Origin of the sequence: Rhizobium sp. BK376 (genome assembly GCF_004341625.1) — a bacterium.
Taxonomy (GTDB): domain Bacteria; phylum Pseudomonadota; class Alphaproteobacteria; order Rhizobiales; family Rhizobiaceae; genus Rhizobium.
The window spans coordinates 731660-841331 of the sequence record NZ_SLZG01000001.1; the positions used below are offsets into that span (position 1 = coordinate 731660).

Annotated in this window: 117 protein-coding genes, 2 tRNA genes and 2 pseudogenes (2 of these 121 cut by a window edge); 58 read left to right on the plus strand and 63 right to left on the minus strand. The window is 60.3% G+C overall.

Annotated elements, in window-relative coordinates; all coding sequences use genetic code 11:
• The 3 genes from tam to EV561_RS03780 form a co-directional block, all read left to right on the plus strand.
• A protein-coding gene (gene tam / locus EV561_RS03770; RefSeq protein ID WP_132517718.1) for a trans-aconitate 2-methyltransferase crosses the window boundary here: on the plus strand, nucleotides 1-508 show its 3' portion. It extends 263 nt beyond the left edge of the window; the window shows 508 of its 771 coding nt (coding positions 264-771); its start codon lies beyond the left edge, outside the window; its stop codon occupies nucleotides 506-508.
• Nucleotides 509-592: 84 nt separating this feature from the next.
• On the plus strand, nucleotides 593-859 hold the full coding sequence (locus EV561_RS03775; RefSeq protein ID WP_132517720.1) for an antitoxin of toxin-antitoxin stability system: 267 nt from the start codon (nucleotides 593-595) through the stop codon (nucleotides 857-859).
• 6 nt (nucleotides 860-865) lie between these two features.
• Nucleotides 866-1153 (plus strand): type II toxin-antitoxin system RelE/ParE family toxin, encoded by a 288-nt coding sequence (locus EV561_RS03780; protein WP_132517722.1) that lies wholly within the window; start codon nucleotides 866-868, stop codon nucleotides 1151-1153.
• 29 nt (nucleotides 1154-1182) lie between these two features.
• Here the strand turns inward: EV561_RS03780 and EV561_RS03785 are convergent, their stop codons facing one another.
• On the minus strand, nucleotides 1183-2532 hold the full coding sequence (locus tag EV561_RS03785; RefSeq protein ID WP_132517724.1) for a metallophosphoesterase: 1350 nt from the start codon (nucleotides 2530-2532) through the stop codon (nucleotides 1183-1185).
• 79 nt (nucleotides 2533-2611) lie between these two features.
• A complete protein-coding gene (locus EV561_RS03790; RefSeq protein ID WP_132517725.1) occupies nucleotides 2612-3007 on the minus strand; it encodes a hypothetical protein in 396 nt (131 codons plus the stop codon).
• A gap of 224 nt (nucleotides 3008-3231) precedes the next feature.
• On the opposite strand from EV561_RS03790, the gene EV561_RS03795 reads away from it, so the two are divergent.
• Together EV561_RS03795 and EV561_RS03800 are read left to right on the plus strand one after the other, a co-directional pair.
• Nucleotides 3232-4782: a helicase HerA-like C-terminal domain-containing protein gene (locus tag EV561_RS03795; RefSeq protein ID WP_132517727.1), complete on the plus strand. Its 1551-nt coding sequence runs from the start codon at nucleotides 3232-3234 to the stop codon at nucleotides 4780-4782.
• Nucleotides 4783-5275: 493 nt separating this feature from the next.
• A pseudogene (locus EV561_RS03800) lies at nucleotides 5276-5432 on the plus strand (TetR family transcriptional regulator); the annotation flags it as partial.
• A gap of 59 nt (nucleotides 5433-5491) precedes the next feature.
• On the opposite strand, the gene EV561_RS03805 reads toward EV561_RS03800, so the two are convergent.
• The 3 genes from EV561_RS03805 to EV561_RS03815 all read right to left on the minus strand — a co-directional run bounded on the left by EV561_RS03805 (nucleotide 5492) and on the right by EV561_RS03815 (nucleotide 7926).
• On the minus strand, nucleotides 5492-6265 hold the full coding sequence (locus EV561_RS03805) for a VOC family protein (protein WP_132517729.1): 774 nt from the start codon (nucleotides 6263-6265) through the stop codon (nucleotides 5492-5494).
• Between the two features lie 134 nt (nucleotides 6266-6399).
• A complete protein-coding gene (locus EV561_RS03810) occupies nucleotides 6400-6873 on the minus strand; it encodes a DUF1579 domain-containing protein (RefSeq protein WP_132517731.1) in 474 nt (157 codons plus the stop codon).
• Nucleotides 6874-6918: 45 nt separating this feature from the next.
• Nucleotides 6919-7926 (minus strand): AraC family transcriptional regulator, encoded by a 1008-nt coding sequence (locus EV561_RS03815; RefSeq protein ID WP_132517733.1) that lies wholly within the window; start codon nucleotides 7924-7926, stop codon nucleotides 6919-6921.
• A 93-nt stretch (nucleotides 7927-8019) separates the two neighbouring features.
• Between EV561_RS03815 and EV561_RS03820 the strand changes: the two genes are divergently transcribed.
• Together EV561_RS03820 and EV561_RS03825 are read left to right on the plus strand one after the other, a co-directional pair.
• Nucleotides 8020-8994 (plus strand): oxidoreductase, encoded by a 975-nt coding sequence (locus tag EV561_RS03820; protein WP_132517735.1) that lies wholly within the window; start codon nucleotides 8020-8022, stop codon nucleotides 8992-8994.
• A gap of 198 nt (nucleotides 8995-9192) precedes the next feature.
• Nucleotides 9193-11025, plus strand: coding sequence for an SGNH/GDSL hydrolase family protein (locus EV561_RS03825; RefSeq protein WP_132517737.1), 1833 nt, complete (start codon nucleotides 9193-9195; stop codon nucleotides 11023-11025).
• Nucleotides 11026-11078: 53 nt separating this feature from the next.
• On the opposite strand, the gene EV561_RS03830 is transcribed toward EV561_RS03825, so the two are convergent.
• Nucleotides 11079-11858, minus strand: a complete 780-nt coding sequence (locus EV561_RS03830; RefSeq protein WP_132517739.1) for a VOC family protein — start codon at nucleotides 11856-11858, stop codon at nucleotides 11079-11081.
• A 146-nt stretch (nucleotides 11859-12004) separates the two neighbouring features.
• Nucleotides 12005-12727: a thioredoxin family protein gene (locus tag EV561_RS03835; RefSeq protein WP_132517741.1), complete on the minus strand. Its 723-nt coding sequence runs from the start codon at nucleotides 12725-12727 to the stop codon at nucleotides 12005-12007.
• Nucleotides 12728-12804: 77 nt separating this feature from the next.
• On the opposite strand from EV561_RS03835, the gene EV561_RS03840 reads away from it, so the two are divergent.
• Nucleotides 12805-13251, plus strand: coding sequence for a MarR family transcriptional regulator (locus EV561_RS03840; protein ID WP_132518093.1), 447 nt, complete (start codon nucleotides 12805-12807; stop codon nucleotides 13249-13251).
• 118 nt (nucleotides 13252-13369) lie between these two features.
• Entirely contained in the window at nucleotides 13370-14209 is an 840-nt protein-coding gene (locus tag EV561_RS03845) for a hypothetical protein (protein ID WP_132517743.1), read from the plus strand.
• Nucleotides 14210-14230: 21 nt separating this feature from the next.
• Here the strand turns inward: EV561_RS03845 and EV561_RS03850 are convergent, their stop codons facing one another.
• The 4 genes from EV561_RS03850 to EV561_RS03865 form a co-directional block, all read right to left on the minus strand.
• On the minus strand, nucleotides 14231-14977 hold the full coding sequence (locus tag EV561_RS03850; protein WP_132517745.1) for an RES family NAD+ phosphorylase: 747 nt from the start codon (nucleotides 14975-14977) through the stop codon (nucleotides 14231-14233).
• Nucleotides 14937-15320, minus strand: coding sequence for an antitoxin Xre/MbcA/ParS toxin-binding domain-containing protein (locus EV561_RS03855; RefSeq protein ID WP_132517747.1), 384 nt, complete (start codon nucleotides 15318-15320; stop codon nucleotides 14937-14939). Before EV561_RS03855 ends, EV561_RS03850 begins: the two co-directional genes overlap by 41 nt.
• Nucleotides 15321-15391: 71 nt before the next feature.
• Nucleotides 15392-15766, minus strand: a complete 375-nt coding sequence (locus EV561_RS03860; protein WP_132517749.1) for a VOC family protein — start codon at nucleotides 15764-15766, stop codon at nucleotides 15392-15394.
• Between the two features lie 166 nt (nucleotides 15767-15932).
• Entirely contained in the window at nucleotides 15933-16355 is a 423-nt protein-coding gene (locus EV561_RS03865; RefSeq protein ID WP_132517751.1) for an organic hydroperoxide resistance protein, read from the minus strand.
• A 148-nt stretch (nucleotides 16356-16503) separates the two neighbouring features.
• Here EV561_RS03865 and EV561_RS03870 point away from each other — a divergent pair, with 148 nt between their 5' ends.
• The gene (locus tag EV561_RS03870) at nucleotides 16504-16944 is read left to right on the plus strand and encodes a MarR family transcriptional regulator (RefSeq protein WP_132517753.1); all 441 of its coding nucleotides are present in this window, start codon (nucleotides 16504-16506) and stop codon (nucleotides 16942-16944) included.
• A gap of 15 nt (nucleotides 16945-16959) precedes the next feature.
• Here the strand turns inward: EV561_RS03870 and EV561_RS03875 are convergent, their stop codons facing one another.
• Together EV561_RS03875 and EV561_RS03880 are read right to left on the minus strand one after the other, a co-directional pair.
• Complete coding sequence (locus EV561_RS03875; protein WP_132517755.1) at nucleotides 16960-17715, minus strand: L,D-transpeptidase family protein; 756 nt, start codon at nucleotides 17713-17715, stop codon at nucleotides 16960-16962.
• Nucleotides 17716-17874: 159 nt separating this feature from the next.
• Nucleotides 17875-18675, minus strand: a complete 801-nt coding sequence (locus EV561_RS03880) for a L,D-transpeptidase (RefSeq protein WP_132517757.1) — start codon at nucleotides 18673-18675, stop codon at nucleotides 17875-17877.
• Nucleotides 18676-18862: 187 nt separating this feature from the next.
• Here EV561_RS03880 and EV561_RS03885 point away from each other — a divergent pair, with 187 nt between their 5' ends.
• Nucleotides 18863-20215, plus strand: a complete 1353-nt coding sequence (locus EV561_RS03885) for a methylmalonyl-CoA mutase family protein (RefSeq protein ID WP_132517759.1) — start codon at nucleotides 18863-18865, stop codon at nucleotides 20213-20215.
• 204 nt (nucleotides 20216-20419) lie between these two features.
• A complete protein-coding gene (scpA, locus tag EV561_RS03890; RefSeq protein WP_132517761.1) occupies nucleotides 20420-22552 on the plus strand; it encodes a methylmalonyl-CoA mutase in 2133 nt (710 codons plus the stop codon).
• Between the two features lie 29 nt (nucleotides 22553-22581).
• Here scpA and EV561_RS03895 read toward each other — a convergent pair whose 3' ends face one another.
• The 4 genes from EV561_RS03895 to EV561_RS03910 all read right to left on the minus strand — a co-directional run bounded on the left by EV561_RS03895 (nucleotide 22582) and on the right by EV561_RS03910 (nucleotide 28975).
• Nucleotides 22582-23616, minus strand: a complete 1035-nt coding sequence (locus EV561_RS03895) for an alpha/beta fold hydrolase (protein ID WP_132518095.1) — start codon at nucleotides 23614-23616, stop codon at nucleotides 22582-22584.
• 99 nt (nucleotides 23617-23715) lie between these two features.
• Nucleotides 23716-25353, minus strand: coding sequence for a cisplatin damage response ATP-dependent DNA ligase (locus tag EV561_RS03900; RefSeq protein ID WP_132517763.1), 1638 nt, complete (start codon nucleotides 25351-25353; stop codon nucleotides 23716-23718).
• A gap of 223 nt (nucleotides 25354-25576) precedes the next feature.
• Nucleotides 25577-26587 (minus strand): ligase-associated DNA damage response exonuclease, encoded by a 1011-nt coding sequence (locus EV561_RS03905; protein ID WP_132518097.1) that lies wholly within the window; start codon nucleotides 26585-26587, stop codon nucleotides 25577-25579.
• Nucleotides 26588-26677: 90 nt separating this feature from the next.
• Nucleotides 26678-28975, minus strand: a complete 2298-nt coding sequence (locus tag EV561_RS03910) for an EAL domain-containing protein (RefSeq protein ID WP_245512578.1) — start codon at nucleotides 28973-28975, stop codon at nucleotides 26678-26680.
• A 441-nt stretch (nucleotides 28976-29416) separates the two neighbouring features.
• Between EV561_RS03910 and EV561_RS03915 the strand changes: the two are divergent.
• Both EV561_RS03915 and EV561_RS03920 read left to right on the plus strand, forming a co-directional pair.
• A pseudogene (locus EV561_RS03915) lies at nucleotides 29417-30175 on the plus strand (TIGR03808 family TAT-translocated repetitive protein); the annotation flags it as partial.
• A gap of 96 nt (nucleotides 30176-30271) precedes the next feature.
• Nucleotides 30272-30937: a glutathione S-transferase family protein gene (locus EV561_RS03920; RefSeq protein ID WP_132517765.1), complete on the plus strand. Its 666-nt coding sequence runs from the start codon at nucleotides 30272-30274 to the stop codon at nucleotides 30935-30937.
• 5 nt (nucleotides 30938-30942) lie between these two features.
• Here the strand turns inward: EV561_RS03920 and EV561_RS03925 are convergent, their stop codons facing one another.
• Nucleotides 30943-31839 (minus strand): LysR substrate-binding domain-containing protein, encoded by an 897-nt coding sequence (locus tag EV561_RS03925; RefSeq protein WP_132517767.1) that lies wholly within the window; start codon nucleotides 31837-31839, stop codon nucleotides 30943-30945.
• Between the two features lie 153 nt (nucleotides 31840-31992).
• Here EV561_RS03925 and EV561_RS03930 point away from each other — a divergent pair, with 153 nt between their 5' ends.
• Both EV561_RS03930 and EV561_RS03935 read left to right on the plus strand, forming a co-directional pair.
• Nucleotides 31993-32205: a hypothetical protein gene (locus EV561_RS03930; RefSeq protein WP_132517769.1), complete on the plus strand. Its 213-nt coding sequence runs from the start codon at nucleotides 31993-31995 to the stop codon at nucleotides 32203-32205.
• A 64-nt stretch (nucleotides 32206-32269) separates the two neighbouring features.
• Nucleotides 32270-32623, plus strand: a complete 354-nt coding sequence (locus EV561_RS03935; RefSeq protein ID WP_132517771.1) for an MmcQ/YjbR family DNA-binding protein — start codon at nucleotides 32270-32272, stop codon at nucleotides 32621-32623.
• 18 nt (nucleotides 32624-32641) lie between these two features.
• Here the strand turns inward: EV561_RS03935 and EV561_RS03940 are convergent, their stop codons facing one another.
• Nucleotides 32642-33262 (minus strand): glutathione S-transferase family protein, encoded by a 621-nt coding sequence (locus EV561_RS03940; RefSeq protein WP_132517773.1) that lies wholly within the window; start codon nucleotides 33260-33262, stop codon nucleotides 32642-32644.
• Between the two features lie 121 nt (nucleotides 33263-33383).
• Nucleotides 33384-33740: a DUF4406 domain-containing protein gene (locus tag EV561_RS03945; RefSeq protein WP_132517775.1), complete on the minus strand. Its 357-nt coding sequence runs from the start codon at nucleotides 33738-33740 to the stop codon at nucleotides 33384-33386.
• 121 nt (nucleotides 33741-33861) lie between these two features.
• On the opposite strand from EV561_RS03945, the gene EV561_RS03950 reads away from it, so the two are divergent.
• Nucleotides 33862-34617 (plus strand): DeoR/GlpR family DNA-binding transcription regulator, encoded by a 756-nt coding sequence (locus EV561_RS03950; protein WP_132517777.1) that lies wholly within the window; start codon nucleotides 33862-33864, stop codon nucleotides 34615-34617.
• Here the strand turns inward: EV561_RS03950 and EV561_RS03955 are convergent.
• Together EV561_RS03955 and EV561_RS03960 are read right to left on the minus strand one after the other, a co-directional pair.
• Nucleotides 34574-35341, minus strand: a complete 768-nt coding sequence (locus EV561_RS03955) for a hypothetical protein (protein WP_132517778.1) — start codon at nucleotides 35339-35341, stop codon at nucleotides 34574-34576. The two genes, EV561_RS03950 and EV561_RS03955, sit on opposite strands and share 44 nt — an antisense overlap.
• A 147-nt stretch (nucleotides 35342-35488) precedes the next feature.
• The gene (locus EV561_RS03960; protein WP_132517780.1) at nucleotides 35489-36496 is read right to left on the minus strand and encodes an asparaginase; all 1008 of its coding nucleotides are present in this window, start codon (nucleotides 36494-36496) and stop codon (nucleotides 35489-35491) included.
• A 159-nt stretch (nucleotides 36497-36655) separates the two neighbouring features.
• On the opposite strand from EV561_RS03960, the gene EV561_RS03965 reads away from it, so the two are divergent.
• Nucleotides 36656-37870, plus strand: coding sequence for an MFS transporter (locus EV561_RS03965; RefSeq protein WP_132517782.1), 1215 nt, complete (start codon nucleotides 36656-36658; stop codon nucleotides 37868-37870).
• On the opposite strand, the gene EV561_RS03970 is transcribed toward EV561_RS03965, so the two are convergent.
• On the minus strand, nucleotides 37867-38490 hold the full coding sequence (locus EV561_RS03970) for a helix-turn-helix transcriptional regulator (RefSeq protein ID WP_132517784.1): 624 nt from the start codon (nucleotides 38488-38490) through the stop codon (nucleotides 37867-37869). The genes EV561_RS03965 and EV561_RS03970 overlap by 4 nt on opposite strands.
• Before the next feature lie 107 nt (nucleotides 38491-38597).
• Here EV561_RS03970 and EV561_RS03975 point away from each other — a divergent pair, with 107 nt between their 5' ends.
• Nucleotides 38598-40022: an MFS transporter gene (locus tag EV561_RS03975; protein WP_132517786.1), complete on the plus strand. Its 1425-nt coding sequence runs from the start codon at nucleotides 38598-38600 to the stop codon at nucleotides 40020-40022.
• On the opposite strand, the gene EV561_RS03980 is transcribed toward EV561_RS03975, so the two are convergent.
• From EV561_RS03980 to EV561_RS03990, 3 genes are all read right to left on the minus strand, one after another.
• The gene (locus tag EV561_RS03980; RefSeq protein WP_132517788.1) at nucleotides 40003-41001 is read right to left on the minus strand and encodes an NAD(P)H-quinone oxidoreductase; all 999 of its coding nucleotides are present in this window, start codon (nucleotides 40999-41001) and stop codon (nucleotides 40003-40005) included. The two genes, EV561_RS03975 and EV561_RS03980, sit on opposite strands and share 20 nt — an antisense overlap.
• A gap of 132 nt (nucleotides 41002-41133) precedes the next feature.
• Nucleotides 41134-42939: a GGDEF domain-containing protein gene (locus EV561_RS03985; RefSeq protein ID WP_245512579.1), complete on the minus strand. Its 1806-nt coding sequence runs from the start codon at nucleotides 42937-42939 to the stop codon at nucleotides 41134-41136.
• A gap of 168 nt (nucleotides 42940-43107) precedes the next feature.
• The gene (locus EV561_RS03990) at nucleotides 43108-43362 is read right to left on the minus strand and encodes a type II toxin-antitoxin system ParD family antitoxin (protein ID WP_132517792.1); all 255 of its coding nucleotides are present in this window, start codon (nucleotides 43360-43362) and stop codon (nucleotides 43108-43110) included.
• A 333-nt stretch (nucleotides 43363-43695) separates the two neighbouring features.
• On the opposite strand from EV561_RS03990, the gene betI reads away from it, so the two are divergent.
• The gene (gene betI / locus EV561_RS03995) at nucleotides 43696-44337 is read left to right on the plus strand and encodes a transcriptional regulator BetI (protein ID WP_132517794.1); all 642 of its coding nucleotides are present in this window, start codon (nucleotides 43696-43698) and stop codon (nucleotides 44335-44337) included.
• Nucleotides 44334-45797 (plus strand): betaine-aldehyde dehydrogenase, encoded by a 1464-nt coding sequence (gene betB, locus EV561_RS04000; protein ID WP_132517796.1) that lies wholly within the window; start codon nucleotides 44334-44336, stop codon nucleotides 45795-45797. Before betI ends, betB begins: the two co-directional genes overlap by 4 nt.
• 19 nt (nucleotides 45798-45816) lie before the next feature.
• On the opposite strand, the gene EV561_RS37545 is transcribed toward betB, so the two are convergent.
• Complete coding sequence (locus EV561_RS37545; RefSeq protein WP_132517798.1) at nucleotides 45817-46137, minus strand: hypothetical protein; 321 nt, start codon at nucleotides 46135-46137, stop codon at nucleotides 45817-45819.
• 143 nt (nucleotides 46138-46280) lie between these two features.
• On the opposite strand from EV561_RS37545, the gene betA reads away from it, so the two are divergent.
• From betA to EV561_RS04025, 4 genes are all read left to right on the plus strand, one after another.
• Nucleotides 46281-47927: a choline dehydrogenase gene (gene betA, locus EV561_RS04010; RefSeq protein WP_132517800.1), complete on the plus strand. Its 1647-nt coding sequence runs from the start codon at nucleotides 46281-46283 to the stop codon at nucleotides 47925-47927.
• Between the two features lie 90 nt (nucleotides 47928-48017).
• A complete protein-coding gene (locus tag EV561_RS04015; RefSeq protein WP_132517802.1) occupies nucleotides 48018-49574 on the plus strand; it encodes a S8 family serine peptidase in 1557 nt (518 codons plus the stop codon).
• A 39-nt stretch (nucleotides 49575-49613) separates the two neighbouring features.
• Nucleotides 49614-49976 (plus strand): hypothetical protein, encoded by a 363-nt coding sequence (locus tag EV561_RS04020; RefSeq protein WP_132517804.1) that lies wholly within the window; start codon nucleotides 49614-49616, stop codon nucleotides 49974-49976.
• Nucleotides 49977-50135: 159 nt separating this feature from the next.
• A complete protein-coding gene (locus EV561_RS04025) occupies nucleotides 50136-51497 on the plus strand; it encodes a chloride channel protein (protein WP_132517806.1) in 1362 nt (453 codons plus the stop codon).
• Nucleotides 51498-51541: 44 nt separating this feature from the next.
• Here the strand turns inward: EV561_RS04025 and EV561_RS04030 are convergent, their stop codons facing one another.
• Nucleotides 51542-51988: an Rrf2 family transcriptional regulator gene (locus EV561_RS04030; RefSeq protein WP_132517808.1), complete on the minus strand. Its 447-nt coding sequence runs from the start codon at nucleotides 51986-51988 to the stop codon at nucleotides 51542-51544.
• A 468-nt stretch (nucleotides 51989-52456) separates the two neighbouring features.
• Here EV561_RS04030 and EV561_RS04035 point away from each other — a divergent pair, with 468 nt between their 5' ends.
• The 3 genes from EV561_RS04035 to cysN all read left to right on the plus strand — a co-directional run bounded on the left by EV561_RS04035 (nucleotide 52457) and on the right by cysN (nucleotide 55764).
• Nucleotides 52457-53197 (plus strand): phosphoadenylyl-sulfate reductase, encoded by a 741-nt coding sequence (locus EV561_RS04035; protein WP_132517810.1) that lies wholly within the window; start codon nucleotides 52457-52459, stop codon nucleotides 53195-53197.
• Between the two features lie 109 nt (nucleotides 53198-53306).
• A complete protein-coding gene (gene cysD, locus EV561_RS04040) occupies nucleotides 53307-54260 on the plus strand; it encodes a sulfate adenylyltransferase subunit CysD (protein WP_132517812.1) in 954 nt (317 codons plus the stop codon).
• A 1-nt stretch (nucleotide 54261) separates the two neighbouring features.
• The gene (cysN, locus tag EV561_RS04045; protein ID WP_132517814.1) at nucleotides 54262-55764 is read left to right on the plus strand and encodes a sulfate adenylyltransferase subunit CysN; all 1503 of its coding nucleotides are present in this window, start codon (nucleotides 54262-54264) and stop codon (nucleotides 55762-55764) included.
• A gap of 80 nt (nucleotides 55765-55844) precedes the next feature.
• On the opposite strand, the gene EV561_RS04050 is transcribed toward cysN, so the two are convergent.
• The 3 genes from EV561_RS04050 to EV561_RS04060 all read right to left on the minus strand — a co-directional run bounded on the left by EV561_RS04050 (nucleotide 55845) and on the right by EV561_RS04060 (nucleotide 58639).
• Entirely contained in the window at nucleotides 55845-56288 is a 444-nt protein-coding gene (locus EV561_RS04050; protein WP_132517816.1) for an SRPBCC family protein, read from the minus strand.
• 247 nt (nucleotides 56289-56535) lie between these two features.
• Nucleotides 56536-57495 carry a bile acid:sodium symporter family protein gene (locus tag EV561_RS04055; RefSeq protein ID WP_132517818.1) on the minus strand — a complete coding sequence of 320 codons (960 nt, stop codon included), beginning with the start codon at nucleotides 57493-57495 and terminating at the stop codon, nucleotides 56536-56538.
• 79 nt (nucleotides 57496-57574) lie between these two features.
• Nucleotides 57575-58639, minus strand: coding sequence for a LacI family DNA-binding transcriptional regulator (locus tag EV561_RS04060; RefSeq protein ID WP_132517820.1), 1065 nt, complete (start codon nucleotides 58637-58639; stop codon nucleotides 57575-57577).
• Between the two features lie 375 nt (nucleotides 58640-59014).
• Here EV561_RS04060 and EV561_RS04065 point away from each other — a divergent pair, with 375 nt between their 5' ends.
• Entirely contained in the window at nucleotides 59015-59383 is a 369-nt protein-coding gene (locus EV561_RS04065; protein WP_245512580.1) for a hypothetical protein, read from the plus strand.
• An 81-nt stretch (nucleotides 59384-59464) separates the two neighbouring features.
• Entirely contained in the window at nucleotides 59465-59602 is a 138-nt protein-coding gene (locus EV561_RS37065; RefSeq protein WP_165927745.1) for a hypothetical protein, read from the plus strand.
• 57 nt (nucleotides 59603-59659) lie between these two features.
• Here the strand turns inward: EV561_RS37065 and EV561_RS04070 are convergent, their stop codons facing one another.
• Nucleotides 59660-60007 carry an oxidoreductase gene (locus tag EV561_RS04070; RefSeq protein ID WP_132517822.1) on the minus strand — a complete coding sequence of 116 codons (348 nt, stop codon included), beginning with the start codon at nucleotides 60005-60007 and terminating at the stop codon, nucleotides 59660-59662.
• A gap of 256 nt (nucleotides 60008-60263) precedes the next feature.
• On the opposite strand from EV561_RS04070, the gene EV561_RS04075 reads away from it, so the two are divergent.
• Nucleotides 60264-61754 carry an esterase-like activity of phytase family protein gene (locus EV561_RS04075; protein ID WP_132517824.1) on the plus strand — a complete coding sequence of 497 codons (1491 nt, stop codon included), beginning with the start codon at nucleotides 60264-60266 and terminating at the stop codon, nucleotides 61752-61754.
• 339 nt (nucleotides 61755-62093) lie between these two features.
• On the opposite strand, the gene EV561_RS37070 is transcribed toward EV561_RS04075, so the two are convergent.
• From EV561_RS37070 to EV561_RS04085, 3 genes are all read right to left on the minus strand, one after another.
• Nucleotides 62094-62255 carry a hypothetical protein gene (locus EV561_RS37070; protein ID WP_165927746.1) on the minus strand — a complete coding sequence of 54 codons (162 nt, stop codon included), beginning with the start codon at nucleotides 62253-62255 and terminating at the stop codon, nucleotides 62094-62096.
• Between the two features lie 130 nt (nucleotides 62256-62385).
• Entirely contained in the window at nucleotides 62386-62847 is a 462-nt protein-coding gene (locus tag EV561_RS04080) for a hypothetical protein (protein WP_132517826.1), read from the minus strand.
• Nucleotides 62822-62898: transfer RNA gene (locus EV561_RS04085), tRNA-Pro, on the minus strand. Before EV561_RS04085 ends, EV561_RS04080 begins: the two co-directional genes overlap by 26 nt.
• A 291-nt stretch (nucleotides 62899-63189) precedes the next feature.
• Between EV561_RS04085 and EV561_RS04090 the strand changes: the two genes are divergently transcribed.
• Nucleotides 63190-63603: a hypothetical protein gene (locus EV561_RS04090; protein WP_132517828.1), complete on the plus strand. Its 414-nt coding sequence runs from the start codon at nucleotides 63190-63192 to the stop codon at nucleotides 63601-63603.
• 179 nt (nucleotides 63604-63782) lie between these two features.
• Entirely contained in the window at nucleotides 63783-64289 is a 507-nt protein-coding gene (locus tag EV561_RS04095) for an HIT family protein (RefSeq protein WP_132518105.1), read from the plus strand.
• 38 nt (nucleotides 64290-64327) lie between these two features.
• On the opposite strand, the gene EV561_RS04100 is transcribed toward EV561_RS04095, so the two are convergent.
• A tRNA-Gln gene (locus tag EV561_RS04100) sits at nucleotides 64328-64402 on the minus strand.
• Nucleotides 64403-64551: 149 nt separating this feature from the next.
• Here EV561_RS04100 and EV561_RS04105 point away from each other — a divergent pair.
• Genes EV561_RS04105 through EV561_RS04115 form a run of 3 tightly spaced genes read left to right on the plus strand, consistent with a single transcriptional unit; the run spans nucleotide 64552 to nucleotide 66346 of the window.
• Nucleotides 64552-64848, plus strand: a complete 297-nt coding sequence (locus tag EV561_RS04105) for a cupin domain-containing protein (protein ID WP_132517830.1) — start codon at nucleotides 64552-64554, stop codon at nucleotides 64846-64848.
• 16 nt (nucleotides 64849-64864) lie between these two features.
• Complete coding sequence (locus tag EV561_RS04110) at nucleotides 64865-65773, plus strand: MBL fold metallo-hydrolase (RefSeq protein ID WP_132517832.1); 909 nt, start codon at nucleotides 64865-64867, stop codon at nucleotides 65771-65773.
• 60 nt (nucleotides 65774-65833) lie between these two features.
• On the plus strand, nucleotides 65834-66346 hold the full coding sequence (locus EV561_RS04115) for a thiol-disulfide oxidoreductase DCC family protein (protein WP_132517834.1): 513 nt from the start codon (nucleotides 65834-65836) through the stop codon (nucleotides 66344-66346).
• Here the strand turns inward: EV561_RS04115 and EV561_RS04120 are convergent.
• The gene (locus tag EV561_RS04120; RefSeq protein WP_132517836.1) at nucleotides 66298-67212 is read right to left on the minus strand and encodes a DUF1499 domain-containing protein; all 915 of its coding nucleotides are present in this window, start codon (nucleotides 67210-67212) and stop codon (nucleotides 66298-66300) included. The genes EV561_RS04115 and EV561_RS04120 overlap by 49 nt on opposite strands.
• 224 nt (nucleotides 67213-67436) lie before the next feature.
• Here EV561_RS04120 and EV561_RS04125 point away from each other — a divergent pair, with 224 nt between their 5' ends.
• Nucleotides 67437-67895, plus strand: coding sequence for a hypothetical protein (locus EV561_RS04125; RefSeq protein ID WP_132517838.1), 459 nt, complete (start codon nucleotides 67437-67439; stop codon nucleotides 67893-67895).
• Nucleotides 67896-67970: 75 nt separating this feature from the next.
• Nucleotides 67971-68249, plus strand: a complete 279-nt coding sequence (locus tag EV561_RS04130) for a hypothetical protein (RefSeq protein ID WP_132517840.1) — start codon at nucleotides 67971-67973, stop codon at nucleotides 68247-68249.
• 24 nt (nucleotides 68250-68273) lie between these two features.
• On the opposite strand, the gene ppdK is transcribed toward EV561_RS04130, so the two are convergent.
• Together ppdK and EV561_RS04140 are read right to left on the minus strand one after the other, a co-directional pair.
• Entirely contained in the window at nucleotides 68274-70940 is a 2667-nt protein-coding gene (ppdK, locus tag EV561_RS04135; RefSeq protein ID WP_132517842.1) for a pyruvate, phosphate dikinase, read from the minus strand.
• Nucleotides 70941-71149: 209 nt separating this feature from the next.
• Nucleotides 71150-72052, minus strand: coding sequence for a LysR family transcriptional regulator (locus EV561_RS04140; RefSeq protein ID WP_132517844.1), 903 nt, complete (start codon nucleotides 72050-72052; stop codon nucleotides 71150-71152).
• A 124-nt stretch (nucleotides 72053-72176) separates the two neighbouring features.
• On the opposite strand from EV561_RS04140, the gene EV561_RS04145 reads away from it, so the two are divergent.
• Nucleotides 72177-73103 (plus strand): alpha/beta hydrolase, encoded by a 927-nt coding sequence (locus tag EV561_RS04145; RefSeq protein ID WP_132517846.1) that lies wholly within the window; start codon nucleotides 72177-72179, stop codon nucleotides 73101-73103.
• Nucleotides 73104-73451: 348 nt separating this feature from the next.
• On the opposite strand, the gene EV561_RS04150 is transcribed toward EV561_RS04145, so the two are convergent.
• The 5 genes from EV561_RS04150 to EV561_RS04170 form a co-directional block, all read right to left on the minus strand.
• Nucleotides 73452-76916: a chromosome segregation SMC family protein gene (locus EV561_RS04150; protein WP_132517848.1), complete on the minus strand. Its 3465-nt coding sequence runs from the start codon at nucleotides 76914-76916 to the stop codon at nucleotides 73452-73454.
• 95 nt (nucleotides 76917-77011) lie between these two features.
• Nucleotides 77012-77776, minus strand: coding sequence for a DsbA family protein (locus EV561_RS04155; protein ID WP_132517850.1), 765 nt, complete (start codon nucleotides 77774-77776; stop codon nucleotides 77012-77014).
• 157 nt (nucleotides 77777-77933) lie between these two features.
• On the minus strand, nucleotides 77934-78239 hold the full coding sequence (locus EV561_RS04160) for a type II toxin-antitoxin system RelE/ParE family toxin (protein WP_132517852.1): 306 nt from the start codon (nucleotides 78237-78239) through the stop codon (nucleotides 77934-77936).
• Complete coding sequence (locus tag EV561_RS04165) at nucleotides 78236-78505, minus strand: type II toxin-antitoxin system ParD family antitoxin (RefSeq protein WP_132517854.1); 270 nt, start codon at nucleotides 78503-78505, stop codon at nucleotides 78236-78238. Before EV561_RS04165 ends, EV561_RS04160 begins: the two co-directional genes overlap by 4 nt.
• A gap of 64 nt (nucleotides 78506-78569) precedes the next feature.
• Nucleotides 78570-79067 (minus strand): DUF721 domain-containing protein, encoded by a 498-nt coding sequence (locus EV561_RS04170; protein ID WP_132517856.1) that lies wholly within the window; start codon nucleotides 79065-79067, stop codon nucleotides 78570-78572.
• Between the two features lie 115 nt (nucleotides 79068-79182).
• Between EV561_RS04170 and mutY the strand changes: the two genes are divergently transcribed.
• Genes mutY through EV561_RS04185 form a run of 3 tightly spaced genes read left to right on the plus strand, consistent with a single transcriptional unit; the run spans nucleotide 79183 to nucleotide 81273 of the window.
• Complete coding sequence (gene mutY / locus EV561_RS04175) at nucleotides 79183-80271, plus strand: A/G-specific adenine glycosylase (protein WP_207910493.1); 1089 nt, start codon at nucleotides 79183-79185, stop codon at nucleotides 80269-80271.
• Between the two features lie 17 nt (nucleotides 80272-80288).
• Complete coding sequence (locus tag EV561_RS04180) at nucleotides 80289-80903, plus strand: HAD family phosphatase (RefSeq protein ID WP_132517860.1); 615 nt, start codon at nucleotides 80289-80291, stop codon at nucleotides 80901-80903.
• Between the two features lie 4 nt (nucleotides 80904-80907).
• A complete protein-coding gene (locus EV561_RS04185) occupies nucleotides 80908-81273 on the plus strand; it encodes a nuclear transport factor 2 family protein (RefSeq protein WP_132517862.1) in 366 nt (121 codons plus the stop codon).
• A gap of 33 nt (nucleotides 81274-81306) precedes the next feature.
• Here EV561_RS04185 and EV561_RS04190 read toward each other — a convergent pair whose 3' ends face one another.
• Nucleotides 81307-81765 carry a DUF6790 family protein gene (locus EV561_RS04190; protein WP_132517864.1) on the minus strand — a complete coding sequence of 153 codons (459 nt, stop codon included), beginning with the start codon at nucleotides 81763-81765 and terminating at the stop codon, nucleotides 81307-81309.
• A 339-nt stretch (nucleotides 81766-82104) separates the two neighbouring features.
• Between EV561_RS04190 and EV561_RS04195 the strand changes: the two genes are divergently transcribed.
• Entirely contained in the window at nucleotides 82105-83028 is a 924-nt protein-coding gene (locus EV561_RS04195) for a hypothetical protein (RefSeq protein ID WP_132517866.1), read from the plus strand.
• Nucleotides 83029-83258: 230 nt separating this feature from the next.
• On the opposite strand, the gene EV561_RS04200 is transcribed toward EV561_RS04195, so the two are convergent.
• Nucleotides 83259-84389, minus strand: a complete 1131-nt coding sequence (locus tag EV561_RS04200; RefSeq protein ID WP_132517868.1) for a site-specific DNA-methyltransferase — start codon at nucleotides 84387-84389, stop codon at nucleotides 83259-83261.
• 124 nt (nucleotides 84390-84513) lie between these two features.
• Nucleotides 84514-84858: an antibiotic biosynthesis monooxygenase gene (locus EV561_RS04205; protein ID WP_132517870.1), complete on the minus strand. Its 345-nt coding sequence runs from the start codon at nucleotides 84856-84858 to the stop codon at nucleotides 84514-84516.
• Nucleotides 84859-84930: 72 nt separating this feature from the next.
• Between EV561_RS04205 and EV561_RS04210 the strand changes: the two genes are divergently transcribed.
• On the plus strand, nucleotides 84931-85617 hold the full coding sequence (locus EV561_RS04210; protein ID WP_132517872.1) for a helix-turn-helix transcriptional regulator: 687 nt from the start codon (nucleotides 84931-84933) through the stop codon (nucleotides 85615-85617).
• A 25-nt stretch (nucleotides 85618-85642) separates the two neighbouring features.
• Here EV561_RS04210 and EV561_RS04215 read toward each other — a convergent pair whose 3' ends face one another.
• Nucleotides 85643-86311: a GntR family transcriptional regulator gene (locus EV561_RS04215; RefSeq protein ID WP_132517874.1), complete on the minus strand. Its 669-nt coding sequence runs from the start codon at nucleotides 86309-86311 to the stop codon at nucleotides 85643-85645.
• 145 nt (nucleotides 86312-86456) lie between these two features.
• On the opposite strand from EV561_RS04215, the gene EV561_RS04220 reads away from it, so the two are divergent.
• Entirely contained in the window at nucleotides 86457-87149 is a 693-nt protein-coding gene (locus tag EV561_RS04220) for an HAD family hydrolase (protein WP_132517876.1), read from the plus strand.
• 153 nt (nucleotides 87150-87302) lie between these two features.
• Here the strand turns inward: EV561_RS04220 and EV561_RS04225 are convergent, their stop codons facing one another.
• The gene (locus EV561_RS04225; RefSeq protein ID WP_132517878.1) at nucleotides 87303-87923 is read right to left on the minus strand and encodes a hypothetical protein; all 621 of its coding nucleotides are present in this window, start codon (nucleotides 87921-87923) and stop codon (nucleotides 87303-87305) included.
• A 318-nt stretch (nucleotides 87924-88241) separates the two neighbouring features.
• On the opposite strand from EV561_RS04225, the gene thrC reads away from it, so the two are divergent.
• From thrC to EV561_RS04245, 4 genes are all read left to right on the plus strand, one after another.
• Nucleotides 88242-89633, plus strand: coding sequence for a threonine synthase (gene thrC / locus EV561_RS04230; protein ID WP_132517880.1), 1392 nt, complete (start codon nucleotides 88242-88244; stop codon nucleotides 89631-89633).
• 26 nt (nucleotides 89634-89659) lie between these two features.
• Nucleotides 89660-90958, plus strand: coding sequence for a pitrilysin family protein (locus EV561_RS04235; protein ID WP_132517882.1), 1299 nt, complete (start codon nucleotides 89660-89662; stop codon nucleotides 90956-90958).
• A gap of 45 nt (nucleotides 90959-91003) precedes the next feature.
• A complete protein-coding gene (locus EV561_RS04240; RefSeq protein ID WP_132517884.1) occupies nucleotides 91004-91618 on the plus strand; it encodes a GNAT family N-acetyltransferase in 615 nt (204 codons plus the stop codon).
• Nucleotides 91619-91683: 65 nt separating this feature from the next.
• Nucleotides 91684-94530: a sensor domain-containing phosphodiesterase gene (locus tag EV561_RS04245; protein ID WP_245512588.1), complete on the plus strand. Its 2847-nt coding sequence runs from the start codon at nucleotides 91684-91686 to the stop codon at nucleotides 94528-94530.
• Between the two features lie 36 nt (nucleotides 94531-94566).
• On the opposite strand, the gene EV561_RS04250 is transcribed toward EV561_RS04245, so the two are convergent.
• From EV561_RS04250 to EV561_RS04260, 3 genes are all read right to left on the minus strand, one after another.
• Entirely contained in the window at nucleotides 94567-95628 is a 1062-nt protein-coding gene (locus tag EV561_RS04250) for a putative zinc-binding metallopeptidase (protein WP_132517888.1), read from the minus strand.
• 89 nt (nucleotides 95629-95717) lie between these two features.
• On the minus strand, nucleotides 95718-95909 hold the full coding sequence (locus EV561_RS04255; protein ID WP_132517890.1) for a CsbD family protein: 192 nt from the start codon (nucleotides 95907-95909) through the stop codon (nucleotides 95718-95720).
• A gap of 87 nt (nucleotides 95910-95996) precedes the next feature.
• Nucleotides 95997-96602: a YqgE/AlgH family protein gene (locus EV561_RS04260; protein ID WP_132517892.1), complete on the minus strand. Its 606-nt coding sequence runs from the start codon at nucleotides 96600-96602 to the stop codon at nucleotides 95997-95999.
• A gap of 259 nt (nucleotides 96603-96861) precedes the next feature.
• On the opposite strand from EV561_RS04260, the gene EV561_RS04265 reads away from it, so the two are divergent.
• The 5 genes from EV561_RS04265 (at nucleotide 96862) to EV561_RS04285 (ending at nucleotide 101000) form a co-directional block, all read left to right on the plus strand.
• On the plus strand, nucleotides 96862-97578 hold the full coding sequence (locus EV561_RS04265) for a protein-disulfide reductase DsbD domain-containing protein (RefSeq protein ID WP_348633724.1): 717 nt from the start codon (nucleotides 96862-96864) through the stop codon (nucleotides 97576-97578).
• 71 nt (nucleotides 97579-97649) lie between these two features.
• Entirely contained in the window at nucleotides 97650-98135 is a 486-nt protein-coding gene (locus EV561_RS04270; RefSeq protein ID WP_132517894.1) for a peroxiredoxin, read from the plus strand.
• 286 nt (nucleotides 98136-98421) lie between these two features.
• Nucleotides 98422-99192, plus strand: coding sequence for an ABC transporter ATP-binding protein (locus EV561_RS04275; protein ID WP_132517895.1), 771 nt, complete (start codon nucleotides 98422-98424; stop codon nucleotides 99190-99192).
• The gene (locus tag EV561_RS04280) at nucleotides 99189-100061 is read left to right on the plus strand and encodes a metal ABC transporter permease (RefSeq protein WP_132517897.1); all 873 of its coding nucleotides are present in this window, start codon (nucleotides 99189-99191) and stop codon (nucleotides 100059-100061) included. Before EV561_RS04275 ends, EV561_RS04280 begins: the two co-directional genes overlap by 4 nt.
• 36 nt (nucleotides 100062-100097) lie before the next feature.
• Nucleotides 100098-101000 carry a zinc ABC transporter substrate-binding protein gene (locus EV561_RS04285; protein ID WP_132517899.1) on the plus strand — a complete coding sequence of 301 codons (903 nt, stop codon included), beginning with the start codon at nucleotides 100098-100100 and terminating at the stop codon, nucleotides 100998-101000.
• Nucleotides 101001-101048: 48 nt separating this feature from the next.
• On the opposite strand, the gene EV561_RS04290 is transcribed toward EV561_RS04285, so the two are convergent.
• Together EV561_RS04290 and EV561_RS04295 are read right to left on the minus strand one after the other, a co-directional pair.
• The gene (locus tag EV561_RS04290) at nucleotides 101049-101357 is read right to left on the minus strand and encodes a Dabb family protein (RefSeq protein WP_132517901.1); all 309 of its coding nucleotides are present in this window, start codon (nucleotides 101355-101357) and stop codon (nucleotides 101049-101051) included.
• A gap of 98 nt (nucleotides 101358-101455) precedes the next feature.
• Entirely contained in the window at nucleotides 101456-101974 is a 519-nt protein-coding gene (locus EV561_RS04295) for a DUF992 domain-containing protein (RefSeq protein ID WP_132517903.1), read from the minus strand.
• A gap of 317 nt (nucleotides 101975-102291) precedes the next feature.
• On the opposite strand from EV561_RS04295, the gene EV561_RS04300 reads away from it, so the two are divergent.
• From EV561_RS04300 to EV561_RS04310, 3 genes are all read left to right on the plus strand, one after another.
• Nucleotides 102292-102501, plus strand: a complete 210-nt coding sequence (locus EV561_RS04300) for a cold-shock protein (RefSeq protein WP_132517905.1) — start codon at nucleotides 102292-102294, stop codon at nucleotides 102499-102501.
• Between the two features lie 209 nt (nucleotides 102502-102710).
• Entirely contained in the window at nucleotides 102711-102947 is a 237-nt protein-coding gene (gene rpsU / locus EV561_RS04305) for a 30S ribosomal protein S21 (RefSeq protein ID WP_132518109.1), read from the plus strand.
• A 60-nt stretch (nucleotides 102948-103007) separates the two neighbouring features.
• Nucleotides 103008-103241, plus strand: a complete 234-nt coding sequence (locus tag EV561_RS04310) for a hypothetical protein (protein ID WP_132517907.1) — start codon at nucleotides 103008-103010, stop codon at nucleotides 103239-103241.
• A gap of 84 nt (nucleotides 103242-103325) precedes the next feature.
• On the opposite strand, the gene rnhA is transcribed toward EV561_RS04310, so the two are convergent.
• The 5 genes from rnhA to EV561_RS04335 all read right to left on the minus strand — a co-directional run bounded on the left by rnhA (nucleotide 103326) and on the right by EV561_RS04335 (nucleotide 107065).
• Nucleotides 103326-103766 (minus strand): ribonuclease HI, encoded by a 441-nt coding sequence (gene rnhA / locus EV561_RS04315; protein ID WP_132517909.1) that lies wholly within the window; start codon nucleotides 103764-103766, stop codon nucleotides 103326-103328.
• Entirely contained in the window at nucleotides 103766-104731 is a 966-nt protein-coding gene (locus EV561_RS04320; RefSeq protein WP_132517911.1) for a homoserine kinase, read from the minus strand. Before EV561_RS04320 ends, rnhA begins: the two co-directional genes overlap by 1 nt.
• A 123-nt stretch (nucleotides 104732-104854) precedes the next feature.
• Entirely contained in the window at nucleotides 104855-105859 is a 1005-nt protein-coding gene (gene ispH / locus EV561_RS04325) for a 4-hydroxy-3-methylbut-2-enyl diphosphate reductase (protein WP_132517913.1), read from the minus strand.
• A 65-nt stretch (nucleotides 105860-105924) separates the two neighbouring features.
• Complete coding sequence (locus EV561_RS04330) at nucleotides 105925-106674, minus strand: SURF1 family protein (protein WP_245512589.1); 750 nt, start codon at nucleotides 106672-106674, stop codon at nucleotides 105925-105927.
• A 7-nt stretch (nucleotides 106675-106681) separates the two neighbouring features.
• Nucleotides 106682-107065, minus strand: coding sequence for a DUF983 domain-containing protein (locus tag EV561_RS04335; protein ID WP_132517917.1), 384 nt, complete (start codon nucleotides 107063-107065; stop codon nucleotides 106682-106684).
• A gap of 114 nt (nucleotides 107066-107179) precedes the next feature.
• Here EV561_RS04335 and EV561_RS04340 point away from each other — a divergent pair, with 114 nt between their 5' ends.
• The gene (locus tag EV561_RS04340) at nucleotides 107180-107824 is read left to right on the plus strand and encodes an AAA family ATPase (protein WP_132517919.1); all 645 of its coding nucleotides are present in this window, start codon (nucleotides 107180-107182) and stop codon (nucleotides 107822-107824) included.
• A gap of 130 nt (nucleotides 107825-107954) precedes the next feature.
• Here the strand turns inward: EV561_RS04340 and EV561_RS04345 are convergent, their stop codons facing one another.
• The 4 genes from EV561_RS04345 to EV561_RS04355 all read right to left on the minus strand — a co-directional run.
• On the minus strand, nucleotides 107955-108833 hold the full coding sequence (locus EV561_RS04345; RefSeq protein WP_132517921.1) for a cytochrome c oxidase subunit 3: 879 nt from the start codon (nucleotides 108831-108833) through the stop codon (nucleotides 107955-107957).
• Between the two features lie 63 nt (nucleotides 108834-108896).
• Nucleotides 108897-109508, minus strand: a complete 612-nt coding sequence (locus EV561_RS04350; protein WP_132517923.1) for a cytochrome c oxidase assembly protein — start codon at nucleotides 109506-109508, stop codon at nucleotides 108897-108899.
• A gap of 14 nt (nucleotides 109509-109522) precedes the next feature.
• The gene (locus EV561_RS38385) at nucleotides 109523-109657 is read right to left on the minus strand and encodes a hypothetical protein (protein ID WP_281024705.1); all 135 of its coding nucleotides are present in this window, start codon (nucleotides 109655-109657) and stop codon (nucleotides 109523-109525) included.
• Nucleotides 109657-109672, minus strand: the 3' end of a protein-coding gene (locus EV561_RS04355) for a heme o synthase (RefSeq protein ID WP_132517925.1). Its footprint extends 941 nt past the window's final position; 16 of the gene's 957 nt are visible here — the last part of the coding sequence; its start codon lies off the right edge, out of view; the stop codon is at nucleotides 109657-109659. The genes EV561_RS38385 and EV561_RS04355 overlap by 1 nt, the downstream gene beginning before the upstream one ends.

Here is a 109672-nt window from a genome sequence, read left to right on the forward strand (position 1 = left end):
GCCGAGCGAACCGGCCGACCTCCTCTTCGCCAATGCCGTCTTCCAGTGGCTGCCGAACCATCTCAATATCTTCGACCGGCTGATGGACGGCCTGAAGTCCGGCGGCGTGCTCGCCATCCAGATGCCGGACAATCTGATGGAACAGAGCCATTTGATGATGGAGGAGACGGCGCATGCCGGCCCCTGGCGCGAGGCCTTCGAAAAGAAAAGCGTCCGTCGCAAGCCCCTGCCCTCGCCTTCGGTCTACTATGACCGCCTGATCGGCAAATCCTCGCGGCTGGATATCTGGCATACCGCCTATAACCACCCGATGGAGAATGCGGCGGCGATCGTCGAATGGGTCAAGGGCACCGGCCTGCGCCCCTATCTCGACCACGCCGGCGAAGAGCACCGCCAGGCCTTCACCGCCGACTACCTGGAACGGATCACCAAAGCCTATCCGCCGCTTACCGACGGCAAGGTGCTACTGCGCTTCCCGCGGCTCTTCATGGTGGCGGTCAAGAAGTAGGGCGGCGAAAGCAGGGGCGAAGGCGCCCGATTGCCGGTGGCCGAGAAATCGATATAGTTATACGTGTTTCTTTCGGAGGCATTCATGCCGAAAACCGGTTCCCTGAAACTCGACATCGATCCCGATCTGCACGCTCAATTCGATGCCGCCGCAAAGACGGCACATCGGGACGTGCAAGATCTCATCCTGGAATTCATGCAGGATTATGTCGCGCAGCAAAAAGAGGAGGAAGGCTACGACGCCTTTCTCCGTGCCAAGGTCGAAAAAGCGCGCATTTCAGCCGCCGCCGGTCGTCTCATTTCGGGCGACGATGTTGAACGCGACGCGGCAGCTTGGCGCTCGCGCTCCTGATGCTTCATGGCTGAGCTTTTCTGGACTGCGGATGCTGCCGAAGATCGCAAACGGATAAGAGCGTATATTGCCACAGAAAATCTCGATGCGGCCAAGGAACTCGACCTCAGATTTTCGGAGATCACGGAAAGACTTCGGCGGTTTCCGTTTTTAGGGCGCTTGGGCCGCGTTCCCGGAACGCGCGAGTTGGTCCCACACAAACATTACAAGATTGTCTATCAGGTGAGCGGCGATATCGTGATAATCCTCACGATCCTTCACACCGCGCAGCAATGGCCTCCGTTGCAGGATTGAGAAGAGATAGGGCGAATTCGTCTCTCCAGCTATCTGAACGAAACCTGTAGACCGGTCCCTGCGAAAGGTCGATCGTCAGGGCCGTTCTGTCCGTGGCCCCTGCTCCAGTGCAAAGGCCAGACAAGGCTCTCCAACCCCGTCGACGAGGCAGCCTCGAAGGAGGACCATGCGCTTTCTCCGTGCATCCGATAGAGGACGCCGCCCGGCCCCATCCCCGGATGGAGCAGTACATCCACATCGAATTCCCGATCGGCAGCAAGATCAGGGCCGAACCAGTAATGCGGGCTGCGCCCCGGCGTCCGCCCCAGTATCAGGGTCAGGGTCTGGCGCTCGCCGCGAAGGCCGAGCCATAGGGGTGCGATGGCAGCGGGTGTGAAAGCCGAAAAGATAGTCTGGGCCGGCGCATGAGGCTGCCCGGAGGTTCTGCCGGTCAGCCGAAATTCGACAAAATCGTCTGTACCTCTTGGACCGGAGAATGAGGCGGAGCTTATGTCTGCGAGGAGTTCGCGCCACTCGCTATCGGCCTTGAGCAAGGGCGGCCATTGCAGGCGCTCGCGCACCGCGCCTTCCGTATCCAGGACCTGATAGCGCAGGCCTTCCTCATCCAGCGCCGCCTGGATGCAATGCAGATATTCGACGCCTTCGGGCATGCGATGCGCGGTTCCGGCGCCGGCCGTGCATATCTGCAGGACGCCCCGCTTCACCTGCACGTCGAATGCGAGGATATGGCTGCAGACATAGGCGAGCACATCGGCCTTGATGAGAATATCCCAGAAACGCTCCGAATATTCGTGCCCGATCTCCCGCTGATAGGTTCCCGAAAATCCGTTCACCGGAAAGACCGGATGGTGGCCGAGGACAATCTTGTGTCGGGCATCGGCATGGCTCTCCAGGGTGGCCTGCAGCCACTCCATCTCGACATGACCCTCGCCGCCCAGCTCGGTCGCCAGCGTATGAACGAAGACCAGCAGAAGGTCGTCCCGGCGCACCCAATAGGCCAGACCCTTCTGTCCCTGCGGTCCGTTTTCCGGGAGCGACAGGATTTCGCGAAAGATCGCTTCGCTCATCCGGTCATAGGTCGTGTGATTGCCGGTCGTGTGCCAGAGCGGCGTTTTGGCGCGATCAAGCCAGCTCATTTCAACATCCAGCCAATGACGCCACTGGGCGCGCAGGTCATCGGCATCTGCCGTCAATCCAATCACCTCGTCGCCGGGAAACAGGATGAATTCCGGTGGCGGATCGAGCCTTTGCACGACTGTATTGACCGAGGCGAATGTCCGCTCGTGAAGAGCGCCGGGCACGCCGGAACAGGAATCACCGTAAAGGACGAATTGATGACCGCCTTTTGCCGGCAGCAGAGACGGAATGGATCTGGACATGTCGATCTCGGGATGGATGCGTCAAAAGTCAAAAAGCCCCGCGTTTGACCGCGGGGCTTTTCGTTGAATAAGCCTTGGCTCAGAGGAACTGGCTGAGGCCCGGCACCGAGTTGACCACTTCGTCGACAACCTGGTCGCCGGCGTGCTGGCGGGCGACCGCGATGGTTTCCTTGGCGAGGTTGGAGATGTCGCCCATGCCGAGGCCGTGGGTCATCAGTTCCTGGCCGAGCGCCATCAGGCCACCGCCGCCGCCGAGAGCGCCCATGATGCCGCCGAGAATGCTGCCGTCGCCGGTTTCAGCGCCGTTGTACTGGGCGACGAGATCGGAAGCACCCGGAATAGATTCGATCATCTTGGTGACCGGACCATCCGGCGCTTCGCGTTGCAGGAAACCGAGCATCATGCCGATGCCTTTTTCCGCGATATCGGGGGAAATGCCGGCTTTCGTTGCGATTTGATCTACGATTTCGTTCATGATGGCCTCCTGCCACTGCTCTTTGACGTTCACGTCAACGTAATTGAACCTATAGGGCCGCTCAAGCCCGGCATTAAGATCAGCCTTCGCTTTCGACAGCGAATGGTTGTTCCTCGCCAAGTCCCTGCTTATAACGACATGAATAGAATGACATGACTAGCATGACATGAAAATAAAACTCATTGCGACGGGTGGGCGCGCAGTGGAACCGGGAGCCTGGATAGATGCAGCAGCAGGATGGACAGATTTTCGTCGGCGCTAGCCGCAAGCCGGACGACAGCATCAACAAGGACGAATATCTGACGCTGAAATACGGCAACCGCCACGGGCTCGTGACCGGTGCGACCGGCACGGGCAAGACGGTGACGCTGCAGGTGCTGGCCGAGGGTTTTTCCAAGGCCGGCGTGCCTGTATTTTGCGCCGACATCAAGGGCGACCTGTCGGGTATCGCCGCCAAGGGCGAAGCCAAGGATTTTCTGGTGAAGCGGGCAGAGGAAATCAGCCTCTCGCCTTATACATTCGAGCAGTTTCCCGTCATCTTCTGGGATATTTACGGCGAAAAGGGCCATCGTGTCCGCACCACCATTGCCGAGATGGGGCCGCTGCTGCTGGCGCGGCTGATGGATGCATCGGAGGCGCAGGAAGGCGTGCTCAACATTGCCTTCAAGATCGCCGACCAGGGCGGCCTTGCATTGCTTGATCTCAAGGATCTGCAGGCGTTACTGAATTATATGAGCGAGAATGCCTCGGAGCTTTCCGGCCAATTCGGCCTGATTTCCCAATCCTCCGTCGGCTCGATCCAGCGGGCACTGCTGGTTTTGGAACAGCAGGGTGCCGAGCACTTCTTCGGCGAACCGGCGCTTGCCATCACCGATATCATGCGCGTCAGCCAGCAGGGCTACGGCCAGATCTCGGTGCTTGCCGCCGACAAACTGATGATGAACCCGCGCCTCTACGCGACCTTCCTCCTCTGGCTGCTGTCGGAACTGTTCGAGGAACTGCCCGAAGTCGGCGACCCCGACAAGCCGAAGCTGGTCTTCTTCTTCGACGAGGCGCATCTGCTCTTCAACGACGCGCCGAAGGTGCTGACCGAGCGCGTGGAACAGGTCGTGCGCCTTATCCGCTCCAAGGGGGTCGGCGTCTATTTCGTCACGCAGAACCCGCTCGACGTCCCGGAGACGGTGCTGGCGCAGCTCGGCAACCGTGTGCAGCATGCGCTTCGCGCCTATTCGCCGCGCGAGCAGAAGGCCGTGAAGACTGCCGCCGACACGTTCCGCCCCAATCCGGATTTCAGCACCGCTGACGTCATCACCACGCTTGGAACCGGCGAGGCACTGGTCTCGATGCTGGAAGCCAAGGGCGCTCCCTCGATCGTCGAGCGCACGCTGATCCGCCCACCCTCGGGCCGCGTCGGGCCGGTAACGGATGCGGAACGGCAGGCCATCATGAGCGCCAGTCCGGTCGCCGGCGTCTATGACAAGGATGTCGACAGGGAATCTGCCTATGAGATTTTGACGGCCCGCGCCCGCAAGGCCGCCGAACAGGATGCGGCCAAACAGGCGGAAGAGCAGCAATCCGGCAATGCCGGCAGCCGCTGGACCCTTCCGGGCTTCGGCAATGACGATCAGGCCGCCTCGAAAAACCAGCCTCGCGGCCGCTCGGGCTACCAGCGTGAGACGATCGTGGAAGCGGCGATGAAGAGCGTCGCGCGGACCGTGGCGACACAGGTGGGACGGGCGCTGGTGCGCGGGATTTTGGGGAGCTTGAAGCGGTAGCCCCCAGCAGGGATCAGCAGCTTCTGTAGAAATAAATAAGACTATCGCTTTTCATTTGATCACAGCTCCGGTTCAGGCGGAGCATTGGACAAGAGGCAACCGTGCAGAAGTCGTTGATCAATTTCCTAGCCATACTCTCCGTACTGGTTCCGTCGGCCGCGACAGCGGGTGGCGTCCCATCGAATGACGCCAACTTCCATTCGAAAATTGACCCGCCAAATGACTCGGTGGTTCTTGCTTTACCTTTAGACCCGTCATCCAAGCCGCCTGGCATCCCACTGACAGATCAAAAAGTGACCGCACATCAGCGTATCTGCACTTATGGAAAGCGATACTCCGTCATTGTCGCAGCGGACCAGATTTGTTTTGCGGCCGTCGAGCTTAAGCGTCTCAACAAGCGTGTGCGGGCGCCAGAGAACTAGCAGACATCCGCGATATTGACATCGCCCACATCCCACTTAATGGGCATTGTCAACATTGCTGATGGTCCACCATACCCTATCATCATCGCGATCTCCGCCGCGCGTTCATCGCTCGATCTGGTGACCGAGGCGCAGGCATGGGATTTCTCGCTGCGGGAGGTGGCGCGGCGGGCGGGCGTTTCGCACAATGCGCCCCATAATCATTTCGCAGAGAAGCGGGATCTGCTGGGGATCCTTGCGAACCGAAACCGCACGAGATCCCTATCAGGCACCCAAGGGAGAGGTAGTCACCGCTCCGGCGCATAGAGCGCAAACATCGCGCCCTGTGGGTCGAGACATTGCAAGCTCCAGCCGCCGCTCGGGACTTCGGTCGGGCCATTGAGGATCATTCCGCCGCCTATGCGGACGCGCTCCTTGGCGGTGTCGATCGAGGCCACGTTGAAATAGAAGATCCAGGAGGAGACGGGCATGTTGTCAGGCCTCGTCATCACGCCGCCGAAGTCCTCACCATCCAGTCCGAAGACCTTGTAATCGCCTGGCTCATCCGTGTCGGCGTTTCCGGTCTCTTCCCAGCCGAAGGCTCTCGAATAGAAATCGAAGGCGGCATCGCCATCGTCGGCGTAGAGTTCGTGCCAGCCGGTGAAGCCCGGTTTTCCCATGGCGGCAGCCGGTTGGGGCAGGCCTGGCATGCCCTTGAAGAGCGCGAAGGCCGCGCCCTGGGGATCGCCGACGATGGCGAAGCGGCCTATGCCGGGAATATCGGCGGCGGCGCGATGCACCACGCCGCCATCGGTGACGATATCGGCGGCAACAGTGTCGACGTCGTCCACGGCGATATAGCCGAGCCAGAGCGGCGGGATGCCCATGCTTCGCGCGCTCTGGGACAGGGCCATCGAGCCGCTGACGGGACGCCCGTCAACGGTGAACATGGTGTAGTGCACGCCCGCCACGCCGGCATCCTGCGCACCCCAGCCGATAATGTCGCGATAAAAGACCTCGGCGGCGTCCATGTCGGTCGTCATCAGCTCGTACCAGACAAACTTGCCATGCGTATGCGCCATTACCACTCTCCCCAGTGAGCGCCCGTCAGGAGAATGGTAGGGGGCAATCCGCCTACAGACAAGCCCGCAAAACCCAATCGTTTCAGGGCTATTGAGCTTTTTCTTATATCCGATGAAAGCCGCTAAGCTGACGATCAGCCCATTCGGCGATAGCGGACCATCATGAACTGGCGCCACGATCCCTCCGGCGTCATCACATGAGACGAAAAGGTCCTGTTGTCATCGTCCTCGAAGGAAAGATGTTCGCGGTAGCGCGCCGTCTGCCCCTCGTTTTCGAAATCGGGGCCTGACGTGTCGAGCAGCAGCGTGCGGCCATCGGCGTCCAGCGCACCCTCATAGACCCACATGTGGTTCATCATGCTGCCGATCCAGCTGCCGACATATTTTCCCTTTGCCGGATCATAGCCAAGCGTCAGCACGCTGGATGCATCCGCGCCGTCAGGCATCTTGCCGTGGCCTTCGGCCAGGAACCAGACGCCATGCAGTGAGCGCACGTTTTCCAGCCATCCGTGCTCGTCCGTGCCGACATCGCTGCCTTCGGCGAGCATTTTCCAATTGCCCACGAGTTTCTGCAGAAACGCATGTTCCTTGGTGAGTTCCGCTTTCATCGCAATTCCTCCTTGGCGATGTTTCCGTGCTGAACCCAGGCAATGTTATGATGCGACCTTTAGGGCCAGGCGGGTCGCGGAACCTGTCATTGCCTGTCTTTCGATATTATCGGCCTCCTCGTCGAGGGCCGCATCATCCGAAGCCATGACAGAGCTCCGATAGCGCTTGGGAGCGATTCCGACCGCCCGCTTGAACGCATTGCTGAAGGCGCTCTCCGAGGTATAGCCAAGGGACAGCGCCAAAGCGGACACCGGCATCTTTCCTTCGCGTAGCGCACGTCTGGCAAGATGCATGCGCCAGCCAAGCAGGTAACCGAGAGGGGCGACGCCCGCGGCCTGCCTGAACCGCAGGGCGAATGTCGTCCGGGACATGCCGGCGGCTTTCGCCAGTTCGCCAAGCGTCCAGGCTCGACCGGGGTCATTGTGCATGAAGCGCAGGGCCGGCGCAATGCGGCCATCGGCGATCGCGCGAAGCCAGCCCGCCTCGATCGCTTCGCCCGCCTCGACATAGGCGCGCAGGGCCTGGACGAACATCAGCTGCGCCAACTGGTTGCTGGCCAGTCCCGACCCGGGGCGCTCGGTGGCCATCTCGCGCATAAGCTGGTCGAGCAGCCAGCGCAGAACCGTTGCCTCGTCGGCCGAGGCGCGGATGTGGATGACGGGAGGCAGCACGTCGCGCAGCAAATCTCCTCCATCAGATTCCAGCGCGATGTGGCCGCCCAGATAGAAGAAATCGTCGCCGTCGCCATGGCGCGCCGTGCCGCCGCGCCGATCGGAAAAGACGGTGACGGCATCGACGGGCTCAACCGAGAGATCGCTCGCCAGCACGAAGGGATGCATGCCGTTCAAGAGGACGACGTCGCCGGCGCCCAGACTGATGGGCTCCATTCCATCGAGAACGAGCCAGCAGCGCCCCTTCGCAACAGCGCTGATCTTGATCCTGTCGGGCTTCGGGAAGCGCAGTGACCAGGCTCCGCCTGAGACAAAGCCGCCGGACAGGATGCAGCGTGCATTCAGGAGGGTGAGCGTATCGGAGAGAGGATCTGTAGCCATTCCGTACGATGACGCAATTAATCGGGACTTACAAGCATTCAGAATCCCGGCACCCCGCGCTACCCTGTTTCCAGACAGATAAGGAGTGACATCATGTCTATACCACAAGCGCCCGTCGGCTCGGGCTTCGGGGCCGCTTCGACGGCCGAGGACGTCATCCACGGTCAGGATCTTTCCGGAAAAGTCGCCATCGTTACCGGCGGTTATTCCGGCATCGGGCTGGAAGCTGCCCGCGTCTTTGCCGCCGCCGGCGCAAGGGTCATCATTCCCGCACGCGATCAGGAAAAGGCGCAAAAGGCGATTGCCCCGTTCCCCGGACTGTCGCTGGAGACGCTGGACCTTATGGACCCCGCATCGATAAACGGGTTTGCGGATCGATTTCTCACCACCGGCCAGCCCCTGCATCTTCTCGTGAACAACGCGGCCGTCATGGCAAACCCGCTCACCCGCGATGCGCGCGGCTATGAATCCCAGTTCTCCACCAATCATCTCGGCCATTTCCAGCTGACCGCACGGCTGTGGCCGGCTTTGTTGAAAGCGCAGGGCGCCCGGGTTGTGGCCGTCTCCTCGCGCGGGCATGTCTTTGCAGGCGTCGACTTCGAAGATCCGAACTTCGAGCATCGGGCCTACGATCCGCGCCTTGCCTATGGCCAATCGAAGACGGCCAATGCGCTTTTCGCGATCGCGCTCGATGCACGAGGCAAGGATCATGGCATCAGCGCCTTCTCCCTGCATCCCGGTGGCATCGTCACGACAGGTCTCATCCGTCACCTGTCGTCTGACCAGATCGGCGCCTCCGGCTATGTCGATGCGCAGGGCAGGCCCATCATCGATCCCGAGCGGAATATGAAGACCATCGAGCAGGGTGCGGCAACAACCGTCTGGTGCGCCACCAGCCGGCAACTCGATGGTCTTGGCGGGGTCTATTGCGAAAACTGCGATATTTCGAACGCCGTGCCGGCGGATTCGACCGAGCTGCTCGGCGTGCGACCCTGGGCAATGGACCCCGCATCTGCCAAACGGCTATGGGGCCTCAGCGAGCGGCTGACGGGTGTCTCCATCGGATAGGCACCTGACATGAAGGCCCGATCCTGAGTCATTCTAGAAAACTGCCATGCATTTGCCTTAATGGGCCTTCGCAAAGGCGTGGCAGTTTTTCAGCAAGCTCCAGGATTTCGGCGGGCGGCATTGTTCATGAAGTGTCTCTATTCACGACGTCATTTCAATCGGGCTCTTCTTTCATCGGCAATAGCTTCGGTGAGCGGGATGGCCGGCTTCCGTTCATTCGCCGTGGCGGCGGAAACCGGCAATCAGGGGAAGGTCGTACGCGGTCTGGGCCAGGGGATGCATGCGACGACGCAGACGTACAATAGCAGCGCCGCCTGGTCGTCGCTGGTCAGGACCGGCCATCGCAGCAAGTCCCGGGCCTTCAGCCGGTCGAAAGTCGTGATCCCAACCTTCATTCTGGAGAACAAGGCTCTTTCGGTGACCAGCCTGACAGCCGAGGGCGACTTATGCACGCTGAAGGTCGCCTCGACATCAGGCCTTGTCGAGGGACAGCAGATCGAGATGTCAGGAGCATCGCCGGCGGAATATAACGGGACTGCCTTTACCATCCATATCGTCGATGCCACCACGATCACCTACGCGACGCACAAAGGCCCCTCCTCCTCTCCTGCAACCGGGAAGATATCGGCACAGACGCGCGAGATCATGGAAGTGGACCTTCCGCACGCCTATCGGTTTCAGGTTGCCCTCGAAGTCCGCTACGTCGATGCGCTGACCGGCCTAACGACGCGTCGTCTTCCCTATCTCTTTTCGGGCGAAAGGACGGCGCTTTACAACGGTCCGGGAAGCAATCCGTCCGGTAGCATCGTTTCGGACTGGCTGGACCATCCCGAAATTCCGGCCGATGCCAAATTCGGCCTCTGGACCGTGACGGAGAACCAGCTCGGGCCAGCATCGCCTGCCGGGACGCTGCCGGTATCCTGGAATACCTGCAGCTTTATCAATCGCCATGAAGGGATTGTCGAAAACAGCCGCGGTCCCGATACCAACATTTCGTTCATCGACGTCGATGCGGCTGTATCACGAACGTCCGTGAACCCGTTCAATTCCGGCCAGGGTGGCGGCACGCAGGGCTTCTGGCCATGCCAGATGCTGATTGAATACGACCCGGGCGACAAGGCCGTCGCCATCTGGGGCGACAGCATCGGCGATGGCGTCGGAGAAGGCTCGATCGGCTCCGGAAGCCATGGCGACGCCATGGGGTCCAATCGCCGCAACAGGGGATATGTCGAGCGGGCAGTGGACGAAACGCTCGGCCTCAATATAGCGGCCAACCTGTCAAAGGGCGGCGACGGGTACAAATACCTGTCGCTGAGAGGAAACATCGGCAAGCGTCTCAATCTCCTGGCGCTTGCCAACCCTACCCACATCTGGTGGCAGATAGTCCATAACGACGTCTACCTCGACGATGCGCAGTTCCGCAGCGATGCCGCCAAGGTCTTTCAGCAAGTCAGGCCCATCCTTCCCGACGTGGTCCATGTGCATTCGCTGTGCACGCCGGATGCGAGTTCCAGCCTGCCTGTTTCCTCGCTCGCTGCGGAAGGGACGACCGTCACGGTGCGGATATCAGACACATCCGTGCTGATCGACGGGCAGGACGTCACGATGTCAGGCGTTTCGCCGAGGGATTATGCCGGCACGTTTCCGATCCGCATCATCGATCCCACCACGTTCACCTATTCGCTTGCCGAGATTCCATCCGCACCGCCTGCAGGGACTCGTATCGTCTGCAACGGTCAATTCACCACGGAGACACAGCAAACGGCCGGTCTTGCATTCGGGGACGCGACGTCGAGCCGCGGGCGGAAGAACGAAATCATCCGCACCAGGACTGCACCCTTCGACATCATGTCCCGGATATTCGATCCAAACCCGACGGCAGAGGGCGGCTATTCCGGCGCGTCAGCCTCCGAGACCAGTCGGTGGAAGGCGGACGGCACGCCGTGGCGCTACACATTCGACGGCACGCACCCCAACAGCCACGGCTACAGCTCCATCGCGGCATCCGTCCCAGACGACTTTATTCAATAGTTCGCGGCGACTGACAGCGACCTGATGATCAGGCTGCCGCCAGGATCAGTCGCTTAGCGCTTCGGGGCGACGAGGCAGAAGAAGGCACCCTGCGGGTCCATGGCCTGGATGATCCAGCTGTCGCCGGGAACCTCTGTCGGGCCGTTCAGGACCTTGCCGCCGCCGGCTTTGACGCGCTCGATCGCTGCGTCAATGCCCGAAACAACGAAGTAGTACCCCCAGGCCGACATCGGCATTTCGGCCGGTTTCGTCATCATGCCGCCGGTCTGCTGACCTTGGTGAGCAAAGATACGATAGACGCCCATCGGGCCCATATCGAAATCGCTGTCCTTCGTCCAGCCGAATACCTTGGAATAGAAGGCCAGGGCTTGCTCGCTGTTGCTGGTATAGAGTTCGTGCCAGCCGATGCGGCCCGGAGTGCCCATGGGTATTTCCGGCGGTGGATTATCCATCGGCGCCGGTGTCATGATGCAGATAACCGCGCCCTGAGGATCAGCGACGACGGCGAAACGGCCGACGCCCGGAATATCTTCGGGCGGACGGCGGATCGCACCGCCATTGGCCGCAAAATCCTTTGCCGATTGATCAACGTCATCAACGGCAACATAGCCGGTCCAGTTCGGCGGGATGCCCTGCCCTTCCAATTCGGCGGGAAAGTCCATCATGCCGGCTGCGCCGGTGCCGTTAGCCTCGAAGATGGTATAGCGCGGCATGCCTTCCACCTGCATGTCGCTCGTCTTCCAGCCGACTACGGACGTGTAGAATTTCTCGGCGGCGGCAGTATCGGGGGTCATCAATTCGCACCAAATGAATTTCCCATGAGCATCGGACATCATGTCCTCCCTTTTGAACGCGTTGGCTTGTGACGAGCTGGTTGGAAACCGGCATCAAGTCGTGTTCGCCGGCGGCTTATCAGGGAAAGCGCACTCCCCTGCGCGCTCAGCTTAGCATTGTCTTCCCGCATTCGCATGACGCCGGCTTAGTGATGACCGGTGGCGTCCTTCGGCACGTCATACTCATCATGGCGGCGGACGAAATTCATCGTCGAATCCTCATTCCGACCCTTGGGCGCAAGATCGAGGATCATCAGCGTACCGATCAGTTCCTCACCGCCGCGGGCGTAGCTGGAATAGGTGTGGAAGACATTCCCCGCCTCGTCCCTGTAGAAAGCGCTGAGCCCAGGAAGCTCGTCATTTCCTTGCGCTACGTCGATGGCCTCGAAATTGTAGAAGATCGATTTACCGGCCAGATCATCCTTGGTGAAGGAGACATGATAGTCGAAATTGAAGTTGTTGGCGAATGAAGAAACCCAGGGGAATTTCCACCCCATGCGCTTCTTGTAGGCCTCGATCTTTTCAAGCGGCGCCCTCGCGACGGCAACCAGCGTAACGTCGTGATGGTTGAGGTGCGGCAAGGAGCCGTCGAGATGGTCGGCAAGGAAAGAGCAGCCGACACAGCCTGCCTGCCATTCCGGCCCGAGCATGAAGTGATAGATCATCAGCTGGCTGCGGCCATCGAAGAGTTCGGAAAGCGACTTCTTTCCCGCGGGCGTATCGAAGACATAGTCCTTGTCAACCTTCACCCAGGGCAAGCCTAAGCGTTCGGCGTTAAGGCGGTCGCGCATATGCGTGGCTTCCTTCTCCTTGGCCAGCAATGCACGGCGGGCTTCCAGCCATTCTTCGCGTGAGACGATCTCATTCATCTTCTGCGCCCTCCTCCGGCGTCTTCGGATCTCCATATTTCCTTGACTAATTGTATTGATATCAATATTAATTGAGCATGTCAAACCCGATCGAGATTCCCTTTTCCACGACGCTCCTGGTACGCGACACCTGCCTCTGCCTGCATGTGCAGCGAGCGGCCCGCGCGCTCGCCCGACGCTTCGATACCGCACTGAAGCCCGTCGGGCTGACAAACGGCCAGTTCTCCCTGATGATGTCGCTGAACAGGCCGGAGCCGCCGCCGATGGGGCCGGTTGCAGCACTGCTCGCCATGGATCAGACGACGCTGACGGCAGCGCTGAAGCCGCTGGAACGTCGCGGCTGGGTATCGATCATACCCAATCCGAAAGACCGACGCGGCCGGCTGCTCAGCCTGACGGCCGAGGGCAAGGCCGTGCTGGCGGCCGCGGTGCCGATCTGGGAAAAGACGCATGCCGAGGTCGAAGCAAAGCTGCCGGATGGCGGCGCGAACATGCTGCGCCTCGATCTTATGGCATTGGCGTGAGGCAGTAGCCTGCGTGGAAAACACGCTATCTGCCACAATTTTTGCGCGCCTCTGGACTTCTAAAATTATTTGGGTTGTTCTTACCATATAACAACCTGAAGTCTGCTATGCAGACGCCATGATCTCTCGCGTCACGCTCCTATTTTGTCTGGCCGGTTGCCTGTTAGGTGCTGCCCTACTGACTAGGTCAGAGGGATCTTCTAATCGCCATTCAGATGCCGATATCGCCCTGCTCGCCTCGGATGCCCATGTCGTGATCGGCGATGTGCCCCTGATCGTACCATTCACAGCTTTGCCCGGTTTCGTGGAGCAACGACCAACTTTTTCATTGAATAAAAGCAGGGATCGTCAAGCGGGTAAAGAACGACTTGAGGCATTCCGACAAGCAGCAAGCGACGTGAACACAGCGCCAGCAATGGACAATTTGGAAATCAGAATCCGGACATATGGTTGGGATGACGCCGATGCGTCAATGCTGCGCGTCTGCTCCCGTCTGACGCGCCAATGGTCACGATCCATCTGCGATGATCCGTGGCATCCACTTCAGCAAACCCTACCGAATGGCAGTAGTACATTCTATCTCGCCGATGATCGAAAGCCGGACCTGTTTAAAGGATATTCTACAGTTGGAAGGGAAGACATGTCCGACCAGCTTCGCCAAATGCGCCTTGTCAAGGGAGCGGCATCGGTCGTGTGTGACAAGCAACCCAACTCTTCGAACAAGAGGTTCTGTACTGCGGCTGCCAATATCGAAGGGCATTTGATCGCGGTATGGTCTGTTTGGGACAGCGTCGGGGAAACGGCCGATCAGCAGGCCGAGCGTGAAGGGGCCGCAATCCGAGCATTTGTTCTCAACGGGCTTGGCGCGACCGAAAACTTTCCGGCCTTGCTGTCTGCTGTTTGCGGGCTGACGCAGCCTAACGCCCCCGAGGGTGTGCGTCCAAACCCTTGCTCGTAGTTGCTGCCACTATCCCGCAGATCAAATGCGCGGATCGCCTGAAAAATCGGCACGCGAAAAACCAATCCTGACACGGGGAAAATCGCAGATCGCCTGAACGCCGACGGATGAGAGGCGGATGCGCCAAGTCTGGCGTTCCACCGGTTCGCGGGCAGCAAAGGCCCGCGCCGTCAGGAGTGCGATATTTTTCCCATGCTCCGGATCGCGAACGGACTGATAGAATATCGCGTCCATGCCGGCCTCACGTGCGGCATCGGCGAGCGCTTGGCAGGCATGATAATCGGTCAGATCGGTCCATGCATTTCGGTCGCGATCGAGCGGCGGCAGGGTCAGGTCGATCGCGGCTTTCGAGGAAATGGATGCGGCAAAGGCGGTATATTCCGCGGCATTGGACGGAAGCGGCGTATCTGGGGAATCTGCGAAGAAAAGCAGCCGGTAGAAGGCCATTTCGGCGAGCGCCGTCTCGACCTTTTCGGAGGCATAGAAGACGCCGAGTGTGCGCCCTGCCCTGCGAAAACGCGATCCATGCGGATAGATCGCCCCATAGCGGAAGGGTGTCGCAAGGAGATAATCGAGACCTTCGCATTCCGGCGGCAGCGTCGGCTTGCTTTCGTCCAGCAGGTCTTCGAGCAGTTCCTGCTCCGCCAGCGTATCGACGAGTTTCAGCGTCGAGACCTGGTGCTGCGCCTCGACCAGCCGCCAATAATGGCCGGAGATCGCATGGGCCTCAGACGAGAGCGCGGCGGGCGTCCAGATAGGCAAGGACATCGGTCAATCCGGCGATGGTGGTGATCTTGTCGGCGGGTGCTGCTCCGAAGGCGCGGTTTGCGTTGCGTAGCCATTGCCGCGCCACGGTCTCGTCGCCCCCGACGATCGCATCGAGCGACCGGAAGAGCCGGACGAACAGGACCGCAAGTTCGAAAGACTTGCTGCCGCGCTCAAGGAGATAATCCTGCCGCTTCATCCGCGATATGCTCGCTTCCGACACGCCAAGCACGGCAGCCAACGAACGGGCGCTCAGCCCCAATCGTTCCGCCGCATTGGTGACAGCCTTGGTGATGACAGCCGCTTCCGGCGCCTGCCGGGCGGGGTCAGACACTGTAATTGCCATAGCCACATCCTTTCCATGGAAAGAATATAGCAAATATTTTTCACAAGAAAAGATAAGAAGCAGGATAATCGCTACTGCGTCGCTATAGATCGCCTATACTGCAGTTCGACCTTCAATCCTTCCGGACCGTAGACGAAGATCTGGCCGATATCAGTATCGGGAATCTCACGGAATTCGTAGGGAAAGCCGGTAGACTTGACACGCTCGATCGTCTTTTCGAAGTCGTAAGGGCCGAAGGCGCAATGATTGACCATGCCCTGGGGATAGCTGTCGTCCCGATCCACCACATCCAGATGAATTGAGGGCTGGCCTTCAAGGTAAAGCCAATGGCCGGGATTTTGAAATGGCGGCCTGTAGCCTCGCTTGGCCTGAACGACAGTTTCGAGAAAACCGATCATCCTCGTCGCATCACGGGTATGGATATTAACGTGATCCAGTTGCGGCATGGTCCCCTCCAGCTGCGGAAACGCTAAATATTAGCACCTGCAAAATAAAAGGGATAGCCGTACTCCTTTTAGCCGGCACTACTTCAGATGCGGCTATCACAATAGCCGATGCCCTCCTTCTTTTTCGGAAGGAGGGCATCGCATCCAGGAGATGTCGTGCAGAGCGTTAGGCGACGGTGACCGGAACTTCGGTCGAGGTGCGCATGGCGTGGCTGTAGGGGCAGACGATGTGAGCGGCAGCGGCGAGCTTTTCAGCCTGAGCCTTGTCCATGCCCGGAATGTTGACCGTCAGCGCCACTTCGATGCCGAAGCCGGTGCCATCTTCGCGCGGGCCGATGCCGACAGTTGCGGAAACCTTGGTATCTTCAGGAACCTTTACGCCTTCCTTGCCGGCTACGAATTTCAACGCGCCGAGGAAGCAGGCCGAATAACCGGCGGCGAAAAGCTGCTCGGGATTGGTGCCGGTTGCGCCATCGCCGCCGAGTTCCTTCGGAACGGTCAGCGTCACATCGAGAACACCGTTTTCAGATACGGCATGGCCTGCGCGGCCACCGGTTGCGGAAGCTTTGGTTGTGTAGAGGATAGGCATGTCAGGCTCCTTTTCGGTTGGGATGATTTTATTTATCGCAATAAATAATGTTGCGCAACATAATTTTGTCGTTTGCTTTTAAAAAATGAAACTGGAACAATCGCCACCGGGAACGACAGACAAAAATGACAGAAAAACAAGGGAACAGATGATATCGGAGGATGACAAGCGCCTGGAGCGGCAGCTCTGCTTTGCCGTCTATGCGACCGCGCACGCTTTTACGCGCGCCTATAAACCGCTTCTCGACAAGATAGGGCTGACCTATCCGCAATATCTGGTCATGCTGGTTTTATGGGAAAAAGGCTGCCTGCCGGTGAAGACGATCGGCGAACAGCTCGATCTCGATTCCGGCACCCTCTCGCCGCTCTTGAAGCGGCTGGAACAGAGCGGACTGATTACACGTCTGCGTGATCCGAAGGACGAGCGGCAGGTCATCGTCTCGCTAACCAAGACGGGTGTCGCGACGCGGACCGAGGTCGACAGCATCATGATGGCGATGGGCAATGCCGTCGGCTGCAGCATGGAAGACATGGCAAGCTTGCGCGACCGGCTGCATCTGCTGCGCGCGAACCTCGCATCCGTCGAATAGGAACGCGTAAGCTTCTTACTGCAGAACGACGATAGGCGCCTTTTCGGGCACACGGTCGTAGAGGTCGATGACGTCCTGATTGAGCAGGCGCACGCAGCCGGACGATACGGCCTTGCCGATCGAGCGCCAATCAGGATTGCCGTGCAGGCGATAGAGCGTGTCCTGATTGTTCTGGAAGATATAGAGCGCACGGGCACCCAGCGGGTTGGTGAGCCCAGGCTCCATGCCGCCATTCTTGATCGAATATTTTACCAGTTCCGGCTGGCGAGCAACCATCTCATCCGGCGGGTTCCAGCGCGGCCATTTTTTACGCCACTGGATCACGCCCTCGCCCTGCCAGGCAAAACCCTCGCGCCCGACGCCAATGCCGTAGCGCATGGCAGTCTGGCCACCCGGATCGATCACATAGAGATGACGGGACGGCGTATCGACGACGACGGTTCCCGCCGCATGGCCGGTCGAATTGGCGACGCGCTGGCGATAGAACTGGGGATCGATCTGCTGATAGGGCACGGGCGGAATGAGGAAGCCGTTGTCTTCCTCAGCCGCATAGATAACCGCCGGATCCGGCTGATCGCCGAGACCGGAACCGCCGAACAAACTGCCGCCAAAGCCGGAATTATCGTAGGGCCCAAAGCCGGGACGGTAGACAATGGACTGTGCCGCCGGATCGCTATTGGATGTCGATGCGCAGCCTGCAAGCGTTGAGACAGCGCCAAAACCGGCAAGGGCCAGGAAATTTCGTCGGGAGAGGGAGGACGGCAAGCTCATGATCGCATCGTTCCAGAGTGAGCACACAGGCATAAATTCGAACAGCAAGCCGAATCAGCTTCCCATTGAAGAACGCCGGGACTTAATCGGAACTTAATGACCAATGTCATCCGCGACTATTACGCATATGCAACATCACGAAAATTTGTGATGTCAACCCTATTCGACCAGGATTTCGCTTCGAACCGGTACACGATTGTAGAGATCGATCACATCCTGGTTGAGCATGCGCACGCAGCCGGACGACGTCGCCTTGCCGATCGACTGCCAGTCCGGGGTGCCGTGGACGCGGTAAAGCGTATCCTTGCCATTCTTGTAGATATACAGGGCGCGCGCGCCGAGCGGATTGGTAGGCCCGGGGTTCATCCCGCCTCTTTCGGCGGAAATCGGTTTGATCTCCGGCTCGCGGGCGACCATGTCGTCAGTCGGCGTCCAGCGCGGCCATTTCTGCTTCCACTGCACGACGCCCCTGCCCGACCATGCGTAGCCCTCGCGACCGAGGCCGACGCCATAGCGCATCGCCTTGCCGCCGGGCTCGACGAGGTAGAGGAAATAATCCCTGGTATCGACGACGATCGTGCCGGGCTTTTCGTTCGTCTGATAACTGACTTCCTGCCGCAGGAATTTCGGATCGATACGCGTATAGGGGATGGCCGGCAGCGAAAAATCGTCTTCGTTCATCTGCGCATACATCGCCTGATGCACAGGATTGGAGACCGGCAGACCATAAGTCTGATGGAACTGCGTGCGATAGAGATCGCGCACCTGCGGCACAGGCTGCACCGGCAGGCGACGGACCTTCTGCGGATCGATGCCCTCAGGACTATAGAAGACCGGCGCAGTCTCCATGGCGAAACGATCAGGATCGGTCGCGCCCGTGTCGGGAATGATGCTGCAGCCGGCAAGGATTCCCATGCAGGACAGGCCGGAAGCAAGCAGAAGGCGGCGAAGAAGAGACATGGAATCAGCCATCATCGAGAACGTTGAATACTCTACGGTCTTCCCAATCATGCCAATTCCGGCTGGCGCGAAGCTGGCGTCCAGTATGCCGGAATGCGCAAACTGTAGATATAATCTCCGGCGCGACCAAAGTTTTGTTTTCCCGCCGCCGCACGCGGGCTAAAAGACTTGGATACGGGAGGATAGCATGAAGGCTGAGGAAATCGATGCAAACGCTTTTGGCCCGGTGAGCCGGCAAGACTGGCTTAAAGTGGTCGAGCGGGCGCTGAAGGGCGCGGATTTCGCCCAGACGCTGGTTTCTGCGAGCGACGACGGCATCGCTATCGAGCCGCTTTATCAGCGCCGCCAGAATGCCACGCCCCAGCATCGCCGGCGTCCGCTCTCGCCGTGGGTCGTCTCCCAGCGCATGGACGACCCTGATCTGCAGCGCGCTTTTGTGCAGCTCGACAATGATCTCGCCAATGGCGCAACCGGCGTCAGCCTTGTCTTTCCCGCCTGTGCGGCATCCTATGGGTTGGGCCTTGATGGCGACCTGGAGATCGACGGCCTGACAGCCCGGCTCGCGACGGCACTTTCGGGCCGCTCGCTCGCCCTGCGGCTCGAGGGCGCCTCGCCGATGACAGCACTGTCGCTGGCCGACGCTCTTTCCGCCAACACGGTCGAGATGCATTTCGGCCTCGGCGTTACCGCCATGGAACCGGCTGCAGCGACGGTTGAACTCTTCCGCCGCATCCGGGCAAACGGCACGTCTTCAACCGTTCTCAAAGCCGATGGCCGGTCCGTGCACAATGCCGGCGGCACGGAGGCCCAGGAACTGGCCGTCATGGCTGCCGCGCTGATCTATCATCTGCGGCGGATGGAGACGTCAGGTATCGGTGCGGACGAGGTGCTTTCCGCGGTCGGCCTTTGTCTTGCGGCCGATCAGGATCAGTTCATGACGATAGCCAAGGCACGCGCGGCGCGGCTGATCTTCGCGCGTATCGCGGAGGCCTGTGGCGTCAGCACCGCTCCTTCCGCGTACCTCTTCATGGAAACAAGCTACCGTATGCTCACCCGGCTCGACCCGGAGACCAATCTCCTGCGCAATACCATCGCCGTGTTTGCAGCAGGTGTCGGCGGGGCCGACGAGATATCTGTCCTGCCGCATACGCTTGTCCGCGGCATCCCCGATCCGCTGGCCCGCCGGCTCGCCCGCAATACGCAGACCATCCTGATTGCCGAAAGCCATCTCGACCACGTCAGCGATCCGGCAGCCGGCGCCGGCGGGATAGAGGCGCTGACGGAGGCGCTTGCCGAAAAGGCATGGGAAATTTTCACCGGTATCGAGCGCGATGGCGGCCTTGGTGCCGTCATGGCCAGCGGGCGACTGGCATCGAGGATTGCCGAAACACGGGCAAACCGTCCGGCGAGACAGATCGTGGGCACGAACCTCTTTCCCGCCAAGACCGAGCGGCCGGTTTCAGTGCTGGGGCCGCTTCGGGCTATCGAGGCCGGGATGGGGTTGAGGCCGGTGCGGCTGGATGAAGAGGGGAGCAACTAACATGATGTCGAGTGAACACCCCCCTCTGCCCTACCGGGTATCTCCCCCACAAGGAGGGAGATCGGGCTTGGCTGGCCGCCTGCTCTTCTTGAGAAATCAAATTGATGTCGAACTGCAGCCGCAGATAACGAATCTCCCCCCTTGTGGGGGAGATGTCACGGCAGTGACAGAGGGGGCCTCTTGCTCCCTCCGAGGGAGGTTTGCATGACCCACATCCCCGATTTCTCCACCGTCCCGTGGACCCGCCCGCAAACCGCCGCCGGAACCGTCACCAGCGCGCCGTGGGAGACGCCCGAGGGCATCGCGGTCAACCGCAGCTACGGCGAGGCCGACCTGCAAGACCTGAATTTCCTCGACACCTATCCCGGCATAGCCCCCTTCATCCGCGGGCCCTACCCGACCATGTATGTCCAGCAGCCCTGGACGATCCGGCAATATGCGGGCTTCTCGACGGCGGAGGAGTCCAACGCCTTTTATCGGCGCAACCTCGCGGCCGGGCAGAAGGGCCTGTCGGTCGCCTTCGATCTCGCCACCCATCGTGGCTATGACAGCGACCATCCGCGCGTGTCCGGCGATGTCGGCATGGCGGGAGTGGCAATCGACAGCATTCTCGACATGCGCCAGCTCTTCGACGGCATTCCGCTCGACCAGATGAGCGTGTCCATGACGATGAACGGTGCCGTCCTGCCGATCATGGCGCTCTATATCGTTGCCGCCGAGGAACAGGGCGTTGCCGAGGAGAAGCTGTCGGGGACCATCCAGAACGACATCCTCAAGGAGTTCATGGTCCGCAACACCTATATCTATCCGCCGCAGCCCTCGATGCGGATCATTTCGGACATCTTCAGCTATACCAGCGCGCGGATGCCGAAATTCAATTCCATCTCGATTTCCGGCTACCACATGCAGGAGGCCGGCGCGACGGCTGATCTCGAGCTTGCCTATACGATCGCCGACGGCATCGAATATGCTCGCGCCGGTGTCGCGGCCGGGCTCGATATCGACAGCTTTGCGCCCCGCCTCTCCTTCTTCTGGGCGGTCGGCATGAACTTCTTCATGGAAGTGGCGAAGATGCGTGCCGCGCGCCTGCTCTGGGCCTCGCTGATCGCGAAGAACTTTTCGCCGAAGGACCAGAAATCGCTGGCGCTGCGCACCCATAGCCAGACCTCCGGCTGGTCGCTGACTGCGCAGGATCCCGTCAACAACATCGTGCGCACCATGGTCGAGGCGATGGCCGCGACGCAGGGGCACACGCAATCACTTCACACCAATTCCTTCGACGAAGCGCTGGCGCTACCGACCGATCATTCGGCGCGGATCGCCCGCAACACGCAGATCATGCTGCAGAAAGAGTCGGGCACGACACGGATCATCGATCCCTGGGGCGGCTCGGCCTATGTCGAGCGGCTGACCCATGATCTCGTTGCCCGCGCGCTGAGCCACATCGAAGAGGTCGAGGCCCTGGGCGGCATGGCAAAGGCGATCGAGAAGGGTATTCCGAAGCTCAGGATCGAGGAAGCGGCCGCAAGGACGCAGGCGCGTATCGACAGCGGACATCAGACCGTCGTCGGCGTCAATTTTTCGAGGCCGGATCAGGATATCGAGGTCGACGTGCTGAAGGTCGACAATTCGGAGGTGCGCGCCCGCCAGCTCTCGAAGCTGCAGCAATTGAAGGGCACGCGGGAGACGTCTGCGGTCGAGGCCACGCTCGATGCGCTCACCGATGCGGCCTGCAACGCCACCGGCAATTTGCTCGATTTCGCGATCAAGGCAGCCCGCGCCCGCGCCACGGTCGGGGAGATTTCGCTGGCACTGGAAAAAGCTTTCGGACGGCATGTGGCGGAAATCCGCACCATTTCCGGCGTCTATCACAAGGAGGTCGGCGACAGCGATCCCGCTTTCAACAAAGCGGTGGCAAAGGTCGAAGATTTCCGCAGGCACAAGGGCGAGAAGCCGCGCATCCTCATCGCAAAGATGGGCCAGGATGGGCATGATCGCGGCCAGAAGGTGATCGCGACAGCCTTTGCCGATCTGGGCTTCGACGTCGTCGTCGGGGCGATGTTCCAGACGCCCGAGGAAGTGGCCGATCTCGCGGTCCGCGAAGGCGTCGATATCATCGGCGCCTCCTCGCTTGCGGCGGGACACCTGACGCTAGTGCCGGAACTCAAGGAAGCGCTGTCGCGCCGCGGCGGACGCAACATCCTGATTGCCGTCGGCGGCGTCATCCCGCCGCAGGATTTTGCAGCGCTCGAGGCCTCCGGTGCCGACGCAATCTTTCCGCCCGGAACCGTGATCGCCGAAGCGGCCAGTGCGCTGGTGGACAGGCTGTCGAAATAGGCGTCTTCAGGAAGCCCGACGCTGAAGCGTCAGGCCGCGATGCTCTTGAAGAACTGAATGCTCTGATCGATCTCGCCAGGCAAGGCGGACGTGTGGCCACCCGTCACCATCGCGACATCCATCTTCACGCCGCCGGCATGGGCACGCTTGGCAAGCAAGCCGAGCCGGGTGACAAAGTGCTCTTCCTCGCTCCCATGCGAAACCCGCATCGGGCATTTGAAGCTGTGGGCATAGCAGACCGGCGAGCGCATCTGGAATTCGCGCGGGTTCTTGTCGTCGAAGCGGATATCCTGCGGATAACGCGCAAAGAAGGCGAAGGAATCAGGATTGCCGGACATGGGGGCGGCGGCCCGGAAGCGCCGGGTCGACATGGCCGTAAGCATGGCCAGCGTGCCGCCGACGCTGTGGCCTGCAAGGAACAGGCGGTGCGGATCTACGCCAGGCAGATGTCGCAAACGCTCCGACGCCGCCAGCACGTCGTCGACCTCGTCGTAGAAGCCGGAGAAATTGCCCTTCTGGCCGTTTTCCCCGCGCATCGACGGGATCATCACGACATAGCCAGCCTCGATATAGGGCTTTACCAGAAGCCAATGCCCCTGGCCGATGGCATTGCCACCATGCAGGAAGAGCACGGCGGGCTTCGGCTTTGCGGTGCGCTGGTATTCCGATACCCAGGCGACGAGCTCGAGTTCACCGCCGTAGCCGCTGCGATAGAAAATCTGGTCTGCCCCTGTAGGAGCCACCAAGGGTTCGTACTTGTCGGGCGCCGGCCCCTTGTTCAGCAAGTGGGTACGGAAACGACGACGCTCGCGGGCGTAGTCACCGGACAATTGAATGGGATCGTCGGAAGATGCCGGTGGCGGGGCGGCCTTGGTCGACACGCCTGGGGCTGGAGCCGGCGCCGTCGCGGCGGCTGCAGGCTTTGCGGCCGGATCAACGGTCGTGGCAGTCTGCTGAGCCGCGTCGGTTGCGCTTGCCAGTCTTGGCAGGAGGAAGGATGCAGCAATGCCCGTCAAAACGGTGCGGCGGCTTGGGCGAAAGGCTTTTTCTTCAGACAATGTTATGCTCCGTCCACGTATGCCCCGCCAAGCTGAATTTGCACGGGAAGAATGACGCCGCCAACTCACATTCTGGTGAATGTCGGCGCGTAGAATCAGCAACTTCTAATCATCGACGGCAGGAGCTTTCGCGTCAATCATCGCCACCAAAGTTTCCAGCCGATCGGCTTCGTAGGGTGGCTTGTCGGGCCTTAGCCGGGCAATGCGGGGAAAGCGCATGGCAACGCCGGATTTGTGACGGGTGGAACGATTGATGCCTTCGAAAGCGACTTCCAGGACGAAGCCGAAATCGCGCTCGGCGCGCACCGCGCGCACCGGACCAAAGCGCTCGACGGTGTTGTTGCGCACGAACTTGTCGAGGACTTCCAGCTCGGCATCGGTGAAGCCGAAATAGGCCTTGCCGACGGGGACCAGCTGTTCGCCTTCCGGGGTCAGGGCCCAGACGCCGAAAGTGAAATCAGAATAATAGCTGGAGCGTTTGCCGTGGCCGCGCTGCGCATACATCATGACGGCATCGACATTGTAGGGATTGCGTTTCCACTTGAACCACGGGCCCTTGAGCCGCCCCGACTGATAGACGCTGTCGCGGCGCTTGATCATCACGCCTTCGATGACGGGATCGGGCGGCGAAGAACGCAGCTGGTCCAGCTCCTCCCAGGAAGAGAAATCAACCAGAGACGACAGGTCGAAGCGGTCATGCGGGGCTGCCTCGATGATGTCGGACAGCCGCTCTCGGCGGTCCAAAAATCCCCTGCCCCGCACGTCTTCCTCGCCATCGAAGAGCAAATCATAGGCGCGGATGAAGGCCGGGTATTCGTCGAGCATCTTCGACGTCACGGTCTTGCGGTTCAGGCGCTGCTGCAGATCGGAGAAGGTGCGCGTCGGGCTGTTGGAACGGGTCGTGCCGCCGATCAGCAACTCGCCGTCGACCACGCCCTCAAAGCTGATGGCGTCGACGATGTCAGGAAAGGCGGCGGAGATGTCGTCGCCGGAACGGGAATAGAGCTTGCGCGTCTCCGCCGCCCGGGAGAGCTGGACGCGAATGCCGTCCCATTTCCATTCGGCGGCGAAATCCTTGGGATCAAGATTGTCGAGATCGCCAGGCTCGACCGGATTGGCCAGCATGACGGAATGGAAGATCGCCGGCGTTGCCAGCACCGGCCGGTCGCCCTTGCCCTCCAGCCACTGGAACAGGCTTTCATAGGGCGGCTGCAACCCGTGCCACAGCGTCTCGATCTCGCCGACCTCCCTGTTCGAAAGATCCGCCAGCGCCTGCTTGGCGAGACGGGCCGACACGCCGATGCGCAGGGCGCCGGTCGCGAGCTTGATGAAGGCGAAGCGACCGGAACTGTCCAGCTGGTCGAGAAGATCACGGACGTAGCCACGCACCTCGGTGCGACCGAGTGCATTCATCCGCCGCACCACTTCGCCCAGCCTTGGCTGCGTCGCGGCCGAGCGGTCGATGTCCTTCTCCTCGTCCCAGACCAGGGAGATCGTTTCGGCAAGATCGCCGACATAGTCGTAGGAGTAGCGAAACAGGACCTCGTCCATTCGCTCCAGCACCAGCTCGCGCAACATGGCCGGCTTGACGTTTCTGACCTCGAGCGTGCCGGCAATGGCGGCTAGGCCATAACCGCGGTCGGGATCGGGCGTCTCGCGGAAATAATCGGTCAGCAGCTTGAGCTTGCCATTGCGGCTCGGCGTCAGCACGAGGCGGTCGAGGAGGTCTGCGAAGGGTTTCATGGCTTGCCCTTGACCGTTGTGTGTGCCGCATACCTCCCTCTGTCCTGCCGGACATCTCCCCCACAAGGGGGGAGATCGGATGGAGCGCGCTTTTGCCCAAACAATGAATGGCGCCACGAGATCCGACGTCGCGAGGCATGAAGGTCCAACCACTTGTGATCTCCCACCTTGTGGGGGAGATGCCCGGCAGGGCAGAGGGGGGTATCGGCAAGCTCCGACGCCATCAATCCCCCTCATCCTCGTAGCCGATCAGATGCAACGGCTTGGCCGCAATCCCCTGCAGCTCGCACCACCGGACCAGCGCCTCCTCGCGGCCATGGGTAACCCAGACCTCGCCGGGTTTCAGTTCGGAAATGGTCTCCGTCAATTCCGGCCAGTCGCAATGATCGGAAATCACCAGCGGCAGTTCGACGCCGAGCTGCTTGGCGCGTTGGCGCACCATCATCCAGCCAGACGCAAAGGCCGGCAGCGGTTCGCTGAAACGTCTGGCCCAGCGATCGGAAAATGTCGATGGCGGCCCGACGACGATGGCGCCTTTGAATAGTGATTGATCCCGGCTTTCCACCGTTGCCGGCAGCAATTCCCCGAGATTGATGCCCTGCCCAGCATAGTAGTCGCAGAGCCGCTCCAATGCGCCGTGAATATAAATCGGCTTGTCATAACCCGCGTCGCGCAGCAATCGGATGACCCGCTGCGCCTTTCCGAGCGCATAGGCGCCGACCATGTGCGTACGCTCAGGAAACTGCTTCAGCGAGGCAAGCAGCTTGCGCGTTTCGGATAGCGGGTCGGGATGATGGAAGACCGGGAGGCCGAATGTCGCTTCGGTTATGAAGACTTCGCACGGTACCGGTACATAGGCATCGCAGGTCGGATCCGGCCGGCGCTTGTAATCGCCCGACACGACGATGCGCAATCCGTCCTTCTCGATGGCGATCTGAGCTGAGCCGAGGACATGGCCTGCCGGGTGAAAGCTGACCCTGACGCCATTGATCGTCAGCACCTCTCCGAAACCGACCGGCTGTTCGGCGCCGGCAAAGTCTTCGCCATAGCGAATGCGCATGATGTCCAGCGTCTGGCGGGTAGCAAGCACGCGGCCATGGCCGGAGCGGGCGTGATCCGAATGGCCATGGGTGATCAGCGCCCGATCGACGGGGCGCACCGGATCGACATAGAAGCCGCCGAGCGGACAGAAAAGCCCTTCAGGGGCGGGATAAAGCAGCTGGTCGGGCCTCATGACAGGCAAGATAGCGGAATCTGCCTGATCTGCCAGTGCGTTGATGTGCAAACCAGCCCCGTTGGCGGCCGGATCGGCAGCCGGGCGGACTTAGATGCCGTCGCGCAGCATCCGTTCGATCTCGCCGGGTGCAACGGGCTTGGAAAACCGATAGCCCTGCGCTTCGTCACATCTGTTTTCGCGCAGGAACTCCAGCTGTTCCTCGGTCTCCACGCCTTCGGCAACGACAGCCAGCTTGAGCTTGCGCGCAAGCGAAATGACGGCGGAGGCTATGGCGACCGTCGTCTCATCGCGCGGCAAGGCCTCGACAAAGGCGCGGTCCATCTTCAGACGATGGAAGGGGAAGGTCTTCAGCGCCGCAAGGCTCGAATAGCCGGTCCCGAAATCATCGATCGAGAGGCGAACGCCGAGTGTGCCGAGCGAGCGCATGACCGTCAGGGCGCGCGGCACATCCTGCATCAGCGTGCTCTCGGTCAGCTCCAGCTCCAGCCAGCAGGGATCTAGACCGCTTGTCTCCAGAGCTTCGACGACGTGTTCGGCGAGAGCCGGATCGCTGAACTGCTTGGCGGAAACATTGACGGCGATCGTGACAGGCGGCAGGCCCATGTCCTGCCAAGCCTTATTCTGACGGCACGCCTCGTTCAGCACGTGGAGGCCCAGAGGAATGATGAGGCCCGTCTCCTCGGCAAGCGGGATGAAATGGCCGGGCGGCAGCACGCCGCGGTCAGGATGGCGCCAGCGTACCAAGGCTTCCAAACCGACGATCTTGCCGGTTTCGAGATCGACCTGCGGCTGATACTCGATAAAGAGCTGGTCGGAACCGATGGCGTGGCGAAGCTCGTCCTCCTCGCTGATCGGCATCGTATCGGCGCCGTTCGGCCGATTGTAGTAGTATTGCAGCGTATTCCGGCCAAGTTGCTTGGCCTGATACATGGCGGCATCGGCATTTGCGAGCAATTCTTCCGGCGTCTGGCCATCGAAGGGAAATGCTGCGACGCCGATGCTGCTGGTGACGGTCACATCCGCATCGGCAATCTTGATCGGACGGGCGATGACTTTCTGCAATTCGCGCAGACGACGCATGATGCCGGCATCGTGGCGCGCCTGATGGACGAGCACGACGAGAAATTCGTCGCCACCCAGGCGCACGATGATATCTGACGCGCGCAGACAGTTGACCATGCGCGCCGACAGCTCCTTCAGGACCTCGTCGCCAGCGCCATGGCCGAGGCCATCGTTGATATCCTTGAAATTATCGAGATCGATATAGGCGACCGTCACCTTGCGGCTGTTGCGGCGCGCCTGGAACAGGATTCTCGCCATCTGATCCTTCAGGAAAGCCCGGTTGGGCAATCCGGTCAGGTCGTCGTGATGCGCCATGAAATAGATGCGCTCTTCCGCGCGCTTGCGCTCGATGGCAATGCCGGCGATGTGCGTCGCCATATCGACCAGCTCCATTTCCCGCGTCGTCGGCGTTCGGACTTCGGAAGAGTAGAGAGCAAAGGTTCCGAGCACATTGCCCTGCGGCGTCATGATCGGGGTGGACCAGCAGGAGCGGAGGCCGAATTTCTGCACGACGCCGCGAAAATCCTCCCAGAGCGGATCGGTCTCGATGTCGCTGACGATGACCGGCTTGCCGCGCCAAGCAGCCGTGCCGCAGGAGCCGACCGAAGGACCGATGGCGACCCCATCGATCAGGCGGCTATAGGCGGCGGGCAGGTTTGGCGCAGCCCCGTGGAAGAGATGCAGGCCTTCCGGGTCGAGCAGCAGGATGGACCCGTTGATACCGGTAAGCCCCGTCTCGACGAGCAGGACGAGCGCTTCGAGGATCATTTCCAGCGGCTCGCACTTGGCGATCATTTCCAGCAACTGGGCCTGCCCGCGGCGCAGATTCTCCCGACGCTTCTGCTCGGTGATGTCGCGAGAAATGCCGATCAGCCCGATGACTTCGTTCTGGTCGTTGCGCAGGGGAATCTTGGATGTCAGCCGATAGGCCGGGGGGCTGCCATCGACCGATGGGACGCATTCCTCCATTTCCAGCCGCCGCTCGCCCGACTCCAGGATTTCCTGTTCGATGCGGAAGAATTCCTTGGCGACATCGTGTGGCAGGAGATCGAAATCGGTCTTGCCGGCGAGCGCGCTGGCATTGTCGAAGCCGAGGGTCTTTGCCGTAATCGCATTGGCAAAAACGAAGCGGCCCTGGCGGTCCTTGACGTAGAGAAAATCGGGCAGCTCGTGAACGAGGGCCTTCAGGCGCAGATCCTCGATGCCATAGGCAACGTGATGCGCATTGGCTGCCATCAGGGATTGGGTTGCCGCGAGGAGCCGCCGGGTTTCGATCTGTAGCGGGGCTACTTCCTGCGACTGTCGAGCCCTCATCCCGTTCATGACGCTCGTTCTCCCTAATTCGTCATTCCGTGAAACGCTAACCCCTGAAAACTCGTCGATGATATCGCAGGTTTCCTTCGGTCCCCTTAAGCGGAAGGGTGAACAGAGCGACAAGAAATTCCGCAAAAAGGCACCGGTCGATCATCGCAGGACGTATCAAATCGGGACAGATATCGATGGCACGGTTTGTGCTTTGGTAGGCGCAGTAAACACGGAGTTAACGATGCCTTCCCGCCGCGACTTCCTAGCCTGCCTTGCCGGATCGGACTGTCGCCGCAGCATTAGAGCAGCGCGCCTTTGCCGCGGCCGCTTTCGGCGCTTTCCTCGGCAGATATGCGCGGCGCGATCGATGCCGTCGCCTACAAGACGCTGCCCCCCGCGGTCGGCAACAAGAGCCAGAAACTGCAGGCGATGATCGATGATGCAGCCCGCAAGGGTCATTGCGGCAATGGCGGCATTTTGGTGCATCGCTGGGAAAAGGGAGAGGACGGGACCGTCATCTCCGGCAACCGCATCGCCAGGATCGGCGCGAGGGATGGCGGCACCGGGCAGAACGGCAACGGAATCAACGTCTTCCGCGGCGCCGGCGTCACGGTCACAGACAATCACATTTCCGACTGCGCCTTCACCGCCATTCGTGCCAACTCGGCCTCGAACGTGCAGATCAGCAACAATCAGTGCCTGCGCTCCGGCGAGACGGCAATCTTCTGCGAATTCGAGTTCGTAGGCGCCATCGTCAACGGCAACCTCATCGACGGTGCAGCGAACGGCATTTCAATTGCCAATTTCGACAAGGGCGGCAGGCTTGCAAGCGTTACCGGAAATGTGGTGCGCAATCTGTCGCTGACGGGACCCTACAGGCAGGATAACGGCTTCGGCATCGGGATCGCGGCTGAGGCAGATACCCTGGTCGCCTCGAATGTCGTCGAGAATGCGCCGCTCTGGGGCCTGAAGCTCGGCTGGGGGCCGTATCTGCGTAATGTCGTTGCGACAGGCAACATTGTCCGCCACTCCGGCGTCGGCTGCGCGGTCTCCGTCGCTGATGGCGCCGGCGGTGCCGTCATCTCCGACAATCTCTTCGAGGATGCCGCAAAGGGCGCCGTCGTCGCCTTCCTCTGGGACAAGGCTGCTTCGGGCGATCTGGTTGCCGGAAGCTCCACCTATCCGCACCTGACGATCGAGCGGAACCGGCTCGGCTGACCATCAAAAGCATTCATGGCTGATATCAGGTGATGCCTCTTCCGTTTTGACATCTGTCGGATTAGCGTCCGGCCGGACAACAACAGGGGACCAGTCATGCTCACGATCTACGGCGTCTATCGCTCGCGCGCCTCGCGCAATTACTGGATGGCGGAAGAACTCGGCATCGAATTCAAGTCGGTGCCGGTGCTGCAGGCGACGCGCATGGACAATCCGCTGGCAGCAGATGCGCCGCTCAACACGCTCTCGCCGGACTTTCTGGCCGTCAACCCGATGGGCATGATCCCGAGCATCAAGGATGGCGATCTCGTGCTCAATGAGTCTCTCGCCATCAACCTCTATCTGGCGCGCAAATATGGTGGCCCGCTTTCGGGACAGACGGTCGAGGAAGAGGGCTTGATTGCCACCTGGACCATGTGGGCCGCGACCGAAGTCGAGCCGCATTCGGTCGCCATCGTACGCATCTATGATCGTGAGCAGGAAAACTCCGATCAGGGCAAGGCCGGCATCGTGGTTGCCAGCCGTTCCCTGAAGAAACCGCTCGATGTGCTGGAAAAGCGCCTGACGGGGCAGGACTATATTGCCGCCGATCGCTTCACCGTCGTCGATCTCAACGTTGCGGAAGTGCTCCGCTACGCCCAGACCGAAGACGCGCTTTTCGACAGCCGTCCGCATCTCAAGGCCTGGATCGAACGCTGCCAGTCGCGCGCGGCCTATAAGGCCATGCAGGCGACACGGTCAAAGGAACCGATCAGCGTCTGACGAAATCAGGCGAAGGGCCGCATGCTTTCGGCCATCTCGTCACGAATCCATGCCTTGAAGTCCGTGACCTTCCTGGGCTCGCGTACGCCTTCGGCCGTTACGAAATAATGGCCGAAGCCGGTCTTGACGCGGATGCCGAAGGGATCGACGAGACATTTCTGTTCCAGCGCATAGGCCGCCAGCGTCTGCCATGCGAGCAGAACGCCCTGCCCCGCAATCGCCGCATCGAGGCAGAGCGAAGCGTCGTTGAAGACATGGCGCGCCTCCATCGTCTCGCCGGACAATCCCACCTCCCGCAACCAGACATCCCAGGAAAACATTGCACGTCCGTCTATGACGGCGGGAATGCGCAGCAGGTCAGCCGGCTCCTTCAGGCCGCGGGCGATCTGTGGCGAGACCACGGGAAAGACCTCCTGCAACAGCAACAGTTCCGATTTGACCCCAGGCCAATTGCCCTCGCCGACGCGGATGCCGATATCGACATCTGACGTCGCAGGATTGACGAGCCGCATGGTGGCGTCGATGCGCAGCCGGATTTCGGGATGACGCTCGGCAAAACGATGCAGCCGGTAAACCAGCCAGCGGGCGGCCAGAACCGGCGCGACTGAAATGGTCAGGATCGTGTCGTCACGATGTTGGGCTGCCATGACGGCTTCGGACAGTGCTTGAAACCCCTCGCCCAGCCGCGCCAGGATGCCGACGCCGGCATCGGTCGCAACCATGCCCTTCGGCGTTCGCTCGAAAATCTGCCGCCCGAGCTGCGCCTCGGCCTTGATGACCTGCTGGCTGATGGCGCCGATCGTGACGCCGAGTTCGTCGGCGGCCGATTGCAGCGACCCGAGGCGCCCCACCGCCTCCAGCGCCCGCAGCCCGTTCAAATGGACGATGTTGAGGTTCTTCATATAGGATATCTATACCGACCTCTTGCCATTCTCAATTGAATTCCAGTCATTGCGGGCCGATACTGATTACATCGATCAAATTAAGTCTAATGATCCTGCCGCATTCGGCGCCATCGGCGTTTTTGAGCGGCGGAAGAGCGAGGAGGCATTGCCATGTCCGTGCTCAAGCTTTTCTTGACCCATATCCTGCCGGCCAAGTGGCTGGAGGAAGACACCGTTTCCACGTCGCACGACCCGTTGCTGCATCCTGACATCAGGGTCATGACGCTGGCGGAGCTGGCCGATCTGCCGCTGATGCCGGAGAATCTGGGGCGGACGATACCGCAACCGGTGGCCTGCCTGCCGGAGCGCCTTCGCTGTGCTTAACGCTCGCCATCGCCGGCTGTCCGGACTATTCTGCCGATGTTATCACTGACGACGGCGGTCCCGGATGAGCGAGACGGAAGAGATTTTCAAGCGCTTGCAGGCACTTGCCGCGGAGGCTGATCTGCCCGAGGTCGAACTCGGCACCAGCTATGGCACGCCTTCGCTGAAAGTGGGCGGCAAGTCGTTCGTGTCGGTCAAGAATGCCGAGACGATCGTGCTGTCCATCCCGATCGAGGACAAGGAACGCCTCATCGAGATGGCGCCCGATATCTATTATCAGACCGACCACTATGTCGGCTGGCCGTCGCTGCCGCTCAGGGCCCACGCCATCGACGACGAAGAGCTCAAGCGCCGGCTGATCGACGCCTGGCGCTTTCGAGCCCCGAAGAAGCTGCGTGCGTCCTTCGATGGCAACTGAGCGTGTGACATTAGTCGATCAGGCTCTTTCGATTTCCCTCGCCCGCTGAACGGCAGGACGCTCCAGCATGCGGGCGCGGTGTTCGCCCAGTTTCGGCAGGCGGTCGAGGTCGACTCCGTCGCCCTTTGCCCATCCGAACATGGTGAAGAGATAAGCGTCGGCGACGCTGTAATCCTTGCCCATCACCCAGGGGCCGCGGAGCATCGATGTCTCGATGAGCCCCAGGCTCTCGCCCATGGTCTGCGGCACCTTGGCCTTCATGGTTTCCCTTGCAGCCTCGTCATCCGTCCAGCGATAGCCGCGGCGGCCATGGGCGTGGTTCACATGCACGGTGGCGCAGAGATAGTTGTTGAACGACTGCATCAAGGCAAATTCGAAGAGATCGTCGAGAGGTGCAAGGCGTGCCGATTTCGCGATCTGTGCGACATAGGCAAGAATGGCCGGCGTCTCTGATATCGCGCCCTTTTCGGCGATCAGCACGGGAACTCGGCCCTTCGGATTGAGGCGCAGATATTCCGGCGATTGCTGCTCCGCCTTGCTGAAATCGACCCGCTTGGCTTCGAAGGCAAGGCCGGATTCTTCCAGCGCAATCAAGCTCGCCAGTGAGCAAGCTCCCGGCGAATAATACAAAGTCAACATGCCCGCTCCATCCCGTTTCAAAGGGAGCCTTATAGCGGATTCGCAGCGTAGCGGGAACATTGATCCCGTAATGGGCATCGGGCTGGAACGAGCGGCATGCCGCCCGTTCCGTCGCAGACAATCATGTGCAGCCCGGCACATCCTCCAGCCGATGCCAGACGGGAATGCCGCGCTCACGGGCGATCCGCACATCATTATCGGCGCCCTTGGACTCGCCCGGAAGCCGCAATACGCCTTCGCAGAGCTCGAGCAGCCGATGGGCGGTCGGGTGAAAGACTTCCTCGTAAAGCGCGTCGCCGACGGCCTTGCCGCCCGCGGCATTCCACACCGGCAGGGCCACCCATTCGCCAATCATCGGCACGTGGCCGGCCCTGAACAGCGCATAGGACGGCTCCTCCAGGCGCTTCAGGTTCATCGCCATCTTTTCCGGGTCGTCTCCGGTCCCTGAGCGATAGGGTCCAGCAATCAAAATCAGCATGTTATCTCTCCTTTGCCCCGCCTCATGCAGGAAACTGCCCGAATATGCGGGAAATTTCTTGATCGTCGAGTCAATTCAGGCATAATCACGATAATTCATTCATTTTCGTGCGGGAGCGTGCATGCTGACCAGTCAACGCCAGACCATTATCCTCGACCTGCTCCGCCGCGATGGGCAGGTTGTTGCGAAGAGCGTCGCCGAGGAATTCAACCTTTCCGAAGACACGATCCGTCGGGATTTGCGGGAAATGTCGGCACAGGGCCTGCTGAAGCGGGTGCATGGCGGGGCGCTGCCGCTATCGCCGGACCTGCCGGATTTTTCGACGCGCAGGACAGTCTCGTCGGAAGAAAAGCGGTCGCTGGGCGCTTATGCGGCGGGTATGATCCGCCCTGGGCAGACGATCTTTCTCGATGGCGGGACGACTACGGCCGAGATCGTGCGGCATTTGCCGCGCGACTTCGCCTTTACCATCGTCACCCATAGCCCGACGATATCAGGCGAACTGGAACATCATCCGACCGCCGAAGTGATCCTGATCGGCGGCAGGCTCTACAAGCATTCGATGGTGGCGACGGGCGCATCGGCGATCGTGGCGATCTCGCTCGTCCGACCGGATATCTTCTTTCTCGGCGTGACCGCCGTTCATCCCGCGCATGGTCTTTCGACAGGGGATTTCGAGGAAGCCACGATCAAGCGGCACATCGCCCAATGTTCGGTGGAAACCTATGTCATGGTGACGGAGGAGAAGCTGGACACCGTCTCGCCCTGCCACGTCGTGTCCCTGTCAGCCATATCAGGACTGATCGTTGCAGCAAGCGTGCCTGACGAGCGCCTCAAACCCTACCGGAGCGCCGGCGCGGCGATCCTGAAGACATGAAAATTTGCAGCGAAAGCCAGGCGACCTCTACCTTCTGCTGCGGCAGGAGACTTGCCAGCAGAGCGCAGGCGAAGATCATGAGGCTCGCATAGATCGGGGTCGTGTCGTCGATTCCAAGCTCGGCCAGATAGTTCAATTGCGGCTGCAGGTTAGCGATAGCAGCGCCGAGGGACGGCATCTGCATTTTGCCAGCAAGGAGAAGCGGCAGGTTGGGCTGGTTTGCAAATGCCCAGAGCGTGACATGGGCGGCTGTGAGAGCAGCGGCATAGCGGGGCAGTCTCCAGGACCCCAGCGGCTGACGATCGTCATCCTCGAAGGGAACCAGCAGATAAGCAGCAAACAGAACGAGGAAGAGCAGCGGCAGCGGTAGGACGCCGAAAATGGCATCCAACTGCACATGCCCCTCCCAGATGCTGACGAATATCGTTGGAAAGTCCGTGGACGCTGCAAACCAGACAATGGCTGCAATGCTCCAGAGGAGGCTCAGGCGCAGGAAGAGAATGCGCGCAAGCATGCAGAACAGGACTATGCCGCCGCAGAGCCAAAAGCCGGCGGGTTTAACCGCACCGCCCATGAGGGAGATCAGCGGACCGCAGGAGCCGGCATTCCTTTCGCAGCCGGAGAACTGGATGATCGTCCAGCCGACATAATCGAAATAGATCGCGCAAAAGACGAATGTCCCGATTGCGATCAGCATCCACCAGAGATAACGGCCTGCGAACATGTCATGCCCTCATGGCAGGGAACACGAAATCATTTCGGACCGATTGTATGCAAAGGCCGCAGCGCTGCATGCGGCTTTCGCAGAATTGGTTTAATTCATATTAGAGTACACGTATATTAACAAAACGTGTTTCGCTTCGAGACACAGTCAGGCAGTGAGCGCTGACGTGACGTAGATGTCGCCGACATGGATGCCGTTCCAGTTGTGGAGGGCCTTGTTGGCCATCGCCATCAGGCCGGCATGGACCTCGCCATCCCTTTCGAAGAAGCGCGCCAGCGTCGCAGTGACCATCGCCTCGGATGCACGGCCATTGCCGTCATCGCATTTGAGGGCGAGCGCAATCCCCTGCTCCGGGATCGCCGCACAGAAGACGCCCTCGGCGCCTGTTTTGGCGAAGATGCGGCCGGGCGCAAGGCTCATCAGCTTGGTGCAGGCGCGACCGGTACCGGCCACATAGAAGGGCTCGGCCATGCAGGCATCGAACAGGCGGCGGGCGGCCTTGGCGCGCAACGGCTCTAGGCCCGCGCCGGTCGCCATCCGGGCAAAGCCGTGGGCGAGCTTCTGCAGCGGAACAGCGTAATTCGGGATGGAGCAGCCGTCGGTGCCGCAATTGTCGTGGCCGAGTGCCGCGCCCGTCAGGCTCTGCATCGTGTCGCGGATCTGCTGCTGCAGCGGGTGGTCGTAGCCGACATAGCCCTTGGGATCGATGTCCTGGTGACAGCAGGCGCAGACGAAGCCGGAATGCTTGCCCGAGCAGTTGTTGTGAAGCGCCGTCGGCTTGTCGATGGTGCGCGCCTGGTGGATGATCGTCTTCTGGTCGGACGACCAATGGGCGCCGCATTCCAGCGCGTTCACGTCACGGCCGGCGCGGGAAAGCATGGAGGCGGCGAGCGCCACATGCTCATCCTCGCCGCTATGCGAGGAACAGGCAAGCGCCAGTTCCTTGTTGCCGAAGCCGTAGGCGTCGGCCGCGCCGCTTTCGACCAGCGGCAGCGCCTGCATCGCCTTGCAGGCCGAGCGCGGAAAAACGGCCTGCTCGATATCGCCCTGCGAAAAGACCGTGCGACCATCGCCATCGACCACGACGATGGAGCCGCGATGGCGGCTTTCGACGAGATTGCCACGGGTGACTTCGACGCAGACGGGATTGGTCATGAGACAGGGATTCCTGATTTGTGGGGTCCGCCAGTGATAACGACTGCACGACGGATTGCCAATCGTCATATCAAGTGAAGAATCCGATCGTATCTCTTATTGCGCCATGATTGCATGGGTCTAAAAGGGCGGGATCAGGAATCACGTCTCCCATCTCCCATGTTTTCAGCCCTTCTCCGCATCATTCGCGATCCCTATCTGCGCATCCCGACGCTGACGCTCTTTGTGGCCGGCTTCACCTATGCCTCGACCCTGCCCTATCAGTCGATGATCGGCATCGGCGAATTCGGCCTGAGTGACGGGCTCTATTCGATGCTGATCTTTGCGGCGGCGGCGATCAATGTCGCGGCCAGTGTGCTGCTCGGCATATTGTCGGACAGGCTGGGCGACCGGCGACCCCTGGTGCTGGCTCTGACCATCGCCGGCATCTTCGGCTATGGCCTGATCTATGAGGTCAGGAGCGTGCCGGTCTTCGTCCTCTGCGTGCTCTTCCTGATCCCGGTTAGCAATTCCACCTTCTCGATCCTGTTCGGCAGCATCCGCGCCACGACCAACGAGATCGCGCCACGCGAGGCCGTTTCGATCACCTCGACGGTGCGGGCGGTCTATTCCGGATCCTGGGCGTTGATGCCAGGGCTCGTTGGGCTTTATCTCGCGCATTCGCAAAGCATGATGCCGGCCTATGCGGTTGCAGCGGCGGCAAGCCTTGCCTGTTTCTGCCTCTATTTCTTCTTCGTGCCACGCAGCGTCGGCAAGACGGGCGGAGCGACCTTCGGAGAGGAGGGGTTTCTTGCGTCGCTCATGCGGTTGCTGGACCCATCGCTGATGATCCGGCTTGGCGCCATGGCGCTGATCACGGGCACGCAGCGGCTGAGCACGACGCTCTCTCCGCTGATCACCACGCAGATGGTGCACGGCACCGTGACCGATGTCGGCTTCCTCTCAGGAGCCGTCGCCTTCCTCGAAATGCCTTTCATGCTGTTCTGGGGCGCGATGCTTCGCCGCTTCCACAATGTCCATGTGCTGGTCGCCGGCGCCCTGCTCTACTCCACGCACCTGACGCTCGTCAGCTTCGCGACCGAGACGTGGCAGCTTTATGCACTCGTGGGCATCAATTCCTGCGGGGCTGCGGCCATCCTTTGCGTGCCTATCTCCTATCTGCAGGATCTGATCGCCGACCGGCCGGGGCTCGGCAGCTCGCTCATCGCGGTCAACATGTTCCTTAGCGGTGGCGTCGCTGCGATCCTGTTCGCCATCGGCACGGCAATCGGCGACTATTCCGAGACAGCCCGCGTCGGCGCCGCGAGCGGCCTTATCGCTGTTGTCCTGATGCTGGCGCTGGACGGGAAGCGGTCCAAGGCAGCGACCGCCTAGGCGGGACTGACGATATAGGCGCAGCGGCGCGCGCCATGCAGAATATGTTCGGTCCGCTCCACCTTCGCACGGAGAACGGTGCGGAAGGTCTCAAGCTCGGACCTGCAGAAACCGGCGCAGACTGATGCGGCAGCACAGATCGGGCAATGGTTCTCGACGAGGATCAACGACCCGTCCTCCTCTTCCCAGCTGTCGGCCATGTAGCCTTCCCGCGTGCGGATCGCCGCGAGGGCACGAACCCGGGATTTGAGGTCGCCTTCGCTGCCGATTTCGGCCAGATAACGTTTCTCCGTCTCGATCTCGCGTGCCGAAATGACGGTATCCAGCGCGCCGGATCCCAACTGCTCCACGAGCAAGGTCAGAAGGTTTGCTGTCAGCTCCGCATGGCCGTCGGGAAATTGCCGGTTTCCGGCCTCGGTCAGATGCCAGAGCTGGCGGGGGCGTCCGCGACCTGACGCGGTCCCGGTGACCGCCTCGACCAAACCGTCCTCGGCCATCTTCATCAATTGCTGCCGCGCTGCCTCCGAGGTTATGCCGAATGCCTCGCCGATGGAGGCGGCGAGCTGCGGCCCCTCATTCTTGAGCAGGAGAAGAATTCGGTTGGCTGACGTCTGGTGCATTTATTTTTCCAAGTTTCTTCTTGCTTTAATAATCGGTCCGTGCAATTTTTCCAAGCAATAACTTTGAAAATAATAATTCTTCGCCAGGGAACATCAAGGATCGCCCCATGTCCGGTCTCGACGAGGCAGCGCCCGTTGCCTCCACATCCGTTTTTCGTCTCTTTTCACCGGAGCTTCTGCCCGCCACGCTCATTCTGGCGGGCGGTGTCACCCTCTACGCGGTAGAGAGCTATATTACCGCCACCATCGCGCCATCGATCGTGCGCGACATCGGCGGGCTGGCACTGCTTTCCTGGGTGACCAGCCTCTTTGTCGCGGCTGCCGTTCTCGGCTCGATCTTCGTTGCAGCCCGACCGCGCGGAATAGGCTTGCGAAATGTCTATGTCATCGCCGCGATCGTTTTCGGTGCCGGCAGCCTGATTTGCGCGCTGGCCCCATCTATGCCGATCGTGCTGGTCGGCCGGACCATACAGGGCTTCAGCACGGGTGCGCTGGCCGCGCTCGCCTATGCCTTCATCCGTTTCGTCTATCCGGAGCCGCTATGGCCGAAGGCTTCCGCGCTTTACGCCGCGATCTGGGGCATATCGACGGTCATCGGGCCGACGCTCGGCGGCTTCTTTTCGACGGGAAGCAACTGGCGCTATGCCTTCATCGTGCTGGTTCCGCTCGGCGGCTTGATGGCGATCTTCGCTCCACGCCTTCTGCCCCGAGTGGAGGATGACCGGATGAAGCAGCGAGCGCCGCTTGCGCAGATCGCATTCCTGCTGACGGCCGTCCTGCTTGTCGGCTTTGCGGGCACGGCGGAGAGAATGGACATCAAATCTGCGCTGATTGCCGCATCCGCGATTGCGGTCATTGCCATGTTCACTATCGAGAAGCGAAGCGCAAGCCGACTTCTGCCCGCAGCCGCGATGATGCTCAGGGAACCGATCTCGCGGGTCTATCTCACCATGTTCGCCCTGACCCTGATCCTGGTGAGCGATATCTACATTCCTTATTTCCTGCAGATGTTGCACGGGGTTACGCCGCCGATTTCGGGCTATCTCGTCGCTCTGGTCGCGCTCGGCTGGACCGCCTCGGCTTTCCTTGGCGGGTCCTTGACGGGGCGTCGGGCCAACGCAGCCATCGTGGCGGGCTGCGTGGTGGAGGCGCTGGCGACCGTCTCGATGGCGTTCTTCCTTGCCCGGGAGAACACGGCAAGCGACGTCGTGGTGCTTGCGCCTGTCACCATCGGCCTATTCCTGATGGGTTTCGGCGTCGGCCTCGGATGGGCACATCTTGTGGCAAAGGTGCTCCGGCTGGTGAAACGCGACGAGCAGGACAAGGCATCCGCCGCAATTTCGATGCTCAGTGCACTCGCCAGCGCCTTTGGTGCGTCCTTTTCGGGCGTCATCGTCAATAGCAGCGGCCTCGTCGATCCCGGCGGCATTGCCGGAAACCTTTCGGCCGCCCACTGGCTCTATATTCTGATGGCGCTGCCCGGCGTCATTTCGATCGCCGCATCGCTTTCGCTCATGCGAGCTTCAGCATGATCTTGCCGATGTGATTGCTGGTTTCCAGGAGGCGATGGGCCTCGACGACATCCTCGAACGCGAAGGTCTTGTAGATGACGGGGGCGACCTTGCCGCTATCGAGCAGCGGCCAGACCTGGGAAAGCAGATCGTCGCGGATGGCGCGCTTTTCCTCCGCCGTGCGCGGACGCATGGTCGAGCCAGTGACCGTCAGGCGCTTGACCATGATCGGCTGCAGGCTTGCCTTTTCGACAACGGCACCGCCGAGGAAGGCGATGATCGAGAGGCAGCCATCCTTGGCGAGGGACGCCAGGTTCTTCTCGAAATAGGCGGCGCCGATCATGTCGAGGACGATGTCGACGCCATGGCCGGTCTCTGCCTTGATGACTTCGGCGAAGTCTTCTTCGCGGTAGTTGATGGCCCGCTTGGCGCCGAGCTTTTCGCAGGCTTCGCATTTCTCCTTCGAGCCGGCGGTCGTATAGACCGTGGCCCCGAAAGCGCGGGCGAGCTGGATGGCGGTCGTGCCGATACCGCTGGAACCGCCATGGATGAGGACGCTTTCGCCTTCCGTCAGGCCCGCCATCTGAAAGAGATTGGCCCAGACGGTGAAGAAGGTTTCCGGCACCGCGGCGGCCTTGACGGCATCATAGCCGTTCGGGAAGCGCAGCGCCTGGCCGACAGGAAGAACGCAATATTCGGCATATGCGCCGCCGTTCGTCAGCCCGCAGACCTTGTTGCCAATGGAGAATTCGCTGACGCCGGGGCCGACATCGACTACTTCGCCTGCTATCTCAAGGCCGAGGATCGGGCTTGCATCCTTCGGCGGCGGATAGACGCCTTGCCGCTGGGCGATATCGGGGCGGTTGACGCCAGCGGCTTCCACGCGAACCAGAATCTCGCCCGGCTTCAGCTCCGGCAGCGGCTTGCGAGCGATCGTCATCACTTCGGGCGCACCGAAGGAGGGCAGATCGACATAACGCATTTCAGTTGGCAAGGTCATCTTCAGATCTCCCCGGTCCCACCTCAAGGATGGGCACGCGCTCCCTGGACCCTGCCGGGGAGGCAATGCGACATGAGGACATGGACATAGTTCAGAGTTTCGGGCTTGGAAAGGACCGGTGCATGAAGGGCGTCAATTGGTCTCGCCCAAAGGGTGGAAAGCGATGCCGGTTTCGCTTTCCTTGGCCTTCTTCTTCAGGCCGGCGATGGCAGTGCTGACGCGGTTGATATCGTCGATGACGAGGCCTTGCGGCAATTCGAGGACACCAATCGAGCAGCGCATCAGCGGGAAGAAGGTTTCGACGCCATTGCGGTCGTGGCCGTGAAGACGACCCGCGGCGCGATCTTCGTCCGAATAGAGCGTCACGACATCCTCTCGGAAATCCTTGAGCAAGCGAGCAAGCACGTCGCTCAATTCATCGATATTTCCGCCCTCGACCCCGATGAAGAAGTCGTCTCCGCCGACATGGCCGAGGAAATGCCGATCGGCAAAGAAATAGCGGCGCATCAGGGCTGCAAAGCGCGAAATCGCGTGGTCGCCGAGATGGAAGCCATAGGCATCGTTGAACGGCTTGAAGTTGTCGAAATCGCAGTAGCAGAAATAGCGGACCTCGTCGCCGTCGCGACCGGAATGCTGCATGAACTCCCGGATGGCGCGATTGCCCGGCAGGCCTGTCAGCGGGTTCTGATCCTGCGCCATCTTGAGCTGCTTTTCGTTGATCACCTTGATGAGCGAGGCGGCCGAAACAATGCCGGCATAGCGCATGCCTTCCGTGATGATAAGGCAGCTGCTGCCTTCCATATTGGCGAAGATCGCCATCAGCTTTTCCGCATCGGAATCAAGGCCGACGATCGGCGCCATTTCGACGAAATGCGAAATCGTGCGCTCATAGACCTTGTTCTTCAGGAGATCGCGGCCGAAGGGCTGATAGATATATTCCTTGAGATGGTACTCGTGGATGATGCCGCGCGGTTCGCCATTGGCGTTGAGCACCGGGAAAAACGCCTGGCGCGGGTTGCGGCGGAAAATCTCGAACACGCTGTCTATGCTGTCGGTTTCGTAGATGGCCGGCAGCATTTCGATCTGCTTGCGGATCAGGATCTCGTCCAGCGACTGATTGTTGCGCTTGATTTCCCCGAGATCCTGCAGATGCGGGAAAGCAGGCTTCAGCTCGTTGACCAATGTCGTCGGTCGCGCGATGAACCAACCCTGCACGAGATCGACGCCGAACTCGCGGCAGGCCAGAAATTCCGCTTCGGTCTCGATGCCTTCCGCAATGACGCGCGTGCCGAGCACATGGGCTATGTTGACCATGTTCTTCAAGAGATGACGCTTGCGGGAACTGCGGTCGATGTCAGCCACAAAATGCCGGTCGATCTTCAGGTAGTCGACGGCATGGTCGCAGAGCAGCTTTACCTCGCCGTGACCGACGCCGAAATCGTCGATCGCCAGCTTGAAGCCGATCTTGCGCATCCTTTCGATCAGCGCCGAGAATTCCGGTACGCTCGTATTGTCGAACCGTTCGGAAAGCTCGAAGCAGACGGATGAAGGAGGAATGCCCGCCTTCCGCAGATGCTGAACAAGGCTGTCGATCAGGGCGTCGCCTTGCGGGATCAGCCGGACATCGAGATTGAGAAAGAGGGTCGCTGTCGCGCAATCGGGCAATGTTGCGAATTTCGCGAGCGCCCGGCTCGCCACCATCTGTTCGAGGGCGAGGAGCTGACCTGTGCGTTCTGCCTCATCGAGAATTTCGATCGGGGTTTCAAAACCGATCCGGTCCTGACCGCGCATCAGCGATTCATAGCCGAAGACAGTGCCCGTACCGGCTTCGACGATCGGCTGGAACGCGTTTTCGACGACGAGCTTGGCCAGAGTGACAATTTGATCGCTAGCGTATTTGCGCAGCGAGGCCGGCTCGACGGTGGCAGTGATAGACACGCCAATCTCCAAATGTTTTTTACTTTATCGTTTTCCTTCGGACCATTGCCGACAACGGTCAATGAAACCTTTCGGCTCTGTGAAACTTTTGTGAATTCCCGCTCAACCTACACGCGTCGGGCGATCCAGCTAAATGTTATGGCAACCCAGCATATTTCGAGCTGAATTTCAGACGTGTCTGCGCTTCTCGGCCTCGTAATCGGCAAACATGTCGGCGACGCAACGGCTGCCTTTTCGGGCGGAATTATCCCCTGCGTGTATTGCCTGCGGAGCCTCTGCAAGTTCGCCGCGCCGACGCGCCGCGTCCCAGAGGCGCAACGCCTCGCGAACCACTTCACTGCCGGACGCGTAAAGGCCGGAATCGACGGCCGCGCGAATGCCGGCAGCCTGTTGCGGAGAGATGGAAACGGTTACCATCGGCATGATATTCCTCCCTTTTCTGTTCTTGGTTCAGAACCCTTGCTGGGAGACACACAACCGTCGTGTCATGAGTCGGGCGATTTTTCGCCAATGCATCGATCGATGCGCAGCGCTGCATAAGCGCCAGCCGTTCAGAACGGCGAGGCCCGAAAGATACTGCCGCTCACGTTTGTTGTCAAAAAGTAAGCCTGTGTGAGCACTTCACTTCTTTGCGTCCAGCCCTGGAAAACAGGTCCGTTTGGCAATTTCCGAGCGAAATTGCGATCGAACGGCGCGATGTTTTTTATTGATTGATGGATCAATCAAAAATAGAATGCGCATACTCGAGGACAAGAGATGCCGAAGATCGGAATGGAACCTGTGCGCCGCAAGGCGCTTGTGGACGCCGCGCTGCGCGTGATCGGCGATCACGGCTCGCTCAGCGTAACCATGTCCGAAATCGCCCGGCAGGCCGGCGTTTCCGCTGCGCTGGCGCATCACTATTTCGGCAGCAAGGAACAGCTGCTGATCGAAACCATCCGCTCCCTTCTACGCCGATTGCGCGACGATGCTGTGATGGCGCTGAAGGCTGCAGACACGCCGCGAGAGAAGATTTCCGCCATTATCCGCGTCAGTTTCCAGGCCGATCAGTTCGCGCCCGAGACGATCGCCGCATGGCTTGCCTTTTATGCCGAGGCGCAGCGGTCGGAAGAGACGCGGCGCTTCCTCGTCATCTATGCCCGGCGCCTCCGCTCCAACCTGCTGGCTAGCCTCAAAGCGCTCTGCCCCCTAGATGCCGCAGAACGCATTGCGGAAGGCGCAGCGGCGATGATCGACGGGCTCTATATCCGCCAGAGTCTGAAATCGGCGCCGATCAGCATCGAAGCCTCGATCGGACTGACGGAGGATTATGTGACCGCGCTTCTTGCCCGCCCTTATTCTTCTCCCCCGAGGGAGAAGGGACCACTGCCTCAAGCCATCCAAGGACAAGTGACATGAAAGCCCAGCCGAAAGCCTCCCACTTCATCGACGGGGAATATGTCGAGGATACTGCAGGCACAGTCATCGAAAGCATCTATCCCGCGACCGGGGAGATCATTGCCCGCTTGCATGCAGCAACGCCTGATATCGTCGAAAAGGCGATCGCGTCAGCCAAGCGCGCCCAGCCGGAATGGGCGGCAATGAGCCCGACGGCGCGCGGACGCATCCTGAAGCGCGCGGCTGACATCATGCGCGAGCGCAACCGCGAACTTTCCGAGCTTGAGACGCTGGATACCGGCAAGCCGATCCAGGAAACCATTGTTGCCGATCCGACATCGGGCGCCGACAGCTTCGAATTCTTCGGCGGCGTCGCCGCTGCGGGTCTCAACGGCTCCTACATCCCGCTCGGTGGCGATTTTGCCTATACCAAGCGCGTGCCGCTCGGGGTTTGCGTCGGGATCGGCGCCTGGAACTATCCCCAGCAGATCGCCTGCTGGAAGGGCGCGCCGGCGCTGATCGCGGGCAACGCGATGGTATTCAAGCCTTCGGAGAATACGCCGCTCGGCGCCCTGAAGATCGCCGAAATCCTGATTGAAGCCGGCCTGCCCAAGGGCCTCTACAATGTTATCCAGGGTGACCGCGATACCGGGCCGCTTCTCGTCAACCATCCTGACGTCGCCAAGGTGTCGCTGACCGGCTCGGTGCCGACTGGCCGGCGGGTTGCCGCCGCTGCCGCAGGTCAGCTCAAGCACGTCACCATGGAACTCGGCGGCAAGTCGCCGCTGATCGTCTTTGACGATGCCGATGTCGACAGCGCCATCGGCGGCGCGATGCTCGGCAATTTCTACTCGACCGGCCAGGTCTGCTCGAACGGCACCCGCGTCTTCGTGCATGGCAGGATCAAGGGCGAATTCCTCAAGCGATTGAAGGCTCGCACCGATGCGATGGTCATCGGCGACCCCATGGACGAGGCGACGCAGATCGGCCCTATGGTCTCCTGGGCGCAGCGCGAGAAGGTGATCTCCTATATCGAGAAGGGCAAGGCCGAAGGCGCAACGCTGATTTCGGGCGGCGGTATCCCGAACAACGTCTCCGGCGAGGGCTATTATGTGCAGCCGACCGTCTTCGCGGATGTCACCGACGACATGACGATCGCGCGGGAAGAAATCTTCGGGCCTGTCATGTGCGTGCTCGATTTCGAAGACGAGGCCGAGGTCATCGCTCGCGCCAACGCCACCGAATTCGGCCTCTCCGGCGGTGTCTTCACCGCGGATCTCACCCGCGCCCATCGCGTCGTCGACCAGCTAGAAGCCGGCACGCTCTGGATCAACACCTACAATCTCTGCCCGGTCGAAATCCCCTTCGGCGGCTCCAAGCAATCCGGCTTCGGCCGCGAGAATTCGCTTGCCGCGCTGGAGCATTATTCCGAGCTGAAGACGGTCTATGTCGGCATGGGGCCGGTGGTGGCGCCGTATTGAGATGAGGATGATTGGGCGATTACCGCTTCGGCAGCTTACCCTGTCGCTTCAGCACTTCGCGAAGCGGTACATCGGGCGCCTTTGTCTTCGCCGGTCTCAACGCTTTCTGGTCGGCAAGCGAGAGCCGGCGGTCGCTCTCAATCGCGTCTTCGTCGCCCATAGCGTTCGCGGCTACCTTGGCAGCATGCCGGCCACGCCGGTTGGACTGAGCCTTGAACAAGGGAATGTTCTTTCGAGATGACTTACTGTTTTCGCCATAGTCGTTGCGACCATCCCGATCCAGAGACAATAGTTTGTCTCGGGGCGGCGATCGACTTTCGCGGGTTTTCTGGTCGCTCATTTTTTTGCAGCCGTTCCTCGGACTACCAGATCATCAAGATCGACATAAAGGGCCGCCGACGATGAATTTGACGAGTTAGAAAATAGCTATTCGCAATACAACTATCATTAGCTGCATCCCGCAAACTGGCCAGAGAAAAAACCATGCAAGCAGACTTCATCATCATCGGTTCCGGTTCGGCCGGCTCGGCCATGGCCTATCGTCTGTCAGAGGATCCGGGCAATACGGTTATCGTCATCGAGGCGGGCGGGTCCGATTTCGGACCGTTCATCCAGATGCCGGCAGCGCTTGCCTGGCCGATGAGCATGAAGCGCTACAACTGGGGTTATCTCTCCGAGCCGGAGCCAAATCTCAACAACCGGCGCATCACCGCGCCGCGCGGCAAGGTGATCGGCGGGTCGTCGTCAATCAACGGCATGGTCTATGTGCGTGGCCATTCGGGAGACTTCAACCGCTGGGAAGAGCTCGGCGCGCGCGGCTGGGGCTATGCTGACGTGCTGCCCTACTTCAAGCGGATGGAACATAGCCATGGCGGCGAGGAAGGCTGGCGCGGGACCGACGGGCCATTGCATGTCCAGCGCGGCGTCTTCACGAACCCGCTGTTCCACGCCTTCGTCGAGGCCGGCAAGCAGGCCGGGTTCGAGACGACGGAAGACTACAACGGCTCCAAGCAGGAGGGCTTCGGCCTGATGGAGCAGACGATCTATGGCGGCAAGCGCTGGTCTGCGGCAAGCGCCTATCTGAAGCCTGCCCTCAAGCGCTCCAATATCGGTCTCGTCAACGGATTTGCTCGCAGGATCATCATCGAAGACGGCCGCGCGACGGGCGTAGAGATCGAGCGCGGAGGCAAGATCGAGATCATCAAGGCGCATCGCGAAGTCATCGTCTCGGCCTCCTCCTTCAACTCGCCGAAACTGCTGATGCTGTCGGGCATCGGGCCGGGCGCACATCTGAAGGACATGGGGATCGAGGTGAAGCTCGACCGCCCCGGTGTCGGTGCCAATCTCCAGGACCATATGGAATTCTATTTCCAGCAGGTCTCCACCAAGCCGGTCTCGCTCTATTCCTGGCTGCCCTGGTTCTGGCAGGGCGTTGCGGGCGCACAGTGGATGTTCACAAAATCCGGCCTCGGCACGTCGAACCAGTTCGAGGCCTGCGCTTTCCTGCGCTCGGCGCCGGGCCTCAAGCAGCCGGATATCCAGTACCACTTCCTACCCGTCGCCATCAGTTACGACGGCAAGGCGGCGGCAAAGAGCCACGGCTTCCAGGTGCATGTCGGCTACAACCTGTCGAAATCGCGCGGCAACGTCACCCTGCGCTCCTCTGACCCGAAGGCCGATCCGGTGATCCGGTTCAACTATATGAGCCATCCGGAAGACTGGGAGAAATTCCGCCGCTGTGTGCGGCTAACCCGCGAAATCTTCAGCCAGCAGGCCTTCGACGACTATCGTGGCCCGGAGATCCAGCCCGGCGTGCGCATCCAGACGGATGCCGAGATCGACACATTCCTGCGCGAGCACCTGGAAAGCGCCTACCATCCCTGCGGCACCTGCAGGATGGGCGCCAAGGACGACCCGATGGCCGTTGTTGATCCGGAAACTCGCGTAATCGGCGTCGACGGCCTGCGCGTTGCGGACAGTTCGATCTTCCCGCATGTCACCTACGGCAACCTCAACGGCCCTTCCATCATGACCGGCGAGAAGGCGGCGGATCATATTCTGGGGCGTAAGATGGCAAGGTCCAATCAGGAACCCTGGGTCAATCCGCGCTGGGCGGTGAGTGATCGGTAGTCACAACCTGCCCATCTCACAACCCGCAGCAAGGAAGCCGTGCAAATCCGATAATATAAGGTTGCATAAAATTCGTTATGCAATCCTGTATTGCATTTCCAAGAGAGATTCCGTACGTTTTTCATAGTGATTCAAGGGCTTCTCACTATGAAAAAACTTCGCTCAACCATGAGTTTGACAGACTTCGTTTCGGCGCTGGAAGAGTGGAAGACTATCTGGCGTCGAAAAGGGGGGAGACGTAACGTTGCCCATCGACGTCATGCCCGCAATCTGATCAGAAAACATACCCAGCTTTACAAGAAAGCAACGGGCCATGTCGATTTGCCTCGGCTTGACCGTAGCTTCGGGGATGAACACGCGTGGCTCGAAACCCCGCCGGAGCGCACGATGCTCTTGATCGCGCCGCCCGGTTCGAACGATGACAGCGATGATGGTTTCTCCGACTCACAGATGCGACGGCGGGTACGCCGTCTCGTCAAAGAGAACCTTAGCGCCGGTTCGTCAACCGTGCTCGATCTCGTCAACGCCGGAAACGCGAAGAACAAGCGATTGCCCTCCGTCGCCGTAGCCGCGAATCGCAAATCTGGCATGCGTGGCCTTTTTCTGGAAGCACTAGGGGCTGCCATCCTGCCCGAACTTTCTCTGGCCGATGTAGAAGCACTGGAAGCTTCAGGTGCGGTAGTCCTTGAAAATACATTGATCTCGCTGACTGATCCGGTGGAGGAAATCTCGTCCGACAGCAAAAACGGCTGGCATCTTCCGGTCATCAACGTCGCGGCAGCGCGGGAGAAAAAGCTGAACGGCTCTGGCGCGATCATCGGCATACTCGACACAGGTATCGACGCGTCGCATCCCGAATTCAAGGGCAAGAAAATCGATTTCCGCGCCTTCGAACCCAATGGTTCCCCATCGCGCTTCGTTTCACAACCGCTCGACTTCCATTCGCACGGCACGCACGTCTCGGCCATCTGTGCTGGCGCGACTGTCGGGGTCGCCCCCGATGCGGAGATCGCGGTCGCCGCAGTTCTGACTAAGCGCGATGCGCAGGGACGAATGTGCGGCTACACCAACCAGATCGTTGCCGGCATCAACTGGTTGGCTCGTCAGGCTGGCAGCAGGGGCTCTGGCGTCGACATCATCAATGCCTCGCTCGGAGGCAGCAATATCGAACGGAAATACTATTCGGTCTACAACGTCTACCGATCCCGCGGTCTGCTAACCATTGCCGCGATCGGCAACGATGGCCATATGGGGATCGGCTATCACGGTTCGCCCGGGAAGTTCAACTGCGTGATCGGCGTCGGCGCCTCCGACGTGAACCACCACGTCGCACCCTTCAGCGCTTGGGGACCTAGCTACGGCAACACGACGATTAGCGCCTTCAAGCCTGATCTCGTCGCACCCGGCGTCAATATTCACAGCGCCCTGCCGAATGCGCTTTACGGACCGATGAGCGGCACGTCCCAAGCCTGTCCACAGGTCTCCGGCGCTGCGGCGCTGCTCATCCAGCAGGATCCCTCTTTGCGCCGAAACGCCGACAGGCTCGCAAACAGATTGTTGGCTTTAACTTGCGTTTTACCATCCAGCCCGCATAATGCCGATGTGCGCCGCTTCGGCTACGGGCGGCTGGATCTTGCCAGTATTTAGCGTAAAGGCTAAATTAGATCCTTTGAAAGGACTTTGAAAATGCTCAGTCCAGAGGTCAGGCAGGTTGTTGAGGAGTCGAGACCGACGGAGGACGTCGCGTTCCTCGTCTCGATCGAATCGGATGACGCGCTCGCACGCGCCGCCCGCATTTCGGATATGGTCGTGCGTAACGATTTCCTCGACGGCGAATTTCACCAGATGAAGCAGCCATTTGTCGCGAGTCTGGCCAAATATGAGGATGACGGAATGCGCATCATCGACGAACTCGATGGAACGCCGCAGCTTATAGTCGCCGCTCCTGCGAAGATTTGGCGCAGGATGATCCGCGAAGACATCGCGATGCTTTCCGATCCACGGCTTGAGCTCTGCCTGAACGAGGCGGATTGGCATCTGGAGGCTTGAGGCGCAGAGGGCTTGGCGCTCTGTCAGCCCCAAACATCATCTGGGCTTTTTCGCAACTGAGAGGAACGGCTTTTAATTCCTTTGGGAAATGGAGTAGAGCAAAGTGCGAGCATCAGCCGGCTCGCGCTTTGACCCGTCACATACCTTCGAATATCCGCCATGCCTCCTTCCTATCGTAAGTCCAAGCTCCTTCGTCGTTCCCGTGTCTTCCGGGGCTCGTTCAATCTCTGGAAACCGCGGCTCGTATTCTGGACGGGAGCGCTGGCGATCGGGGTGATCAGCGTCGGCTTTGCCAAGCTTGCGGATATGGCGCAGAAGGCATTTTCTGGTGTCACGACCTCGGGCGAATGGGGTTTTCTGCTGCCTGTCATCATCACGCCGCTCGGCTTCGTGCTGTCGGCATGGCTGGCGATGACGGTGTTTCCGAACTCGCAAGGGAGCGGCATTCCGCAGGCGATCGCGGCGCGGCATCTGCATGATGAAGGTGACCGGACGCGGCTTCTGTCGCTGCGCCTCGCCTTCGGCAAGATCGTCCTGACCATATTGGGTCTGCTTTGCGGCGCCTCGATCGGGCGTGAAGGGCCGACCGTCCAGGTCGGCGCATCCTTCATGCTGGCGGTCGCCCGTTTCGGAGGCATGGCGCAGGCACGTGGACTGATCCTGGCAGGTTCGGCAGCCGGCATTGCGGCCGCGTTCAACACGCCTCTCGCCGGCATCGTCTTTGCCATCGAGGAAATGAGCAGAACCTATGAATCGCGCGCCAACGGGCTGGTTCTGACGGCCGTCATCCTCTCCGGCCTCGCAGCGCTTGGCCTCTCCGGCAGCTACAATTACTTCGGCACGGCGTCGGCAGCACCGGTGCATCTCGCCGATTGGGGTCTCGTCCTTGTTTGCGGGGTTGGCGGCGGCATGCTGGGCGCCGCCTTCAGCGGCTTTGCGCTACATTTCGGCATGCGAATACGTCGCTGGGCGCAACCACAGCCGCTGAAGCGCATGCTTCTGCTCGCCGGCGCCTGTGGCCTCGTGGTGGCAATGGTCGGCGTCGTTTCCGGCGGCAATACGTTCGGAACAGGTTATGAGCAGGCGCGCGGCGCCGTCGAGGGGCACGCCCTGCCCCTGCTCTTCTTCCTGGAAAAGCTGCTCGCCAGCTTCCTGTCGATGATATCGGGCATCCCCGGCGGCATATTTGCGCCCTCGCTAGCCGTCGGCGCCGGCTTCGGCAGCACGGTCGGCTACTTCTTCGGGACCAGCATCGCCCTTGCGGCCATTCTCGGCATGGCCGGCTATTTCGCAGGCGTGGTCCAGGCGCCGATGACCGCCTTCGTCATCATCCTCGAAATGACTGGCGACCATCAGGCAGTCATCCCGATCATGGCGGTTTCGATGATCGGCTATGTCACCTCGCGCATCCTGTCGCGCGAGCCGCTCTATCACGGCCTGTCGCGCAACTTCATCGCCGCAGCGATCCGGGCGCGGCGTGCGATGGAAAAGGGGCCGGCTGAGGGGCGCGCGGCGCACTGACTGTCGCCCTTGATATCGGCATCTAAACAGGCTCGCCGGCCGGATCAGGCAAGAAGCCTGGTGACCTGAGCGCTTTCGGGCTCGGAAACGGCATCGGCGATCGTGGTCGAAAACAGGACCCTGCGCGTCGCCTCAGCTACCTTGGCGAATACGTGGCGGATCTCGCAGTTCTGCTCGCCGTCGCAATCGTCGCACTGCCGGTAGGCCGTTATCGACAGGCAAGGCAATGGTGCGATCGGCCCGTCCATGATCCGCAGGACCTCGCCGAACGTGATCTCGTCAGGCGCTTTCAAAAGCAGATAACCGCCCTGCTTGCCGCGCCGGCTGGCGACGATGCCCTGATGTTTCAAGTCGAGGAGGATCTGCTCGAGGAACTTCTTCGGTATGTTCTGCTGAACGGCGATCTCGGAAATCATCTTCGGCTCGCCTCGTTCTGCCTGAGCCAAAGCCGAAAGCGCCCGCAGCGCATATTTTGCCTTCTGGGTGATCATATCGAACCGTCTACACACACGCACGATGCGACCTGGGCACCGTTCCGGAAATTTGCCTGTTCTCTATCGCACGTCCAGCATGAACGGAGTTTGAACGGGTATGAAAAGTCTTTGGAAGATAAGAGCTTTATTGCTGTTTCTCACCTTCGGATGATTGCGCTCAAGTGTACGCCAAAAATTGCGATTTCGCATCTTTCCGGTCATCACTTCGGATTTCCATTTGACAAGCAGCGTGTAACACTACTATTTCTATAGACATTGAAGCAAGACGCATTCATCGCGATGGATGAGCGCTTGCCCTTCAAGCCCCAAACGCCCCGGATAATCGATTCCGGCGGCGGCTTTTCTGTTTGGGCGCCGGTTGAGTAGAGATATTTGCTCCTCAGCCCGCTCTTTAGAAATCGCTTTTTCTGTCCGCAACCGCTCGCAGCTGCAATACTCCGGGCCAATATCAGGACAGGACTATCCATGACTGCCATCAATCCAATTGAAGATGCCTCCTCGCTGAACGACCGGCTAGCAGCCCTCGACCTGGCCGGTAGGCTGTCGCTCGTCGCCAGCCTTGGCGTCCGCGCCGTCTTCACGACCTCGCTCGGGATCGAGGATCAGGTGATCACAGCCGAGATCGGCAACCATCGCCTCCCGATCGATATCGCCACGCTCCAGACCGGCCGTCTTTTTCCCGAGACGCTGGCCCTGATCGACGAAACGGAAAATCAGTACGACATCCGTATCCAGCGCTATGAGCCCGAGAAGGCCGATATCGACGCCTATGCCGCTAAGTATGGCCTCAACGGCTTTTACGAAAGTGTCGAAGCCAGGCATGCCTGTTGTGGCGTGCGCAAGCTGAAGCCGCTTGCGCGGGCGCTCTCTGGGGCGACCATATGGATCACCGGCCTGCGCCGCGGCCAGTCCTCTAACCGTGCGGACACACCCTTTGCGGAATATGACGCTGAACGTCATCTCCTGAAGATCAATCCGCTTGCCGATTGGGACATCGACGCGATCAAGGCTTACGTCGCCGACAACAGTGTTCCGATCAACCCGCTGCATGCCCGTGGCTACCCCTCGATCGGCTGCGAGCCCTGCACCCGAGCCGTCAAGCCGGGCGAGCCAGAGAGAGCCGGCCGCTGGTGGTGGGAGCAGGATGAAAAGCGCGAATGCGGACTGCACGTAGCCGAGGAAGCAGCCGCGGTGGCTGCGCAATAACCGAATACTCGGTTTCCAGATCAACAGGCGGCCATCATCGCTCCCTGGAAGCCGGCACTGACATTCCTTGCGGGTAGCCGCGTAAACGATCGAAAGTCTGGAGTATTACATGCCCGATACCCGTCCGGATACGGAGCTCAGCAATCCGCAGAGTGCCAAGCCGCCGCTTGATCCCCATCTGAAAGCGCTGGAAAACGAAGCGATCCATATTTTCCGTGAGGTCGCCGCGGAATTCGAGCGACCGGTCATGCTCTATTCGATCGGCAAGGACAGTTCGGTGCTGCTGCATCTGGCGCGCAAAGCCTTCTATCCCGGTCGCGTCCCTTTCCCACTGCTGCATGTGAACACCGGCTGGAAATTCCGCGAGATGATCGCGTTTCGCGATGAAATCGCAAAGAAGTATGATCTCGACCTGATCGAGCACATCAATCCGCGTGGTGCTGCAGAAAACATTACGCCCTTTACGCATGGTTCGGCAGCCTTCACCGACATCATGAAGACGCAGAGCCTGCGCCAGGCGCTCGATGCCGGCCAGTTCGACGCGGCTTTCGGCGGCGCACGGCGCGACGAGGAAGCAAGCCGCGCCAAGGAGCGCATCTATTCGTTCCGCACGCCGGATCATCGCTGGGACCCGCGCAACCAGCGCCCCGAGCTTTGGGACATCTACAACGGCATGATCCGCAAGGGCGAAAGCGTTCGCGCCTTCCCGCTGTCCAACTGGACCGAGGTCGACATCTGGCGCTACATCCAGGCCGAGGACATTCCGCTCGTGCCGCTCTACTACGCCAAGAAGCGGCCTTACGTGGAACGCGACGGGATGATGATCCTGGCGGAAGACCCGCGGCTTGAATTGCTGCCCGGCGAGGTCAAGCAGGAAGGCATGATCCGCTTCCGCACGCTCGGCGACTTCCCGCTGACGGGCGCCATTCCCTCCCAGGCAACAACCCTCGAAGAGGTGATTGCCGAACTTGAAATTGCAACCGTGTCCGAACGCCAGGGACGCGCCATCGACCGCGACCAGTCCGGCTCCATGGAAAAGAAGAAGCGCGAAGGATATTTCTAAGATGACCGCAGCAACATCAGTCAACGCCGTCGCCCTTCCCGTCGGAGAGCCTGCGGCCGCTGCCGAGCCGGCGAAGGCTCTGCGCGACTCCCGGCCGTTGCGCCTCATCACCTGCGGCAGCGTCGACGACGGAAAGTCGACCCTTATCGGTCGCCTGCTCTGGGACACCAAGGCTGTCAAGGAAGACCAAGCCGCGACGCTCAAGCGCGACTCGACAGGCAAGCAGAACGATCTTGGCCTGCCCGACTTCGCGCTGCTGCTCGACGGCCTGCAGGCGGAGCGCGAACAGGGCATCACCATCGATGTCGCCTATCGCTATTTCTCGACCGACAAGCGCTCCTTCATCGTCGCCGACACGCCCGGCCATGAGCAATATACCCGCAACATGGCGACCGGCGCCTCGACCGCCGATCTCGCCATCCTGCTCGTCGATGCCCGCGCCGGCATTCTGGAGCAGACGCGCCGCCATGCGACGATCGCATCGCTGCTCGGCATCAAGCAGTTCGTGCTTGCGGTCAACAAGATCGACCTGACGAACTACGATCGCGCCGGCTTCGAGAAGATCACTCACGAATTCCGCGAATTCGCGCTCTCGCTCGGCGTCAAGCAGATCACCGCGATCCCGATGTCGGCGCTGAAGGGCGAGAACGTCGTCTATTCCGGCCAGGCGGCCATGCCCTGGTATACCGGCCCGACGCTGGTCGAGACGCTGGAACTGGCAACGACACGCTCGTCGCAGACGGTTGGTTTCCGCCTCTCCGTCCAGCGCGTATCGCGCCCGGGCGAAAGCTTCCGCGGCTATCAGGGCACGGTTGCCGGTGGCTCCGTCAAGCCCGGCGACAGCGTCATGATCCTGCCGTCGGGCATGGTCGCCAACGTCTCCAAGATCGTCACCTTCGATCTGGTGCGCAATGCAGCCGTTGCCGGCGACGCGATCACGCTCGTGCTTGACCGCCAGGTGGACGTGTCGCGCGGCGACATGATCGTTTCGATCGACAGCCAGCCGCAGACCGGCCTGTCCTTCGATGCGCAGATCGTGGCATTGCAGCCTGAAGGTATCGAGGGCGGCAAGCGCTACTGGCTGAAGAGCGGTAGCCGCCGCCAGCGCGTGCAGGTCCAGCCCCTCGCCCAGCTTGAGTTAAAGACCGGCGCCTGGGCGCCGTCGCAGCGGCTCTACATGAACGCGATCGGCAAGGTTCGCCTTTCCTTCGATGAAGCCGCGATCTTCGATCCCTACGAGCAGAACCGTTCGACGGGTGCGTTCATCCTGATCGACCCGGACACCAACAACACGGTGGCTGGCGGCATGATCACTGCCAAGCGCTCGGAACTCGGCGGCCTGCACAATGGCGAAGCCCGCGTGATCCTCTCGCTGCCGGCCGATCTCGCCGACCAGATCATGGCTAGCGAACTCTTCGCTAGCCGCCGCCACGAAGCCGAAGTGCGCCGCATGACGGCAGCGGAAGCTGCCGACCTGTGGTCGAACGCGGCAAGCGATATCTGAAAACTGCCAGATACAAGACATGAGAAAGGGGCCAAACTGGCCCCTTTCTCATAGGCAATCAATAAGGCCAACCCAGCGCCCTATTGGTTGATTTCCGGTTCGACGAGCCGTGCCAGGTTTTTCAGCGACTCCTGCCAGCCGAGATAGCAGGCCTCGGCAGGAATGAGATCGGGGACGCCGGCCTGCGTGATGTTCACCTCGGTGCCAACAGAGACCTTCTTCAGGATGACGGTGACTTCCATTTCGCCGGGCAGATTCGGGTCGTCGAACACATCCGTGTAGCGCAGGCGCTCGCCTGGGACGAGTTCCTTGTATTCGCCGCCGAATGCGTGACTTCCGCCCGTCGTAAAGTTGCGGAAGGACATCCTGAACTTGCCGCCGACGGCTGCTTCCAGATTATGCACGGTGCAGACAAAGCCGTTCGGGGGAAGCCACTTCGCAAGCGCGTCCGCCTCGATGAATGCGCGATAGACCTTCTCCGGGCTTGTTGCCAGAACCCGATGCAAACGTATGGTACTCGGCATGGTCATGATCCTTCTGAGTTGGTGGAGTAGACGCACCTAGGACGAAAGCGATTCAGACAATCCGACATCGGGTCCATCTATTTGTCGCACACGGTACCTTTTCAACGAGATGGCTGTCTATCGGTGAGGGCTATGACACAACTTTGGGCGGCCACAGATGACGCCCTGCCTCCGACATATGGGCGGAGCCAAATAAAAAAGGGCCAGCCCAAGGCCGACCCTTTTCCTTTTCCGGAGCTTGAACGACTTATCGTGTCGCCGGAACTGCGTCTTCCTGCTCCTCGTCCGTGCGGCCCGAGAAATAATTGGCGATCAGTGCGCCTGAGATATTGTGCCAGACGCTGAAAATGGCGCTCGGAACGGCAGCGATGGGCGAGAAATAGGCCGTGGCAAGGGCTGCACCCAGGCCGCTGTTCTGCATTCCGACCTCGATCGCCAATGCCTTGCGCTTGGTCAGGTTCAGGCCGAAGAGCTTGGCTGCGAAGTAGCCGAACAAATAGCCGAAGCCATTGTGCAGAACGACGATCGCAAAGATCAGCAGGCCCGATTGAGCGATCGCGCCCTTGCTGGCGCCGACGACGGCGGCGACGATCAGCACGATGCCGACGACGCTGATGATCGGCAACAGCGGCATGGCGCCCTTGACCACGCCGGGAATGAGCTTCTGGAAGATGAAGCCGAGCGCCAGCGGCAGCAGGATGACCTGTACGATGCTGATGAACATCGACATCGGATCGACCGGAAGATACTGGCTCGCAAACATCCAGACGAGGAACGGGGTAACGATCGGGGCTGCGAGCGTCGTGACGCTGGTGCAGGCCACGCTCAATGCGACGTCACCCTTGGCGAGATAGGTCATGACGTTGCTCGAAGTTCCGCCCGGGCAGCACCCAACCAGAATGACGCCGGCTGCGACTTCGGGCGGCATTGGAATGATCCTGGTCAGGATGACGGCAATCGTCGGCATGATGAGGAAGTGAGCGAAGACGCCGATCGCGACCTCGAACGGGCGCTTCACCAACTCGCGAAAGTCATCGACAGACAGCGTCAGGCCCATGCCGAACATGATGATGCCGAGCAGCCATACGATATAAGGTGCGACCTGCTTGAACGTGGCTGGAAAAAAGAAACCGAGAACGGCAAACAGAATAACCCAGATCGCGAATGTCTTGCCGACAAACGCGGAGAAAGATGCGACAGCCTTCACTTGACTCCCCCTGAAAACGTTAACGAAGTCGCTCTACGCCCGGGAAAACGGGGATTCAAGCATTAACATGAGGGTATCGTCATTTTTCGCCGGATAAGGAAGTTGCTGCCAATCCACGCGTCGTTCCGCGTTCCATTACGGTAAAGCCGAGCTCGATCTTGCCCTCGGCGACCTCGTCATCCTGCATCGCATTCACCAGCATATCGGCGGCACGGTGGCCGATCTCATAGCGCGGGACATGCACCGTCGTCAGTCCCGGATGGATCGACGACGCGAAGTCCAGATCGTTGAAGCCGCAGATGCCGATCTCTTCAGGCACCCGAATCCCACGACGCTGACATTCGAAGAGTACGCCGAGCGCAAGATCATCATTGTGGCAAAGGACGCCGTCGATATCGGGGGCCTGGGCGAACAGGCGCTCGAAAAGGCTGCAGCCGAGGCCGACGCTGGTCGCGCTTGGTTCATTGATGATCAGCGAAGGGTCGAAAAGACCGACCTCCCGCATCACCTCCTCGTAACCCACCTGACGCTGGCGGGCCCGCACATCCATGCGGCCGCCGAGAAGCGCGATGCGGCGATAGTTCCTGTCAAGCATGAAGCGGACGGCGCTCTCTGCCGCCACGCGATGCCTGATGCCGACGGCAAGGGAGTTCGGCTGTTGGCTGAGATCGACGATATGCACGATCGGACAGGGCGCGCGATTGGCAAGCAGTTCGATCTCCTCATAGCGTTCCACACCTATCAGTATAAGCCCGGCAGGCTTCTGGGCGAGGAATGCCCGAATGCTGTTCACTTCTTCTTCGGGTTCGTAGCGCGTATTGGCATATTGAATGCGAAGATCGGTCGGCCGCAACCGCTCCTCGATCCCTAGCATGACGCTGCTGAAAAGCTGCTGGTTGAGCGCGGGGAGAAGGACGCCAACGACACCATTGTTACAGCTGGCAAGAGCTCGCGCTGCCAGATCGGGTATATAACCCATCTGTTCGATCGCCTCGAGAATGGTCTGCCGCAGTTCCGGGGAGACTTTGTTCGGGTTGCGTAATGCACGCGACACGGTGATAGCGCTTACACCGACCTTATTCGCCACATCGCGGAGCTTTACGCGCTCCTTGCGATTTCTTCTCTGTTTCGGCCCCACGCCCATGCTCTTTCCCGGCGCCCCATGGAGACGCCGCCGACGCTCCGACTTCTACTGGACCGCATGACCATTCGAATCGGGCGCACCCCTACTTGCACATTTTAGAAATGACTTGAGCCCGGACTAAAGTCCAAACATGTAACCCACACAAATCTGCCTCACGCACTTGTCTACGTTCAACGCGAAAAATAGATCACACAATGGACGAAAAATTGCGTGGGCGAGACAATTTTCCAGCATTCGCGCGCCTTTGCTCGTCAAAGTCAGCTTCGCTGAATGTTTCGCGGACAAACAAAATGTGTTGGCACTGGGGCGTGAGTTAGGTTTCTCCCCGGGCTTTGACACTGGCGTTTCACATACTGCCTGCTATACAATCCACCTATGATGTCGGAACGAGTCCTTAAGATTGCAGCCTGGGGTTATGTCATCGCGCTGGTCGCGCTGACACTGGCGCATCTCAATCTTCAGGCCGAGATCGGTAATCCTTTCAACGTGTACAGGATCGTCGCGCTTTGCGTGGCCGGTATGTTGGCGCGGATTGCCTATCCATTCGCACCATCGGGCGCGTGCCTGATGATGATCGCCGGCGTCTTCGGCCTCGGGGTGGCGCACCTCTTTGCCAACGGCACTTATGGATATCCGCTGGATATCATCGCAAACATGGCTGCCGGCCTATGGGGTGTCCTGCTGGGTGCGGGAATTAACCGGATGCGGATGTCCTCGGATGGCAAGCGAAGCCTGTTGCAATAGTCAACCGTGTCGCGCCGCATCGATCGAAGCCGAGGTCAGATAGAAAAAGCAGTATCCCGCGTCGCGTTACGGGAGGGCACTATGCAAGTTCGTGAATGGCATATCGGCCTTGCGGTCGTCGTTGCGGCCGTGGCTTTCTACGTCGCACTCATGGTGCCGATGAGCGGCCAGGCGCCGCAGCGCGGCATGCAGCCGCCACAACATTCAGCACAGAAATAGCTAAGATTACGAAAGGCCGGCTGACCGGTCTTTCTGCCAAACTCTTTCATTTCCATTTTACTGCGGACAATTGGAGGACGCGGCAGGATTGTTTGCCTGGTCCTGCTTCATGGCGGTCGTGTTCTTGTTGGTGACCATGCCGTTGCAATCCTGGGACTTGCCTCCGCCACTGGGCGAACCATTGCCACTGTTCATGTCATTCGATGTGCTGCCTGTCGTACTCGAATCTGTCCCACTGGTCCCATTGGCTCCATTTCCGTTGTCGCCGCTGGTGCTGGAACCGGACTGGCCGGTGCCCTGCCCGGAACCACCGGCGCCTGAACCGCTGGTGCCCGAGCTCTGGGCCATCGCAGCGGTTGCCATGCCGACGGATAGCGCGGATACAGCAAGAATTTTCAAAAACATAGGGTTTCTCCTATCATTGTCCTGGGGGCTTACGACAGGCTAACTTCCGCCTCCGCGGGATGTTCCTAATTTTCCTGAATCGAAGAGAAGCCCTGACGGGATGCCGAGGTGCCCGCAGCGCCGACTCTCAAGGCCGCCTCATCGCCTTGAAACGGCTGCGGCTGTTCTACAAAAACTGTCATGTTCCTATCATGTTATCGCCCTAGACAACCCAAGGCTCCATTTTTGACCATGGATTTTGACGGAGGATATTATTATGAAACACGTACGTTCGACTTCATTGTCGCTGCTGCCCGCAGCGCTTGCCTTCCTGCTCGCCACGACCGCCGTTTCGTTTGCCGACAGTTCCGTCACGATCGATGGCACCACATTCGTCAACAAGGGCCGCGTCGGCATCGGTCGTATTCCGGCCAACCAGCGCGACAAGTTCGGCGAGACCTTCGGCTCCGGTTCCGGCATGTCGGTCGATGCCAAGAGCTGGACGCGCGACGGCGACACCTACAAGGGCTCTCTCTGGCTGCTGCCGGATCGCGGCTATAACGCCGTCGGCACGACCGATTATCGCCCCCGCATCAACACGATCGACATCCAGCTGACGCCGGTCGCGCCGGGCACCACGCCCAGCGCCGACAAGCAGCAGTCGAGCGTTCAGGCCAAGCTTGCCGATACCCTGATGCTGGTGGACGACAAGGGTGCGGATACGACCGGCCTCGATCCGATGGATGGCGTTCGTCCGGCCGCCGGCGGCATGCCCGATCTGCCGCAGGCCCCGAACGGCAAGATTTCGCTCGACAATGAAGCAATCGTCCGCCTGCCTGACGGTGGCATGTTCATCAGCGACGAATACGGCCCCTATATCTACCGCTTCTCCGCCGACGGTCATCTGGTTTCGGCCACGCAGCCGCCGGCAGCGCTGCTGCCGATGCGCAAGGGCAAGCTGAGCTTCGCCTCCAACAACCCCGGCCCCGGCGAAACGGCGCCCACCCCGAAGGATCCGGATACCGGCCGCCAGAACAACCAGGGTCTGGAAGGCATGTCGATGACACCTGACGGCAAGTTCCTGATCGCGGTCCTTCAGTCGGCAACGCGCCAGGACGGCGGCGATTCCGGTTCCACCCGCCAGAACACCCGTGCGCTCGTCTACGATGCCGCCGATCTTAACCACCTCAAGCTGGTTCACGAATATGTCGTGCCGCTTCCGGTCTTTACCGATGCCAAGGGCAAGAAGGCCGTCGCCGCCCAGAGCGAAGTGCTGGCGCTTTCGCCGACCTCCTTCCTCATGCTCGCTCGCGACAGCGGCAATGGCTACGGCCAGCCGGGCGACAAGTCGCTCTATCGCAGCATCGATATCGTCGACGTATCCGCCGCAACGGACATCGCCGGCACCGATTTCGACGGCGTAAAGCCGGTTGCGCCGAAGGGCGTCGTCGACCCCTCCGTCAAGCCGGCGACGCTGACGCAGTTCATCGACATCAACGACAGCGCCGATCTCGCACGCTTCGGCCTGCACAACGGCGCACCGAACGACCGCAACAACCTGTCGGAAAAGTGGGAAGCCATGGGCATCGCCAAGGTTATCGATCCGAACCTGCCGAACGATTACTTCCTGTTCGTCGCCAATGACAACGACTTCCTGACCCAGGATGGCTTCCAGGTCGGCACGGCCTACAAGGGCGACGGCGGTGCTGATGTCGACACGATGTTCCAGGTCTTCCAGGTCACCCTGCCGGGCTTTTCGGCCAAGTGAGGGATAGGATATCGGCGGATGGCACGAGCCTCCGCCGATAGCGAACAACAAAAAGGGCGCTCGACCCGGATGGGGAGCGCCCTTTTTTATCCCGGACGGCGAACGCTAGCCTGACTTCGAAAAGTCGGCTCGGCAGGCTGTCGATACGGGCAATGACCGGGAAGTAGCGATAGTGCCTGACATATTCAAGAGCCTAGCTCATTTTTTCGGGCGAAAGCCGAAAGCGTCAGGGCTGGTGTGCAAAAAAGCGTCTTGGGTAGGTAGTCTTAGGCAGGTAGTCTTGGGCGGTTGGCCGCAGGCTGCCGACGGAAGAGCCCGTCGGCAGTAGGCTTGCTGCGCTTAGCGGCAGACTTTTTCCTTGCTGATGACCCAGTGGCCATGAACGCGGTGCTTGACAGTCTTCACGACGCAATGGTGGTGCATCGGTGCAGCCTCAGAAGGCGTGGAGATAGCTGCGAAGGAGGCAAGAGCGACTGCCGAAGCAATGATCAGGTTCTTCATTGTGGGGTCCTTTTAAAATAGACACTGCGCTCGCTATGGCGCCTGACGTAAATGGGCCGTCATGGTTAACGTAAAGTGAAAGCGGAAACACGTTATCGTGATATCATATGACAATAACTATCCGGGCAGGCTACCGGGTCGGTAGCGGCGGAACGATTATCGTCTGCTGATCCCCGCGGGCGCAATCGAGATCTTTTTCATCGATTTTTCGAATCGAAATCTCGAAGCTTCCAACAAGATTCCCATCGTCCGTCACGTTGGACAGGGTGATATTCAGCTCCGCAGTCTGCTCTCGCAATGCTTTCGCCACGAGTTCATAGGCTGCAATAGCCGTCTTTTCGGGAAGGATCTCGACGGGGACGATCTTGGATAAAGGCATAGCAATCTCGATCAAGATTATGCCCCCCGGCAGACCACCCTTATAACAGCACCAACTTCCCTTGGGAATGGTACGCACGTCACATAGATGCAACAAATAGTATTCGCACGGAAAATTGATCGCGCGCCTGCCGCGGAAAAACCGATGGGCAGAAATGAAAAAAGCCCGCTTTCGCGGGCTTTTCGGCTGGTCGGAGTGGAGTGATTCGAACACTCGACCCCCACGTCCCGAACGTGGTGCGCTACCAGACTGCGCTACACTCCGTGACCAGCGGCGCCTCTATAGACCGGGCATTTTTTCTGCGCAAGCACCAAAATCGAAAAGACGTTTGATTCCTGTCAAAAAAATCAGTGTGAAAATCGGTGGCACTGTGCGCCGTCGAAACCGCTAAAGTGCGCTAGTCGCAACACCCTAAGCAAATTCTTCGTGATCGTTCGTATTGCAATTTTCTTTTGCCGGCTTTGGCGCTAAAGCGCTTTGTGGGACAGGCGGAAGCAGTGCGGGACAGCGCGCTTCCTATGGTCGAATGCGCGAAAAAAGCTCAAGGACGACACGATGAATATCCGCATGACTTCCGCGGCAGGGCTGATGCTGGCCCTCGCCGGATGCACCACCATTCCTTCGATCCCGGCGATGAAGGCCGATCCGATTGCCGAGCGCTGGGTCGGCAAGTCGGCCGGTGGCTTCTTCGCCGCCTATGGCCCGCCGATCTCCGACCATGACGAAGGCGACGGCCGCGTCTACAACTGGCGTGGCGGCTACAAGAACGTGAAGGTTGCCGCACGCCCTGCCGCCGACGGCAAGAAGGCTACCGGCGCCCGCACGCTCTATCTCAGCTGCAAGGCCGACATTCAGACCGATTCGAACTACGTCATCCGCTCCATCCACATCCTCGGCGACGTGCCCGGCGTCAACGGCCCATCCTACTGCGCCGAACTGCTGGCACCGACGGAACCCGCCAAGAGCTGATTTCCGCGCAAATCGGGGATGCGATTTTTACGGGCGGCCTGAGAGGGCCGCCTGTTTTTTTGAGGATGAAGGGCCGCGCACCTCATGAAGCGAGCGAGAACGACGCGAGTGCAAGTTGCAGTCGTGAGCGGGCCTTGCCCTTGCTTCCGGAGCTGATAGCTTTGGGCATGCATCAAAATATTGAAATTCCGGAGCCCTTCTTCATTACCGAAACTGACGGTTGGTCGGTCAACCACAGGATCAACTCTTTCCTTCCCGGCTACCTGATGGTCAGTTCCAAGACGTTTACCAACGATCTGAGCGAGCTGTCGAAGGAAGCATTGTCGTCGCTCGGTCCGCTGCTCGCCCGGGCGCAGGACGTGTTGAAGCGCAATCTACAGGCGGAGCGGGTTTACATCGGCCGCTACGGACACACGCCCGGCTACCCGATCCACTTTCATGTCATCCCGATATATCAATGGGTCGAGGAACTGTTCTGGAATGACAACCGATATCGGTTGCTCCAGACCTTCACTAATGGAGCGGGAGAGTCAGCGACCGATGGAGCGGAGATGACGTTGTTCGTCTGGAGGGAGTTTTGTGAACGGCCGGACCCGCCTCCGATCAAGGGACCGTCCATTGCAGACGTCATCAGCCTTCTGCGACTCGTTATGCCTCTACAGAGTGGCGAGCAGGCTGCTTCGTAGTGGCGAAAGTTCAGAGATATATGACGACGGAGAAAACGTGGCTGGGGCGCCAGGATTCGAACCTGGGAATGCCGGTACCAAAAACCGGTGCCTTACCGCTTGGCGACGCCCCATCGCTTGAACAGGCAGCTGTTGCCGTCAAATCGACGCCTGATTAGCAAAGGTCGCATCGGCTCACAATCCTTAAGTTTTGAAGCGACCCATATTTCTGTAGGAGCGCCGGCCCACTATAGTAGGTTTCCACCGATCCCATGGAGACATGATGAGCCAGTATAGCGCCCGCCCGCCTGTAATTGCGACCACGCTCGTCGACGACGCCGTCGTCAGGATCATTCGATGGGATTTCGAGCCGGGGGCGGATACCGGGCGTCATGTGCATGGGCTCGGCTATGTCGTCGTGCCGATGACCGATTGCAGTTTTCTGATCGAGGATGCGGAAGGCAGCCGCAGGGTCGATATCGCCAAGGGCGCCGCCTATCGGCGCGATGCGGGCATCGAGCACAATGTAGTCAATGCCGGCACTGAGCCCATGTCCTTCATCGAAATCGAATACAAATAGGAAGTACGCTTCATTCATGGATCATTCTGAATTCGACCTCACCTTCGAGCCGGCCTATGGACGCGCCGTACCTGTCGCGCCCGGCGTCGAGCGGATGACGGTCAACAATCCCAGCGCCTTCACCTTTCACGGAACCAACAGCTATATCGTCGGCTCGACCTCCGTTGCCGTCATCGATCCCGGCCCGCCCGACGAGGCGCATTTCCAGGCTTTGATGGTGGCGCTCGCCGGTCGCGAAGTGACGCATATCTTCGTCAGCCATACGCACCAGGACCATTCGCCCCTCTCCCGCCGGTTGAAGGAAGCGACGGGGGCCCTGATCGTCGGCGAAGGACCGCATCGCCCGGCGCGGCCGCTGCATGCGGGCGAGGTCAATCCATTTGCCGAAAGTTCGGACAGGGCATTCGTCCCGGATATTGCGCTTGCCGATGGTAAAAGCGTCTCCGGAGACGGTTGGACGATGACGGCATTGCTGACACCGGGGCACACGGCAAACCATGCCTGCTTTGCGCTCGGCGACACCGGCATCGTGTTTTCCGCAGACCATGTCATGGCCTGGTCGACGACGATCGTCGCGCCGCCGGATGGTGCGATGGCCGATTACATGGCGTCGCTGGACAAGATGCTTCTTCGCGACGACCGCATCTTCTTTCCCGGCCATGGCGGGCCTGTCAAAGACCCCTCCTCCTTCCTGCGAGGCCTGAGGACCCACCGGCGCATGCGCGAACGCGCGATCCTGGAGCGCATCAGGGCCGGCGACCGGACGATCCCCGATATGGTGAAGATCATCTATCGCGAGACCGACCCGCGGCTTCACGGAGCCGCGGCACTCTCCGTGCTTGCCCATATCGAGGATCTGGTGGAGAAAGGCTTGGTGGAAACCGACGGACCGCCGGCCCTGATGGGCATCTACCGGCCGACGTGACGAATATCCGTGACAAGCATTTAAGTTGAAAAAGGCTCCAGGCCGAGAAGATCGCAAGCAATGCGCCGAAAATACTATAGCTATCGCGACGATCCTGACGTGCCGGACTTTGCGGATGAAAGACCCGTGATCGTTTTCGATGGGCACTGCGTCTTCTGCTCCGGCTGGGTGAAGTTCGTGCTGAAGCATGACCGCAGGCGGCGGTACCGTTTCGTCGCCGCGCAGACACCGCTTGGCGATGCGCTCTATCGTCACTACGGGCTCGACACGCGTGAGTATGAGACCAACCTGCTGATCGAAGGCGGTCGCGCCTATTTCAAGTCGGAGGGAACGATCCGCATGGCTGCCGGCCTCGGAATGCCGTGGTCGATGGTGCGGGTGCTCAACGTCATTCCGCGCGCCATTCTCGATCCAGTCTATGAATTCGTTGCGCGCAACCGCTTCAGGATCGCGGGCCGCAGGGAGGGCTGCTATGTTCCGACGGCGGAGGAGCGCAGCCGGTTCCTTTCGTCCGGTACCAGCGATCAGTCTCCCGCTATGCCCAAGAGTTCGGCATCCAGCGCCTTCAGATAGGCCTCGGCGATCGCGGCGCTGAAGCCGAGATCGTGCGGTCCGTAGCGGGATGCGACTCGGATATCGACCAGCGTCGTTTCCGCCTCCTCATGCAGCCGGATCAACACGTCGAAACGCAGGCCGAGGATGCGCGTGCGGGTCTCGCCCTGCAGCGTGACGTCGGTGTTGCGGCGGATCAGCGACGCGACCTCGTCTTCCTCGTCCGGGCGAGGCGTCGGCACGGGGACCAAGTCGGGCGCATCCGTCACCGCAGCGTCGTTGCCGCCTCGCGGCAGGGGGACCGGAGGCGGCGCGTCCGGCTCAATGTCGGCTGCCCCCTCGACCTTGGTGATGGTGATGCGGCTATCCTTGGCGACCTGGCGCACGGCTTCTAGAACGCGGTCGGCCGCGCCCTCGTAACGCCGACCTGTCAGCGCCGGATAGGCGGTGGATTGAGCGGCCCGATCCTCCGGCGTGAGGTCCGTCTTGCGCGTCATCCAGATCTGATCCGCATGCGGCGGCTTCAGCCATTGCGGTGCATTCCCGACATCGGTCGAGACATCATAGAGCTCCGGCAAGGCGATATAACGTTCCGCTCCGACCACGAGGAGTGCGAGCGGCAGCGCCGCATAGACAAGCGCCTTGAAGGCGGAAACGCCGCCTTCGGCACCGATCTGCCAAAGCTGCACGAGACCGACGACGGCCAGCAAGACAGCGATTGCCGCCACCCCGGCCGAAATCAAAAGCAGAAGAACCAGATTGGGCGTCGCCAGCGGCCCGAACCGATGCCCGAGCAGAACCAGCACGCAGAGGACCAGCGCGAAAGCGGCGATAAGGCGCGAAGCGTGCGCGGCATGCGAAACGGGACGGTCGAAACGGATGGTCATCAAGGGCTCGTCGGCGCGTCGGATGGCTCCATGTTTAGAGCACGAATCACGCAAAGCAAAAGGGTTGTCTGATATTCGAGACAACCAATCCACCAAGAAGATCGGGGCTGCGTGGGACAGCATACCGGGCACCCCGAATCATCAGCACTTGCTTAAATGCCAAAAAAAGGCCATTCTCACGGCGTTTTACTTGGCCTCGTCAATGACTTGAGGAGATTGAAGCGATGCTTTCACAGGATGTAGCTGCGAAGTCGCAATCCACTCCGCCGGGTGTTATGGCGGATGCTGCCGACCCGCAGCTCCCGCTTGAACTTGTGGAACTCGAGCTTTCGCTGGAAGGATTCGGCGGCGGCGAAGCAGGTTTCCGCGAAGCGGTCCGCGAGGCAGCAACAGCCGCGGATGGCGAGTTTCTGTTCGATCTTCCGGCTGCTGGGCTGATTTCCGATTGCCGCCAGCTTGCCGTCATCCGTATTCCCGGCGAGGGAGGCAGCATGCGCATCGTGCTCGCCGTGCTCGATGGAGACGGAGCGGAGATCCGGCTGCAGGAGCCGGACGACGAAACCGAACATCTGGTCCGTTTCGCTGATGCCTTTGTGGATGTGCTGCAGCTGATGCCTGAACAGACAGACGATACACCGCCGATGGCCGATTCAGTCATTACGCATCCCGAAACTGTCAGTTGACCGGTTTCGCAAATTGTCCATGTCTTTGATAGCGCGTGTGATATAGCACTTCGCGTTGAAGAAGGTCAGTTTGCGATGCATATCTCCAGAATTCTTTGCCTCATAGCGCTTGCGGCGGTCGTTTCGGCCTGCCAGACGCTTACGCCCGAGCAGCAGCGCGCGGCAGACGAGGCCAAATGCAGCGGCTACGGGTTCAAGCTGGGCACGCCGCCTTTTGCCAATTGCCTGATGAACCTCGATCTCGACCGCCGCGCCGACCAGCGCGCCTTCATGTACGGCGACAACGATCCCTTCTGGGGCGGCCCGACCGTCATCGTCGGGGGCGGTTACGGTCGCCACTGGCATCGCTGGTAATATCGCGCATTTCCTTCAAGCTGATCAGCTTTTCGCCTTGATCGCTGCCTGGGCGGCGGCAAGGCGGGCGATCGGTACGCGAAACGGCGAGCAGGAGACGTAGTCGAGACCAATGTCTTCGCAGAAATGGATCGAGGCCGGATCGCCGCCATGTTCGCCGCAAATGCCGAGCTTCATGTCGTTGCGGGTGCGGCGGCCGCGCTCGGCGGCTATGCGGATCAGTTCCCCCACGCCGTCGAAGTCGAGCGAGATGAAGGGATCATGCTCAATGATGCCCTTGCGCTGATAGGTCGGTATGAAGGCGGCGGCATCGTCGCGCGACATGCCGAAGGTGGTCTGAGTCAAGTCGTTGGTGCCGAAGGAGAAGAACTCGGCGGCCTCTGCGATGATGTGGGCGCGAAGGGCAGCGCGTGGCAGTTCGATCATCGTGCCGACGAGATAGTCGATCCTCATCTGTGCCTCGGCCATGACAGCGCCAGCCACCTCGTCTATGCGCGCCTTGACGTAATCCAGCTCCGAGCGCAGGCCGACCAGCGGAACCATGATCTCGGGCACGACTGCAGCACCCGTTTCCCTTGCCGCGGCAACTGCCGCCTCGAAGATGGCACGGGCCTGCATCTCGACGATCTCGGGATAGGAGATCGCCAGTCGGCAGCCGCGATGACCGAGCATGGGGTTGAATTCGTGCAGGGCATCGACGCGTTGGCGCAGCTTGCCGGGCTCCATGGCCATGGCTGCAGCAACCTCTGCGATCTCCTCATCCGTCTTCGGCAGGAACTCATGCAAGGGCGGGTCGAGCAGACGGATCGTCACCGGCAATCCGTGCATGATCGAGAACAGGCTGGTGAAATCCTGCCGCTGCATCGGCAACAGCTTTGCCAGGGCAGCCCGCCTGCCCTCCTCGCCCTCGGCAAGGATCATTTCGCGCATCACATGAATGCGATCGCCTTCGAAGAACATATGCTCGGTGCGGCACAGGCCGATGCCCTCGGCCCCAAAGGAACGGGCAGCGCGTGCATCCGCCGGCGTGTCGGCATTGGTGCGCACCGTCATGCGTCGCGAGCGATCGGCCCAGGCCATGATGCGGCCGAAATCGCCCGACAGCTCCGGCTGGATCATTGGAACCTCGCCACGAAGAGCCTGGCCGGAGGAACCGTCTATGGTGATGATATCGCCCTTCTTCAATGTCACGCCGATGCCGATCAGCTTCTCGTTGCGCATATCGATGCGCATCGTGCCGGCGCCGACGACGCATGGGATGCCCATGCCGCGGGCGACGACTGCCGCATGGCTGGTCATGCCGCCGCGCGTGGTCAGGATGCCTTCTGCCGCATGCATGCCGTGGATGTCTTCTGGGCTCGTCTCGATGCGAACGAGGATGACCTTGCGGCCTTCCGCTTCCGCTTCCACGGCCTCTTCGGCAGTGAAGACGATCTCGCCGGTCGCAGCGCCCGGCGAAGCCGGCAGGCCGGAGCCGATGACATGTCGGCGCACGCGCGGATCGATCGTTGGGTGAAGCAGCTGGTCGAGCGTTACCGGATCGATGCGCGAGACGGCCTCTTCCTCGCTGATAACACCCTCGTCGACGAGATCGACGGCGATCTTCATCGCCGCCTTGGTAGTGCGCTTGCCGGACCGCGTCTGCAGCATCCAGAGCTTGCCGCGCTCGATCGTGAATTCGAGATCCTGCATGTCGCGATAGTGGCCCTCAAGCTCCGTGCAGATACGGCGAAATTGCGCGAAAGCTTCCGGCATCAGCTTTTCCATCGACGGCCGCTCCTGGCCGGAGGAAATGCGGCCGGCTTCGGTAATGCTTTGCGGCGTGCGAATGCCGGCGACGACATCCTCGCCCTGCGCATTGACAAGGAATTCGCCGTAGAGTTCTTTCTCACCGGTCGAGGGATTGCGAGTGAAGGCAACACCCGTTGCGGAAGAATTGCCGAGATTGCCGAAGACCATGGCCTGAATATTGACCGCGGTGCCCCAGGCTTCGGGGATATTCTGAAGTTCGCGGTAGGTGATGGCGCGGGGGTTCATCCAGCTTGCGAAAACCGCGTGAATCGCGCCCCAGAGCTGAACATGCGGGTCCTGCGGGAAATCTTCGCCAAGCTCCTCCCGGATCATCGACTTGAAGAGGCCGACCACATGCTGCCACTCGACGGCCGAGAGGTCGGTATCGTATTCGTGGCCGAGACGCGCCTTCTCGTCTTCGAGAATTTCCTCGAAGTTCTCGTTGTCCAGGCCCATGACGACATCGGCATACATCTGGATGAAGCGGCGATAGCTATCCCAGGCAAAGCGGGCATCACCGGCATCATGGCCCAAGGCCTGGACGGTATCGTCGTTGAGGCCGAGATTGAGCACGGTGTCCATCATGCCGGGCATGGAGGCCTGGGCACCGGAACGAACCGAAACGAGCAACGGCCGCGCCGTATCGCCAAAGCGGCGACCGTTAATCGCCTCGACATGCGCCAACCCCTGCATGACGTCGGCCTTCAGCGCCTCGGGCATGCTGCTTCCGTTTTTGTGATACAGGCCACAAGCTTGGCTGACGATCGTCAGGCCCGGAGGTACGGGAAGCCCGAGATGGCACATTTCAGCAAGATTGGCACCCTTGCCGCCAAGCTTCGCGAAGTCGCTTGCGCGCCCTTCCGCTTGTCCATCACCGAATGTGTAAACCCACTTGGTCATTTTCCCCCGTCCAGCTCCAAGCCGAACTTAGTTCATTGAGGAGTAAATGAAAATCGACAAATGAGGCAAAATGTTGCGCCGCACAAAATCAATATGTGGAAGGGGGAGGAAGATCAATGGCGAGGGCGATTTTGCGGCTGGCGGCGCGGCTGAGCAGTGACAATTGGATACGCGATGTGGGAACCCCTCATCGCCTCTCGCCGCACCACTCATCGCTCCTGCAGATCGCGAGCAAGCGTTTCGACGAGAAAATCGATGAAGATGCGGACCTTGGCCGTCAGGCCGCGCCGGGAGGGATAGACGGCGCTGATGGCGGTCGTTTCCATCTCGTGGTCCTGCAGAACCGATGTCAGCGCACCGGATGTCAGCTCCGGTATGACGAGCCATGCCGGCAAATTTGCGATGCCCAGATGCGACAGGACGGCGGCCCTGATCTGCTCGCCGTCATTGGTGAGGAAGCTGCCGTCGGGACGATGCAGCACCTTGGCGCCGTCCCCTCCCCGGTATGACCACGGCCGGATTTCTTCGCGGCCGGTAAAGACAATGCAGGCATGGCGAGCGAGATCCGCGGGCGCGGCCGGCACACCATGGCGTTCCAGGTAGGCAGACGTGGCAACTGTCACGAATGGGCTGGTCGCCAGCCTTCTCGCTGTCAGGGTCGAGTCGGCGAGATCGCCATGCCTGATAGCGAGATCGACACCTTCCTCGATCATGTTGACGTAGCGGTCGGAGGCAAACATCTCGACGCGGATGCCAGGGAAGCGTTCAAAGAAGGCCGGCAGGTGCGGCACGACATAGAGCCGCCCGAAAACCGGCGCCACGGCAATGCGCACCAGGCCCGATGGCGCGGCCTGGGTGTCTCTAGCGAGCGCTTCCAATGCCGCATAGTCATCCACCAGCCGAAGGGCGGATTCGTAGAAGCGCTGACCCGTCTCGGTCATACGCAGGCTGCGGGATGTCCGCAGCAGCAGTTGTGCGCCGAGTTGCGCCTCGAGCGCGGCGATCTGCTTGCTGACGACAGACTGCCCTGTCCCGGCCTCCCTAGCGGCAGCCGAGAAGCTACCGCGCTCGATGACGCGGATGAAAAGTCTGATGGCGTCGAGCCGGTCCATATAAGCCTCATGAAGTCCACAATGGAATAGATGGTAGTCCAATTCCCTGTCTATAAGCCGAATTAGGAATGGATCAAAACTCTTTCCAGAGGAACGGACACCTCGCCTCAGAAGGAGAAGAGACATGACGCAGACATACAAATTGAACATGAGCGAAACCCGCCACCCGATATCCGCCGCTGATCGGGAGGCCGAAATCGCCGTTCTTGCGGCGATGGGGGCTCACTTCACGAATATGACGGGCACGATGCGGGACGCTTATGACGCGATGACGGAGACGACGCCAATCGCCGAAGGCGTAACCCTTGAAGAGGTCGACGAGCCGCAGTTGAAGGGATGGTGGGTCCGTCCCGAGCAGGCGCCCAGCGACCGCGCCATCCTCTTCATCCACGGCGGCGCTTACGTGTTGGGGTCAGCGAGAGCTTATCGCGGGCTTGCAAGCCAACTGGCCATAAGAACTGGCGTCGCGAGCTTCGTGCTCGATTATCCGCTCGCACCGGAGCATCCGTTTCCGGCAGCCTTCGACGCAGCGGTCGCGGCGCGGCGCTGGCTGGGTGAGCGCGGTTTCGGGCAGATCGCGCTCACGGGCGACTCGGCGGGCGGAGCGCTGGTGTTCGGCGCAATGGCCACGGAAGACATCCGATCCGAGGTCGCCTCGGTCGTCGTCTTCTCCCCGTGGATCGATCTCGCGTTGACAGGCGCCTCCTTCAACGATCCCGCGACCTACGACCCGATCTTCCTGCCGCCACAGATCCTGACCAAGGCTGCGGAAACCTATCTGGCAGGCGCCGCGCCGAAGGATGGTCGCGCGTCGCCGCTGTATGACATTCCGAAGGCTCTGCCGCCGCTGGCCATCCAGGTCGGAACCGACGAGCTGCTGCTGGACGACGCCCGACGCTATGCAGCCGCCGCGGCTGCGCAGGGCGGCAAGGTGCAGCTGGATATTTACGAGGGGCTGCACCACGTTTTCCAAAGATCGGTCATGGAGCTTCAAGGCGCGCGCCATGCCTTGGACGACGCCGCTGTATTCATGAAATGCCACTGGAGATAAGCCGATCTTCTGATTGTCAGACTTTGCTGAATCATCGGCCTCAAAAAAACTTTGCGGGACCGCTCGGCGATCCCGCAAAGCCATTCCGTCCGGCCAGGAAAAACCGGACGGGGGGTTGGAGGATCCCACGCACGGACATTTTGCCCCTCGGCTCCCAATCGTTGCGCCCAGAGGCCGCTCAGATCTCTCACCGAAGATACCGGTTCCGATCTCCCTCGGAACTCTTCCCGTATAAAGTCAGCCTAGTGCACAAAGTTCCACGCTGGCATCCCCCAATTGGAGCATGCGGCGCAAAAAGCGGCAGGCAAATGTGATTTTAATGGCAAAATTTACTTAAAGTAGAATGACTTACGCCGTCTCGCGCAACTGTTCCGCGGTCTGAAGATCGACCGATACGAGCTGGGAAACGCCCTGCTCCGCCATGGTCACGCCGAAGAGCCGATCCATGCGGGCCATGGTGATAGGATTGTGGGTGATGACGACGAAACGTGTTTCCGTCGAGGCGGCCATTTCGTCCATCAGATTGCAATAGCGCTCGACATTATGATCGTCGAGCGGCGCATCCACTTCGTCCAGCACGCAGATCGGTGCCGGATTGGTCAGGAAGACGGCAAAGATCAGCGCCATCGCCGTCAATGCCTGCTCGCCGCCTGATAGCAGCGTCATGGTCTGCGGCTTCTTGCCCGGCGGACGCGCGAGGATTTCGAGACCGGCTTCCAGCGGATCGTCGGACTCGATCAATTGCAGTTCAGCCGTGCCACCACCAAACAGATGGGTAAACAGCCGCTGGAACTGAGCATTGACGACATCGAAGGCGGCGACGAGGCGCTCGCGGCCCTCGCGATTCAGGCTCTGGATCGCGCCGCGGAGCTTGCGAATGGCATCGATCACGTCGTCCCGCTCCTTGATCAGGGCGTTCAGGCGATCGGTCAGTTCCTTGCTCTCTTCTTCGGCGCGCAGGTTGACGGCACCCAGGCGCTCGCGCTCCATCTTCAGCCGTTCCAGCTCACGCTCGACCTCCCTCAGATCAGGCATGGCTTGTGTGGCCGAAACACCGGCGAGACGCAAAGCCTCGTGCGGTGCGACATTCAGCGCCTCGCGGATACGCATCTCGCCTTCCTGCCGCTTTTCGCGCGCTGAAACCAGACGTTCCTCGGCACGGCCGCGCTTCTCGCGGCTTTCGGCAAGCTCAGATAGCGCCACCGTTGCGTGGCGATCGGCTTCGCGCTGGATGATTTCCGCTTCCGCCAAGCGATCGGCAGCAAAGCGGCGGGCTTCCTCCGCCTTTTGCAATTCGGTCAACAGCGAGCGGCGCTTGTCGTCGAACTCATCGGGCGCAAGCTCCAGCTCCATCGCTTCCTCGCGCGCCTCTTCCTCGCGATCACGCAGCGTCTGGATATGATTTTCGGCGCTGGCGGCCCGTTGGCGCCAGGTATCGCGCTCCTGATGGATCGCCATGATGCGGCGCTGGCGGGCTTCGTTTTCCCGGTTCAGGCCCTCGTGACGAGCCCTCACCTCGGCCAGTGCGCCACGATCGGTCGCAACCTCCATCTGCTGCTCGCGCAGGCGCAGGTCGATGGCGCTGAGATCGGGTGCGTCCTCAAGCTCGATGCGTGCATTCTCGTCCTGAAGGGCCACGTCTTCCAGTTGTGCCCGCAACTGGCTGATGGCTTCGGCGACGACATCGCGCCGGCGCCTGAGATCGCCCGAGGCGCGTTCGGCCGCAGCCAGCGCGTCCCTTGCCTCGGCCAGATGACGGGCGGAAAGCCTGCTCGTCTCGCGAGCGTCCGCGAGACGACGTTCCTCTGTCCGAATCGCTTCTCCGGCAGCGGCAAGACGCTCCTCGGCTTCGAGAAGCGTGTCCCGGGCAAGTTCGACCTCTGCTTCCAGTTCCGCGAGGCGGTTCTTCTGGGCAAGTCTGAGGGCTGCCGCGCTCGGCGCATCGGCGCCCGTCACGTGGCCGTCCCAGCGAAACACGGCGCCGTCCTTGGTCACCAGGCGCTGTCCCGGCTTGAGCGCGGTCATGAGCTTCAACGCAGCATCCGGCGTAGCGACAAGGCCAATCTGGCGCAGCCGGCGCGTCAGCGCGGCCGGGGCGCGGACATGCGAAATCAAAGGTTCGACGCCCTCGGGCAGAGCCGGATCACCACCGCCGCCACCATTGTCGGACCAGTGGACCGGCGACGCAGCATCAAGCGGGGATTCCAGATCGTCGCCGAGGGCCGCACCCAGCGCCGTCTCGAAACCGCGATCGACGCGCAATTCTTCCGCAACCGGCGAGAAGGCACCTGCAGCAGCGCCGGCAGCAAGCATCTTCGAAATCGTGCGGGCTTCCGTCTCCAGCGCATTCAGGCCGGACCGTGCCTGCTCGACCGGAGCGCGGGACAAGGCCTCGGTTTCGCGGGCGGCGGCAAGTGCTGCCTCAACCGTCTGCGCGGCCGCTTCGGCATCGGCGACAGCGGTCTCAGCCGCCTCCACCATCGCCTGCTTCTCCTCGGGATCCGGCAGGACCTTCATTCTGTCGTCGACGGATGCAAGTTCGCTGTTTGCCTCATCGACCTGACGCTCGAGCCGCATCTTGCGGTCGGCAAGGTCACGGATGGCGCGTTCGAGCTGGTTGCGGCCTGCGGCAGCCTCGGCGCGCTCTGCCGTCAGTGCTGCGAAAAGCCGCTCGCTATCGGCAAGTTTTTCTGCAGCACCTTCGAAGGCCTCGCGGGTTTCCTCGGCGAGCCTGCCGGAATCTGCTAGAATATCGGTGATCTCAGCCTCTTCGGCATCGAGCTTGGCAAGGATTGCCGCATTGTCCTCGACAAGGCGTTCCTCGCGACGGATGTCTTCGCCAAGCTGTGCCAGGCGACGGGTCAGTTCGTCACGACGGCGCAGGATACGGTTGGCATCTTCCTCAAGCTGCGACCGGGCGATCTGCAGGCGCTGCAATGCAGCTGCCGCCTTCGCCTCGCCCTCGCGCAATTCCGGGAGCTTCAGGCTGGCGATCGCCTGGCCCTTAGCGGCCTCCATCTGGATCTGCGCCTTTTCGGCGACGACAACGGTCGCCTGATTGAGGGCGCTATCCGCCTCAGCCTCGGCTTCCTTGGCCTGCACCCAGCGGATATGCAGGAGCATCGCCTCGCGGGCCCGGATATCAGCCGAAAGCATCTTGAAGCGATTGGCCTGACGGGCCTGGCGCTTCAGGCTTTCTATCTGGCTTTCCAGCTGTGATGTGACATCGTCGAGGCGTTCGAGATTGCCCTCGGCGGCGCGCAGGCGCAGCTCGGCCTCATGGCGGCGGGAATGCAGGCCCGAAATGCCTGCCGCTTCTTCCAGCAATTGCCGGCGGGCCTGTGGTTTCGCCTGGATCAGTTCCCCAATGCGCCCCTGTCCCACCATCGAGGGGGAGCGGGCGCCGGTCGAGGCATCGGCGAAGAGCAGTTGCACGTCCTTGGCGCGGGCTTCCTTGCCGTTGATGCGGTAGACCGAGCCCTGTTCGCGCTCGATGCGACGCGTGACCTGGATCTCATCGCTGTCATTGAAGGCAGCAGGCGCCGTGCGATCGGCATTGTCGAGATAGAGCGCCACTTCCGCCGTGTTGCGGGCCGGCCGCTGGCCGGAGCCGGAGAAGATGACGTCATCCATGCCCGAGGCGCGCATGTTCTTGTAGGAATTCTCGCCCATCACCCAGCGCAGGGCCTCGACGAGATTGGACTTGCCGCAACCGTTCGGGCCGACGACGCCGGTCAATCCACGCTCGATAACGAATTCCGACGGCTCGACGAAGGATTTGAAGCCAACGACACGGAGCTTATTGAACTTCATGCAAGCCCTTTCCGGCCGGATGAAGAGCAATCATCCGCGCATGAAAAACGGGCGCACGGCTCCCGCCGTCGCCCGTCTTCGTCAGAAGGCTCGGATTACTTGGACGCTTCGTCGATAAGCTTCGACATTGCGACAATCGACATATCCCCTGCGTAACGCTTCCCGTTGATCAGGAAGGTCGGCGTGGCGTTGACGCCATAGCTCTTGGCGCCGCGCTCGCGTACGGCGTTGACTTCATCCAGAAGCTTCTGGTTCGTCAAGGTCTTCGTGAAACTATCCTCAGTAAACCCGGCGAGCTTCGACATCTGCAGGAGCGCTGCGCGGCCGTCATCGGCAGCGGCCCAGGCAACCTGCTGCTTAAACAGCATGTCGACCATTGCGTAATACTGCTCGGGCGACGAAAGCTGGTCGGGAGCCTGCGGGTTGGTGCGGGCCAGCATGAAGGCGGCCGCAGCGCGCGGATCGAAGGGGAATTCGCGGATGATATAACGCACCTTGCCGGTGTCGATATATTTGCTCTTGAGTTCCGGGAAGGTGGTGACGGCGAAATGCGCGCAGTGCGGGCAGGTCATCGACATGTATTCGACGATCTTGACCGGCGCGTCTTCCTTGCCGAGCGCCATTTCCGGCAGCGGGCCGGGCTTGAGCACGTCGGCCATGTCTACGGTGCCGTCGGAATCAGGCGGGGTGTCTTCCGGGTTGTTGGTGGCGCCGGTGGTGGTCGTGTCCATGCCGTTGACGCTCGTTGCGTTTGCAGCGGACGCCGTTCCCCCGAAGGCTGCAAGGCCTCCAGCGAAAGCTGCCAGGGCAGCGCCGCCCAGCAGGTGGCGTTTGGTCAAGAGCAAGTCAGACATCGGCATTTGTTCACCTGTCGAAAGAGGTCGTTGAATAGTGTCATGCGATATAACGGCATCCTGCCGCTCACAAGCCACGGTTGGCCAACTTTCTTCAAAGAATTGTGACCTGTCAAAGACATTGGGATTAAATTATTGTCAGAATGGGCGCTGACGACCATTCTTAGCTGTTGCCGAGGCCACCAAACGACGCATCCTGGCCAGCATAGAAGAGCCGTAGAATCTTTACCGCATCTTGCTCGATTCGATAGGCGACGGTTACGCGTCTCTCAAATACAGATATTCTGATATCTTTTCCCAGCGTTTCGCGTATCGGGCCACGGAGCGCCATGGTCTCCAGGCGTTCGCAATGGGCGCGCCGACGCCGAACGAAGGATATGGCCCGAACAGGACTGTCTACTGCAATAAACTCGTAGATGCGCACGAGATCGTTTTCCGCCAGCCGCGCGAAGACGACCCTATATTTCAAGAGCGATCGCCTTTTATTCGCTCACTGTGCAAGGCTTCGATACGATTGAAGACCTCATCAAGGCTGCTCGGCGGCGTATCGTCGTCCAAAGCCTCCTGAATTCTGGTACGCATGAAGATATCCAAAGCGCGTTCCTCGCGATCGAGCGCTCTGAGCGCAGCGCGGATCACCTCACTCGCAGAGGCATAGGCGCCGGATTCGACGCGTTCATCTACTGCCTGCTGTTGAGCGCCGAGGGTCACCGAAATCGGTTTGCTGCTTCTCATTAACGGCTCCTGCAAAGAATTACACGGGAAAGTATGACAATGTCATATCGGATGCAAGCCCGCTTTACCGCCCCCGCTTGCCGAGCACCGCCGTGCCCAGCCGCTCGATCGCCTGCCGCAGCTTGTCGCCCTCGATGCCGTCCATCATCGCTTCGAGCTTCCGGGCGGCTTCGCCCTTCAGTGGGAGCGGCTTGCGCGAGCGCTTGGCAGCCAGCGAGACCGGCTTCTGGACGATTCGGATCTGGTTGACGGCGGCGAAGCCGAAGAAGCTGTTGATGCGCTGGATGAGTTCCCCTTGCGCATGGGTGAGGAACAGGGCGCGGGCACCCTCGCAGGCGATCGTCAGCACGCCGGGCTGATAGCGGTTTTCCTCGCCGAAGTCGCCGCGGCGGGCCCAGGCGATCTTTTCCGGCCGGGTGCAATCGGCGAAATCCTCGCCTACGATCTCATCCCAGGAACCGAGCAGCGCCGTGTTGATGCCGGCGCGGCGGGCAAGCACCGGGTCGATCAGGGCATTCGCCACTTCCGAGATCTGCTTCTCACCTTTGCGGGGGTAACTCATATTCGGGGATAACCCATGGACATCGCGCGCTTAAGCCCTGTTTCGCGTCCCGAGACCTTGATCGCCCGACGCAGCTTAGCCAAGTATACGGCACTTCTCCCCGATGCCGCAAATGATGAGCAAGACCAGTTCCGAAATCCCCACAGCCGCCGCCCTGCTTATCTGGTACGACCGGCATCACCGCGACCTGCCCTGGCGCGTCTCGCCGCCGATGGCAGCGCGAGGCGTGAAGGCAGAGCCCTATCAAGTCTGGCTGTCTGAAGTGATGCTGCAGCAGACGACGGTGCCTGCGGTCAAATCCTATTTCGCCAAATTTCTCGAACGCTGGCCAACCGTTACGGATCTTGCCGCGGCGCCGACCGACGACGTCATGGCGGCCTGGGCGGGGCTTGGATATTACGCCCGGGCGCGGAACCTGAAGAAGTGTGCCGAAGCGGTCGCGAATGATCATGCGGGCATATTCCCGGATACGGAAGAAGGTCTGAAGGCACTTCCCGGTATCGGCGACTATACCGCAGCGGCCGTCGCAGCGATTGCCTTCGACCAGCAGGCTGCGGTCATGGATGGCAATGTCGAGCGCGTGATTTCGCGGCTCTATGCCATCGCGACGCCGCTACCTGCCGCCAAGCCGCTGATGCGGCAGAAGGTGGCGCTGCTAACGCCGGCGACACGTCCCGGCGACTTTGCGCAGGCGATGATGGATCTCGGGGCAACGATCTGCACGCCCAAGCGACCCGCCTGTTCGCTCTGTCCCTTCCGTGATGCTTGCGAGGCGCTGCGGCTGCATGATCCCGAACATTTCCCGGTCAAGGCCGCCAAGAAGGACAAGCCGGTCCGCCAAGGTGCGGCCTTTATCGCGGTTACTTCGGAAGGTGAAATTCTGCTGCGTCGCCGTGGGGAAAGCGGCCTTCTCGGCGGCATGACGGAAGTGCCGACCACGGGTTGGACGGCGCGGATCGACGGCGCCACCGGCACGGAGGCGGCGCCCTTTGCCGCCGATTGGCAGGCTTGCGGCACGGTCACCCATGTCTTTACCCATTTCGAACTTCGGCTGACGATCTATCGCAGCGCGCTTGCTGCAAAGCCTGCAGCCGATGACGGATGGTGGGAACCGGTTACAAATCTTGACAGCCAAGCCTTGCCAACAGTCATGAAAAAAGCGATCGCACAGGCTATTCCACGCGCATTCAAGAGCCGGGACTGAACATCTAGGGGCAATTCATGACGACGCAGATCAAGCATATCGTTTTCGATATCGGCAAGGTTCTCATTCATTACGATCCCAACCTTCCCTTCAGCCGCGTCATCCCCGACGAAGACGAACGCGCCTGGTTCTTCGCGAATGTCTGCACCCATGACTGGAACGTCGAGCAGGATCGCGGACGCACCTGGGCCGAGGCGGAAGCATTGCTGATCGCCGAGCATCCCGAACGCGAGGAGCAGATTCGCTCCTTCCGCAAGCATTGGCACGAGATGGTGCCGCACCACTACGAAGACATCGTTGCAATCATGGAAGGCCTGATATCAGAGGGTCGCGATGTGACGATGCTCACCAACTTCGCATCAGATACGTTTCGCGAGGCGCAGGAGCGTTTTCCGTTCCTGACCAAGCCACGCGGCGTGACGGTTTCGGGCGATGTCGGCCTGATCAAGCCTGACGTCGCAATCTATGAGGCGCATGCGAAAAGCTTCGATCTGGAGCCTTCGGCAACGATCTTCATCGACGATTCGCTGCCCAACGTCGAAGGCGCCAGGGCTGCCGGATGGCATGCGGTTCACTTCACCGGCACCGACAAGCTGCGCAGCGATCTCGCTTCCTACGGCGTCAAGGTGTGAGCCGATGACCTTCGATCCCGCAGAACGCATCGTCATCTTCCACGAAGCCATCAACGGCATGGATATCGAGAAGATGCGGCCCTTTTTCGCCGAGAACGCCGTGTGGATCTCTGCCGGCGTCGGCAGCCTGGTCGGCCGGGATGCGATCCTCGCCGGTATCAGGCAGTATTTCAGCGATTATCCGGATCAGACCGCGATTAACCATCGCGTCGAAACGCTGACGCCCCTGTCCGGACGTGCAGTCTGGTCGGTGCGCGCCACGCACGCAAAGACCGGCAAGTCGCTCGTCCGCGAAGGGGAGGAGACGATCACTTTCAACGAAGACGGCGAAGTCGTGAGCGTCGATGTCACGGATTATCAGGCATTCTGACGACGATGAGGCGGCGTGGATATCCTACCCGCCTCATGCCCATTGCATTGCGGCCAGATAGGCAGCCAGTACGAGGAAGATGAACAGATCGGAGATCATCGCGATGTTCTCGATCTTGTTTCTGTCGCCTTTCAGCAGATGCTTGAAACCTGCCAAACCATAAAACAGGCCGCCGACAACAGCAGCTGGGACAACCCAGCCGCGTTCAAAAATCGACAGGATGCCGAGCAGGCCGATGGACAGGTTCGCGAAGCCGAGTTCCTGCACGATGACCAGGGCGGCCGGATCCTTGATCTCAAAAATCTTCTGCGCGGTGAATGCAGGATTGATCGTCTGGCGGCAGCCCGCGAGAATCAGCCGGATTCCGACAGCCCAAAAGACGAACCATTTGCCGGCAAGCACGATTAGACTGCCGCCATGGATAACCATTTCCGCGGCAATCGACCCGATGGGAAGAATGACCATCAATAGAACAATCATTCCGAGATACATGATGACCTCCCCCGTCAGCACCCGCTGCGATTGTATATTCTAATCGATCGAGCGAAATCGTACAGGCATCACTTCGGGCACGTCTCCTTCACCCGTTTTCGGGCATGAAAATCGGCCCTTCCGGTAAAAGCCAGATCGTTCATTGGCTTAGGAACCATCTCCTCCCTGGCAAGTTAGTGGACAGCTGCCCGCATCCGTGGCGGACAGGCTCAGAAACAATTCAAGGTCAGCCTTGCTGACGGGAGGTAAAAATGGGTCGCGGCATATTGCTCTGGCTTCTCGGTGTTCCGATTCCGCTGATTATCATCATCATGCTGTTCACGCATTGAGGAGGCGGACATGTCGGTGCCTGTCTCTTCCCTAAATGATCCGACCATGGAGTCTTCGTCTTCCGCCGTCAGCTGGGGTCCCATCATCGCCGGCGCGCTGGTTGCGGCTGTGATCTCGCTGCTTTTGATGCTGGTCGGCTCCGGCATCGGGCTGACCATGATCTCTCCCTTTGCGCATGAAAGCAGTTCGGCGATAACGGTTACCGCATCGGCCGCGGCCTGGCTGATCGTCGTGCAGTGGTTCTCGGCCGGCGTCGGTGGCTACCTGACGGGGCGGCTGCGGACCAAGTGGACGAGCGTCCATACATATGAGGTGTTCTTCCGCGACACGGCTCACGGATTTCTGTCCTGGGCGCTGGCGACCTTGCTGGTCGTGGGCTTCCTCGGCTCCGCAATCTCGTCGCTGATCGGCGCCGGAACCCAGGCGACCGCATCGGCCATCGGCGCTGCGGGTTCCGCCGGTACGATTGCTGCTTCTGCGGCTGCATCCAATAACAGCGGCAGTGGAAGCAGTAATTTCTCGACGGCCTATTTTACCGATGCCCTCTTGCGTCCAGCAAACGCGAAAGCCGCCGCCCCGGCAAACGAGAGCAACGAAGCCGTCAGCGCTGAGGTGACGCGGATCCTGGTCAACGGTGCGGCTCAGGGCGAAATCTCGGCCGATGACCGCACCTATCTGCAGCAAGTGGTCGCCTCTCGCGCCGGACTGTCCGATGCCGATGCAAAAGCGCGCGTCGACGCCGTCCTCAAGCGCGTCGACGATGCCAAGGCGGCCGCTCAAAAGGCTGCTGATACCGCTCGCAAGGCTGCTGCGGCAACTGCACTTGTCGGCGCTCTTGCGCTCTTTGTCGGCGCCTTCATTGCCAGCGTCGCAGCCGCACTCGGCGGCCGGCAAAGGGACGAAGACGAGGAGCGCTACAGGCTGAAAAGGTAGACGGCACCAAACGACAGACCATCTCGCAGCATGCAAAACGCCCAGGATTCGTCATCCTGGGCGTCATCATTTCTCTTTCCGGGACTGGAGGTACAAAACCGGAAGAGAATGGGCGATTGATCGGGATCGAGAGATAAGAGCATTTCCGGCTTAAAACGGGGCCACCGGAAATGCTCTTATCTTTTACGCAGTTCCGGACGGAAAGCCGCTTCACACTTTCCTGGAACTGCCTATTCCATCTTTCCCAGATCATTGCGGATGATGGACCGCAGTTCGTCGATCGGGCGCAGGGTTTTCCCGTCGTCGAAATGCCAGAACGTCCATCCATTGCAGGCATCAAGGCCCTGGACTTTTGCGCCAAGGCGATGAATGGAGCCGGCTTCGCCGCCAGAGGCGACCGTGCCGTCGGCGCGAACGATGACGCTGTAGCGCTTCTTCGCGTCCGTCAGCACCTGGCCGGGCTTGATCATGCCGTTTTCGACCAGCACGTTGAAGGCGACGCGCGCCTCCTGCTTCTTGCCGGTCATGACCGTGAGTTCCGCCTTGCCGAGCGGTTCGACGGCGGCGATGCGAGCCGAGGCCGCATCGATATAGTCCTGTTCGCGCTCGATGCCGACGAAATGGCGGCCGAGGCGCTTGGCGACTGCCCCCGTCGTGCCCGATCCGAAGAAGGGATCAAGAACGATATCGCCGGGCTTGGTCGATGCCATGATGACGCGAGCGAGCAACGCTTCCGGCTTCTGTGTCGGATGCGCCTTCTTGCCATCTTCGCCCTTCAGGCGCTCACTGCCGCTGCAGATCGGGAACAGCCAATCGGAGCGCATCTGCACATCGTCATTGGCGGCCTTCAACGCATCGTAGTTGAAGGTGTAACCCTTGGCCTTGGCGTTCGGGCTTGCCCAGATCATCGTTTCATGGGCGTTCTGGAAGCGACGACCCTTGAAATTCGGCATCGGATTCGTCTTGCGCCAGACGATGTCGTTGAGGATCCAGAAATTCAGGTCCTGCAGCGTGGCGCCGACGCGGAAGATATTGTGATAGGAACCGATCACCCAGATCGTGCCCGTCGGCTTCAAAACGCGGCGGCAGGCGAGCAACCAGGCACGCGTGAAGGCATCATAGACCTCGAAGGAAGCGAACTGGTCCCACTCGTCATCGACGGCATCGACAAGCGACTGGTCCGGCCGGTGCAGCGTGCCGCCGAGCTGAAGATTATACGGTGGGTCGGCAAAGATGACGTCGACGGAATGAGTTGGCAAGGCTTCAAGGGCCGCAACGCAATCGCCCTTGATGATCGTGTCGACCCAAGAAGCCGGATTGACTGACTTCTTGAGCTCGGCAAGCGGGAAAACTGACGCCATATGATACTCGCTCTTACACTTTACGCATTACGCTTTACTGGAGCGTTATGGTTACCCAAGTTGGTTACCAAAGGCTAAAGCATGGAACGATTTGGGAAATTTTTCTTCCGAACTTCCTAATTCGCTAGTTGCGAATTTCCTTGCTGTCCGCCGGCGCTTCCAGTCTTTCGTTCATTCCATAGTCGCGAACCACGTGGCCTATACGCAGGCGATAATCGGCGAAAACGCCGTTACGACCGGCTTTCTGCGCCGCGCGATGCGCTTCGAGATTGCGCCATTTGCGGATTGCTTCCTCATCGCGCCAGAAAGACAGCGACAGGATCTTGCCGCGAAGCGTGAGGCTTTCGAAACGCTCGATCGAGATGAATCCGTCGATGGTTTCGAGTTGAGGGCGAAGCTCGCCGGCGAGGTCGAGATAGTGGTGGCGCTCGCCGAGACAGGGAACGACTTCGAAGATGACGGCAATCATGGTTTTCTCCTTTGGTGTCGGAGCCGGTTTTCGCATGTTGCGCGGCGAGCATGCTTCGGTTACGATCGAAGTATGAAGGAAGGACCCAACATAGCCCAGATCGGGGCGCTGATCGGCGACCCTGCACGGGCAAATATGCTGTCCGCGCTGATGGCCGGCAAGGCATTGACGGCGACCGAGCTTGCGGAAGCCGGCGGGATCACCCTGCAGACGGCGAGCGGGCATCTTTCCAAGCTGGAAGCCGGCGGTCTCATCGGCCAGCGCAAACAGGGACGCCATCGCTATTTCGCGCTGGCGGACGAGGCTGTCGGCAAGTTGCTGGAAGGGATCATGGGTTTTGCCGCCAGCCGCGGACACCTGCGCCATCAGCCCGGACCGAAGGAGCCGGCGCTTCGAAAGGCGCGTATCTGCTACGATCACCTCGCCGGCGATTATGGAGTGCGCATGCTCGACAGCCTGATTTCTGCCGGCGCCATCTCGACATCTGGCGAAAAACTCGAACTGACCGGGGATGGCGAAGCGCATCTCAAATCGATCGGCATCGACGTGACCGGGCTGAAATCAAGCCGCCGGCCGCTTTGCCGCTCGTGTCTCGACTGGAGCGAGCGGAGGGCGCATCTGGCCGGCAGCCTCGGCAAGGCGCTGCTTTCGAATTTCTTCGAGAGAGGCTGGGCAAGGCGGTCGCAGAACAGTCGCTCCATTCTCTTCACATCCGAAGGCGAGCGGCAGTTTCTTCTGCTATTTCCGCTGGAAGCCTGAGTCGGCCCATAAGGATTTCGGATGATTAACCGACGATCGCAAAAGCGTCGCGCGTCGTGCCCATCGGCGTGCGCACGGGAGAGCGGCCGATCCATTGCACATGCTTCTGAAGAATTGCAGCGGCCTCTTCCGTCCGGCCCTGCCGAAGGGCCGAGATGATGGCGCGGTGGTCTTGATCGGTCCGCTTTTCCCAGCCGGATTGCCAGGCCGAGAACAGAAACCTCGCGCTCGCCGCATGCAGGTCGTCGATCGAGGCGAGCAGGCGCTTCATCCCGCAGGGCGCGAGGATCAGTCGATGGAAGCGACGATTGGCCGCCTCCCAGGCATGGACATCGGCAGCAGCATCGCCTTCGCGCGTCGCTTCCTCCGCCTCTTCCAGAATGGCTGGCGTTATATGCTGGGCGGCATGGCGCAAGGCCAGCACTTCGAGGGCGGCGCGCATCTCCGCGACCTCCCTCACCTCCTTGAGATCGAAGGAGGCGACCCGCACCCCGCGACGCGGCAAGCTGATCGCCAGCCCCTGAGCCTCCAGCCGGCGGAAAGCCTCGCGGACCGGCACATGGCTGGTCGAAAATTCCTCGGCGATATGGTCCTGCCTGAGGCGGGTATCGGGCGCGAGCTCGCCCCGGATGATGCGCTCGGCAAGCACCCGGCTGATACGGCCCGCAATCGTGTCTTCGGCATCCTTGCCCATATGCGTTCCTTAAATAGCGTCACGGAACTTGTCGAGCGGACAAAACCATTTCAATCAGCGCAGTTCTGCTATGCCTTGTCGGCGGTTGAGCTTTGAACAGCCTTCGTGTAAAGCCGCACGATCTTCCCAAAAGGTATGGCGTGACATGAGCACCGGCTTCGACCTCATCATATTCGACTGTGACGGCGTTCTGGTCGATTCGGAAATCATTGCAGCGGACGTGGAATCCAAGCTTCTGACCGAGGCGGGCTATCCCATCGGCGCCGAGGAAATGGGCGAGCGTTTCGCTGGCATGACCTGGCGCAACATCCTCCTGCAGATCGAGCGCGAGGCAAGCATTCCGCTGTCTGCGACGCTTCTCGACAAATCCGAGAAGATCCTCGACGTCAGGTTGGCAAACGAGGTCAAGGCCATTCCGGGCATTCCCCTCGCCCTATCGCGCCTCGATATGCCGCGCTGCATCTGTTCGAATTCCAGTTCCGAGCGCCTCGACATGATGCTTGGCAAGGTCGGCCTCAAGCAGCTCTTTGCGCCGCATATCTATTCCGCCAAGGACCTGGGTCCGGATCGCGCCAAGCCGAAGCCGGATATCTTCCTTTACGGCGCCGAGCAGTTCGACATGCCCCCCTCGCAAGTCATCGTGGTCGAAGATTCCGTTCACGGCGTCCATGCTGCACGCGCGGCCGGCATGCGGGTGATCGGCTTTACCGGCGCATCGCACACCTATCCATCGCACGCAGACCGGCTGACGGATGCCGGCGCCGAAACGGTGATTGCGCGCATGGCTGACCTTCCCGGCGTCGTAGCGGCGCTTGCGGAATGGGACGGGGTTTTCTAATTTCCAGATCTTTGGGTTGAGGACACCGGTAGGATATCGAATCAGACCGGAGCCCCGCCCCCCAATTCCTCGTCATTCTCGGCCCGGCGGATCTATCTCCACCGGTTAAATTTCGATGAGCCTTTACAGAAGACAGCAGTCGTGAGGACTGCCTTACTTCTTCTTCGTGTGACCCTTTGTCGGCTTTGTCGCCTTCGGCGTCTCGTCCGCGAAGCCGACATAGACGGTGACGAAACCGCCCGAGCCGCCGGTCACCGAAATCCTGTCATCGGTGAACAGGAATTGTGCCGTCGACTGCCCGGGAGGAATCTGGGCCTGGAAGTTGACCGGCTCGTCATAGAGCGACGTCGTGCCATCGAGGACGGACACGTGAATTGGCAGCGTCACCGTGCCGGCGCTACCCATCGGCCCCGCAACGAGCCGGCCCTGGACAGCAACCGAAATTTTCAGATTCGCGCCGTCAGTCGAGCAGGAGCGCGTTCCCTGGGCAAGCGAGGCCTGGTACATCAACTGGCTCGGATCATCCTTCGCGCCCTTGGCATAGGAGTGATAGACGGATGCCTCGTCGCGGATCACGATCTGGGGGCACTTGCCTGCTATGACAGGGGGAAGGCTGCCCGCCGGTGCGGCAGCCGCGGTCGCGCTGCTGGCCTGAGGTGCCACCGTCACATCCGTTGCGGGCTGCTTGTCGCCGCCAAAACCGAGAGAGTTGCAACCGGCCAAAATTGCCAGAAGTGATGCCGAGAAGAGAACGCGAGATACCCTGCCAAACACGATTATTTCACCCTCTGCCTGTAATTCATATTATCCGCCCTCGGCTTTGCCACCGGGCCTTTCATGACACTTGGCGATGGTCTATACCAGCGGCCTAGCGAAAAATCGATTGGGTAAGCACCGTTTTGGTTCACTTTTCGACGCCGACATATCGGCACAAACCGCCGCCCTTGACGGTCATGTCTCGCCGAATTGCGCGGCTGCGAAAACCGGGCCGGTCTATTTGACGCAAAGAGACGTGTCGCTACGCCCTTCTCCGCTTTAAAATTCAGCCGCATTGCGCGCCGAAATTCCAATCCGAAAATCGAGGTAAAGACCGTGGACTACATCTCAACACGGGGAGAGGCCCCTGCCCTTGGCTTCTGCGACGCCCTTCTGGCCGGGCTTGCGCGCGATGGCGGGCTTTATGTACCGCGGGAATGGCCGCATCTCTCCAAGAAAGAGATCAGAGGTTTCAGGGGCAAGACCTATCAGGAGATCGCCTTTGCGGTCCTGTCGCCGTTTACCAATGGCGAGATCCCGGCCAAGACGTTTCGCGGCATGATCGACGAGGCTTACGCGACTTTCCGCCATCCGGCCATCACGCCTTTGGTGCAGACCGGGCCGAACAGCTTCGTCATGGAACTGTTCCACGGCACGACGCTGGCCTTCAAGGACGTCGCGATGCAATTGCTGGCGCGGCTGATGGACTATGCGCTTGCCGAACGCAACGAGCGGGCAACGATCGTCGGCGCAACTTCGGGCGATACCGGCGGCGCTGCCATCGACGCCTTCGCCGGACGCGAGCGGACCGATATCTTCATCCTCTTCCCGCACGGCAAGGTCTCGCCGGTGCAGCAGCGTCAGATGACGACCTCGACGGCATCGAATGTCCATGCGCTGGCGCTGAACGGCAATTTCGACGACTGCCAGAATCTCGTCAAAGCGATGTTCAACGACGCGAAGTTCCGTGACGGCGTGAAGCTATCAGGCGTGAATTCGATCAACTGGGCGCGCATCATGGCGCAGGTGGTCTATTATTTCGTCACGGCTGTCGCGCTAGGCGGGCCGGACCGGAAGATCTCGTTTACGGTCCCGACCGGCAATTTCGGCGACATCTTTGCGGGCTATGTGGCCAAGCGCATGGGTCTGCCGATCGACAAGCTGATCATTGCGACCAACGACAACGACATTCTCGCGCGCACCTTGAAGACCGGGCGTTACGAGATGCGCGAGGTCAAGGCGACGACCTCTCCGTCGATGGACATCCAGATCTCCTCGAACTTCGAGCGGCTGCTGTTCGAGGCCCATGACCGCGACGCGTCGAAGGTGCGTGCCGCCATGGAGAGCCTGAAGCAATCGAACGGCTTCGAGATCGGCAAGGATGCATTGAAATTCATCAAGCGCAACTTCCGCGCCGGCCGCGCGACCGAGAAGCAGGTAGCGGAAACCATCCGCAAGACGCTTGCCGATACCGGCTATCTGATCGATCCGCATACGGCGACCGGCGTCTTCGTGGCGGCGAAACATGAAAAGCCGAACAGCCCGATGGTCACACTTTCGACCGCACATCCTGCAAAATTCCCCGCCGCAGTAAAATCGGCAAGCGGTATTGACCCGGCGCTTCCGACGTGGCTTGCTGGACTGATGGACAGGGAGGAGCGTTTCGATATCCTCGATCCCGAGCTTAAAGTCGTTGAAACCTTTATCGGCAAGCATGCGCGGGCCTAGGGACGGTAAACGCAGAAAGACGAGCGATGACAGTTGAGTGCACCCGGCTGAAATCCGGGCTGACGGTAGTAACCCAGACGATGCCGCATCTTGAAAGCGTGGCCCTGGGTGTCTGGATCAAATCCGGTTCGCGTAATGAAACCGAGGCAGAGCACGGCGTCGCGCATCTGCTTGAGCACATGGCATTCAAGGGCACGGGCCGCCGCACAGCGCGGCAGATCGCCGAGGAAATCGAGAATGTCGGCGGCGAAGTCAACGCCGCGACCTCGACCGAAACGACCTCCTATTATGCACGCGTGCTCAAGGAAGACGTGCCGCTCGCCGTCGACATCCTGGCCGACATCCTGACGGAATCGGCCTTCGACGAAGACGAATTGCAGCGCGAAAAGCAGGTCATCCTGCAGGAAATCAACGCGGCCAACGATACGCCTGACGACGTCGTTTTCGACAAGTTCTCCGAAGTCGCCTATCGCGATCAGACGCTCGGCCGCGCCATTCTCGGCACGCCGGAAACCGTCCTCAGCTTCACGCCGGCGCAAATTCGCGGCTATCTCGGCCGCAACTATACGACGGACCGCATGTTCATCGTTGCGGCCGGCGCCGTCGATCATGAAAAGTTCGTTCGCCAGGTCGAGGAGCGTTTTTCCAGCCTGCCGACCGCGCCGGCAACGGCGCCGATCATCGAGCCCGCACGCTATATCGGCGGCAGCGTGCGCGAGACGCGCGACCTGATGGATGCGCAGATCTTGCTCGGCTTCGAGGGGCGCGCCTATCACGCCCGCGACTTCTACTGTTCGCAGATCCTGGCAAACATCTTGGGCGGCGGCATGTCCTCGCGGCTGTTCCAGGAAGTGCGTGAATTTCGCGGCCTCTGCTACTCGGTCTATGCCTTCCACTGGGGCTTTTCCGATACCGGCATCTTCGGCATTCACGCGGCGACCGGCGGCGAGAACCTGCCGGAACTCCTGCCCGTCATCGTGGAGGAACTGCGCAAGTCCTCCCACACGATCGAGCAGCAGGAAATCGAGCGAGCCCGCGCCCAGATCCGCGCCCAGCTTCTCATGGGCCAGGAAAGCCCCGCTGCCCGCGCCGGCCAGATCGCCCGGCAGATGATGCTCTACGGTCGCCCGATCCCCAACCCGGAAATGATGGAACGTCTTGAAGGGATCACGATCGAGCGATTGACGGATCTTGCCGGACGGTTGTTCTTCGATACAGTACCGACGCTTTCCGCTATCGGGCCGCTCGAACAGCTCGCCCCGATGGAAGACATCAGTGCTTCGCTCGCGCAGACATCGCAAGCATCGAGAGCAGCCAGCGGCTGACGATCCCGTCAGTCCAGACATCAAAAGCCCGGAGTAGACTAACGGATGTCAAAATCGGTTTTTCGGTTTCTGTCACGACATCCCGACACTGTTCAGCTTGAAGGCGACGACCATCTTCTCCGCCTGCCGCGCTATTCGGACTTCAACCAATGGCACCGGCTGAGGGCCGAAAGCCGAAGGTTCCTGGAGCCGTGGGAGCCGACCTGGCGTCACGACGAGCTGACCGAGGGCGCCTATCGGGCCCGCGTCATTCGAGGCAAGCAGGAATATAATTCGGGCCAGGCCATCCCGCTTTTCATCTTTTCCAAGGAGGACATGACGCTTCTTGGCGGCCTGACGATCGGCTACATCAGGCGGGGTGCGGCCCAGAGCTGCATGATCGGATATTGGATGGGCGAACGGCATTCCGGCAAAGGCCATATGTTCGCCGCACTTCAGTTGGTTATACCCTACATCTTTTCAGGTCTTGAGTTGCACCGTATAGAGGCAGCCTGTATTCCGGATAATGAACGTAGCATGAGGCTCTTGGAAAAGGCCGGTTTCCAGAGGGAAGGTTACTTGCGCGGATATTTGAAAATCAACGGGCAATGGCGCGATCATGTGATGTTCTCCCGGTTGGAATCGGATTCCCACCTCACCAGAAAATCCCTAAGCCTATGATCACCGCTCAGTTCTCGAACCCAGCTGCAGCCCGACGATTGCTCGCTGTGATCTTTTCGGCTGCCATGCTGGCGCTGTTCGTCATCTTTACCAGTGCTGCGCATGCGGCCGAGCCGGTCAAGATTTCGCGCGACGACACCGCGCTCGACCTCACCGCAACGACGGAAATCTACGCGAACCAGGGCGAAGCCTTCCAGGTTTCGACGGCAGCCGGCGCCGACGGCATTCGCCGCCGCATCGAGGTGCGCTCCACGTCGCCCAACCACCAGGGCGACTGGGCGGTGTTTGCGCTTGCCAACGTTTCGGAAGAGCAGCTCGAGCGCGTCATCGTCGCTCCACATTTCCGACTGGTGAATTCGAAGCTCTTCTGGCCGGATCTCGGCTCGCAGCGCATCATCTCCATCACCCCGAGCGAAGGCTTTGCGCTCGATCGGCAGCCGAGCGACGAGGCTGATGTCTTCCGCATCACGCTCAATCCGGGCGCGGTCGTCACCTTCGTTGCCGAGCTGTCCTCGCCGAACCTGCCGCAGCTCTATCTCTGGGAGCCGAACGCCTACAAGGATACGGTCAACGCCTTTACGCTCTATCGCGGCATTGTTCTCGGCATTGCCGGTCTGCTCGCCGTCTTCCTGACCATTCTCTTCGTCGTCAAGGGAACGTCGATGCTGCCGGCGACAGCAGCACTTGCCTGGGCTGTGCTCGGCTATATCTGCGTCGACTTCGGCTTCCTCGGCAAACTCATCAGCGTGACCTCAAGCGACCAGCGAATATGGCGCGCCTGTGCGGAGGTGGCGCTCGCGTCGAGTTTGGTGATTTTCCTGTTCACCTATCTCAATCTCAATCGATGGCATGCGCATCTCGGCTATGTCACGCTCGCCTGGGTCCTGGGCCTTGCCCTGGTGTTCGGCGTGGCTATCTACGATCCCTCGATCGCGGCCGGCATTGCGCGCGTATCGCTGGCCCTGACGGCAACCGCTGGCATCCTTCTGATCATCTATCTCGGCTTCAACCGCTACGATCGCGCCATCCTGCTCGTGCCAGCGTGGGTGCTCATCATCGTCTGGCTGTTCGGAGCGTGGCTGACGATAACAGGCAAGCTCGACAACGATATCGTCCAGCCGGCTCTTGGCGGCGGTCTCGTGCTGATCGTTCTTCTTATCGGCTTTACGGTCATGCAGCATGCCTTTGCCGGCGGCGCATTCCAGCAAGGCCTGTTTTCCGATCTCGAACGCCAGTCGCTGGCGCTGACCGGCTCGGGCGATACGGTCTGGGATTGGGATGTGGCGCGCGACCGCGTCGTAACGATCCCTGATATTTCTCAGAAGCTGGGGCTTTCCCACGGCAGCATGCATGGAGCGGCGCGCAATTGGCTGCCGCGGCTGCATCCTGACGACCGCGATCGCTTCCGGGCGACGCTCGACGTCCTGCTTGAGCATCGTCGCGGCCGGCTGAACCACGAGTTCCGCATTCGCGCCGAGGATGGGCATTTCCACTGGCTGTCGATCCGCGCACGTCCGGTGCTCGGGTCCAACGGCGAAATCATCCGCTGCGTCGGCACGATCGTTGACGTCACCGAGCAGAAGAATTCGATCGAGCGGCTGCTGCATGATGCGCTGCACGACAACTTGACCGGCTTGCCGAACAGGCAGGTCTTCATCGACCGCCTGCAATCCGTGCTGACGCTTGCGCCCGGCGGCGACATGGTTCGCCCGACCGTGATGGTGATCGACATCGACCGCTACAAGATGGTCAACGATGCGCTCGGCGTTGCCGCCGGCGACAATATCCTGATCGCCCTGACACGGCGCCTGCGACGCCTGCTGAAACCACAGGACACGCTCGCACGTCTTTCCGGCGACCAGTTCGGCCTAATCCTGATCTCGGAACGCGACCCGACCAAGGTGGCGGATTTTGCCGATGCGGTCAGCAAGGCGATCATGGTGCCGATCAATTTCGCCAACCGCGAAATCATCCTGACGGCCTCGATCGGCTTGACCTCCTGGGTCGACCAGCAGGAAACGGCGCCGGGTCTGCTCAGCGATGCCGAGCTTGCCATGTATCGCGCCAAGCGCGCTGGCGGAAACCGCGTCGAGCCTTTCCGTCCTGCCTTCCGCAATTTCGGCACCGACCGCCTGCAGATCGAGACCGATCTGCGCCGCGCCATCGAGCGTAAGGAATTGTCGCTGGTCTATCAGCCGATCGTGCGGCTGGAGGATGCGGAGATCGCCGGTTTCGAGGCGCTGATGCGCTGGGAACACCCCAAGCGCGGCAATATCCCGCCATCCGAATTTATCCCGATCGCCGAGGCCTCCGACATCATCGGCCCGCTCGGCATGTTCGCGATGGAGCAGTCAACGAACGACCTGATGTCCTGGCAGCGCCAGACCGGCGAATTGCCGCTCTTCGTTTCCGTAAATCTGTCAAGCGCGCAGCTTCTGAACAACGAGCTCTACGAAGATGTGCGGGCATTGCTTGCGAAGACACATTGCGAGCCGAGCCGGATCAAGCTGGAGCTGACGGAATCCATGGTGATGGAGAATCCGGAGCAAGCCCGTCTCGTGCTGAACAAGCTACGTGATGCCGGCCTTGGCCTGGCGCTTGATGATTTCGGTACCGGCTATTCGTCCCTTTCCTATCTCACTCGCTTCCCATTCGACACGATCAAGCTCGACAAGAGCCTAGTGCGCGACGAGAGCGACAAGAAGGCGGTGCTGCTGCGCTCCGTCATTTCGATGGCGCGCGAAATGGACATGAAGGTCGTCGCCGAGGGTATCGAGTCGGAAGAGGATGCGCTGGAGCTTGCCAAGATGGGCTGCAGCTACGGCCAGAGCTTCATCTTCGGACCGCCCATGGGCACCGATTCCGTGCTGCGGCTGCTGAAAGAACGTTTTCCCCTGACAAAGCGGGCGTAAGCACTCTGCCCTTCCAGTTCGATCGATCGATCGACGCTATGCAGCATCCTGGATCAGCCGGTGCATATATTCGAGTTTCGCCACGACCGGCGGCGACAGGACGAAAGGATAGGAATCCCTTTGTCCCATACTGCGCTGGATCGAGTTGATCGCAACACTTAGCGGAATCCAGGCGCTGACCAGCTGCTCGGCGCTCCTTGCCCGATAGGGGTTAAAGTCGACTTCGGCGGCCATCTCCTCGTGGCCGCGGGGGTCGATGGCAATACCGAAGCTGCGCGCGGTTTCCAGCGTATCGACGATATGAAGATAATGCGCGAAACACTCGGCAAAATCCTCCCATGGATGCGTGCTCGCATAGGCGGAAATGAAGCTCTCCTGCCAGTTCGGCAGCGGGCCATTGTCATAGTGTCGCTGCAGCGCCGCAGCGTAGTCCTCGCGCTCGTCGGCAAAGACGGACCGAAAGGCCTCGAAGCCATTGCGATCGCGAACCAGCTTGTTCCACATGAAGTGCCCCGTCTCGTGGCGAAAATGGCCAAGCAGAGTGCGATAGGGCTCGTTCATCGAAGCGCGGGCAAGCTCGCGCGTCACGTCGTCAGCCTCTGCGGCGCGTATAGCGATCAGGCCTTCTTCGTGACCGGTCATTGCGGGTTTGATATTGCCGTCAACTTCCACCTGGTCTTCAAGGAAATCGAAGACGAGGCCGCCTTCTGGATCCTCCTGGCGATCGGGGTGCGGCAGGTTGAGACGAAGCAGCGAATAGAACAGATGCCGTTGCGCCTGGCTGATACGCTGCCAATGCTCGACACCCTCCTGCGTGCCGGTATTCGGCACCAGGCGATTGTGGCGGCAGGCGATGCAGAATGCATTCTCGTCGGCGGCATCGACGAGCCAGTTGCAGATATCGAGAGTGGCGTTGGAGCAAAACCGCACGGACCGTTGCGGCTCCGAAAAGAGGTGCCAATTCGGATCGGGGGCCGGCTCCAGGGCATACATGATCAAGCGTTCGGGCGCGAAACCGAGCCGGTAGCCGCAGCGGACGCATTGACGGTTGTCGAAGTGAACGACCTGTCCACAATGATCGCAGGTGTAGAGCCGCATTTCCGATACCCCGTCCGAAATGAACTGCCCAAATCCCAAAAGAGCCCGCCGCGGGAACGCAGCAGGCTCTTGCAGAGTTGACCACACGATCACATACGATCGACGGCACCCTTCACCTTGTCCTTGGCCTTGCCAACGGCGACCTGAGCCTTGCCTTTGCCTTCCTGGACAGCGCCCTTGGCGCGCATTTCCTTGTCATCGGTGGCTTTGCCGACAGCCTGCTTGGCCTTGCCGGCCATTTCGTTGACCTTGCCGGAGATCTTATCGCTCGTGCTACCCATATCGGGTCTCCTCTGTTTGGCGAACCTTTGTTCGCACTTGCAGGGAGGAAACGTAGCCGTATCGATTTCGTTCCGTAGCGTGGCCGATCAGGCGTGGCCCGCTTCTGTGGAAAGCATGGCAGGGGTCACACCCATCAGAGCAAGAGCCCGCTCATACTTGTCGTCAAGGCTGCGGTCGAAGATCAGTTCCTCGTTGGCGGCGCAATTCAGCCAGCCATTGCTGGCGATTTCGGCTTCCAACTGGCCGGAACCCCAGCCGGCATAGCCAAGCAGCATCGTGGCGCGCTTCGGCCCGCCGCCCTTGGAGATGGCCCGAACGATATCGAGCGTCGCCGTCAGGCTGATGTCGTCGCTGACCGGGATGCTGCTGTCGCTGAGATAATCATCGGAATGCAGCACGAAGCCACGGCCGCTCTCGACCGGCCCGCCTGTCTGGATCGGAAAATCACGCGCATCCTGGGGCAAGAGAATGGCATCGTCTCGCTTTATCATCTCGAGATGCAGGAGAACGTCGGTGAAGGTGAGGTTCTGGCCGCGGTTAATGACGAAGCCCATGGCACCGGCATCGGAGTGCGCGCAGATATAGATGACTGTGCGGGCAAAATTGCTGTCGGCCATACCGGGCATGGCAATCAAAAACTGACCGTCGAGAAAGCCTCGCTCACGCCTATTCTTCAGAGTCGATAGGGACATCGTTCCTCCTGCCTGCGGCGCGTATGGCACCCGCAAGAGGGAAGATGGGGCAATGTCACAAATCAATCAACTGAAAATGATCAAATCTTTTTAGCGCGGTTATAGCGGCCTCTTCCCCTATCGGGTAAATCCCTGTTCCATGACACCAAGCTCCCGCCTGTTCCGGAAAATGATCGCTGTGGCCGCGGCAGTTTTCGCCTTGTCTGCCCAAATTGCGGACGCCGCTAGCAGTGATTGGCAGCTCAACGAAGGCGGGAGAATGCGGCTTGTAGCGCTCTCCCCCGACGACCAGGGGCGGATCAGGGCAGCGCTTCAGATCGAGCCGAAACCCGGCTGGGTCACCTATTGGCGCGAGCCCGGTGACAGCGGAATCCCGCCGCAAATCACACTTGCAGCAGACAGCGGCACGACGCTCGATAAAATCAGCTATCCGGTGCCGAAACCGATTGCAATCGGCCCCATCCAGGAGATCGGCTACGACGAGCCCGTGACGCTGCCGCTCGACTTGAAGGTTGCGGGCGATGCCAAGCCGGCCAAGCTGGACCTGACGGCATTCATCGGCCTCTGCAAGGATATCTGCATCCCTTTCCAGGCATCGTTTTCGCTGCCGCTTTCGTCGGCGGCGCAATCCGAACCTGAAGAGGTGGCGGTGCTGGATGCGACCGCAGCGACATTGCCGAAACCGCCCTCCCCGGATTTCTCCGTCGAGAGCCATTCGCTTTCGGCGGACGGTAAGAAATTGTCCTTGAAGATGACGTTGCCGGAGGCGGCGGGCGATGCGCCGCAGATCTATGTGACCGGCCCGAGCGGATATGTATTCTTCAAGCGGATGAACGACAAGCGCGACGGCCGCGACTTCCAGACCGATATCATGATCGGCCGGCTTCCGAAGACTTATGACATTAAGGGCAAGCGCTGGGACATCCTTGCAATCGACGGCGATCGCGCCATCGAAACGACGCTTGCTTTCGACTGACCGGAATTTATAGTTTTACTTCAACCGGTGGCGCCCGCGCCATCCAACTTCAAGACACGAGGAGAGACCCCATGACCATCGCTGTCGGCGATAAACTGCCTGCTGCCACTTTCAAGGAAAAGACGGCAGACGGTCCGGTCGAGATCACGACCGAACAGCTCTTCAACGGCAAGCGCGTCGTTCTCTTTGCCGTACCCGGCGCGTTCACGCCGACCTGCTCGCTGAACCATCTGCCGGGCTATCTCGAAAATCGCGACGCCATCCTTGCCAAGGGCGTGGACGATATTGCTGTCGTTGCCGTCAACGACTGGCACGTCATGGGCGCCTGGGCGCAGTCCTCCGGCGGCATGGGCAAGATCCATTTCCTCGCCGATTGGGATGCGTCCTTCGCAAAGGCCCTTGGTCTCGATGTCGATCTCTCCGGCGGCGGCCTTGGTGTCCGCTCCAGGCGCTATTCGATGCTCGTCGAGGATGGCGTGGTCAAGAGCCTCAACATCGAGGAAACCCCAGGCCAGGCCACGGTTTCCGGCGCTGCCGCGATGATCGAGCAGCTCTGAGCGGCTGTCTTGATTATGGAATGATGGAGGGCGTCCGATGGGCGCCCTTTTGTTTTCGAGCTTCTCAGGTAGTGCGGGACAATTTGTCAGCCGCCTCTTTTTTGCCGTAATCTTCCAGCTACAAACGTAACGTTATTACATTTCCATTACACGAAGCAGCCATGCCCTTGTTGAATGATCCATACCTCTCGTCCCTGATCGGACGCTCCGCCTTGACGCGCCTCGTCGGCGTAGCCGTTGTCCTTGTTCTATTATGGCTCGCCATCACTTGGGCGGTGGTGCTTCCATGAGCAGGCCGGCGATACACTTAGACAACGTTACCGTCGCCTATGAGCGGCATCCGGCGGTGCATCATGTTTCCGGCGCATTCCAGGCCGGTAGCCTGACGGCGATTGCCGGGCCTAATGGGGCGGGAAAGTCGACGCTTCTCAAGGCGATCGTCGGGGAGCTGAAGCCAGCCAGCGGCACGATCGATTGCGGAGCCCTGCAACGCAGCGATTTTGGCTACCTGCCGCAGGCGGCAGAAATAAATCGACGGTTCCCCATCTCGGTGGCCGATACCATCATGCTGGGTGCCTGGAAGAATTCCGGTGCTTTCGGCGGTTTTTCTCGCGATGATATGGAGCGGGCGAAGGAGACCCTGGCTGCAGTTGGACTGGGCGGATTCGAGCGGCGGCACATCGGTTCGCTTTCGGCCGGGCAGTTCCAGCGCGTGCTCTTTGCCCGCCTGTTGCTGCAGGACGCCCGTGTCATCCTGCTCGACGAACCCTTTACAGCCATAGACCAGCGCACCACCCGCGACCTGCTCGACATCGTTCTGCGCTGGCACGGCGACGGCCGGACCGTGATTGCCGTCCTGCATGATTTCGAGCAGGTTCGCGCGCATTTTCCCGAGACGTTGCTGCTTGCCCGCGAACTGGTCGGCTGGGGCCGGACGCAGGATGTCATGAGCCCTGCCAATCTCGTCGCCGCGCGGGCCATGGCGGAAAGCTGGGATGAGAGTGCGGAAGCCTGCCTGCCAGAGCAACCGCGGGCAAAGTGGGAACCGGCTGAATGACGGCTTACGACATCTTCCTGGCGCCCTTTGCCGACTACGGCTTCATGCGCCGCGCTCTGATCGCGTGCCTCTGCCTGGGGCTGGGCTCCGGCCCGATCGGCGTCTTCCTGATGCTCCGGCGCATGAGCCTGATGGGTGACGCCATGAGCCACGCGGTGCTTCCGGGTGCGGCGATCGGTTATCTCGTTGCCGGCTCGCTATCGCTGACGGCGATGGGGATCGGTGGTTTGGTGGCTGGGCTTTCGGTCGCCCTGCTGTCCGGGCTCGTCAGCCGCACGACCGTTCTCCAGGAAGATGCCAGCTTTGCGAGTTTCTATCTGACGTCGCTGGCGCTCGGGGTCCTGATCGTCTCGCTGCGCGGATCGAACATCGATCTCCTACATGTGCTGTTCGGCACGATCCTGGCGATCGATGCGCCGGCTCTCTACCAGATCGGCGCGATCACGACCGTGACGTTGGTGGTGCTTGCCATTATCTATCGGCCGCTTGTGATGGAGTGCTTCGATCCCGGCTTTCTGCGGGCGGTCGGCGGACGCGGGCCGCTCTACCACTTTCTCTTCCTGTTGATGGTCGTCCTCAATCTCGTTGCCAGTTTCCAGGCGCTTGGCACGCTGATGGCGGTCGGGTTGATGATGCTGCCTGCGGCGATTGCGCAGCTCTGGTCGCGCAGCCTGCCGCAGATGATGGTGATTGCCACTATCAGCGCCGTAGCCTCGGGCTATATCGGTCTCATTGCCTCCTACCAGCTGGAATTCGCCTCCGGCCCGACGATCATCATTACGGCGAGCCTGATCTACGGCTTTTCCATTCTCTTCGGTCCCTCGGGCATAGCCCGGCGGCTCGCTCCTCGCCCGCATCTCAAGGGCTAGGCCTTCCCCTGATCCACATCCATGAAGGAGATTTTCATGAAGTATAGCAGACTGCTCCTCTCCGCCGCATTGCCGGCACTTGTCGCGGCCGGCATCGCCGCCCCGGCTTCGGCCGAAACGCTGCCCGTCGTCGCCTCCTTCACCGTACTTGCCGATGTCGTCAAACAGGTCGGCGGCGACCATGTAAAGGTATCGAGCCTTGTCGGCCCCAACGGCGACCCCCATGAATTCGAGCCGTCGCCGGCCGATGCCAAGAAGCTCAATGCTGCCAAGATCACCTTCGTCAGCGGCGAAGGCCTGGAAGGATGGATGGACCGGCTGATCACGGCATCCGGCTATAAGGGAACTCCGGTCGTCGCATCCGAGGGCATCAACACCCGCACCATGGTCGACGACGGCAAGACGATCACCGATCCGCATGTGTGGAACAGCCCCGTCAACGTAAAAATCTGGGTGGCCAATATCGAAAAAGCGCTCGAAGCCGCAGATCCGGCCGATGCCGCCGACTTCAAGGCGAATGCCACGAAGTATACCCAGACGCTGACCGAGCTGGATGCCTATGCACACAAGAAATTCGACGGTGTATCGGCCGATCGCCGCAAGATCCTGACCAGCCACGACGCCTTCGGCTATTTCGGCCGCGAATACAATGTCAGCTTCCTCTCGCCGCTCGGCTTCTCGACGGAATCGGAAGCCTCTGCGGCGGATGTCGCCAAGCTCATCGAGCAGATCAAGACGGAGCACGTGAAGACCTACTTCTTCGAAAACTCGAACGATCCGAGGCTGGTCAAGCAGGTGGCCAAGGCAACCGGTGCAGCGCCGGGCGGCGTGCTCTATGTCGAGGCTCTATCGAAGGCGAACGGGCCGGCTCCGACATATGAAAAAATGTTCCGTTATAACGTTGATCAGCTTGCGGCCGCGATAGCGAAATCCAGCTGAGTTGGCTAAGGCATGCTGTGGGACCCCACAGCATGCCTCCCCAATCGCTCAGATATTGAGATCAAAGACCATGATGCCTGCTAATCCGCCGTCCGTGGAAGTAATGATACGTTCGCCGACGATTGCGTGCTCGGGGTGACCGAGATAGGTGTCGCGCGCCTCCGGCCCGTCAAAGGTGACGACAAAGCCGTCGACGAAGCCGCTATGCAGGCCCTCGGGCGAGACATTCGGGCCATATTTCACGTCAAGAATGCCGGGAATGAACTGCTTCAGCGCGACGACCGCTTCGAAGAGAGATTGCTTTTCATCGGGTGTCATGGCCGCCTTCAGCCGCAGGAAAACGCAATGCAGGATCACTCGAAATCTCCCTATGGTGTTTTTCGGCAGCATAGAGGGAAAGCGGCCCGGAGCAAGCCATGCTCCGGGCCACATTTCCAGTGATTATGCGCCTGCGCTTATTTGGCCGGGCGAAGCTGGAGTTGCGTTACACCGGCTGCGACATTCAGCCCCTTCGTCGCTTCGCCGCTAAGCGGCTGAAGACCGAAATTCTTGGCGGTACCGCCGATCAGCGCATTGGCCCCCAAACCAACACCGACGGATGCACCGGCTGTGGCCCCGACATAGCTACCCGCAAGCGCGCCCTCGCCCGCACGATTGGCCGAGAGATTGTAGACGACCCAGCGAAGATAGGATTTCTGGGTTACGCCGATATCGACACCGAATTTGCCGATACTGCCGACATATCGCTCACGCGGGCCGGAACTCTTGATGAAATCACATTGAACGGCCTTGCTGGATCCGATGATCATGCCGACGCCACCGGCGACCTCGCAGGATAGCGTACCCATTCGGCTCTTCTGCCCCGTTGCAGCTGGCTCGGCCGGCTTGGCCTTGGTGTGATGGGTGGTTGCAGCGCTGGCTACCGACGCAAATGCCATCGACGAGGCAGCTACAATTAAAACGAGCGATTTCATGGTCCTTCTCCCTTTCCATAAATCGACGTTTTCGGAACGGACTTGTGTTCAAATGGTTCCCGAAGAGCGGCAAAACAGCGTCCGAATGCGGCCGCCACAACTTATGCGTCCGATGAAAAAGTGACTTTCGCGGAAAGGATACGTTCTTTTACACATTAGATATTGCATAATTCGAAAACGGCCCTACATAGATACCTGTCGAGTATTGCTTGCGACCTTTGTCAACGCGAAACAGCGTTAAGTCAGATTTCCTCTCAACATCGATTAAAAACGGCGAGGTTTCGCCTTGTATTAACAACGATTGAAAGGAGATCGTTATGAATTCAGGTACTGTAAAGTGGTTCAATGGAACCAAGGGTTTCGGCTTCATTCAGCCTGACGACGGTTCCACCGACGTTTTCGTTCATATTTCCGCTGTTGAGCGGTCCGGTATGCGCGAGCTGACCGAAGGCCAGAAGATTCGCTACGATATTGTACGTGACCGCAAGTCCGGCAAGAATTCTGCCGATAATCTCCAGGCCGCATAATTGTCATTCGCCTTGGCTGACCACGGATGTACTGGCAGCATATGGGCTGAGTGACGGGAAGAGGTCGGGGTTGTGCCCGGCCTTTTTTGTCTGACGCGCCAGGCTGACCGTTTTGTCCGCCTGGTTGCCGATCTCGCATTCGAAATTCACAAGAACGGCGAAAGCCAGTTAGTTGCGACGCCAGGCGTCGCCAGATGGAGGATATAGTTTTGCAGGTTCTCGTCAGAGACAACAACGTCGATCAGGCACTCCGGGTTCTGAAGAAGAAGCTGCAGCGCGAAGGCGTATTTCGCGAAATGAAGGCGCGCAGCGCTTATGAAAAGCCCTCGGAAAAGAGAGCGCGCGAAAAGGCTGAAGCCATCCGCCGCCAGCGCAAGCTCGCCCGCAAGCAGATGCAGCGCGAAGGCCTGCTCCCTGCGCCAAAGAAAGTGCTCCGCGCGCGGTAATTTTTCCGGCGCCAAGGCGTGCGTCGTCCACCATGGACCACTGCTGGAAAGGAGAGCGCGATGACCGCTACAAAGGAAAAATTCTTCAATGCCGCCAAGCTTTCGGCGCAAGACAAGGCCGCTGCCACCGATCATACGGCGCGGGCTATCATTGCCGCTGAGCTTTCGGAGCGTGAACGCAAGACAGAAAGACTGAAGGCACTACGCTTGCAACAAGCCGCCAGCGCGCCAGCAGATAGTGACGCATCTCCCAAGAAGCGTGGACGTTCGTCCAAATCCTCTCCAAAACCGTAAAAAACAAGCGCCAGAGCCATCGTAAGCGGACGGCGATGTCGCTTGCCTTTCCGAACTCGTTCGAGAAACGATCCGCGGAGCCGCTTATCGTTTCTTGAAGGGCGCCATCCCCATGCGCGCCAGTTCATCGGCGCGTTCGTTTTCTGGATGGCCGGCATGTCCCTTTACCCAGTGAAGCGTGACCTTGTGCCTGTTGCGCGCCTCTTCCAAGGCCTGCCAGAGTTCGGCGTTCTTGACGGGCTTCTTGTCGGCAGTCTTCCAGCCGTTCTTCTTCCAGCCATGGATCCATTTGGAGATGCCATCCATGACATATTTCGAGTCCGTGTAGAGATCGACCTCGCAGGGCGTCTTCAGGGCGCTCAATGACGAGATTGCGGCCAGCAACTCCATGCGATTGTTTGTCGTCTCGGCCTCGCCGCCGGACATTTCCTTTTCGACGTCGCCGTACCGAAGCACCGCCCCCCAGCCGCCGGGACCGGGATTGCCGGAGCAAGCGCCATCCGTGAAGATATCAACGTGCTTCATCAGAGCGCCAGCCCATATTCGGCGCTGGAGGCGACCTGACGGTGGAAGCGCAGCTTGCGCAGATATTCGAGCGGGTCCTTCTTGGTCACCATCGCGCCAACAGGCGTCGTCAGCCAGTCGTAGAGGCGCGTCAGGAAGAAGCGCAACGCCGAACCGCGCGACAGGATCGGCAGCGCCGCGATCTCGTCATCGCTCAGCGGGCGAACGCTGCGGTAACCCTCGAGCAGCGCCGTGCCCTTGGTGATGTTGTAGGCGCCATCCTTTTCGAAGCACCAGGCATTGAGGCAGATCGAAACGTCATAGACGAGCATGTCGTTGCAGGCGAAATAGAAGTCGATCAGCCCGGAAAGCTCATCACCGAGAAAGAAGACATTATCGGGGAAAAGGTCGGCGTGGATGACACCTGTCGGCAAACCCTTCGGCCAGTTCGATGCCAGCACGTCAAGCTCGCCGCGAATCTCGTCCTGCAGTCCAGGTTCGACCTCGTCGGCACGAGCCTCGGATTTTTCCCACAATGCCTGCCATCCGTGCAGCGACAACGCGTTCGGACGCTTGATCGAGAACCCCTCGCCCGCAACATGCATCTGCGCTAAGGCCTTGCCCACCTCGCGGCAGTGCTTCGCCTCCGGCTTTCGCAGCCACATGCCTTCGAGGAAGGAGATCAGCGCTGCCGGTCGGCCCGAGAGTTCACCCAGCAAAGCACCATCGCGGCGCGGCAGCGGCAGCGGGCACGATAGGCCGTTGCCTGCCAGATGCTGCATCAGGCCGAGGAAAAAGGGTAAATCGCTTTTCTCCACCCGCTTTTCATAAAGCGTCAGGATCAGCGGATTCTTCGTCGTGTGCAGCAGGAAGTTCGAATTCTCGACGCCCTCGGCGATCCCCTTGTAGGAGGTGAGTTCACCGGCATCATATTCAGTCAGAAAGCGCTTGAGGTCGTCTTCAGTGATGTCGGTATAAACGGCCAAGGTGAGGTCTCACTAGTAATGTTTTACAATCAAATTCACGCCCGGCCCTACGCCTGGGCTTCGGGCGTTCGCCGCTGCAATCGATTCACTGGATCGATTGCTCCCTCTTCGCGGGACCGCGGCTCACCCATTAACAAAGGCCATGTCGGCAGCCGTCAGTTCGATATTGCGCAGTTCCCGGTTCACCAGGAAATTCTCCGTCTCCTTGACGGTTTCTGCGAGTTCGACCTGCGCATCGTAACGCATGCGGAAAGCCTCGATGATCTCGTTGACGATGACCTCAGGCGCGGAAGCACCCGCTGACAGGCCGACCGTAGAGATATCGCCCATCGCATCCCAGTCGATTTCCGACGCGCGCTGCACCAGGATGGATTTTTTTGCGCCGGCACGGAGCGCCACTTCGACGAGACGCTTAGAATTGGACGAATTGGGAGCGCCGACCACGATGAAGAGATCACAGCCGGGTGCTGCCTGTTTCACCACTTCCTGGCGGTTGGTCGTGGCATAGCAGATGGAATCGGCAGCCGGGGCCGTCAGATTGGGGAAACGCTCCTGCAGGCGCGCGATCACGCCGGCGGTGTCGTCAACCGACAGCGTGGTCTGGGTGACATAGCCGAGATTGTCGGGATCGACCGGCGTGTAGGCATCGACATCCTCCACAGTCTCGACCAGCGAAACCGAACCCTCGGGAAGCTGACCCATAGTGCCGATCACTTCAGGATGGCCGGCATGGCCGATGAGGACGACGTGGCGGCCGAGGCGATTGTGGCGCATCGCCTGCTTGTGAACCTTCGAGACCAGCGGACAGGTGGCGTCGAGATAGAAGAGATTGCGGCTATCGGCATCGGCGGGCACGGATTTCGGCACGCCATGTGCGGAGAAAACGACCGGCTGAGCCCTGTGCTCCACCGGGATCTCGTCCAGTTCCTCGACGAAGACCGCGCCCTTGGCTTCCAGGCCCTCGACGACATAGCGATTGTGGACGATCTCGTGGCGGACATAGACCGGCGCGCCATAGGACTTCAGCGCCAGGACGACGATCTGGATAGCGCGATCCACGCCGGCGCAGAAGCCGCGCGGGCCGCAGAGGCGAATGGTCAAAGGAGGTTTGGACACTGCTATGTTCATGTCTTTTCCGCAATAGATCCTGTCATGCCTGCTCTAGAGCATTCTAAAGAGGAAATGAAGCAATTCTATTGCGTGGGCGCCTCGGGATGACGCTTGCGATACCAGGAAATCCCGGCAATCGCGACCAGCGCTGCGGCCAGCCCATACCATGTAAAGGCATATTGCAGGTGATCGTTCGGCAGATCGATGATTGTCACGCCGCCGATCGGCAGGCCGGACGGATTGGGCGTCTTGTCGGCATCGACGAAGAAGGGAATGACCTTGGATTTGTCGAAGCCATCGCTCGAGGCCATGACGTCGAGGTCCTTCCAGTAGAAGATGTTCTTCGCGAGATCATTGTCGGGCACGATGTAGGATGGCTTGCCGGGCAGCTTGGCCCGCGCCAGGCCGGCTACCGTCTGCTGGCCGGTCAACTGGCCGTCGACGCGCATCTCCGGCTCCTTGGCATCGTAGGGCACGAAACCGCGGTTGACGAAGAGATAGCGCCCGTCGTCGAGCTGCAGCGGGGTATAGATGTAGAAACCCGAGGCGCCGTCATAGGTGGCGAAGAAGTGGCGCTCCTTGTTGTTGAGGTAGCGGCCGGTCGCCGTAACGTTCCGATATTCGATGTCGCCGCCGCTTGCCGCCATTGCCTCGATGGTCGAGAGCGGCACGGGCGCAGCAACGCGGCGTTCCGCGATATCGGCGAGAAGGCCTTCCTTCCAACGCAGGCGCTGCACCTGCCAGGTGCCGAGCGAAAGAAGGATCGCGAGGGCGACGAGAAGGATGATCGGCTTGGCGATCCGCCATCCAAGACTTTCGCGACAGGCGGGCATGACGGCTTCAGTCACGTTGGATCTGCCCCTGGCTGGCATTGTTGCGGAACTGGAGCGCGATCAGGATGCCCTTGCACCAGCGCAATGACAGAAGCGAAAGAATGATCGTCAGCGGTCCGAAGAGCAGGATATGCACCCAGATCGGCGGGCCGTAATTGACCTGCAGCCACAGCACCGACCCGATGACGATGAAGCCGACGATCAGGATGACGAAGACGGCCGGGCCGTCGCCTGCATCTGCGAACGAATAGTCGAGCCCGCAGGCGGCGCAGCGCGGCTTCAGCGACAAAAGGCCGTCGAAGAGCTTGCCCTCGCCGCAGCGCGGGCAGCAGCCTTTGAGCCCGACCTTAACGGGATCCACCGGCGGGAAATGAGCGCTATCCTCTTCCATCGATCTCCTCAATTACTCCTCAACTCTCACATAGAGTATTCCCACAGCGAAGGGAATCGGGAATGCCTGTGCGCTTTCGTCCCAGTGATTCGCATGAAATGAAGAAAAGAGACCATGAATTCAGACAACCATGCCGGCCAGATCATCATTCTGAACGGCGCGCCGAGATCCGGTAAGTCCACCATTGCAAGGACCATTCAGGAGAGATTCGAAGGTCCGTGGATGAATCTCGGCGTCGATACCTATGTCCGGCATATCACGCCGGAACGATACAGACCTGGGATCGGCCTGCGTCCAGGCGGCGAGCGGCCCGATCTGGAGGAGCTTGTGCCCCTCTTCTACGCCGCGCTGTATGAGTCCATCGCAATCCACAGCGGCTTCGGCCTGAACGTCGTTGCCGATTTCGGTCACCATGACGCCTATTCCCAGCCGCTCGGCATCCTCATCGACTGCGCGCGTCGGCTCGCGGATTTCCCGGTGCTTTTCGTCGGCGTGCATTGTCCGGTCGAGACCATCATGGAGCGGCGGCGCGCACCGGCGGCAGAACGCATCGGTGAATATCTGACGGTATCTGCGACAGAGCCACCGCCGGCCGCTGTCCTGCGCTGGCAAGAACAGGTGCACATTCCCGGCATCTACGATCTTGAGATCGACACTTCGGTGCTCACGCCCGCTGAATGCGTCCAGATGATCCGGGAGAAGCTCGACAGCGGCATCGAGCGCCCATCCGCCTTCGAGAGAATTGCCGAAGGCAAATAGAGCGTTGGTCCTGGCACTGTGGCACCTGCCTCCGGAGGCTGAGAGCATCTCGTTCCCGGAACGCATCCCATTCACTAAAAAGGCGGGCGCCATGGCGCCCGCCTTTTCAATTCCGGCAATAGGCTTCAGATCAGCCCGCAGCGACAGGCGCGCCCCAGCCGCCCCAAATGTAGATGCAGAAGAACAGGAACAGCCAGACGACGTCGACGAAGTGCCAATACCAGGCGGCGGCTTCGAAGCCGAAATGCTGTTTGGGCGTGAAGTCCCCCTTGATGGCGCGGACGAGGCAGACCAGCAGGAAGATCGTACCGATCAAGACGTGGAAACCGTGGAAGCCGGTCGCCATGAAGAAGGTCGCGCCATAGATCGAGTTTTTGAACGCGAAGGGCGCGTGGATGTACTCAAAGGCCTGAACGCTGGAGAAGAGCGCGCCAAGCAGCACTGTCAGAACCAGTCCCTGGATCAGGCCGCGGCGGTCGTTGTGCAGCAGGGCATGATGTGCCCAGGTGACGGTCGTGCCGGAGAGAAGCAGGATGATGGTGTTGTAGATCGGCAGGTGCCAGGGGTCGAGAACCTCGATGCCCTTCGGCGGCCAAGTGCCGCCTGTGAAGGCCGTGCGCGAGGCCTGGATCGCCTCGTTCGGGAACAGGCTGGCGTCGAAATAGGCCCAGAACCAGGCAACGAAGAACATCACTTCGGAAGCGATGAACATGATCATGCCGTAGCGCAGGTGCAGCGAGACGACACGCGTATGGGCGCCTTCATGCGCTTCCTTGATCGTGTCGGCCCACCAGCCGAACATCACGTAGAAAATACCCGCCAGGCCGATGAAAAACAGCCAGGGATTGGCCATTTCGAGGCCCAGAAGCTTGATCGAGCCGCCGTTCAGGTAGCGCATGTAGCACACGCCGCCGAAGGTCAGCACAAAAGCAAAGAGTGATGCCAGGACTGGCCACGGGCTAGGATCGATAATGTGATAGTCGTGATTTTTCTGATGCGCTTCGGCCATGTCAGCAATTCCCCGAATAACTTTTCCCATATTGCTTCCGGCTCAGCCGAAAAGCTCAACTCATCAAAGTTTCTTTTCCACGTCCTTCGCCGCGCCCTCGCTTGAAGCCACCGGCTTCGTTTCCTCGCGCGGATAGAAGGTGTAGGAAAGCGTCAGCGTTCCGATATCCTTGGTTTCTTCTGCCTTGGTGATGTCCGGATCGACGTAGAAGAGCACAGGCATCTCGCGCTTTTCCCCCGGCGCAAGGTCTGTCTCGCTGAAGCAGAAGCACTGCACCTTGTTGAAATAGGCGCCTGCCGAAAACGGCGTTATGTTGAACATCGCCTGGCCGTGCGTCGGCTGATCGGACTTGTTCTCGACCATGAACTTGACTTCGACCGTCTCGCCGATCTTCGGATCGATCTCGCGCTGCATCGGCTTGAAATCCCAGGGAAGACCCGGCGCGACATTCGCGTCGAAGGTGACCTGGATGCGCTTGTTGAGGATGACGTTGGATGCCTGCTCGACCCGCTGCGTCGTGCCGTTGAAACCGGTCACCTGGCAGAACATGCGATAAAGCGGAACGGCGGCGTAGCTCATCGCGCCCATGCCGACAATGAAGCTGAGGCACATCCCGACAATCAGGCCGTTATTTCGGCCTGCTGTTCCTGTCCTGTCTGATGCCCCCTCCGCCATTCGTGTCCTCCTCACTAATGTCCGGTGCCAATCTTTATAATGGTCATGACGTAGAAGATGATGACCAACCCCGCCAGCACCAGCCCGAGAGCGACATTGCGCCCCCGCCGCGATTTCTTCTGCGCTTCCGTGAGCTTAATCAGTTCCATCAGAACCATCCTCCG

Bases quoted from the DNA above. Each gene is read 5' to 3' on its own strand.
- EV561_RS03775 (WP_132517720.1), top strand. From the start codon at position 593: ATGCCGAAAACCGGTTCCCTGAAACTCGACATCGATCCCGATCTGCAC.
- EV561_RS03780 (WP_132517722.1), top strand. From the start codon at position 866: ATGGCTGAGCTTTTCTGGACTGCGGATGCTGCCGAAGATCGCAAACGG.
- EV561_RS03785 (WP_132517724.1), bottom strand. From the start codon at position 2,532: ATGTCCAGATCCATTCCGTCTCTGCTGCCGGCAAAAGGCGGTCATCAA.
- EV561_RS03790 (WP_132517725.1), bottom strand. From the start codon at position 3,007: ATGAACGAAATCGTAGATCAAATCGCAACGAAAGCCGGCATTTCCCCC.
- EV561_RS03795 (WP_132517727.1), top strand. From the start codon at position 3,232: ATGCAGCAGCAGGATGGACAGATTTTCGTCGGCGCTAGCCGCAAGCCG.
- EV561_RS03805 (WP_132517729.1), bottom strand. From the start codon at position 6,265: ATGGCGCATACGCATGGCAAGTTTGTCTGGTACGAGCTGATGACGACC.
- EV561_RS03810 (WP_132517731.1), bottom strand. From the start codon at position 6,873: ATGAAAGCGGAACTCACCAAGGAACATGCGTTTCTGCAGAAACTCGTG.
- EV561_RS03815 (WP_132517733.1), bottom strand. From the start codon at position 7,926: ATGGCTACAGATCCTCTCTCCGATACGCTCACCCTCCTGAATGCACGC.
- EV561_RS03820 (WP_132517735.1), top strand. From the start codon at position 8,020: ATGTCTATACCACAAGCGCCCGTCGGCTCGGGCTTCGGGGCCGCTTCG.
- EV561_RS03825 (WP_132517737.1), top strand. From the start codon at position 9,193: ATGGCCGGCTTCCGTTCATTCGCCGTGGCGGCGGAAACCGGCAATCAG.
- EV561_RS03830 (WP_132517739.1), bottom strand. From the start codon at position 11,858: ATGTCCGATGCTCATGGGAAATTCATTTGGTGCGAATTGATGACCCCC.
- EV561_RS03835 (WP_132517741.1), bottom strand. From the start codon at position 12,727: ATGAATGAGATCGTCTCACGCGAAGAATGGCTGGAAGCCCGCCGTGCA.
- EV561_RS03840 (WP_132518093.1), top strand. From the start codon at position 12,805: ATGTCAAACCCGATCGAGATTCCCTTTTCCACGACGCTCCTGGTACGC.
- EV561_RS03845 (WP_132517743.1), top strand. From the start codon at position 13,370: ATGATCTCTCGCGTCACGCTCCTATTTTGTCTGGCCGGTTGCCTGTTA.
- EV561_RS03850 (WP_132517745.1), bottom strand. From the start codon at position 14,977: ATGTCCTTGCCTATCTGGACGCCCGCCGCGCTCTCGTCTGAGGCCCAT.
- EV561_RS03855 (WP_132517747.1), bottom strand. From the start codon at position 15,320: ATGGCAATTACAGTGTCTGACCCCGCCCGGCAGGCGCCGGAAGCGGCT.
- EV561_RS03860 (WP_132517749.1), bottom strand. From the start codon at position 15,766: ATGCCGCAACTGGATCACGTTAATATCCATACCCGTGATGCGACGAGG.
- EV561_RS03865 (WP_132517751.1), bottom strand. From the start codon at position 16,355: ATGCCTATCCTCTACACAACCAAAGCTTCCGCAACCGGTGGCCGCGCA.
- EV561_RS03870 (WP_132517753.1), top strand. From the start codon at position 16,504: ATGATATCGGAGGATGACAAGCGCCTGGAGCGGCAGCTCTGCTTTGCC.
- EV561_RS03875 (WP_132517755.1), bottom strand. From the start codon at position 17,715: ATGAGCTTGCCGTCCTCCCTCTCCCGACGAAATTTCCTGGCCCTTGCC.
- EV561_RS03880 (WP_132517757.1), bottom strand. From the start codon at position 18,675: ATGTCTCTTCTTCGCCGCCTTCTGCTTGCTTCCGGCCTGTCCTGCATG.
- EV561_RS03885 (WP_132517759.1), top strand. From the start codon at position 18,863: ATGAAGGCTGAGGAAATCGATGCAAACGCTTTTGGCCCGGTGAGCCGG.
- scpA (WP_132517761.1), top strand. From the start codon at position 20,420: ATGACCCACATCCCCGATTTCTCCACCGTCCCGTGGACCCGCCCGCAA.
- EV561_RS03900 (WP_132517763.1), bottom strand. From the start codon at position 25,353: ATGAAACCCTTCGCAGACCTCCTCGACCGCCTCGTGCTGACGCCGAGC.
- EV561_RS03905 (WP_132518097.1), bottom strand. From the start codon at position 26,587: ATGAGGCCCGACCAGCTGCTTTATCCCGCCCCTGAAGGGCTTTTCTGT.
- EV561_RS03910 (WP_245512578.1), bottom strand. From the start codon at position 28,975: ATGAACGGGATGAGGGCTCGACAGTCGCAGGAAGTAGCCCCGCTACAG.
- EV561_RS03920 (WP_132517765.1), top strand. From the start codon at position 30,272: ATGCTCACGATCTACGGCGTCTATCGCTCGCGCGCCTCGCGCAATTAC.
- EV561_RS03925 (WP_132517767.1), bottom strand. From the start codon at position 31,839: ATGAAGAACCTCAACATCGTCCATTTGAACGGGCTGCGGGCGCTGGAG.
- EV561_RS03930 (WP_132517769.1), top strand. From the start codon at position 31,993: ATGTCCGTGCTCAAGCTTTTCTTGACCCATATCCTGCCGGCCAAGTGG.
- EV561_RS03935 (WP_132517771.1), top strand. From the start codon at position 32,270: ATGAGCGAGACGGAAGAGATTTTCAAGCGCTTGCAGGCACTTGCCGCG.
- EV561_RS03940 (WP_132517773.1), bottom strand. From the start codon at position 33,262: ATGTTGACTTTGTATTATTCGCCGGGAGCTTGCTCACTGGCGAGCTTG.
- EV561_RS03945 (WP_132517775.1), bottom strand. From the start codon at position 33,740: ATGCTGATTTTGATTGCTGGACCCTATCGCTCAGGGACCGGAGACGAC.
- EV561_RS03950 (WP_132517777.1), top strand. From the start codon at position 33,862: ATGCTGACCAGTCAACGCCAGACCATTATCCTCGACCTGCTCCGCCGC.
- EV561_RS03955 (WP_132517778.1), bottom strand. From the start codon at position 35,341: ATGTTCGCAGGCCGTTATCTCTGGTGGATGCTGATCGCAATCGGGACA.
- EV561_RS03960 (WP_132517780.1), bottom strand. From the start codon at position 36,496: ATGACCAATCCCGTCTGCGTCGAAGTCACCCGTGGCAATCTCGTCGAA.
- EV561_RS03965 (WP_132517782.1), top strand. From the start codon at position 36,656: ATGTTTTCAGCCCTTCTCCGCATCATTCGCGATCCCTATCTGCGCATC.
- EV561_RS03970 (WP_132517784.1), bottom strand. From the start codon at position 38,490: ATGCACCAGACGTCAGCCAACCGAATTCTTCTCCTGCTCAAGAATGAG.
- EV561_RS03975 (WP_132517786.1), top strand. From the start codon at position 38,598: ATGTCCGGTCTCGACGAGGCAGCGCCCGTTGCCTCCACATCCGTTTTT.
- EV561_RS03980 (WP_132517788.1), bottom strand. From the start codon at position 41,001: ATGACCTTGCCAACTGAAATGCGTTATGTCGATCTGCCCTCCTTCGGT.
- EV561_RS03990 (WP_132517792.1), bottom strand. From the start codon at position 43,362: ATGCCGATGGTAACCGTTTCCATCTCTCCGCAACAGGCTGCCGGCATT.
- betI (WP_132517794.1), top strand. From the start codon at position 43,696: ATGCCGAAGATCGGAATGGAACCTGTGCGCCGCAAGGCGCTTGTGGAC.
- betB (WP_132517796.1), top strand. From the start codon at position 44,334: ATGAAAGCCCAGCCGAAAGCCTCCCACTTCATCGACGGGGAATATGTC.
- EV561_RS37545 (WP_132517798.1), bottom strand. From the start codon at position 46,137: ATGAGCGACCAGAAAACCCGCGAAAGTCGATCGCCGCCCCGAGACAAA.
- betA (WP_132517800.1), top strand. From the start codon at position 46,281: ATGCAAGCAGACTTCATCATCATCGGTTCCGGTTCGGCCGGCTCGGCC.
- EV561_RS04020 (WP_132517804.1), top strand. From the start codon at position 49,614: ATGCTCAGTCCAGAGGTCAGGCAGGTTGTTGAGGAGTCGAGACCGACG.
- EV561_RS04025 (WP_132517806.1), top strand. From the start codon at position 50,136: ATGCCTCCTTCCTATCGTAAGTCCAAGCTCCTTCGTCGTTCCCGTGTC.
- EV561_RS04030 (WP_132517808.1), bottom strand. From the start codon at position 51,988: ATGATCACCCAGAAGGCAAAATATGCGCTGCGGGCGCTTTCGGCTTTG.
- EV561_RS04035 (WP_132517810.1), top strand. From the start codon at position 52,457: ATGACTGCCATCAATCCAATTGAAGATGCCTCCTCGCTGAACGACCGG.
- cysD (WP_132517812.1), top strand. From the start codon at position 53,307: ATGCCCGATACCCGTCCGGATACGGAGCTCAGCAATCCGCAGAGTGCC.
- cysN (WP_132517814.1), top strand. From the start codon at position 54,262: ATGACCGCAGCAACATCAGTCAACGCCGTCGCCCTTCCCGTCGGAGAG.
- EV561_RS04050 (WP_132517816.1), bottom strand. From the start codon at position 56,288: ATGCCGAGTACCATACGTTTGCATCGGGTTCTGGCAACAAGCCCGGAG.
- EV561_RS04060 (WP_132517820.1), bottom strand. From the start codon at position 58,639: ATGGGCGTGGGGCCGAAACAGAGAAGAAATCGCAAGGAGCGCGTAAAG.
- EV561_RS04065 (WP_245512580.1), top strand. From the start codon at position 59,015: ATGATGTCGGAACGAGTCCTTAAGATTGCAGCCTGGGGTTATGTCATC.
- EV561_RS37065 (WP_165927745.1), top strand. From the start codon at position 59,465: ATGCAAGTTCGTGAATGGCATATCGGCCTTGCGGTCGTCGTTGCGGCC.
- EV561_RS04070 (WP_132517822.1), bottom strand. From the start codon at position 60,007: ATGTTTTTGAAAATTCTTGCTGTATCCGCGCTATCCGTCGGCATGGCA.
- EV561_RS04075 (WP_132517824.1), top strand. From the start codon at position 60,264: ATGAAACACGTACGTTCGACTTCATTGTCGCTGCTGCCCGCAGCGCTT.
- EV561_RS37070 (WP_165927746.1), bottom strand. From the start codon at position 62,255: ATGAAGAACCTGATCATTGCTTCGGCAGTCGCTCTTGCCTCCTTCGCA.
- EV561_RS04090 (WP_132517828.1), top strand. From the start codon at position 63,190: ATGAATATCCGCATGACTTCCGCGGCAGGGCTGATGCTGGCCCTCGCC.
- EV561_RS04105 (WP_132517830.1), top strand. From the start codon at position 64,552: ATGAGCCAGTATAGCGCCCGCCCGCCTGTAATTGCGACCACGCTCGTC.
- EV561_RS04110 (WP_132517832.1), top strand. From the start codon at position 64,865: ATGGATCATTCTGAATTCGACCTCACCTTCGAGCCGGCCTATGGACGC.
- EV561_RS04115 (WP_132517834.1), top strand. From the start codon at position 65,834: ATGCGCCGAAAATACTATAGCTATCGCGACGATCCTGACGTGCCGGAC.
- EV561_RS04120 (WP_132517836.1), bottom strand. From the start codon at position 67,212: ATGACCATCCGTTTCGACCGTCCCGTTTCGCATGCCGCGCACGCTTCG.
- EV561_RS04125 (WP_132517838.1), top strand. From the start codon at position 67,437: ATGCTTTCACAGGATGTAGCTGCGAAGTCGCAATCCACTCCGCCGGGT.
- EV561_RS04130 (WP_132517840.1), top strand. From the start codon at position 67,971: ATGCATATCTCCAGAATTCTTTGCCTCATAGCGCTTGCGGCGGTCGTT.
- ppdK (WP_132517842.1), bottom strand. From the start codon at position 70,940: ATGACCAAGTGGGTTTACACATTCGGTGATGGACAAGCGGAAGGGCGC.
- EV561_RS04140 (WP_132517844.1), bottom strand. From the start codon at position 72,052: ATGGACCGGCTCGACGCCATCAGACTTTTCATCCGCGTCATCGAGCGC.
- EV561_RS04145 (WP_132517846.1), top strand. From the start codon at position 72,177: ATGACGCAGACATACAAATTGAACATGAGCGAAACCCGCCACCCGATA.
- EV561_RS04150 (WP_132517848.1), bottom strand. From the start codon at position 76,916: ATGAAGTTCAATAAGCTCCGTGTCGTTGGCTTCAAATCCTTCGTCGAG.
- EV561_RS04155 (WP_132517850.1), bottom strand. From the start codon at position 77,776: ATGCCGATGTCTGACTTGCTCTTGACCAAACGCCACCTGCTGGGCGGC.
- EV561_RS04165 (WP_132517854.1), bottom strand. From the start codon at position 78,505: ATGAGAAGCAGCAAACCGATTTCGGTGACCCTCGGCGCTCAACAGCAG.
- EV561_RS04170 (WP_132517856.1), bottom strand. From the start codon at position 79,067: ATGAGTTACCCCCGCAAAGGTGAGAAGCAGATCTCGGAAGTGGCGAAT.
- mutY (WP_207910493.1), top strand. From the start codon at position 79,183: ATGAGCAAGACCAGTTCCGAAATCCCCACAGCCGCCGCCCTGCTTATC.
- EV561_RS04180 (WP_132517860.1), top strand. From the start codon at position 80,289: ATGACGACGCAGATCAAGCATATCGTTTTCGATATCGGCAAGGTTCTC.
- EV561_RS04185 (WP_132517862.1), top strand. From the start codon at position 80,908: ATGACCTTCGATCCCGCAGAACGCATCGTCATCTTCCACGAAGCCATC.
- EV561_RS04190 (WP_132517864.1), bottom strand. From the start codon at position 81,765: ATGTATCTCGGAATGATTGTTCTATTGATGGTCATTCTTCCCATCGGG.
- EV561_RS04195 (WP_132517866.1), top strand. From the start codon at position 82,105: ATGTCGGTGCCTGTCTCTTCCCTAAATGATCCGACCATGGAGTCTTCG.
- EV561_RS04200 (WP_132517868.1), bottom strand. From the start codon at position 84,389: ATGGCGTCAGTTTTCCCGCTTGCCGAGCTCAAGAAGTCAGTCAATCCG.
- EV561_RS04205 (WP_132517870.1), bottom strand. From the start codon at position 84,858: ATGATTGCCGTCATCTTCGAAGTCGTTCCCTGTCTCGGCGAGCGCCAC.
- EV561_RS04210 (WP_132517872.1), top strand. From the start codon at position 84,931: ATGAAGGAAGGACCCAACATAGCCCAGATCGGGGCGCTGATCGGCGAC.
- EV561_RS04215 (WP_132517874.1), bottom strand. From the start codon at position 86,311: ATGGGCAAGGATGCCGAAGACACGATTGCGGGCCGTATCAGCCGGGTG.
- EV561_RS04220 (WP_132517876.1), top strand. From the start codon at position 86,457: ATGAGCACCGGCTTCGACCTCATCATATTCGACTGTGACGGCGTTCTG.
- EV561_RS04235 (WP_132517882.1), top strand. From the start codon at position 89,660: ATGACAGTTGAGTGCACCCGGCTGAAATCCGGGCTGACGGTAGTAACC.
- EV561_RS04240 (WP_132517884.1), top strand. From the start codon at position 91,004: ATGTCAAAATCGGTTTTTCGGTTTCTGTCACGACATCCCGACACTGTT.
- EV561_RS04245 (WP_245512588.1), top strand. From the start codon at position 91,684: ATGCTGGCGCTGTTCGTCATCTTTACCAGTGCTGCGCATGCGGCCGAG.
- EV561_RS04250 (WP_132517888.1), bottom strand. From the start codon at position 95,628: ATGCGGCTCTACACCTGCGATCATTGTGGACAGGTCGTTCACTTCGAC.
- EV561_RS04255 (WP_132517890.1), bottom strand. From the start codon at position 95,909: ATGGGTAGCACGAGCGATAAGATCTCCGGCAAGGTCAACGAAATGGCC.
- EV561_RS04260 (WP_132517892.1), bottom strand. From the start codon at position 96,602: ATGTCCCTATCGACTCTGAAGAATAGGCGTGAGCGAGGCTTTCTCGAC.
- EV561_RS04265 (WP_348633724.1), top strand. From the start codon at position 96,862: ATGCGGCTTGTAGCGCTCTCCCCCGACGACCAGGGGCGGATCAGGGCA.
- EV561_RS04270 (WP_132517894.1), top strand. From the start codon at position 97,650: ATGACCATCGCTGTCGGCGATAAACTGCCTGCTGCCACTTTCAAGGAA.
- EV561_RS04275 (WP_132517895.1), top strand. From the start codon at position 98,422: ATGAGCAGGCCGGCGATACACTTAGACAACGTTACCGTCGCCTATGAG.
- EV561_RS04280 (WP_132517897.1), top strand. From the start codon at position 99,189: ATGACGGCTTACGACATCTTCCTGGCGCCCTTTGCCGACTACGGCTTC.
- EV561_RS04285 (WP_132517899.1), top strand. From the start codon at position 100,098: ATGAAGTATAGCAGACTGCTCCTCTCCGCCGCATTGCCGGCACTTGTC.
- EV561_RS04295 (WP_132517903.1), bottom strand. From the start codon at position 101,974: ATGAAATCGCTCGTTTTAATTGTAGCTGCCTCGTCGATGGCATTTGCG.
- EV561_RS04300 (WP_132517905.1), top strand. From the start codon at position 102,292: ATGAATTCAGGTACTGTAAAGTGGTTCAATGGAACCAAGGGTTTCGGC.
- EV561_RS04310 (WP_132517907.1), top strand. From the start codon at position 103,008: ATGACCGCTACAAAGGAAAAATTCTTCAATGCCGCCAAGCTTTCGGCG.
- rnhA (WP_132517909.1), bottom strand. From the start codon at position 103,766: ATGAAGCACGTTGATATCTTCACGGATGGCGCTTGCTCCGGCAATCCC.
- ispH (WP_132517913.1), bottom strand. From the start codon at position 105,859: ATGAACATAGCAGTGTCCAAACCTCCTTTGACCATTCGCCTCTGCGGC.
- EV561_RS04330 (WP_245512589.1), bottom strand. From the start codon at position 106,674: ATGCCCGCCTGTCGCGAAAGTCTTGGATGGCGGATCGCCAAGCCGATC.
- EV561_RS04335 (WP_132517917.1), bottom strand. From the start codon at position 107,065: ATGGAAGAGGATAGCGCTCATTTCCCGCCGGTGGATCCCGTTAAGGTC.
- EV561_RS04340 (WP_132517919.1), top strand. From the start codon at position 107,180: ATGAATTCAGACAACCATGCCGGCCAGATCATCATTCTGAACGGCGCG.
- EV561_RS04345 (WP_132517921.1), bottom strand. From the start codon at position 108,833: ATGGCCGAAGCGCATCAGAAAAATCACGACTATCACATTATCGATCCT.
- EV561_RS04350 (WP_132517923.1), bottom strand. From the start codon at position 109,508: ATGGCGGAGGGGGCATCAGACAGGACAGGAACAGCAGGCCGAAATAAC.
- EV561_RS38385 (WP_281024705.1), bottom strand. From the start codon at position 109,657: ATGGAACTGATTAAGCTCACGGAAGCGCAGAAGAAATCGCGGCGGGGG.